This window comes from Paenibacillus sp. JJ1683 (genome assembly GCF_053006485.1).
In genome coordinates, this window is record NZ_CM129820.1 from 4,737,501 (window position 1) to 4,852,843 (window position 115,343).

The 115,343-nt window shown below is 45.8% G+C and carries 105 protein-coding genes and 1 riboswitch (1 of these 106 only partly in view); of the genes, 26 read left to right on the forward strand and 79 right to left on the reverse strand.

Annotated elements, in window-relative coordinates; genetic code table 11:
- Positions 1-43: 43 nt before the first annotated feature.
- The 15 genes from ACUC6J_RS20460 to ACUC6J_RS20530 form a co-directional block, all read right to left on the reverse strand.
- Positions 44-979, reverse strand: a complete 936-nt coding sequence (locus ACUC6J_RS20460; RefSeq protein WP_447249346.1) for a nucleotidyltransferase-like protein — start codon at positions 977-979, stop codon at positions 44-46.
- Between the two features lie 56 nt (positions 980-1,035).
- Positions 1,036-2,754 carry a glycosyl hydrolase family 18 protein gene (locus ACUC6J_RS20465; RefSeq protein WP_447249347.1) on the reverse strand — a complete coding sequence of 573 codons (1,719 nt, stop codon included), beginning with the start codon at positions 2,752-2,754 and terminating at the stop codon, positions 1,036-1,038.
- 186 nt (positions 2,755-2,940) lie between these two features.
- On the reverse strand, positions 2,941-3,372 hold the full coding sequence (locus tag ACUC6J_RS20470) for a Fur family transcriptional regulator (RefSeq protein WP_013373015.1): 432 nt from the start codon (positions 3,370-3,372) through the stop codon (positions 2,941-2,943).
- Positions 3,373-3,480: 108 nt separating this feature from the next.
- Positions 3,481-4,884: a DUF4097 family beta strand repeat-containing protein gene (locus ACUC6J_RS20475; RefSeq protein WP_447249348.1), complete on the reverse strand. Its 1,404-nt coding sequence runs from the start codon at positions 4,882-4,884 to the stop codon at positions 3,481-3,483.
- A 7-nt stretch (positions 4,885-4,891) separates the two neighbouring features.
- Entirely contained in the window at positions 4,892-5,536 is a 645-nt protein-coding gene (locus ACUC6J_RS20480) for a hypothetical protein (protein ID WP_447249349.1), read from the reverse strand.
- Between the two features lie 83 nt (positions 5,537-5,619).
- Entirely contained in the window at positions 5,620-6,333 is a 714-nt protein-coding gene (locus tag ACUC6J_RS20485) for an MgtC/SapB family protein (protein ID WP_016820257.1), read from the reverse strand.
- 59 nt (positions 6,334-6,392) lie between these two features.
- A complete protein-coding gene (locus tag ACUC6J_RS20490) occupies positions 6,393-6,854 on the reverse strand; it encodes a GNAT family N-acetyltransferase (RefSeq protein WP_019688591.1) in 462 nt (153 codons plus the stop codon).
- A gap of 134 nt (positions 6,855-6,988) precedes the next feature.
- Positions 6,989-8,434, reverse strand: a complete 1,446-nt coding sequence (gene gatB / locus ACUC6J_RS20495) for an Asp-tRNA(Asn)/Glu-tRNA(Gln) amidotransferase subunit GatB (RefSeq protein ID WP_016820259.1) — start codon at positions 8,432-8,434, stop codon at positions 6,989-6,991.
- Between the two features lie 26 nt (positions 8,435-8,460).
- Positions 8,461-9,918, reverse strand: coding sequence for an Asp-tRNA(Asn)/Glu-tRNA(Gln) amidotransferase subunit GatA (gene gatA / locus ACUC6J_RS20500; protein ID WP_039276213.1), 1,458 nt, complete (start codon positions 9,916-9,918; stop codon positions 8,461-8,463).
- Between the two features lie 27 nt (positions 9,919-9,945).
- Positions 9,946-10,233, reverse strand: coding sequence for an Asp-tRNA(Asn)/Glu-tRNA(Gln) amidotransferase subunit GatC (gene gatC / locus ACUC6J_RS20505; protein WP_016820261.1), 288 nt, complete (start codon positions 10,231-10,233; stop codon positions 9,946-9,948).
- 293 nt (positions 10,234-10,526) lie between these two features.
- Positions 10,527-10,913, reverse strand: coding sequence for a hypothetical protein (locus ACUC6J_RS20510; RefSeq protein ID WP_016324719.1), 387 nt, complete (start codon positions 10,911-10,913; stop codon positions 10,527-10,529).
- Positions 10,914-10,993: 80 nt separating this feature from the next.
- Entirely contained in the window at positions 10,994-11,203 is a 210-nt protein-coding gene (locus tag ACUC6J_RS20515) for a hypothetical protein (RefSeq protein WP_016820262.1), read from the reverse strand.
- Between the two features lie 244 nt (positions 11,204-11,447).
- A complete protein-coding gene (locus ACUC6J_RS20520) occupies positions 11,448-12,077 on the reverse strand; it encodes an MBL fold metallo-hydrolase (protein WP_447249350.1) in 630 nt (209 codons plus the stop codon).
- 3 nt (positions 12,078-12,080) lie between these two features.
- Positions 12,081-12,650, reverse strand: a complete 570-nt coding sequence (locus ACUC6J_RS20525; RefSeq protein ID WP_016820264.1) for a thioredoxin family protein — start codon at positions 12,648-12,650, stop codon at positions 12,081-12,083.
- Position 12,651: 1 nt separating this feature from the next.
- Positions 12,652-13,266, reverse strand: coding sequence for a DedA family protein (locus tag ACUC6J_RS20530; protein ID WP_013373027.1), 615 nt, complete (start codon positions 13,264-13,266; stop codon positions 12,652-12,654).
- A 145-nt stretch (positions 13,267-13,411) separates the two neighbouring features.
- Here ACUC6J_RS20530 and ACUC6J_RS20535 point away from each other — a divergent pair, with 145 nt between their 5' ends.
- Positions 13,412-13,735, forward strand: a complete 324-nt coding sequence (locus tag ACUC6J_RS20535) for a hypothetical protein (RefSeq protein WP_017425943.1) — start codon at positions 13,412-13,414, stop codon at positions 13,733-13,735.
- Between the two features lie 80 nt (positions 13,736-13,815).
- On the opposite strand, the gene ACUC6J_RS20540 is transcribed toward ACUC6J_RS20535, so the two are convergent.
- Entirely contained in the window at positions 13,816-15,030 is a 1,215-nt protein-coding gene (locus tag ACUC6J_RS20540) for a class I SAM-dependent methyltransferase (RefSeq protein WP_222822026.1), read from the reverse strand.
- A complete protein-coding gene (locus ACUC6J_RS20545; protein WP_447249351.1) occupies positions 15,017-15,673 on the reverse strand; it encodes a DUF6483 family protein in 657 nt (218 codons plus the stop codon). Before ACUC6J_RS20545 ends, ACUC6J_RS20540 begins: the two co-directional genes overlap by 14 nt.
- 395 nt (positions 15,674-16,068) lie before the next feature.
- Here ACUC6J_RS20545 and ACUC6J_RS20550 point away from each other — a divergent pair, with 395 nt between their 5' ends.
- Positions 16,069-16,635, forward strand: coding sequence for a pyridoxamine 5'-phosphate oxidase family protein (locus ACUC6J_RS20550; protein WP_447249352.1), 567 nt, complete (start codon positions 16,069-16,071; stop codon positions 16,633-16,635).
- Positions 16,636-16,735: 100 nt separating this feature from the next.
- Here ACUC6J_RS20550 and ACUC6J_RS20555 read toward each other — a convergent pair whose 3' ends face one another.
- Both ACUC6J_RS20555 and yyaC read right to left on the reverse strand, forming a co-directional pair.
- A complete protein-coding gene (locus ACUC6J_RS20555; RefSeq protein ID WP_017425945.1) occupies positions 16,736-17,530 on the reverse strand; it encodes an alpha/beta fold hydrolase in 795 nt (264 codons plus the stop codon).
- Between the two features lie 88 nt (positions 17,531-17,618).
- Entirely contained in the window at positions 17,619-18,209 is a 591-nt protein-coding gene (gene yyaC / locus ACUC6J_RS20560) for a spore protease YyaC (protein WP_113051030.1), read from the reverse strand.
- Positions 18,210-18,329: 120 nt separating this feature from the next.
- Between yyaC and ACUC6J_RS20565 the strand changes: the two genes are divergently transcribed.
- Positions 18,330-18,557: a DUF1128 domain-containing protein gene (locus ACUC6J_RS20565; RefSeq protein WP_013373034.1), complete on the forward strand. Its 228-nt coding sequence runs from the start codon at positions 18,330-18,332 to the stop codon at positions 18,555-18,557.
- 158 nt (positions 18,558-18,715) lie between these two features.
- On the opposite strand, the gene ACUC6J_RS20570 is transcribed toward ACUC6J_RS20565, so the two are convergent.
- The gene (locus ACUC6J_RS20570; RefSeq protein WP_031462229.1) at positions 18,716-19,435 is read right to left on the reverse strand and encodes a pirin family protein; all 720 of its coding nucleotides are present in this window, start codon (positions 19,433-19,435) and stop codon (positions 18,716-18,718) included.
- A gap of 232 nt (positions 19,436-19,667) precedes the next feature.
- On the opposite strand from ACUC6J_RS20570, the gene ACUC6J_RS20575 reads away from it, so the two are divergent.
- From ACUC6J_RS20575 to ACUC6J_RS20590, 4 genes are all read left to right on the forward strand, one after another.
- Complete coding sequence (locus ACUC6J_RS20575; RefSeq protein ID WP_113050993.1) at positions 19,668-20,381, forward strand: phosphatase PAP2 family protein; 714 nt, start codon at positions 19,668-19,670, stop codon at positions 20,379-20,381.
- A gap of 140 nt (positions 20,382-20,521) precedes the next feature.
- Entirely contained in the window at positions 20,522-20,779 is a 258-nt protein-coding gene (locus tag ACUC6J_RS20580; protein ID WP_039276219.1) for a GlsB/YeaQ/YmgE family stress response membrane protein, read from the forward strand.
- A 42-nt stretch (positions 20,780-20,821) separates the two neighbouring features.
- Positions 20,822-21,223 (forward strand): YtxH domain-containing protein, encoded by a 402-nt coding sequence (locus tag ACUC6J_RS20585; protein WP_016820275.1) that lies wholly within the window; start codon positions 20,822-20,824, stop codon positions 21,221-21,223.
- A gap of 95 nt (positions 21,224-21,318) precedes the next feature.
- Positions 21,319-21,789: a DUF5665 domain-containing protein gene (locus ACUC6J_RS20590; protein ID WP_447249353.1), complete on the forward strand. Its 471-nt coding sequence runs from the start codon at positions 21,319-21,321 to the stop codon at positions 21,787-21,789.
- A 114-nt stretch (positions 21,790-21,903) separates the two neighbouring features.
- Here the strand turns inward: ACUC6J_RS20590 and ACUC6J_RS20595 are convergent, their stop codons facing one another.
- The 11 genes from ACUC6J_RS20595 to ACUC6J_RS20645 all read right to left on the reverse strand — a co-directional run bounded on the left by ACUC6J_RS20595 (position 21,904) and on the right by ACUC6J_RS20645 (position 33,946).
- Complete coding sequence (locus ACUC6J_RS20595) at positions 21,904-22,863, reverse strand: magnesium transporter CorA family protein (protein ID WP_016820277.1); 960 nt, start codon at positions 22,861-22,863, stop codon at positions 21,904-21,906.
- A 118-nt stretch (positions 22,864-22,981) separates the two neighbouring features.
- Positions 22,982-23,755 (reverse strand): sigma-70 family RNA polymerase sigma factor, encoded by a 774-nt coding sequence (locus ACUC6J_RS20600; protein ID WP_013373041.1) that lies wholly within the window; start codon positions 23,753-23,755, stop codon positions 22,982-22,984.
- A complete protein-coding gene (gene rsbW / locus ACUC6J_RS20605; RefSeq protein WP_016820278.1) occupies positions 23,752-24,204 on the reverse strand; it encodes an anti-sigma B factor RsbW in 453 nt (150 codons plus the stop codon). Before rsbW ends, ACUC6J_RS20600 begins: the two co-directional genes overlap by 4 nt.
- A gap of 18 nt (positions 24,205-24,222) precedes the next feature.
- Positions 24,223-24,561 (reverse strand): STAS domain-containing protein, encoded by a 339-nt coding sequence (locus ACUC6J_RS20610; protein ID WP_013373043.1) that lies wholly within the window; start codon positions 24,559-24,561, stop codon positions 24,223-24,225.
- Positions 24,562-24,661: 100 nt separating this feature from the next.
- Positions 24,662-26,332: a response regulator gene (locus ACUC6J_RS20615; protein WP_447249354.1), complete on the reverse strand. Its 1,671-nt coding sequence runs from the start codon at positions 26,330-26,332 to the stop codon at positions 24,662-24,664.
- Between the two features lie 19 nt (positions 26,333-26,351).
- Complete coding sequence (locus ACUC6J_RS20620; protein WP_016820280.1) at positions 26,352-27,221, reverse strand: CheR family methyltransferase; 870 nt, start codon at positions 27,219-27,221, stop codon at positions 26,352-26,354.
- An 80-nt stretch (positions 27,222-27,301) separates the two neighbouring features.
- Positions 27,302-31,018 (reverse strand): response regulator, encoded by a 3,717-nt coding sequence (locus ACUC6J_RS20625; protein ID WP_447249355.1) that lies wholly within the window; start codon positions 31,016-31,018, stop codon positions 27,302-27,304.
- Positions 31,002-32,183 carry a PP2C family protein-serine/threonine phosphatase gene (locus ACUC6J_RS20630; RefSeq protein WP_016820282.1) on the reverse strand — a complete coding sequence of 394 codons (1,182 nt, stop codon included), beginning with the start codon at positions 32,181-32,183 and terminating at the stop codon, positions 31,002-31,004. Before ACUC6J_RS20630 ends, ACUC6J_RS20625 begins: the two co-directional genes overlap by 17 nt.
- 234 nt (positions 32,184-32,417) lie before the next feature.
- Entirely contained in the window at positions 32,418-32,759 is a 342-nt protein-coding gene (locus tag ACUC6J_RS20635) for a general stress protein (protein ID WP_013373048.1), read from the reverse strand.
- A 96-nt stretch (positions 32,760-32,855) separates the two neighbouring features.
- Positions 32,856-33,374, reverse strand: coding sequence for a hypothetical protein (locus tag ACUC6J_RS20640; protein WP_016820284.1), 519 nt, complete (start codon positions 33,372-33,374; stop codon positions 32,856-32,858).
- A 50-nt stretch (positions 33,375-33,424) separates the two neighbouring features.
- Positions 33,425-33,946: a DUF948 domain-containing protein gene (locus tag ACUC6J_RS20645; protein WP_016820285.1), complete on the reverse strand. Its 522-nt coding sequence runs from the start codon at positions 33,944-33,946 to the stop codon at positions 33,425-33,427.
- 261 nt (positions 33,947-34,207) lie between these two features.
- Here ACUC6J_RS20645 and ACUC6J_RS20650 point away from each other — a divergent pair, with 261 nt between their 5' ends.
- Positions 34,208-34,375 (forward strand): DUF1328 domain-containing protein, encoded by a 168-nt coding sequence (locus ACUC6J_RS20650; RefSeq protein WP_013373051.1) that lies wholly within the window; start codon positions 34,208-34,210, stop codon positions 34,373-34,375.
- Between the two features lie 129 nt (positions 34,376-34,504).
- Here ACUC6J_RS20650 and ACUC6J_RS20655 read toward each other — a convergent pair whose 3' ends face one another.
- Together ACUC6J_RS20655 and ACUC6J_RS20660 are read right to left on the reverse strand one after the other, a co-directional pair.
- Positions 34,505-35,692, reverse strand: a complete 1,188-nt coding sequence (locus tag ACUC6J_RS20655) for a C40 family peptidase (protein ID WP_025365829.1) — start codon at positions 35,690-35,692, stop codon at positions 34,505-34,507.
- Positions 35,693-35,880: 188 nt separating this feature from the next.
- The gene (locus ACUC6J_RS20660) at positions 35,881-36,750 is read right to left on the reverse strand and encodes a cation diffusion facilitator family transporter (RefSeq protein ID WP_016820287.1); all 870 of its coding nucleotides are present in this window, start codon (positions 36,748-36,750) and stop codon (positions 35,881-35,883) included.
- 509 nt (positions 36,751-37,259) lie between these two features.
- Here ACUC6J_RS20660 and ACUC6J_RS20665 point away from each other — a divergent pair.
- The gene (locus ACUC6J_RS20665) at positions 37,260-37,445 is read left to right on the forward strand and encodes a hypothetical protein (RefSeq protein ID WP_016820288.1); all 186 of its coding nucleotides are present in this window, start codon (positions 37,260-37,262) and stop codon (positions 37,443-37,445) included.
- A 181-nt stretch (positions 37,446-37,626) separates the two neighbouring features.
- Here the strand turns inward: ACUC6J_RS20665 and ACUC6J_RS20670 are convergent, their stop codons facing one another.
- The 8 genes from ACUC6J_RS20670 to isdC all read right to left on the reverse strand — a co-directional run bounded on the left by ACUC6J_RS20670 (position 37,627) and on the right by isdC (position 48,459).
- Positions 37,627-39,255, reverse strand: a complete 1,629-nt coding sequence (locus tag ACUC6J_RS20670; protein WP_016820289.1) for an ABC-F family ATP-binding cassette domain-containing protein — start codon at positions 39,253-39,255, stop codon at positions 37,627-37,629.
- Positions 39,256-39,469: 214 nt separating this feature from the next.
- Positions 39,470-40,303: an ABC transporter ATP-binding protein gene (locus ACUC6J_RS20675; protein ID WP_025365831.1), complete on the reverse strand. Its 834-nt coding sequence runs from the start codon at positions 40,301-40,303 to the stop codon at positions 39,470-39,472.
- Positions 40,293-41,276 (reverse strand): FecCD family ABC transporter permease, encoded by a 984-nt coding sequence (locus tag ACUC6J_RS20680; RefSeq protein WP_016820291.1) that lies wholly within the window; start codon positions 41,274-41,276, stop codon positions 40,293-40,295. The genes ACUC6J_RS20675 and ACUC6J_RS20680 overlap by 11 nt, the downstream gene beginning before the upstream one ends.
- A 14-nt stretch (positions 41,277-41,290) precedes the next feature.
- Positions 41,291-42,250 (reverse strand): heme ABC transporter substrate-binding protein IsdE, encoded by a 960-nt coding sequence (gene isdE, locus ACUC6J_RS20685; protein WP_447249356.1) that lies wholly within the window; start codon positions 42,248-42,250, stop codon positions 41,291-41,293.
- 157 nt (positions 42,251-42,407) lie between these two features.
- The gene (locus tag ACUC6J_RS20690) at positions 42,408-46,775 is read right to left on the reverse strand and encodes an NEAT domain-containing protein (RefSeq protein ID WP_447249357.1); all 4,368 of its coding nucleotides are present in this window, start codon (positions 46,773-46,775) and stop codon (positions 42,408-42,410) included.
- Positions 46,776-46,874: 99 nt separating this feature from the next.
- Positions 46,875-47,372, reverse strand: a complete 498-nt coding sequence (locus ACUC6J_RS20695) for an NEAT domain-containing protein (protein ID WP_016820293.1) — start codon at positions 47,370-47,372, stop codon at positions 46,875-46,877.
- Positions 47,373-47,403: 31 nt separating this feature from the next.
- Entirely contained in the window at positions 47,404-47,871 is a 468-nt protein-coding gene (locus tag ACUC6J_RS20700) for an NEAT domain-containing protein (protein WP_025365835.1), read from the reverse strand.
- 72 nt (positions 47,872-47,943) lie between these two features.
- Entirely contained in the window at positions 47,944-48,459 is a 516-nt protein-coding gene (gene isdC, locus ACUC6J_RS20705) for a heme uptake protein IsdC (RefSeq protein ID WP_017425961.1), read from the reverse strand.
- A gap of 399 nt (positions 48,460-48,858) precedes the next feature.
- Here isdC and ACUC6J_RS20710 point away from each other — a divergent pair, with 399 nt between their 5' ends.
- Genes ACUC6J_RS20710 through isdG form a run of 4 tightly spaced genes read left to right on the forward strand, consistent with a single transcriptional unit; the run spans position 48,859 to position 51,984 of the window.
- Positions 48,859-49,836, forward strand: coding sequence for an ABC transporter substrate-binding protein (locus ACUC6J_RS20710; protein WP_019688606.1), 978 nt, complete (start codon positions 48,859-48,861; stop codon positions 49,834-49,836).
- A gap of 9 nt (positions 49,837-49,845) precedes the next feature.
- Entirely contained in the window at positions 49,846-50,844 is a 999-nt protein-coding gene (locus ACUC6J_RS20715; protein WP_025365838.1) for a FecCD family ABC transporter permease, read from the forward strand.
- A complete protein-coding gene (locus ACUC6J_RS20720) occupies positions 50,841-51,632 on the forward strand; it encodes an ABC transporter ATP-binding protein (protein WP_447249358.1) in 792 nt (263 codons plus the stop codon). The genes ACUC6J_RS20715 and ACUC6J_RS20720 overlap by 4 nt, the downstream gene beginning before the upstream one ends.
- A gap of 1 nt (position 51,633) precedes the next feature.
- Complete coding sequence (gene isdG / locus ACUC6J_RS20725; protein ID WP_016820299.1) at positions 51,634-51,984, forward strand: heme oxygenase; 351 nt, start codon at positions 51,634-51,636, stop codon at positions 51,982-51,984.
- A gap of 92 nt (positions 51,985-52,076) precedes the next feature.
- On the opposite strand, the gene ACUC6J_RS20730 is transcribed toward isdG, so the two are convergent.
- The 4 genes from ACUC6J_RS20730 to ACUC6J_RS20745 form a co-directional block, all read right to left on the reverse strand.
- Positions 52,077-53,087 carry an MBL fold metallo-hydrolase gene (locus ACUC6J_RS20730; protein ID WP_019688607.1) on the reverse strand — a complete coding sequence of 337 codons (1,011 nt, stop codon included), beginning with the start codon at positions 53,085-53,087 and terminating at the stop codon, positions 52,077-52,079.
- A gap of 208 nt (positions 53,088-53,295) precedes the next feature.
- Entirely contained in the window at positions 53,296-53,406 is a 111-nt protein-coding gene (cydS, locus tag ACUC6J_RS20735; RefSeq protein WP_014278118.1) for a cytochrome bd oxidase small subunit CydS, read from the reverse strand.
- 6 nt (positions 53,407-53,412) lie between these two features.
- Positions 53,413-54,444: a cytochrome d ubiquinol oxidase subunit II gene (locus ACUC6J_RS20740; protein ID WP_017425966.1), complete on the reverse strand. Its 1,032-nt coding sequence runs from the start codon at positions 54,442-54,444 to the stop codon at positions 53,413-53,415.
- Complete coding sequence (locus tag ACUC6J_RS20745; RefSeq protein WP_016820302.1) at positions 54,441-55,787, reverse strand: cytochrome ubiquinol oxidase subunit I; 1,347 nt, start codon at positions 55,785-55,787, stop codon at positions 54,441-54,443. Before ACUC6J_RS20745 ends, ACUC6J_RS20740 begins: the two co-directional genes overlap by 4 nt.
- 359 nt (positions 55,788-56,146) lie before the next feature.
- On the opposite strand from ACUC6J_RS20745, the gene ACUC6J_RS20750 reads away from it, so the two are divergent.
- From ACUC6J_RS20750 to ACUC6J_RS20765, 4 genes are all read left to right on the forward strand, one after another.
- Positions 56,147-56,701 carry a MarR family winged helix-turn-helix transcriptional regulator gene (locus tag ACUC6J_RS20750; RefSeq protein WP_447249359.1) on the forward strand — a complete coding sequence of 185 codons (555 nt, stop codon included), beginning with the start codon at positions 56,147-56,149 and terminating at the stop codon, positions 56,699-56,701.
- A gap of 89 nt (positions 56,702-56,790) precedes the next feature.
- Entirely contained in the window at positions 56,791-58,023 is a 1,233-nt protein-coding gene (locus ACUC6J_RS20755) for an MFS transporter (RefSeq protein ID WP_447249360.1), read from the forward strand.
- Between the two features lie 395 nt (positions 58,024-58,418).
- Positions 58,419-59,552: a virulence factor gene (locus ACUC6J_RS20760; protein ID WP_447249361.1), complete on the forward strand. Its 1,134-nt coding sequence runs from the start codon at positions 58,419-58,421 to the stop codon at positions 59,550-59,552.
- Positions 59,553-59,673: 121 nt separating this feature from the next.
- Positions 59,674-59,876: riboswitch (Lysine riboswitch) on the forward strand.
- A gap of 134 nt (positions 59,877-60,010) precedes the next feature.
- Positions 60,011-61,477 carry an amino acid permease gene (locus ACUC6J_RS20765; protein WP_016820306.1) on the forward strand — a complete coding sequence of 489 codons (1,467 nt, stop codon included), beginning with the start codon at positions 60,011-60,013 and terminating at the stop codon, positions 61,475-61,477.
- A gap of 122 nt (positions 61,478-61,599) precedes the next feature.
- On the opposite strand, the gene ACUC6J_RS20770 is transcribed toward ACUC6J_RS20765, so the two are convergent.
- Entirely contained in the window at positions 61,600-62,976 is a 1,377-nt protein-coding gene (locus tag ACUC6J_RS20770) for an MFS transporter (protein ID WP_447249362.1), read from the reverse strand.
- A 48-nt stretch (positions 62,977-63,024) separates the two neighbouring features.
- Entirely contained in the window at positions 63,025-64,152 is a 1,128-nt protein-coding gene (locus ACUC6J_RS20775; protein WP_017425971.1) for a transglutaminase domain-containing protein, read from the reverse strand.
- 280 nt (positions 64,153-64,432) lie between these two features.
- Between ACUC6J_RS20775 and ACUC6J_RS20780 the strand changes: the two genes are divergently transcribed.
- Genes ACUC6J_RS20780 through ACUC6J_RS20790 form a run of 3 tightly spaced genes read left to right on the forward strand, consistent with a single transcriptional unit; the run spans position 64,433 to position 66,897 of the window.
- A complete protein-coding gene (locus ACUC6J_RS20780; protein ID WP_016820309.1) occupies positions 64,433-64,678 on the forward strand; it encodes a FeoA family protein in 246 nt (81 codons plus the stop codon).
- Positions 64,669-66,678, forward strand: coding sequence for a ferrous iron transport protein B (feoB, locus tag ACUC6J_RS20785; protein WP_025365844.1), 2,010 nt, complete (start codon positions 64,669-64,671; stop codon positions 66,676-66,678). Before ACUC6J_RS20780 ends, feoB begins: the two co-directional genes overlap by 10 nt.
- A 36-nt stretch (positions 66,679-66,714) precedes the next feature.
- Complete coding sequence (locus tag ACUC6J_RS20790) at positions 66,715-66,897, forward strand: FeoB-associated Cys-rich membrane protein (protein ID WP_117290047.1); 183 nt, start codon at positions 66,715-66,717, stop codon at positions 66,895-66,897.
- 142 nt (positions 66,898-67,039) lie between these two features.
- On the opposite strand, the gene ACUC6J_RS20795 is transcribed toward ACUC6J_RS20790, so the two are convergent.
- Genes ACUC6J_RS20795 through ACUC6J_RS20810 form a run of 4 tightly spaced genes read right to left on the reverse strand, consistent with a single transcriptional unit; the run spans position 67,040 to position 71,428 of the window.
- Positions 67,040-67,756: an ABC transporter ATP-binding protein gene (locus tag ACUC6J_RS20795; protein ID WP_222822023.1), complete on the reverse strand. Its 717-nt coding sequence runs from the start codon at positions 67,754-67,756 to the stop codon at positions 67,040-67,042.
- Between the two features lie 13 nt (positions 67,757-67,769).
- On the reverse strand, positions 67,770-69,023 hold the full coding sequence (locus ACUC6J_RS20800) for a hypothetical protein (protein ID WP_222822022.1): 1,254 nt from the start codon (positions 69,021-69,023) through the stop codon (positions 67,770-67,772).
- A 16-nt stretch (positions 69,024-69,039) separates the two neighbouring features.
- On the reverse strand, positions 69,040-71,202 hold the full coding sequence (locus ACUC6J_RS20805; RefSeq protein ID WP_447250311.1) for a peptidase domain-containing ABC transporter: 2,163 nt from the start codon (positions 71,200-71,202) through the stop codon (positions 69,040-69,042).
- Positions 71,186-71,428 carry a response regulator transcription factor gene (locus ACUC6J_RS20810; protein ID WP_117290038.1) on the reverse strand — a complete coding sequence of 81 codons (243 nt, stop codon included), beginning with the start codon at positions 71,426-71,428 and terminating at the stop codon, positions 71,186-71,188. The genes ACUC6J_RS20805 and ACUC6J_RS20810 overlap by 17 nt, the downstream gene beginning before the upstream one ends.
- 224 nt (positions 71,429-71,652) lie before the next feature.
- On the opposite strand from ACUC6J_RS20810, the gene ACUC6J_RS20815 reads away from it, so the two are divergent.
- Entirely contained in the window at positions 71,653-71,874 is a 222-nt protein-coding gene (locus ACUC6J_RS20815; RefSeq protein WP_013373086.1) for a mersacidin family lantibiotic, read from the forward strand.
- 107 nt (positions 71,875-71,981) lie between these two features.
- Positions 71,982-75,212, forward strand: coding sequence for a type 2 lanthipeptide synthetase LanM family protein (locus ACUC6J_RS20820; protein WP_447249363.1), 3,231 nt, complete (start codon positions 71,982-71,984; stop codon positions 75,210-75,212).
- A 70-nt stretch (positions 75,213-75,282) separates the two neighbouring features.
- Here ACUC6J_RS20820 and xylB read toward each other — a convergent pair whose 3' ends face one another.
- Together xylB and xylA are read right to left on the reverse strand one after the other, a co-directional pair.
- Entirely contained in the window at positions 75,283-76,806 is a 1,524-nt protein-coding gene (gene xylB, locus ACUC6J_RS20825) for a xylulokinase (RefSeq protein ID WP_222822020.1), read from the reverse strand.
- Between the two features lie 56 nt (positions 76,807-76,862).
- Positions 76,863-78,179, reverse strand: a complete 1,317-nt coding sequence (gene xylA, locus ACUC6J_RS20830; protein ID WP_025365846.1) for a xylose isomerase — start codon at positions 78,177-78,179, stop codon at positions 76,863-76,865.
- Positions 78,180-78,314: 135 nt separating this feature from the next.
- Between xylA and ACUC6J_RS20835 the strand changes: the two genes are divergently transcribed.
- Positions 78,315-79,487, forward strand: a complete 1,173-nt coding sequence (locus ACUC6J_RS20835) for an ROK family protein (RefSeq protein ID WP_447249364.1) — start codon at positions 78,315-78,317, stop codon at positions 79,485-79,487.
- An 89-nt stretch (positions 79,488-79,576) separates the two neighbouring features.
- On the opposite strand, the gene ACUC6J_RS20840 is transcribed toward ACUC6J_RS20835, so the two are convergent.
- Positions 79,577-79,807 (reverse strand): glutaredoxin family protein, encoded by a 231-nt coding sequence (locus ACUC6J_RS20840; RefSeq protein ID WP_013373091.1) that lies wholly within the window; start codon positions 79,805-79,807, stop codon positions 79,577-79,579.
- Between the two features lie 55 nt (positions 79,808-79,862).
- Positions 79,863-80,804: a thioredoxin-disulfide reductase gene (gene trxB, locus ACUC6J_RS20845; RefSeq protein WP_430098116.1), complete on the reverse strand. Its 942-nt coding sequence runs from the start codon at positions 80,802-80,804 to the stop codon at positions 79,863-79,865.
- A gap of 281 nt (positions 80,805-81,085) precedes the next feature.
- Here trxB and ACUC6J_RS20850 point away from each other — a divergent pair, with 281 nt between their 5' ends.
- On the forward strand, positions 81,086-81,817 hold the full coding sequence (locus ACUC6J_RS20850) for a ZIP family metal transporter (protein ID WP_013373094.1): 732 nt from the start codon (positions 81,086-81,088) through the stop codon (positions 81,815-81,817).
- An 81-nt stretch (positions 81,818-81,898) separates the two neighbouring features.
- Here the strand turns inward: ACUC6J_RS20850 and ACUC6J_RS20855 are convergent, their stop codons facing one another.
- Entirely contained in the window at positions 81,899-82,360 is a 462-nt protein-coding gene (locus ACUC6J_RS20855; protein WP_017425975.1) for a hypothetical protein, read from the reverse strand.
- Positions 82,361-82,370: 10 nt separating this feature from the next.
- The gene (locus tag ACUC6J_RS20860; protein WP_447249365.1) at positions 82,371-82,925 is read right to left on the reverse strand and encodes an NAD(P)H-dependent oxidoreductase; all 555 of its coding nucleotides are present in this window, start codon (positions 82,923-82,925) and stop codon (positions 82,371-82,373) included.
- Positions 82,926-83,060: 135 nt separating this feature from the next.
- Here ACUC6J_RS20860 and ACUC6J_RS20865 point away from each other — a divergent pair, with 135 nt between their 5' ends.
- Together ACUC6J_RS20865 and ACUC6J_RS20870 are read left to right on the forward strand one after the other, a co-directional pair.
- On the forward strand, positions 83,061-83,696 hold the full coding sequence (locus ACUC6J_RS20865) for an HlyD family secretion protein (RefSeq protein WP_016820318.1): 636 nt from the start codon (positions 83,061-83,063) through the stop codon (positions 83,694-83,696).
- A gap of 9 nt (positions 83,697-83,705) precedes the next feature.
- Positions 83,706-85,229, forward strand: coding sequence for a DHA2 family efflux MFS transporter permease subunit (locus ACUC6J_RS20870; RefSeq protein ID WP_447249366.1), 1,524 nt, complete (start codon positions 83,706-83,708; stop codon positions 85,227-85,229).
- A gap of 163 nt (positions 85,230-85,392) precedes the next feature.
- On the opposite strand, the gene ACUC6J_RS20875 is transcribed toward ACUC6J_RS20870, so the two are convergent.
- The 22 genes from ACUC6J_RS20875 to ACUC6J_RS20980 form a co-directional block, all read right to left on the reverse strand.
- Positions 85,393-87,375 (reverse strand): heavy metal translocating P-type ATPase, encoded by a 1,983-nt coding sequence (locus ACUC6J_RS20875; protein ID WP_447250312.1) that lies wholly within the window; start codon positions 87,373-87,375, stop codon positions 85,393-85,395.
- Between the two features lie 435 nt (positions 87,376-87,810).
- Positions 87,811-89,259: a PEP-utilizing protein gene (locus ACUC6J_RS20880; RefSeq protein WP_447249367.1), complete on the reverse strand. Its 1,449-nt coding sequence runs from the start codon at positions 89,257-89,259 to the stop codon at positions 87,811-87,813.
- Positions 89,260-89,564: 305 nt separating this feature from the next.
- Positions 89,565-91,994: a heavy metal translocating P-type ATPase gene (locus ACUC6J_RS20885; protein WP_447249368.1), complete on the reverse strand. Its 2,430-nt coding sequence runs from the start codon at positions 91,992-91,994 to the stop codon at positions 89,565-89,567.
- Between the two features lie 186 nt (positions 91,995-92,180).
- Positions 92,181-92,549: an ArsR/SmtB family transcription factor gene (locus ACUC6J_RS20890; protein ID WP_007432172.1), complete on the reverse strand. Its 369-nt coding sequence runs from the start codon at positions 92,547-92,549 to the stop codon at positions 92,181-92,183.
- A 101-nt stretch (positions 92,550-92,650) separates the two neighbouring features.
- On the reverse strand, positions 92,651-93,775 hold the full coding sequence (locus ACUC6J_RS20895; RefSeq protein ID WP_447249369.1) for an NADH:flavin oxidoreductase: 1,125 nt from the start codon (positions 93,773-93,775) through the stop codon (positions 92,651-92,653).
- Between the two features lie 167 nt (positions 93,776-93,942).
- Positions 93,943-94,278: a cytochrome o ubiquinol oxidase subunit IV gene (gene cyoD, locus ACUC6J_RS20900; RefSeq protein WP_016820324.1), complete on the reverse strand. Its 336-nt coding sequence runs from the start codon at positions 94,276-94,278 to the stop codon at positions 93,943-93,945.
- The gene (gene cyoC, locus ACUC6J_RS20905; protein ID WP_016820325.1) at positions 94,279-94,887 is read right to left on the reverse strand and encodes a cytochrome o ubiquinol oxidase subunit III; all 609 of its coding nucleotides are present in this window, start codon (positions 94,885-94,887) and stop codon (positions 94,279-94,281) included.
- On the reverse strand, positions 94,887-96,863 hold the full coding sequence (locus ACUC6J_RS20910) for a cbb3-type cytochrome c oxidase subunit I (protein ID WP_013373105.1): 1,977 nt from the start codon (positions 96,861-96,863) through the stop codon (positions 94,887-94,889). The genes cyoC and ACUC6J_RS20910 overlap by 1 nt, the downstream gene beginning before the upstream one ends.
- A gap of 26 nt (positions 96,864-96,889) precedes the next feature.
- Positions 96,890-97,873 carry a ubiquinol oxidase subunit II gene (gene cyoA / locus ACUC6J_RS20915; RefSeq protein ID WP_016820326.1) on the reverse strand — a complete coding sequence of 328 codons (984 nt, stop codon included), beginning with the start codon at positions 97,871-97,873 and terminating at the stop codon, positions 96,890-96,892.
- Positions 97,874-98,225: 352 nt separating this feature from the next.
- Positions 98,226-98,474: a hypothetical protein gene (locus tag ACUC6J_RS20920; protein ID WP_016820327.1), complete on the reverse strand. Its 249-nt coding sequence runs from the start codon at positions 98,472-98,474 to the stop codon at positions 98,226-98,228.
- A 219-nt stretch (positions 98,475-98,693) separates the two neighbouring features.
- The gene (locus ACUC6J_RS20925) at positions 98,694-100,040 is read right to left on the reverse strand and encodes a GH1 family beta-glucosidase (RefSeq protein ID WP_025365850.1); all 1,347 of its coding nucleotides are present in this window, start codon (positions 100,038-100,040) and stop codon (positions 98,694-98,696) included.
- Positions 100,037-102,508 (reverse strand): glycoside hydrolase family 95 protein, encoded by a 2,472-nt coding sequence (locus ACUC6J_RS20930; RefSeq protein ID WP_447249370.1) that lies wholly within the window; start codon positions 102,506-102,508, stop codon positions 100,037-100,039. Before ACUC6J_RS20930 ends, ACUC6J_RS20925 begins: the two co-directional genes overlap by 4 nt.
- 106 nt (positions 102,509-102,614) lie before the next feature.
- Positions 102,615-104,309 (reverse strand): ABC transporter substrate-binding protein, encoded by a 1,695-nt coding sequence (locus ACUC6J_RS20935; protein WP_447249371.1) that lies wholly within the window; start codon positions 104,307-104,309, stop codon positions 102,615-102,617.
- A 62-nt stretch (positions 104,310-104,371) separates the two neighbouring features.
- The gene (locus ACUC6J_RS20940; protein ID WP_016820331.1) at positions 104,372-105,274 is read right to left on the reverse strand and encodes a carbohydrate ABC transporter permease; all 903 of its coding nucleotides are present in this window, start codon (positions 105,272-105,274) and stop codon (positions 104,372-104,374) included.
- A 15-nt stretch (positions 105,275-105,289) separates the two neighbouring features.
- Positions 105,290-106,303 carry an ABC transporter permease gene (locus ACUC6J_RS20945; protein ID WP_016820332.1) on the reverse strand — a complete coding sequence of 338 codons (1,014 nt, stop codon included), beginning with the start codon at positions 106,301-106,303 and terminating at the stop codon, positions 105,290-105,292.
- 307 nt (positions 106,304-106,610) lie between these two features.
- Positions 106,611-107,027: a cupredoxin domain-containing protein gene (locus ACUC6J_RS20950; RefSeq protein ID WP_016820333.1), complete on the reverse strand. Its 417-nt coding sequence runs from the start codon at positions 107,025-107,027 to the stop codon at positions 106,611-106,613.
- A 141-nt stretch (positions 107,028-107,168) separates the two neighbouring features.
- A complete protein-coding gene (cydC, locus tag ACUC6J_RS20955; protein WP_447249372.1) occupies positions 107,169-108,971 on the reverse strand; it encodes a thiol reductant ABC exporter subunit CydC in 1,803 nt (600 codons plus the stop codon).
- Positions 108,952-110,712, reverse strand: a complete 1,761-nt coding sequence (gene cydD / locus ACUC6J_RS20960) for a thiol reductant ABC exporter subunit CydD (protein ID WP_447249373.1) — start codon at positions 110,710-110,712, stop codon at positions 108,952-108,954. Before cydD ends, cydC begins: the two co-directional genes overlap by 20 nt.
- Complete coding sequence (cydB, locus tag ACUC6J_RS20965) at positions 110,712-111,725, reverse strand: cytochrome d ubiquinol oxidase subunit II (protein ID WP_016820336.1); 1,014 nt, start codon at positions 111,723-111,725, stop codon at positions 110,712-110,714. The genes cydD and cydB overlap by 1 nt, the downstream gene beginning before the upstream one ends.
- Positions 111,712-113,118, reverse strand: coding sequence for a cytochrome ubiquinol oxidase subunit I (locus ACUC6J_RS20970; protein ID WP_117290012.1), 1,407 nt, complete (start codon positions 113,116-113,118; stop codon positions 111,712-111,714). Before ACUC6J_RS20970 ends, cydB begins: the two co-directional genes overlap by 14 nt.
- A gap of 404 nt (positions 113,119-113,522) precedes the next feature.
- Positions 113,523-115,172, reverse strand: coding sequence for a response regulator transcription factor (locus ACUC6J_RS20975; RefSeq protein ID WP_250251305.1), 1,650 nt, complete (start codon positions 115,170-115,172; stop codon positions 113,523-113,525).
- Positions 115,165-115,343: the final stretch of a cache domain-containing sensor histidine kinase gene (locus ACUC6J_RS20980; RefSeq protein ID WP_447249374.1), read on the reverse strand. It continues 1,612 nt past the right edge of the window; 179 of the gene's 1,791 nt are visible here — the last part of the coding sequence; its start codon lies beyond the right edge, outside the window; the stop codon is at positions 115,165-115,167. The genes ACUC6J_RS20975 and ACUC6J_RS20980 overlap by 8 nt, the downstream gene beginning before the upstream one ends.

A 115,343-nucleotide genomic window follows, 5' to 3' on the forward strand; every position in this document is an offset into this window, starting at 1 on the left:
ATCATTTATCGACCTTTCTTCCTGATAAAATAACCTCCGCTCATCAAAGAAGGGAGTAGCGCAGTTCACGATTTTGTCCGCGATCCCTAAATTCCCCGACGGCTGATTCTCTAATAAGCGAACGATAAACCAGTTTACGGAGCACGACGGTAAGATCTAATTGTAGATTCTTGAGCTCAGGATGATTCATAAGTTCATCTATAGACCAAGGTTCCCGTCTGCTGCCTAATATACGGAATATCGGAGAGGAGCACTCCTCCATTTTCGACATGACTGAAAATTCACAAGCAAGCAGTACCAGTTCAACCCGTTGCTCCAGAGTCTCCGTACTTAATGTGAGCTCGTTATACAGTTTCTCAATTGTTCGATCCAGCGGCTGCACCTGAACCCATAAGTGAACCTTTGGATAAATCCCACGTTCAATGAGTTCAATAGACGCCCAATGATCCAGTGCCTTCAGAACACTTTGATAAGCGTCAATGATCCGCCCTTCTCGCACTGCTTTCTTACCCTGAACGTAATTGACCAGAAAGCGGGAGAACTCATGAAATCGCTTCTGCTCCCGCAGTGGATCGTTAAATTCAATAATTTCCTGTCTTAAAAGACGTACCCTGTCATCCCGTTCCCAAACCATACGACCTTCTAGCACATAATCTATAATGTTGGCTTGTTCACCTGCGATAATCCAACCCTTCAGACAACTAAGCGTTGTGTACAACACTTGGCATTTTAATCCATTAATAAATAAGTGTTGTATAGATTGAACTGGCTCCCGGCCTTCTCCAATAATTAGAATGAGTTCATCAAAGTCATACAACATCGAACCGTGAAAATATTCTCCCGGCTTTCTGTACGAAATAACACCTATTGAATCTTCCTGCAACAATTCATCATGCATCAGGTTTAATTTGGTTAGCTGCACTTCACCCTCCATACCTGCAAGGCGGATATAACCGCTAAATTGGATATTTGGATACATGTGATCATTTCTACATAAATAAGAGACTTCCTTCTTCAATTGTATAATTTTTTATCTTATTTAATTATTTCTTTCAGTGTTATCCAAGCATCTTCATCTGCAAAGCTCCGACTCCACACACCAATTCCGCCCAGGTTCAGTGATTTGGCAAGTTCTACTCTTGCCTTCAGGGATATCTGATCCTCTAGCCAAATCTTTTTGACAACACCATCTTCGGTATATTCGACATAATTCTGACCTTCAGAAGCTCTATATTTGGGCTTCAACTTAAATTGGGCTACGATATCTGCTGCTGACTCCATACCAATTGATTTGGAGGTGACCTTAATCTTCCCTTCTTTGGGAGTCTCGGACCAAACGCGGGTATATAATGGAATACCTAAAACCACTTTTTGAGGCGGCACTTCGTCTTCCTGAATAATCCGCCGAATTGACGCTTCTGTCCATGGTAATGAGGCGACGGAACCAGCTTTTGGACTAGCCGCCCAATGCTCATCATACGCCATTACCATGAGATAATCTGTTATAGCACCCAATGCCTTTCGATCCAAGAAAACAGACCACATCTCACTTTGAGATTTAGGCGTAACATCAATGGACAGTATCAAATCATGTTCCCGGGCCATCGGTTTAAGTTCCCGCAAAAATTGGGTGACATTGGGGCCATCCTTCGTATGGACATTTTCAAAGTCAATATTAATACCATCCAGATCATTTTCTTGGGCAAGTGAGATCATCTGATCTACAATCGATTTTCGACGTTCAAAGGTAGATAGTGCCTCTGTTGTTATTTCGGGGTTAAAGCTGTTGCTCAACAAGCCCCATACCTCCATGCCCTTACGATGTGCCCAGCTGACATATGCCGGGTCCGCCTTGCTTTCTACAGTACCCTCATGATCAACGACGCTGAACCATGTAGGGCTCACCACATTTACTCCAGGCATAGGGTCAAATTTGGAAGGATCAGGCTTACGATTATAGACGGCTTCCCAAGCGAGATTCACAGGTTTACCCTGCCAATGCTTCTCCGAGATTGACAAATCGTCCTTAACCGAAGGTATCACAAGTTCTTCTCCTTCAGAGATACAGTCTGACTTCATGTATCCTGCATAACCATTGTCTAACTGCACAAAATACCAATCGCCCTGTTGAGACCAGATGCGTACTTTCGTCTGCTGTGATACATCTGCCAAAATAAAAGATAGACTAGAGGCTTCTTTGCGTAAAGCAATTCTAGCATCCTGTTGCCCATCTTTCTTTTCTACACTACCTAGCCTGACTTTCTCTCCGGCTTTCATCAGAATGACAGCCCCTGTTACAGGGTCTTCGTGGATGGATATACCATATACTTCACGTACAGCCTCAATGGGGATATACACCTTTCCACTGATTATCTGAGGGGCGGCGCTAAGTGCATATGTTTTACCATTCAGTTCGCCTTGTGTCTTTGCAACATTCATATGGAGCAAGCTTTGTCTCGTTGCCATAATGACGGTTTGGCTGTCATCCTCATAACGAATGGTAGGGTCAATTTGACCTTGTATCAATTTAAGCGGCATCAGCATGTTCTTGCCGGAGCTTTGAGCTTCATATCCGGTCAACTTGCCCTTCATAAAAATAGGTCGGACACTCCCCTGCCAATCGGGTTTCTCGTGAAGAGGATTACCATACCATACGACAGTAATTGCGCATATAATCGCTGCGAATAATAGCAGGCTTGCCGCTCCTTTGAATCGAGAACGTTTACGGCGGCGTCTGGAATGATTTCTGGCCAATATTGAACCTCCATTGTAAGAAATTTTGATTTCTGTATTTTGTAACTTTAACAGATTACCTGAGACAAAAAACAAAGTGATTTAAACAAAAAAACGCGGTAAATCCCCACTTATGGGGAATTCCTCACGTTTCCAATCCATTACAATATATACATACCGCACTAAAAACTTTTATCCCTTGTTTCGCTACGATTGTTTGTTACTACAAGCTTTGCATACTCCGTGTAACTCCATACGATGTCCATGCACCTCGAAGCCTGTTTCCAACGCGGCATGGCGTTCCACATCTGCCAAATACGGATAACTGAAATCTTCAATCTTTCCGCATTTTTCACAAATGATGTGATAGTGCTCCGAAATATTGGCATCATAACGACTGGCGTTATCTCCATAGGTCAACTCATGTACCATACCCGCTTCTATAAACATCTTTAAGTTATTATAAACCGTAGCCACACTCATACTTGGAAACTTGGACTCAAGCGCACGATATATTTCATCTGCAGTCGGATGCCCCATAGATTCCATTAAATAGTTTAATATGGCATGGCGCTGGGGTGTTATGCGTACACCTGTCTTCTTCAGAAGTTCCAAAGCATGCTGGACGCGTGCTGCCATATATGTCCACCGCCTTATCCCTTACTTGCAATCCTATCAATTACCACGCATCTATTTACAATTCACTTCTAAAGCTACTCACATTGTACGGTCTACTCAAGAATCTTGTCAACGCGCCGTATTGTCGCCGGATGTCCGTACAGAAGTATCGGTCGCAGGAACTTCAGGTTCACCCGGAGAACTTCCAGTTGCATCGGGCGCAGTCGATCCTCCAGAATCATCCAAGTCGGGTAACGACGGCATCAGTAACTTTTTAATGGTTAAATTGCTGTTACCCTCTACGTTAATCACATATTTGCCATCCCCGTTTTGACCTGAAATGCTTTTACTGTCTATCTTAAATGGAAAATCAGACTGAAGATTACCATAACTGCTTGAACCCTCTAACTGGAAATCTCCATTTGATGGAAGATCCAATACGATATCACCGACAGCACTGTATATTTTCCAATCTCCACCTATCCTCTCGCTATGCACTTTGATAGCGCCATTAAGCGAATTTGCATTCAGCTTGGCTGTAGAATTCAGCACATTCATGTCACCATTTTGAGTATCAACGGTAATATCCCCTTCCGAACGAGCGACCTGAATGTCACCTACCATAGTGTGGAGCGACAATGCACCTTCAATATCCCCTGCCTGCATATCGCCACGGTTCGTGCGTACATCCACATCTCCGGAAATCCGATGCAATCTAATCTGACCGTTCAGGGTGCCTCCTTTGACATTGCCGATAGCATCATTAACTGTGAGATTCCCATTACCACTCTCAAGCCGGATGCTGTCGATAGCGTCTACTCCATTCAAGGTAATATTCCCGTTGGAGGTTCTAATCTGCATATTGAAGCGCCGATCCTCTGGCACGGTGATCAACATGTTCATTCGAGGCTGACGTTTACTTGATGCTCCGTATGACTGTACCTCCGGACGAATCTGGATGGTCTTGCCATCGGTAGAAGTCAGTGAAGAAGCTTGAGCAATCTTGTCCGCTTCGGCAGCAGGCGCTTGATCCACCCATAGTGTCCCGCGCACCTCTATATTGGACACCGGCCTTCTGATTAGTGTTATATCCCCATTCACTGAATCAACTACTAAATCGGACGTCTGCATAGTTACAGGTATCAGCATACCACCCATATCATACCGATTCTCTTTAGCCTGGCTAAAATCCATAGAAGCCGATGTCAGATTGAGACTAACCCGGTTCCACAGGTACATATAATGGTTTTGCTGGGTCACGATAAAAACCGAAGCAGCCACTACCAAAGCGGACAGAATCCCCTTCAAGTCAGGTCTGAAACGTCGTCCGTTGTCAGGCTTGCCCTCTTTGCGATAATACACGCCAAAAAAAACCAAATACTCCAGACCCCAAAGCACAAAGATTACAGGCCACCACACAAGGAGCTGGAGCATATATTCCGTGTTCTGAAGCACATCTACAATCAGCAAAATGCCTACAGCCATCAACAGAAGCGAAGAGGTGTAGCGGCCGACTCTTATTTTGCGGTGCACGCCTGCTTCACCCTCTTTCTTTCAATTTTTTACGTTTAAAGGATAGAAAGGCTTCCCTTAGAAAAAGGAATAAACCGATCATCATTAATATAATGGCCAGCGTCAGGAACCCATAATCTTCGAAGAAAATGCTTAACCAGCGAGGTTTCATGCGGAACAGAATCATAAGTCCACCGCCTGCCACCAATAGCACAGCAAAAGCAAAGCCTCTTTCCCACGCATAAAATGGACTACTTTGCTGACCTCTAGCATCCATTCGTGCATATTGATCTGGCTTGCGCCGATAACGAACCATGTAATCCGCTGACTGTAAGACATCATATACATTATAAAAATATAAAACGGGTATGAACAAGCCCAGCAAAATTAGTAATGGGATGTTAATCCTCAATCCATCGGAGGAAACATACAGCATCGCAAAAATATCTAGCAGGAGCAATACAATAAATGTAAGCCCCCTAATAAATAGTCCTAAAAAAAGATGTCCCATTCCAGGTATCAGTGCTGCCATGATAATGGCAATTACTTTGCGAAATTTAGCGTATTGCAGACGCCACCGCTGTTTCTGTCCATGTGGCTGTTCAGCCTGTCCGGACTCTCCCGACGGTAACGGTTGTTCCGAGTTCATGCCATCCTCCCCTTTGAATTCCATACGTAGCTCCGCTGTAAAATACTTTGATGGTTACATAGTACCCCAATCAGATTTGATAGTAACTGTAAAAAAAAGGGTTATGATCACTCAACGGAGACGGCAGCTATATCTTCCCATTGTCGTAAATCAGCTGCAATACGCACCGGATTAAAGTCATGTCGGGCCAGCACCTCCAGGGAAACCTCCATACTCTGACGATCCGGGTGCAATTCATGAAATGGAACATTTTCATGTTCTTTAATCATGATTTTACGTATTTCCACTTTTTCCTGCTCTAAATAAGTCGAAATTTGATCGAGCAATCCGTGAGAGGACAATCCGTACAGTGTAATAAGATGAGGCTTGCGTCCACGCATATACCGAAGTTCTAATTTGTTGAACACCCATAAATTTAAAAATACGAGCACAGTTGCCGCTATAGAGGGTAAATAGAAGCCTGCTCCGACCCCAAGGCCAATGGCAGCTACGACCCAAATGGAAGCCGCCGTTGTGAGTCCAGTAATGGATTTACCTGTGAACATAATCGTACCTGCGCCCAAAAAGCCTACGCCAGTAATCACCGCCGTAGCCAAACGAGCTGGATCTATACGCACATTAGCTTCTTTAATAAAATCAGCAAAGCCGTAAATAGAGAGTAGCATAATCAGCGCCGATCCAAGACTGACCATAATGTGAGTCCGCAAACCAGCAGCATGATTGGAACGTTCTCGCTCAAAGCCAATGAATCCACCGAGAAGCATGGACAGTAATAGCCGTAAAATGATATGTGAATCATCTATAATCCACGGATTATTCATTCGAGTCTCTCCTCCCGGTTATGTCGTGCTTCCCTGTCCGGGCACGCGGTTTGTGAGTATTATTCCACGTTATGCAAATGGTAGGTGGTTAATTCCACGCCTGGGGCCACTTCTGCTGCGGAAACAGGACGAAAACCATGTTTTTGATAAAGCGTCACCGCAGGAGTGTTTAAAGTTCCAGTGGTGACGATAAACAGGGGAACATTCCGATATTCATTCAAAACATGCTTCATTAAGGAGTCCGCAATCCCTTTGCGAAAATGATCTGGATGAACCATCATACGTGTAAGGGTAAGCGAACCAGATGACTCAGACTGCACAGCTAGTGCTCCTAGCAGTTCATCATCCTCCAGCCACCCATAAAAAGACTCCCCGCAGCTTCTCAGCGTCTCCAATGTATCCATCAGTGGAGGAATCTCATCAAATCCAATCAGTTCAGCTTCCAGTCTATAAGCGACATGCTGAAGACGCCATATCTGACTGACAATATTATCATCTTCCAATGAACATAGGGTAACCATGCTGTTTGCCCTCCTAAGGAAACTCATCATATGTCATCACGCTTCTAATACGTGTTTGATGCCCCATTCGTGTCTTTGCACCTATGCAAAAGGGGCCTGTCCCTAAAAGACAAGCCCCTGTCATAACTATGCCATTAACGGTTCAACACTTCTGTCAGCAACTTATTAGCGAGGCCAGGGTTAGCTTTGCCCTTGCTCTCCTTCATCACTTGACCGACCAAGAAGCCGATGGCCTTTTGCTTGCCAGCTTTGTAATCCTCGACCGATTGCGGGTTGGCTGCTACAACTTGTTCGACAATTGTCAGAATTGCACCTTCATCACTGATTTGCACAAGCCCTTTTTCTTCAACAATTTGCTGTGGCAGTTTATCACTTTCCAGCATTTCCTTGAAGACCGTTTTGGCAATTTTACTATTGATCGTACCCTTCTCCAGTAGTCCGATCATTTCACCCAAGCCCCGACCTGTCAATTTAACCTGCGACAATTCTACATTGGCACTGTTCAAATAGCCGAGTAAATCCCCCATAATCCAGTTGGATACGGCTTTGGCATCCTTGGTGTACTGAAGACTATCCTCGAACAAATCAGCCAATGGCTTGGAGGACGTAATTACCTGTGCATCATACTCAGGTAATCCATATTCCGAAGTGTAACGTGCTTTACGCTGGTCGGGTAATTCAGGAATCGAAGCACGGATACGCTCTTTCCACTCCTCATCAATATGCAGTGTAACGAGATCCGGGTCCGGGAAATAACGATAGTCGTGCGCCTGTTCCTTACCACGCATGGACAGTGTTTTACCCTGTGCCTCATCCCAGCGACGTGTTTCCTGTACGATCGTTCCACCTTCGTCCAGCGTCTGTTCTTGCCGGAACTGCTCATATTCCAGTCCGCGCTGTACGCCACGGAAGGAGTTCATGTTTTTCAGTTCCGCTTTGGTTCCCAGCTCTTTTTGTCCATGCGGACGAAGACTGATATTCGCATCGCAACGAAGCGAGCCTTCCTCCATCTTCACATCGGATACGTCACAATACTGCATAATGGCACGTATTTTTTCCAGATAAGCCTTGGCTTCTTCCGGCGAAGATATATCCGGTTCCGAAACGATTTCAACCAACGGTGTGCCGACCCGGTTAAAATCAACCAAAGACGCATAGCCACCATCAACGTGGGTTAATTTCCCCGCGTCCTCTTCCAGATGCAACCGGGTAATGCCGATACGCTTGGTTTCACCGTTCACTTCAATATCAATCCAGCCATGCTCACCGATCGGTTGGTCATATTGCGAAATTTGGTAAGCCTTCGGTGAATCGGGGTAGAAATAGTTTTTGCGGTCAAATTTGCTGACATCAGCGATGGTGCAATTGAGCGCCATTGCCGCTTTCATAGCATAATCAACGGCTTGACGGTTCAATACCGGCAATACCCCCGGATGTCCTAGACAGACCGGACATGTATGAGAGTTTGGCGGTGCTCCGAAGGATGTCGAGCATCCACAAAATATTTTGGACTTCGTATGCAATTCCACATGGACTTCAAGTCCAATGACCGTCTCATACTTCGATGTAGTTGTAGACATGAATAGGTTCCCTCCTTTTTGGCAAATTACAGCTGCGGACGCTGCTTGTGAAATTCAGTATTTTGTTCGAATGCATGCGCTACGCGCAGTACAGAAGACTCGTCAAAGGCTTTCCCGATAATTTGTAGTCCGACTGGCATTCCATCTGCAAGACCACAAGGAATACTGATCGCCGGCACGCCAGCCAAACTCACTGGAATCGTCAAAATATCGTTCAAATACATTGTCAATGGGTCGTCTACTTGGGAACCGATTTTGAACGCGGTAGTCGGTGCAGTAGGCCCGATAATCACATCATATTGTTCAAATACACGATCAAAATCCTGTTTGATCAGTGTGCGCACTTTTTGAGCTTTCAAATAATAAGCATCGTAGTACCCGGAGCTGAGTGCATAGGTACCGAGCATAATCCGACGCTTCACCTCAGGACCAAACCCTTGCGTACGGGACTGATGGTACAGATCGAGCAGGTTATCCGGATTGTCAGCGCGTACACCATAGCGCACGCCGTCAAAGCGGGCCAGATTGGACGATGCTTCAGATGAAGCCAGTAGGTAGTACGTTGCAACTGCATATTCCGTGTGCGGAAGAGATACCTCTTCCCATACAGCGCCCAATCCTTCCAGTGTTTTCAGTGCATCAAGCACCTTTTCCTTGACCTGTGGATCTACGCCTTCACCAAGATACTCTTTAGGCACAGCGATACGAAGTCCCTTCACATCTCCGGTTAAAGCGTTCAAATAATCAGGAATGTCTACCTTCGCAGAAGTGGAGTCCTTCTGGTCATAGCCTGCAATGGCTTGCAGGACATAGGCCGAATCCTGAACATTTTTTGTAATCGGACCGATTTGGTCTAAAGATGAAGCAAAGGCCACCAGTCCAAAACGGGATACCAGACCATAGGTTGGTTTTAGGCCAACTACGCCGCAATAAGAAGCGGGCTGGCGAATGGAGCCGCCTGTATCGGAACCGAGCGTGAAATAAGCTTCACCCGCCGCAACAGCTGCAGCCGAGCCGCCACTGGAACCGCCGGGAACACGTTCTAAATCCCAAGGATTACGTGCAGGGAAAAAGCTGGAGTTCTCGTTCGAACCACCCATGGCGAATTCGTCCATGTTCATTTTACCAAGTGTCACCGTTTGCGCTGCGCGTAACTTACCGACAACTGTGGCATCGTAAACAGGATCAAAATTTTTCAAAAACTGACTGCCACATGTTGTGCGCAGCCCTTCCGTCACGATATTATCCTTAATACCGACCGGCAGACCAAACAACAACCCTCGTTCCTCTCCCGAAACCAGCTGATCATCCAGCTGACGTGCGGATGCCCGAGCCCGTTCCTCGTCGACAGTAATATAGGCCCTGATCTTCTCTTCCCGCGCATCAATTGTCTCCAGAGCGTGCCCCACTAGATCACTCACGGAAATTTCCTTTTGATGCAGCTTGTTATGTATTTCCGGCAATGTGTTATTAAACAAGCTCAATTTGCATCCTCCTTTCAAATGTGAAATCTATTCCAGAACAGCAGGAACTTTAAACTGTCCATCTTCTTCTTCAGGTGCATTACGCATCACTTGCTCATGCGTCAAACTTTCGCGAACTTCGTCGTCTCGCATGACATTGCTGACGTGCAGCACATGAGTGGTCGGTTTTACCTGCTCCGTATCCAGCTCATTCAGCTTCTCCGCATAATGGAGAATGGCGTTTAATTGCCCTGTCATGGTTTCTTCCTCAGTCTCGGTCAAATTCAATCGGGACAGCCTGGCTACGTGACGGACATCTTCCTTGGAAATGTTCATTCAAAACCCTCCTCATGTATATATAAAAATCCAATAAGCGACTGGAATCGGATTTTGCAAAATCCTGGTATCAAAAATGTTACACCGAACTTTGAAATAACGTTTTTAATTATAGGATAGAACCCTATACAATTCAATCTTTGACGCGGTACAGAAGCAGACTGTACATCAATGAGGTAAATGTTACTAAAAGAATATAAAAAAAGCACCTCTCGGTGCTCTTTCAAGAAAACTATAGCAGCTGAAATCGTGCCCATTATATATTGTTAAAAAGAGTCGGCAACAGCCGATTCCTATATCCAAGCACGCAAATTAACTTGTTTAATAAAATCAGCCTGTGACAACAATTCTGCCGCGGTTTCTTCTTCCTCAGTCTCTACTGAATCATGACCACCGTTCATCACATGTCTGAACAGCTTCTCATTATGAGTAGCAAGGGCGTAATCTATCAGCGCTTCACGCTCAATCCGCTCGGCTTCCAGCTTGAGAATACTTTCTTCCAGCTCAATGTCCCCGGATGGTACGAAAAAATTGCGATTCACCTTCGGTACGCGAATGACATAGTCAAAAGCATTGTCCGCATTACGGTCGTAAGCAATGATATAACCATGTTCGCCCACAGGAAGATTCTGCTCAAAAGCATCCGCGACGATCATAATTCTAGCTCCTAAATGATGCATCGTTAGCCCCCCCGTTTGTCTGAACTTATCTGCTAAGTCTACTAAAAAAAAGGTAGCTTGTCTATATCATCTATGTATCTTCATAATCGACCGTCTCCACGTCCAAATCTATGCTCATTAAGCCGTATATGCCAGTTTTGCGTAAGGGTTCCGCCCTGCCGTTTCACCTTTTTCCAAGTTATGATCTTCGGTTCGGAACCTACCACAACATCTTCAATATCTACTATTTTGGGAAGACGGAAACTACCTTCTTTCTCACGGTGTACCTCATATATATGTTTTCTTTTCATTCTTGCTCCCCCTTGTGATCTGACGGCTTCATGCCTCTTTATCCTCTTAATGGGCAAAAAAAAGAACGCAAACCGGGATTCATCCACAGCTTGCGTGCTTCGCGAGTTTAGTATGTAACTTCAATAAATTTATGTTAACAAAAATGAAACCCTTTGTCTATACATAATTTATATTTTGTTGTCGAATTGAGGCAAAACCTGTCACTTCTTTGATTTTGCCTCAATTAATTAACGTTTATCAAATTTACCGGATATACGGATTGTTGGCTTTCTCATAACCAATGGATGTTTTGGGTCCGTGACCACAATAGACCGTAACGTCATCTCCGAGCGGAAACAATTTATTCTGAATGGAATCGTACAAATCACGTTCCCGCCCCCTCGGCAGGTCGGTACGTCCGACACCCTGACGGAATAGCACATCCCCGGAGAAAAGATCTTTGCCACACAAGAAGCTAACACTTCCGGGTGAATGCCCCGGTGTATGGAACACCTTGAACGTGTGCCCGATTAGATTTAATTGCTGACCTTCCGCCAAATCATATTCGGCAGGTCCTGTCGAGATCGGTGGAGAAGCCTCTGGCCACATCAGGGAGCCATTCAGCTTAGGAGATGTGAGCCAGTCTTGCTCCAAGGCGTGCAGATACACCGGGCATCCTTTCGCATTGCGAATCTCCTCCACTCCTCCAATATGGTCAAAATGGGCATGGGTCAGCAGGATAGCTTCAATGGTCAGGGATTCAATCGCTCTCAGCAAAGGTCCCGGATTCATTCCTGGATCAATAATAACGGCGCGCTGTGGATCATCCCCTTGAAGCAAATAAGCATTCGTTTGAAGTGGACCCAGATTAAAGCTGCGAATGGATAAGGTCATAAGTTAAAATCCCGAGATCAGCTCGCGTAATTCCTGAACAATCACAGGATGAACCTCGGTTCCCTCCCCATATTTTGCAGCCATTTCTTTGCGAGCAACTGCGATTTTTTCTTGATAATCATCGGCTTCCCGATCTGGATTTTCACGTTTGAATTCGATCATAATTTGTTGGACATGTGCAGGACGTGGTCCCCAGTGACCTAGTACGTGACCCCCAGTATCCGCAAAAATCACAATCGGCACAGCACGTCCGCCCATCGTCAGGAAGTCGTCCATCAGCGCCTGATGATTTTCCAGAATCAATACTTCAGTTGGAATACCGCTATTCTCCAGCGCGCGAAACACAACTGGCACATTGCGTACTACATCCCCACACCAGTCGGCAGCCAATATAAGCACACGCAGATCATCACGATGGTTCAGGCTTTCAAAAAACTCCCGATCCTCTTCGCGGCTCCACACAAACTGATCGTATCCGGAGCGGAAGGCTTCTTTGTTCTTTTCCATGCCCTCCATAAATTGTTCAGGACTCAAGCCCTTGCCGAAATATTGCGATACGTTAGTACGGCTCATGTTATACACTTCCTTTTTTGTTTTTGGCTACAATCCATTTGATAACAAAATAAATGATCAAGAGCGCAAGAGCAACTAGCAAAATGGGTTTGATGTAAGGTGCTGCCACTTCGTCAATTTGCTCCCACTTGTCTCCCAGCAGCATACCTAAATATATAAACAAAACAGACCAAGGTATAATCGCTAGCGTCGTCAAAATAATAAAGCGCCATACGTTCATTCGAGCCAACCCGGCAGGGATTGAGATCGCGTGACGAACAACAGGGATAAAGCGAGCTGTGAAAATGACTCCTGTGCCATATTTATTGAACCAGGCTTCAGCGTGGTCAACATGACTTTTTTTAATGAGTATGTATTTCCCATACTTATCTAATACGGGTCTGCCACCATAGCGTCCAATCCAGTAAATGAACAGTTGGGCCAGCACCCCGCCAATCGTTCCGAACACGACTGCGCCAAAAAAATTAATATGACCTGAGGACACTAAAAAGCCGCCGTAAGCGAGGACAATTTCACTTGGAATGACCTCCACCATCAAGCCTAGCATAATACCAAAATACCCAAGACTACGAATGATCTCAAACAAATAATTAATGATACTAGATATATGGTCCATTTTTTCTTCCCACTCCCTGCCTGTTTCTCTATTTTCATTAGTGTATCACAGCGGCAGAACACGCCGCCACTTCGCTCAAATAGGGAGGTCAGTGACCCCGGCTCCTCTGCCCGCATAAGTTGTGAGAGAGAGGAGGGGGTACAATATGCCTCCCGGCAAATTCCCCAAACATGACAATTCACAATCCCGTTTGCCCACGGCTCGCGGGATCCGCCGCGCATGCTGCAAAGAGCTGTACCGAACCTGCAAACGTCTGCCTGTTCACATTGCTCCTGATCTGGTCAAGCAGGGCGAGGAGCTATATTGCCGCAAGGTCGTCGGCCACCTCATCTGGATTGCGGAAAACCATAGCAATCGCAAACTACTGTGCGACTGGTGGGACGAAGATGTCAGCGAGGAGCTCGCGGCATTGTGGAAGGTGGATCGCGATGTTTTGTGCACCGCTTTTAGAAGTGCCTATGGCGGGTAGAGGTTTGCGTACAGCAACCATGAACTGTAATCTACAAAAAAGTGGAGCCACCCCGCAGTGGCTCCACTTTCACTATATTCTTAGCTGTGTGTCTGCTTCTGCCCCGCTCCTTCTGGAAGCAAATCCGCACAAGCACGTTCCAAATAAGGATCAGCATGTATAAAATCCCGAAATGCTGTGTACTCACGCCACAGAACGGATCGTTCTCCCGCTTGGCCTTTGACAGCACGAATCAGAATATTTTTAGGTGTGTGCTCCATGTCGATAAATTCCAAGAGCTGTGTCCGATACCCCATCATATCCAGCAGCTTGGCCCGGATTCCATCCGTTGCCAGTGCAGAAAAACGCTCCTTTAAAATGCCATGGGAGAGCAAAGGCTCCAAGACCGGGTTTTCCAGTTGGCTAAACAGCTCATGCTGGCAGCACGGAACTGATAAAATGACAGACGCTCCCCAGCGGACAGCCTTTTCCAGCGCTGCATCTGTTGCTGTATCGCATGCATGCAAGGTAACGACCATATCCACCTGCTCCAGTTCATTGTAGTCTGCGATATCTCCGACCAGAAACTCCAACTGTCGATATTGCAGCTTTTGCGCCAGAACATTACAGGTTTCAATAACATCTGCCTTTAAGTCCAAACCGACAATCTGCAAAGGTCGTTTTTGCTGTACTGCCAAATAGTGATACAAGGCAAAGGTCAAATACGATTTGCCGCAGCCAAAATCCACAATCGTCAATGGGCGGCCTACCGGAAGGCTGGGCAATACATCCTGCACCATTTCGAGAAAACGGTTGATTTGACGGAATTTATCGTATTTGCGGGCCAGCACCTTGCCGTCCTCATTCATAATCCCCAGCTCAATCAGGAAAGGAATACGTTCTCCTTCCTCAAGCACATATTGCTTTTTGCGATTATGAGACAGATCGGCTTTACTTTTGCTCGGTGACTTTGTCAGAATGGATACTTTATATTTTTTACTGATCAGCACCTGATAGTCTGCATCCTTGGCACATAGAAGTCCTTGGCGGAATGTGTCCTCAAACAAGACAGTCATGCGCTCATTAGCTTCATCAGGGGTCAGATTTTCATGAATGACTTTGTTGCTGTAATGAAAGGCAAACTGGTAATGCAGTTTGTTTTTCAATTCCACAGGTTTGATTTGCACTTTAGTAAAAGAAGCATCCTCACGTTTGCGCAGCTGACTCAGCGTTGCTGTTATGAGGGAGCCTCCCGTGGTCAATTGGTATACAAGTTCGCGCAGTGAATCCAAAAGGTACATCTCACTTTCTTTCATGTAATTGGGTGATCTCGGACAAACCCTCGATGATTTCCCGGCGTGAAATTCCACCCCGCTCTAGCTCTGCATCGGTCTTATCCAGTAACTGACTGTAAAATGCCTCTGCTTCCGATCCCAGCTCTGGCTGCTCCCATGCCAATCCAAACCAGACATCGGCGGCTTGGTCCAGTCTGTTTTCCCGCTCATAATGAACAGCCAGTAGCTTGCTGGTTTCAGGAGAAAGCTCATATTCATGAACCAGTTGTACGATACACGCTATTCGTTCAGGCAGGACCTGTAGATCACGATTCGCGCCATTCAGATCGCTGTACAAATATAAATGAAGAGATTTCATTAAAATTCGTTTGCCCTCGTCTATTCTGCTGGTCTCCATGTATATAACAGCTTCTTCTTCCAGAATGCGAGCCACTTGCTGAAGCTCATCCGCTTCCATCCCAGGGCCCATTCGGAAAAGCTCAATAATTTGTTCTGGCGGCAATCGTCTGAGCAAATCTGAACGAAGGCGAAACTGCTTGTTGAGTAGGTCATCTAGCTGTTTTAGCGCTTCGACGTGTTTATTTTCACGCCTCAGACCGAGCACTGATGCTACTGCTGATGTCAATTCTTCCATCATACTAAGCAAATAATCTTTTCTAAGCAAGCCGTTCCCTTCCTTTCATCCTGATGCCTAGAGAACCAGCAACCCTGTCCCTTCTGATTGTAAGACATCCTTGTCTAAAAGCCAAATGCCGCCATCATGGCGTAATCCTATTTAGTACAATTACAAATCATTTATAGCATCAATGATCCGGCACTCAGAAAATCACGTATGACACGTAACATTTGGGTAGCACAATGTTTTGTAGCCGATCATGTGATCAACTTCAAATACAAGTATTCGAAAATTTGATATTGATTCTCCGTTAGCCTCATGTTATTTTTGTTTCATAAGAAACAAAAATAATCGTTGTAATGCATTAAATCACAAAATAAAATATAATATTTATTTTCGCAAGAAACAAAATTGTGCATTAATTACAGGAAGGATGTTGAAGTATGGGAAAACAATTTAGTTCGATACTACCGGAATATAAGGAGTTCATACAGCGACAACATATTTTCTTTGTAGGATCAGCACCTGTATCTGAGACGGGGCATGTGAATATTTCCCCCAAGGGATATAATTCTTTTCGTATATTGTCAGATCATAAGGTAGCCTATCTCGACTTGTCGGGAAGTGGCAACGAGACAAGCGCACACATTATAGAGAACGGACGGGTAACCATCATGTTCTGTGCATTTGAAGGCGAGCCCTGTGTATTAAGGCTCTTTGGTACTGGCACAGTCGTGCTGCCCAACACAAAGCGTTGGAATGAGCTGTATCCTCTCTTCAATCCACTGCCTGGAGCAAGACAAATCATTGTTGTAGATGTTCATATGGTGCAACATTCATGTGGTTTTGCAGTTCCCTTCATGACTTACACGAGCGAACGGGAAAAGCTGAAGGACGTAGCGATTCAGATGGGCCAAGAAGCACTTAAAAAGTATGCATACGAAAAAAATTTAGAAAGTATTGACGGTTTGCCGACAGCGTTTGCCTTGAACAAAAACAATATGACTTAGGCATTTTACGCATCAACCGATATGAAGCAACAAGTCAGCAAAAAACCGGATCTCTTCTGTTACCACATCAGAAGGTTCCGGTTTTTAGACTTACCCTACTCTACTTTTTCAAGTTCTGGTCCAAAAATGACAAGATGGCATTCGCTAATAACTGTGGTGCTTCGAACAAGCTCATATGTCCAGACTGCGGTAGGGTAACCTGAGTTACTCCGGCCCGATCTGTTGTAAACGTCCGGGCTGGAGGAACCGCCTGATCCTGCTCCCCTGCTACTAAAAGAGCTGGCAATGCAGAAGCCGACAGCACATCCCGACGGTCCGGGCGCTCGCGCATAGCCAGTGATGCTCCTACGGCTCCTTGTGGAGGTGTTTTGTAACCAATTTCTTTGACTTTGAGTAGTTGGTTTGGCATCGACTCCACATGTTCAGGAGCAAACAACCCCGGTACGAGTCCATCTACAAAGGTTGTAATTCCTTCCGTTTGAATGGTGGATACAGCCTTGTTCCGCTTTTCTTTACCTTCGTCCGTATCTGCATAAGCCGTCGAATGAATCAATCCAAAGGCCGTAAGACGCTCTGCATGTCTCTGGGCCGCGGAAAGGGCCAAGTAGCCTCCTAGGGAGTGACCAAACCATGCAGCCTGAGGAATGTCCAATTGTTCCTGAAGTTTAAGCACATCGTCTGCCATTTGATCAATCGTATAGGCTCCGAGTGGAGCATCGCTGCGTCCGTGTCCACGCAAGTCTGGAACAATACAACGATAGCTTGGGGATAGCAAGGGAACAACCTCATCCCAATAGGAGGAGCTTCCGCAAAATCCGTGCAACAGAATGATCGGATCTCCTTTTCCTTGTTCGGCATAGCAGATCGTCGTTCCTTCGCATAATACCTTTTCCATGTGGAACCCTTCCTTCTCTGTATATAATCTATTGGTTCTGAATATATTAGTGAGTAGAACATGCTGATGTATATTATTAAGCAGACCATCAATATCTGAAACGGTAGCCCGCTGGAAAATCTTGCGAAGCTGTTTTTAAACCAAATTCACAAGCCGCTGCATCTGCAATATATGCAGCCATCGTCATGACCAGGTGAAGCGACGTCATCTGGAGTGTCCAGTAGGGTTTGGGACTGCGCTCATTCACAATCGCGGCCACGCTATAATGCCCGACGGACGGCAGAGACAGCCCGACCGATCGCGCAGGGGTTAGCGGTTCACAGGCAACAAGGAACATCCCCGTTGAGCCATGCTGTCCAAGACAAGCATCGATGGCGATCACATGATGATCTTGGGGAATACGCTCCAAGTATGAAACCAGATGATCCGCATCACAAGGCTCCGTCATGGTGCCAATCACATGCGGAAAGCCTTGCTCCTTGAGCATGGTGCCTACCAGTGGCCCGAGTGAGTCACCCGACGAGCGATCTGTACCGATACATACAAAAGTCAACTTATCTATAGCGTGCTGATGTTGAATTTCTCGGAAAAACGGTGCGAGTCCGTCGCGATCTGTTTTCTCTACATTAGATTCTACGGGCGAGCGACCAGATGTGGAAGCTCGATTATACAAAGACAACTTTGTCCATCCTCCTTCATTCAGTTGTATATCGGTAATCTGGCTATCAGTACATTCTACAACAAAAACATGATACAATACAGGCAACTTCCCCTGTTATGAAAGGATGGAACATTAACGATGGATTTGTCTGTACCGTCTCATGCCAACATTGAGTATATGATTGAGGGCATTAAAACCAAGCTTCGTATGGCGAGTGGTGCTGCTATGCAGGCTTCCGCTTTCTCGCTAGAGCAATACGAGGACATCCATGATGTCTACGATATGGTGATCAGCAAGCCTAACCTCAGCATTTCAGAGGTTGAAGCCATTGTCTCCGAACTGGGTAGATTGCGTAAGTCCTCGTAAATCAGCTTGTAGGACAGACAGCTTGGCTATTTTAAGTGTGTCACCACAAATAAAGCTCGTACCTCCGGTCGTCTTAACAGACGCGCAAGGGATACGAGCTTTATTTTTTTGATGCATATACGTATTTTCATCCACTTCTTTCTTTACCCATGGATGCTTCAAGGCAAATCTACTAATACCAGTTCAGATACTTCCTCATTCCCTGTAGCTAGTATCTTTAATGTACAGCTTTTTTGAATTCGCGCAGCATCGCCAGGTTTTAACTGAAATTCCCCATCCTGACACGTAACTTCGACATGACCGCTAATGATATAAATGTGAGTGCGGCGCTCCTCTTGCTGCGGATACTCAAGCTGCTGTCCCTTTTCCAATCTGCTCAGATACAGATTTATATCCTGTGCAATCGACAGCGCTCCCTCCACCTCTGAACCAGACACTACGGGCTGAAGTCGATTTAGGCGTTCACTGTGCTTGAATCTTTGTACCTGATAAGAAGGCTGAAGGCCAGGACTCTCAGGTAGAAACCACATTTGCAAAAAGCGAACCGGTTTTTCATCCCCAGGATTTCGCTCCTCATGTTCAATCCCGGTGCCTGCACTCATAACCTGAATCGAGCCGCTTTTCAGATCCTGTTCGTGACCCAAGCTGTCGCTATGATGCAGAAGGCCTTCAATTACATAGGTGACGATTTCCAAATCATGATGCGGATGTCTTTTGAACCCTTGCTGCGGTTTAAGCTCATTATCATTATGGGCTAGCATACATCCAAAATGGGCATTGCTCGGATCTTCATAATCTGCAAACGAAAAGCTAAACTCACTATGAATCCATCCCTTATTTGAGGTATGTCTCTCTGCTGATGTCACTATTTTAATCATCCTTAACACCTCCATGGATTCCAGTTCCGTAAAGCAGCCCTTACTTCGTGATTCCTAATCCACTTCCGGCCCTGGCATTGACAAACGCTGTAATACGATCCCTTTACCCCGCACTTATATGCGTCAATCAGCCTATTGTCTCTGTCAGGTTTTGCTCTCCCGTTCATTATTCGTTAAGTTAATAGTACACAAAATGAATCTATCACAGCCATAAGGAGGCGATTTACTACATATGCTATCCCATGAACCTCAACGATTCCGATTCTTACCAAGCTATTTGCGTCGCAGTCTATCCGCATCTATGATCATGATCGCTGTCTTACTTCTCATTGCCTATTCAGTAAGATGGATTGGCACAGCTCCTTTTCTATATTGGGATGAGCGCATTCAGGATATTGTCTTTCCGAACACGGCTGCTGCTCATTACCGACTGCTACCCGTCGCCATCTTCATTACATCGTTAGGCTCATTCCGCATATCATTACTGATAGCAATCGGTACCGCAATCTTGTGCTGGGTCTATCTCCGCTCAAAAGCGTATTCCTTTGCCATCCTAAGCAGCTTTACGGCGATGTGGGTGCTAAATACGATCATAAAAGAATTTTTACAACGGGAACGTCCGTCTCTTCAACATTTGGTTGAAGCAGGAGGTTACAGTTTTCCCAGCGGTCATGCGATGATTTCCATGGGATTTTACGGAATGATATTTGCCATTTGGGCTATAGAACGAAAGGTTCATAAGCGTACATTCTTCCTTCCGTGTGTTCTTGGTGCATTACTCGTTCTCTTAATTGGCCTCAGCCGTGTATATTTAGGAGTTCATTTTCCTACCGACATTGTAGGTGGCTATATTGCAGGTATGATCTGGCTGGTATTTACCGTTCCCGTGGTCTATTGGCGAGCGCGTCTGTGGGGTTCCTCCCCTTCCTCTCTCCCCCGCCCATAAAGCGCTCTAAGATGGTTTTTTGTTTCACTCAGGGTCACAACGTTTATATACGAAGTAAGCAAGGCGAAGAAATAACGAAAGCTCAGCATTCATCAAAAATATTATCGTTGTGTGAACTCAGGATAAAGGAGGCGATCCTTGTGTGGGGAATTGTCCTAAGTATTGTAATGGCTATTATTATCGGATTGATTGGCGATGCACTGGCTGGTCATGAAATGCCTGGCGGCATTGCGGGCTCTATGATTGCTGGCTTTGTAGGAGCTTGGCTCGGTGCCATGATTCTAGGAGACTGGGGTCCAGTCATCGGAGATTTTGCAGTCATTCCAGCCATACTTGGAACCGCATTGTTCGTGTTCTTGCTCGGACTTGTGTCCAAGCTATTAAGAAGGGCTACCTAACATTTATATATATTTTTTATTCTATAAAAGGAGTGATATATCATGAGTAACATTGACAATCAGAATATGGCAAGCACTTCAGGTTTTGCAAAGGGTTTATTCATTGGAGGTTTGATTGGTGCTGCGGCAGCCCTGCTGTTCGCTCCAAAGCCAGGCCGTGATTTGCGTAGCGATCTGTCCGAAAAAATGACTGTTGTCTCCGATAAAACCAAGGATGTTGCATCCGTAGTCAGCAGTAAAGCGACGGATTTGGCCAAAACCGTTTCTACCAAAACAGCAGATGTAGCCAAAACGGTGGCCGAGAGCAAAGACAACATCGTATCCAGCGTAACTAAAGCCTCTGCTGATGTTGCTAATGAAGCGGCTAAAGCAGATAAAGAAGTTATGGATGCAACTGCTCAGGCAGCCAAGGACACTCAGAAGCAATTAAATGCAAATTCCTAATACGAATACATTCCGATTACAACCAAAATGAGCTCCAAACACTGAACAGCCAGCATGCAAGAAGCTGGCTGTTTTTAAATGATAGAAAGGCTGGGATGACAATGAACAAACCAAGCTCCTATGGAGATGATCTTGCTCGGAACAACAAGAGAACCTTTCACCCCCTACAGACACAAGATCAACCAGACGAGGTTTCATCCAAGCAGACCTCACCTACTCATGTTAAAAAGCATGATCATGAAAGAGATTTTGATGTGGATGAACATCCTTTTGAGCTACGTCATGAGGTCAAGCGGCTTAACAAACGTCTAGATCAAATCGCAGATACATTAGAAAAAGCAGAATTCAAAGATATTATAGAGAACTACTCCAGTACGAAAAGAAGAATTATTAGTAATCTGACGGCTGGGATTTCAAGGGGTCTTGGCCTTACACTGGGTACAGTGGTCGTACTCGCCTTACTCGCTTGGTTGCTTACCTTCCTGGTGCAGTTAAATCTTCCAGTCATCGGAGATTTTATCGCCGAGTTGTTAGGATATATCAAAATGAGCCAAGGTACTAAGTGATTGTCTTCTATTTCATATAAAAACGATCCATCGAACCGGTAATGAGCTCCTAAAATGCCCCCGGTTGTGATGGATCGTTTTTTGAATGCACATTGTAACTGCCGTAAGCAGCCGCTACAATTTGTTACGCTTGTTTGTTTTTAATAAATCTCCTGTCCATCCCTTCATCATCAGCCAGCCGTACATCCCCGCCATACTTAACAGAGTAGCCATAATCACGAAGGTAAAACCCCAGCCTGTTTTGATCCAAGGCAGATTTTCAAAGTTCATGCCCCAGATAGCGCCCACTACAGTGGCCGGCGTAAATACAGCGGTCACGATCGTGAGTGTCTTCGTAATCTCATTGCCCCTAAATGCGGAAATGGCGTCATCAATGGAGATTAGTGTGTCGATTTCCTTCTCATAATGGCGGAATAGTCCCTCCATCCGAGTGACACGGTACAGCAACTGCTTAAAAAAGCGATTTTCTTCCAGCTTATCCAGATAGGCTTCGCGGGAAGCCGTGACCAGCTCTGAAAAAGGAATGAACATATTGCTCCAATACAACAGCTCGAAACGCGCATTCAATATAGAATCCATCAGCGTACGTGCGTTCCTTTTCTCCATGTCCTCTTCCAGTCTTCTCAGGTTGATCTCAAACTTATCCATTCCCGTATGAAAATAATGAAGCACAGCTCTCGCCAATACGAACATGCCATCAGCCGCATCCTCACACTGTTGCAGCATGGTTTGGCGTTCTGGGGTATGCATAATTTCACGGGTATTTTGGTCCAAATTTAAGGTCACTAGCTTCTGGTTTAGAACTAGAAAATAAAACTTGTTGCAATTGCGCTGACTGTCGATCTCCTCCTGAACGGAGTAGATCAATGATCCGCACATCAACGGCTGATTGCCATCTGGAAAGCGTACAGAAATAAAGCTGGATGGAATGTCCTCTACCTTATCCAGCCACTCTGCGGCCTCTGGGAGCTTCTCCTTCAAGTGCTGTATGACCGAATCCTGCCAGTCCGCAGCACAGATGTCCCACCATTCCCATCCTCCACGAAAGGTAGAAATCTGTTCAAATGCTGTCATGGATTCCATCCTTTCTTTGTTTTTTCCGCTTTATAAAAAGGACACGCTTCCCTAATTGGAATAACGTGTCCTTACGATGGGACGTCAAATATTATAAGCCATGAATTCAGCGATCTTGTCATGAAATAGAGGAATTAGACATAATCTGCTTCAACTTTTCTGTTGCCCGCTTCTGAATACGGGAAACGCTCATCTGCGATACGCCCAACGTCTGCGCAATCGCACGTTGAGATTGACCATCCTGAAATGCCAGAAGAAGCACTTTCTGTTCCTGCTCTTTCAGTTGGCTTAAGGCCTGCTGAAGATCCATCCGTTTTTCCACCGTGTCAAAATCGTTAGCATCTGAGCTAATAAGCTCACCTAACGTAGCTGCACTCTCTTCCTGGGATAATGGCGAGTCCAGTGAAACATAGTGGTAGCATTCGCGACCTGCAAGCACCTCGATCGTTTCCTCAACGGTAAGGTCCAAATACTCCGCAATCTCGTTCACATTGGGTGAGCGTTCTAATTTGACGGTCAGCTCATCAATCGCATGTTGAACAAGCGCTCCCTTTTCCTTGATACGGCGAGGGACCTGTATGTACCAGGATTTATCGCGTAAATAATTCTTCATATGTCCCAGCATACTTTTCATAGCGTACGGCTCAAATGGGATACCCAAGCTGATATCGTATTGCTGGAGCAGACGTATCAAAGCCATCTGACCGGTCTGATATAAATCCTCGTATAAGTCCGGGCGGTTGCGGGATATCTTCCCGGCAGCCATCTTGACCATAGGCTCATACTTGCGGATCAGCACGGTAGCAATTTCGTTATCTTTGGTTTGCTGGTACTCCCAGATTAGACCAACGGCTTCATCCATCGACTCCGGGGGAGTTACCTTTTCATTCATACTCTTTCCTCACTTCTGGTCAGACGCTTTACCAACACCACTTCGGTACCTTTTCCTGTCTCATTCAAGATTTGAACATCGTCCATAAGCGCCTGCATGAGATAAAAGCCTAATCCGCCGATTTGCGCATCATTTAACTCCTTGTCATGCAAGGATGCGATACGAGACGGGTCCTCCACACGTTCAAAGCTCTCCCCTTCATCTTTGACACGAATGGACAACGAAGCTTCGTCAAATTCGAATGTTACTTCCACGACTCCTCCCTCATGACCATATGCATAAAGGACAGAGTTATTACAGGCTTCCGATACAGCCACTTTCATGTCTTCGATATCCTCATAAGAGAATCCCATTTTAGCGGCAATACCATATAAATTTAATCTTACAATATCAACAAAGTCAGCTGTGGCCGGCAAATTAAGAACTACTTTTTGAATTTGAGCATTCATTTCTTTTTCTTTCCTTTCCTATTGGGAATTCTCCTGGGGGGCAAAGAATTTGGCAATACCGGTCATATCAAACAGTTTTTGAATCTGAGGCGGTACCTCTTGAACCGTAAACCGGGACTCCATCCCATGCCTTGCTTTTAAAATGGATAGCAAAATACCAATGCCTGTGCTGTCAATGTATTTAAGGTCTCTCAAGTTAACAATCAAATCCTGGCTGGATTCCCCCACTAAAGGCTCCATGACCAGACGGAAATCAGGTGCTACCGAAAGGTCTAATTCTCCACTCAGATAAACGGTATTTACACCATCAGCTGTTTCTGTGATCGCATTGAACTTCTCATTTTTATTTGTATTCATAGGCCTACTCTCCCAAAAAAAGATTTCCCTACATACTAACCCAATATACGAGCGTTTGAATCACGTTATAACTTTTTATACACCTGTCAAATAACACCAGCTAAGCTTCATTGATTCGATCTTTACCTGGCTGCATTGGAAAATGGTCTGGAGAATGCCGGAGCAACGCCTGTTTTACACTGCTGATTTTAACGGGCTTACTAATATAATCGTTCATTCCAGCCTCAATACATCGGGGCTGAATTCCCTCCATGACGTTAGCCGTCATAGCGATAATCGCAGGTTGAGATCTCCCCGCCAACTGTTCACGTACTCTACCCGTACACTCCAGGCCGTCCATTACAGGCATCTGCAAGTCCATAAAGATATAGTCGTAATCCTGATTCGCAGTGACCATATCAAGCGCCTGTTGCCCATCTGCTGCCACGTCTGAAGCCAAGCCAAGCTTATCCAGTATATTGACCATCAGCTTCTGGTTGATGGGATGGTCATCCACAACCAGTACAGGTCTACGGGTTGGGGGCTCCTGTTGTGGAATTTCCCAATCGTGGCTGGACTCCCCCTCTAGTTCATTTTCCTTGGCAAAGCCAAGCTTCATTGTAAAATGAAACGTCACACCCTGTTCTCCACTCGTATCCACACGGATATCTCCGCTCATCATATTCACTAAGGTTTTGCAAATAGCGAGTCCTAGACCTGTTCCACCATATTTGCGTGTCATTGAAGAATCCAGTTGGGAAAAAGGGTGAAATAGCCTTCCAACCTTGGCAGGATCAATACCAATCCCTGTATCCTTTACAGAAAACTCAACCGTAAGCCCATTGTCGCTACGCTCTTTAACCGATGCGAAGACATATACCCCGCCCTGGTCTGTAAATTTGACGGCATTGGACACCAAGTTAATCAGTACTTGGCGCAACCTTCCCATATCTCCATATAACACGGGAGGCAACTGTTCATCGAGAAAATAAACCAGCTCCAAATTCTTGCGGTTCACCTCTACCGTAAACAGGCTGAAAACTTCCTTGATACAGGAAACCAAATCAAATGGATATTCCTCAACCTCCATCTTGCCTGACTCCAGCTTGGTAAAGTCCAGAATATCATTAATGACCGCGACCAGCGCGTCTGCACTGCGGCGGATGATATCGGCATATTCCTGTTGATCGTTTTGCAGCTCTGTCTCCATCAGCAGATCAATCATACCAATGACACCGTTCATAGGTGTGCGAATCTCATGGCTCATCATTGCCAAAAATTCGGTTTTGGCATTGGCAGCAATCTCTGCCGCCTCCTTGGCGGCAATCAGTTCGCTGTTCATCTTTTCCAGCTCCTGTGTCTTCTGATGAAGCAGCATGGACTGTGTTTTCAAGCGCTTGTTTGTCAGATACATTTGTACAAAGCCTTCAATTTTGGACTTGAGAATTTGAGGGATGAACGGCTTCACCATATAATCAATACCGCCCGCTGAATATCCCGCAAACAAATGCTCCGCTTCCTTGCTGTTAGCTGAAATGAAGATAATCGGAATATCCTTCGTCTTCTCTCTGGCCTTGATTAGCTTTGCGGTTTCAATTCCATCCATACCCGGCATTTGCACATCGAGGACAACAAGTGCAAATTCGTCTTTTAATAGACATCGCAACGCTTCTTCCCCTGATGTGGCCTTTACCAGATTATATTGTTCACTCTCCAGCACTGCCTCAAGAGCGAGCAGGTTCTCAGGTCTGTCATCTACCAGCAATATATGAATCGGTTCATGAAGCCCCATGGAATCCTCCTAAGCATCTCTATTTAATCTTCCGGTATATTTTCTCTACCCGGTCCAGCGGCTCGTAGGAATCACTATAATCGGTGAAATGTATGGATTCCTTGGCCCCAAGCACCAAAACACCAAAATGACTCAAGCTATCATAAAACAACCCATGTACATGGTTGCGAAGTTCATCGTTGAAGTAGATCATAACATTCCGGCAAAAAATCACATTGAACTCGTTAAAAGACCGGTCTGTCGCTAAATTGTGCTCAGCAAAAATGATATTTTTTCGTAAGAAGGGATGAAACATCACCGAATCATACTTGGCTGTATAATATTCAGAGAACGATTGTGTGCCCCCAGATTCCAAATAATTTTTGGTATACAGCTTCATTCGGTCGATCCCATATACGCCCTCTTTCGCTTGCTGTAAAGACAGGTTATTCATATCTGTTGCATAAATACGGGCCTTGTCATATAAGCCTTCCTCATGCAGCAAGATTGCCATAGAGTATACTTCCTCACCTGTGGAGCAACCTGCATGCCAGATTCGGATATATGGATACGTTCGTAAAATAGGAATAATTTTTTGCCTAAAAATTAGAAACAGCTCCGGATCGCGAAACATCTCGGTCACCGGAATAGAAAGACTCTGTACCAGTCTATCGAAGGCACTGCGATCATGCAGCACCTTCTCCTGAAGTCCTGATATCGTACTTACATTCTCGGACTGCGCATGATAATAAATACGCCGCTTGATCGAAGGCAGAGCGTAATTACGAAAATCGTAGCCGTACAGCCGATGTATACCTTCCAGCAACAGCTCAATCTCAATCATTTCCCGCTCATTGTCATTCGATTTCACTTCATTAGCAGCATTATCCGCCATATCCTTCGATGTCATAATCTCTCTCCAATTCCTAAATAGGTTTTGCCTGCACCGCTCTCAATCATGTGTCGTTTTATATTACCCATTTTTTTGGGTTACGAATACAACCACACTCGCATTAATGATAAAAGCTGTTCGGTTTGAATCGGTTTTTTTACATAATCGGAAGCGCCTGCCTCAATACACTTGGAACGATCATCTTTCATCGCCTTGGCTGTCAGGGCAATAATAGGCAACTTCTCGAATTGTGGCATTAACCGGATACGTCGCATCGCTTCATATCCATCCATTTCCGGCATCATCATATCCATCAGCACCAGATCAAAATCAGGTGTCTGTTCGAGCATTTCCAGTGCTTCCCTTCCATTTTCAGCAAAGGTAACCTCCATACGATAGCTTTCCAGCACACTGGACAGAGCAAATACATTACGAATATCATCGTCTACCAACAATATTTTTTTGCCTTCAAACAGCTCTTCCTTGTTATAAAGCTTCTGCAAAATTTTACGTTTGTCCTCAGGAAGATTTGCCTCCACCCGATGCAAGAACAATGTAGTCTCATCCAAAAGTCGTTCCGGTGATTTGACATCCTTAATAATAATGGACTCTGCATATTTTCGAAGTTGTGTTTCTTCCTTACTATCCAGATCTTTGCCTGTATAAATAATGATCGGCAGATCGGTGAGCTGCTCATTTTCCCGAATGCGGTCCAGCAATTCAAAGCCTGTCATGTCACTCAACATCAGATCCAGTACCATGCAGTCATACCGCTGGGTGGCCAGCTCGTTTAGTGCTTCTTTACCTGTCGATACCGCCGTAATGGCCACATCATCATGGTCGATGAGCTCAATAATGGATTTGCGTTGATTATCGTCATCCTCAACCACAAGGAGGCGTTTTACCATTTGGTCCGTATACGACTTTATATGTGAAAATGCCTTATCCAGACTCTCCTTCGAGGAAGGCTTTTTGAGATAAGCAATTGCGCCCATCATCAAGCCCTGTTTCACATCATCTATGACTGAGATAACATGTACTGGAATATGACGTGTCGACGAATTGCCTTTCAGCTCGCCCAAAATGGACCAGCCATCCATCACAGGTAACTGAATATCTAATATAATGGCGTCGGGCAAATAGGAATGAGCCATGTTCAGCCCATCGTCTCCTTTGAGAGCAATCAACGCCTTAAAGCCCCGACTACGGGCCATGTCGTACAAAATATTAGCAAAATTAATATCATCCTCAATAATCAGCAGCACTTTATCCTGCGGGGTAATCTCGTTTCGGTCGTCACCCGGATGTATGTCCTCCGCTCCGCTCTTCGCAGGTATCTGATACACAGGTAAGCGTTCAGCTGGCATAATCATTGGAAGATCTGCTTCCGCTGAAGCAGCGGCGCCTTCAAAAGCCGGAGGCACATCTGCACTGTTAAGCGCCTCTCTCGAATGAGAATCCTTATTCTTTTCGGTAGGCGTTTGTTCCGGCAAATACAGTGTAAAGCAACTGCCCTGTCCCTGCTCGGATTCGACTGTAATGGCACCGCCCAACAATTTGGAAAGCTCACGGCTGATCGACAGCCCCAGCCCTGTTCCCCCGTATTTTCGGCTAGTCGTACCGTCTACCTGCTGGAAGGCTTCGAAGATCAGATCTGTCTTATCTGAAGCAATCCCGATGCCGGTATCACGCACAGATAGAGCCAGATAGGATTTTCGTGGATTTAGCATACCCGGAAGCTGCTCTCCATTTGCCCGAGATACCTTGAAACTTATAGAACCTTCCGTGGTGAACTTGAACGCATTGGACAGTAAGTTACGTAAAATTTGTTTGAGACGATAACCGTCACTTATAATAGCATCTGGCAAATTCTCGTCGATTTCGGTATGCAGTTGAAGCTCTCGTTTGGCTGCGACTGGAGCAAAATTCTGTTCTACAAACAGCTCCAGTTCCTTCAAATGGACCGTTTCATGGTTAATATCCATTTTTCCAGCATCCACTTTGGATAAATCCAGAATTTCATCAATCATTTTCAATAAATCCGCGCCCGACATATAAATGGTTTGTGCATATTCGACTTGTTTGGGCTTGAGATTGCCTTCCTTGTTCTCAGACAGCAGCTGAGAAAGAATAAGCAAGCTATTTAGCGGAGTACGCAATTCATGCGACATATTGGCCAAAAACTCGGATTTGTATTTGCTTGTGATCCCAAGCTGCATCGCCTGTTGCTCCAACTGGGCTCGTGCACGTTCGATCTCATCGTTCTTTTCTTCCACTTCTCGAACCTGTTCTTCCAGTGCTCTCGTTTTAGCAATCAGTTCAGTATTAAAATGCTCCAATTCTTCCTGTTGACGCTGTAATAATTCCTCGGAACGCTTAAGCTCCTCTGTTTGCTGCTCCAAATTCTCGTTAGAACGCTTGAGCTCTTCTTGCTGAGTTTGCAACTCTTCGGACTGGCATTGCAATTCCTCGGTAAGTGCTTGTGATTCGCGCAATAGTTGCTCAACCCGCATCCGTCCCTTGATATTGTTCAAAATGATTCCCAAACTCTCCACTAACTGAGCAAACAGCTTCGTTTCCAGATCACTGAAGCGGTCCAGTGACGCTATTTCCACGGCACCAATGCATTCATCATCGAACATAATAGGGAAAATCATAATTCCAACTGGCTTACTTTCTCCTAAGGCGGAGCCAATGGACAAGTATCCTTCAGGTGCCTCTGTGATCAAGATTGGCTTACGATCCAGAACACACTGTCCAAGCAAACCTTCGCCCACCTGGATAGCGTCTCTGATCGAGCCTTCGCCAGTCACCTTTGCATAGGAGCCGTATAACTTGAACCGGTTGTCTTCTACCTCTTTTCCTTGCAGGTAGATGGCTCCATAGCTGCCCCCCAAAATGGGTGTAAACTCACTAATGAACATCTGAGCAACCTGCTCCAGTGAATTCACACCGCGAAACAGCTCAGTCAATCGAGCAGTATTGGCATTAAGCCAAGTTTGGTCCTTCTGCGTTTGAAGGACGGAATGCTCGAATTTCCTTTTTTCATCCAGGTCTCCAGCCAATTGTTGAAACACACGAGCAACCTCTCCGATTTCATCTTTGGAGGCCACACTCATCCGGCTGATAGCCCTGTACTTTCCCTTGCCAAAACCGTTCATCATGAGGTTAACGGTATTTAGACCTTTGGCAATGCTAGGAAGCACCCACAAAATAACCAGCAAGCCCATCATCAGACCGGCCGCCATCAGGATTGTGGTAATCTGCACAGATTCCTCATAAGCCTGATTGGCCTGCTTCATATCGTTATCAATTTCCCGGTCTTGGAAAACAGCTAGGGTATTAATGCTGTCCATTGCCTCCTCTTGAGCAGGCAGACCCGTGCTATTACGGAAAGCATTAGCTTCCTCAATACGATCTTGCTCCAATAAGGAAACGAGTCTCTCTTCATAGTTTAGATAATCTTTCCAGGCGACAGCCACCCGGTCAATCTGCTGTTGCTCTTCACTCGTACCGGAATCCGTTTGCAGACTAGCCAGCACTTTTGTTCCAGTAGCAGAAATATCATCCATCTCGCGCTTGGCCTCGCTGACAGAGGAGCCTGGATTCAAGATCAGATTGGCCATGACTTTAGCCATATCGTTCACCTGTCCGCGTATAGCCGTTGTTTTCCGGACCTTCACATATCGTTCTTGGTAAACCTGGTTCAGCTGTTCATTCAAGCTCCCCATCCGGTCATAGCTGATTAGCGTCAGCACAAGGAGGATCGCCATAAGCGATCCAAAGCCAATCAGCAGTTTATTTCTGATTTTCATGCAAGCTCTCTCCCTCTTTCAATGAAATCCAGATCAGGCACTTATCATCATCGCGATCCTGCGGCCCCTCGTTACGAAAAAACGCATCCAGCATCGCTTCTTCATTCCATTCCTCATACTTGCGCAGACAGGCAGTCAGATACTCCAATTGTTCCTCATATTCACCTTCTACCGTCTCCAGCAAGCCATCTGTATACAAAGCGATATGCCCAGTTCCTTCGTAATAAATCGTGTGCATCTCTGCATCAATTTTATCAAACAATCCGACCGGACTACACGCACGGTCTAATTTGGTTATGCTACCGTCCTGATTGAACAGCAAGCCGGGAGGATGCCCTGCATTTACATAGTCAATTCGCCGTGAACGAGTATCAATCACCATATAAATCGCCGTAAAATAATACTGTACCAGCTGCTTGCCCAGGTCTAGTTGATTAAAACGACGATTCAGCTCTTGTATGACCTTCTCCGGCTCCACATACGTGGTCACCGTATCCTTGAGTACAGATGCAATGAACATGCAAAACAAAGAAGAAGAAATGCCATGGCCCATCATATCGAGCAAAATAATGGCATATCTCCCTTCTCCTAGCGGATACCATGAATATAAATCTCCCGCCAGTTCAAAGGAAGGCTGGTACAGTGCATTCGCTTGCAGCATAGGGTCCTGAATGGCAGGACTTAGCACCGCCTGCTGTACCATCGCAGCCAGTTTCAATTCATCCTGAATTCGCTGATCCCGGTCCTTATGCCAGTCTTTTTCCTGCTTAAGACGCAAGGCAGATCGAATTCGCGCCATTAGCTCTACCTTGTTGATCGGCTTTGTGACATAATCGACGGCTCCCACATCCAGAGCTTCGGCCAATTTTTTAGAATCGCCTACAGCGGTGACCATAATAATCGGAATATCTTTTAAATGTTCATATTCCTGTACAATACTGCAAGCTTCAATGCCATCCATTTCAGGCATCATCATATCGAGCAGCACCAAATCAATATCCGAAGGACGGGGGCGAAGACTAATGGTACGGTCGCCGATTCCCAAATGTTCCAGCATTTCTGCGGCCGAGCTGGCAGAGATCACATCGCGATAATTTTCTTTTTTTAGTATTTCACGAATAATAATGACATTCGTTGGATTATCATCAACAATTAGAATTCTCATTGCTCTCTCCTTATCTGTAACCCATGTATTATACTATACCTGCTTATGGGGCAACACCCTTGTTAATTAGAAATAGCGTTTCCGTAAGCAGGCATTCCAAAAACATAGATAAGGAATGAGGCTAAAACCCCATTCCTTATCTATGTTTTTGGAGGACCCGCGAAACACTTGGGCTGCGGCCAACATCCTCTTTTTCAAATCTAAGTTTGCTTAATCCTATGATGAGCTGGAAAATCACGCTTTTTTCGCAATAACCAGCACTTTACCCTGATCCAATTCTTTTTCATAAAAATCTGCTTCCGTATCGGTAAAACCTAAGGAAGTGATTTTAGCACGAAGCTCATCGCCACGAGAACGGAACAAATTCGCTAAGGAGTCAAAAACGCCCTCTTCTTTAATCCCGATTTCCTTGGCAGCTACCGTATCGGCGATACGATCCGTCCGATCCTGATCATGAGCGAGCACGAACACATCCTCATAACGATAGCCCGTGTTACGCAACTCATTCACAGCTTCAACGGCTTGTACACCGTTCTCTACCACCTTGGCATAAGATTTATGATTGGTCTGATTCATGTTTCTCACGCTCCTTTAAGGATTGACTTCTCTGACTATTACACTTCATTCATCCATTTGAAACTTCCATATGATGTCACGCCTCGAAAAAATCGATTACCACTCCGTTTCATCAAAAAACTCAACATACTTTGGCTTGTCAGACGTCTTATCCGTAAATACTTTGATCGCCCGCTGCCCGCGCACATACACCTCTCCGTCTTCTGCCGTAAATTGCGAGCCGCCTAGCTCTTGATCCAGCGTTTTCCGTTGCAGTGGCAGCCACTTATCATTCACTTTGATTCGACCGGCAGCAGGATCTACATGCACATAGGAGACGACGTCCTCACGCATACCTACGGTGACATCCGGGTATTGATATTCTGTAGAAAGCAGCAGCTTATCCTTCTTAATTCGAAGTGGCTTGCCCAGTTTTTTCAATACATCCGCACGAGTATCATCCAGAGATATGCCATTTAAGGTATGAAAATCAGTTGGCACAGCATGTGGATCAGTTATCGTCTGAACAGCCCTTACCATATGCCCCGCTGTCTGCGGGGAGACGGTTTGCTGAACCGTATCCTGTCCGGAAAAGGGAGTGAGCAAACCAGCGGCTAGTAATAATGTCTTCATCATAATTCTCACCCTTTCAATGAATTTCCTATAGTTTACGGTTCAGCACTATACTACTGACGCATTTTCTGCCACACCCCAGCAGCGATGTCTACATAACCCAGCCAGTTCTTAGCCGGCTTGCCCGCAGGTTCCCCATAAGTGGCATTGTAGCTCTGAACCGTCCGCTCTGTTGCAGTCAAAGGTCTGTTCGATCCCGTTGACTTGATCGCCTTCTCCGTTCCGGAAGTGCTGCTCGCAGTGCTACGTGACTTCTGAAGGCGTGTCATTAACGCTGTTGAAGCCTGCTTGGCGGCCAGCGTCACTTCGCTGAGTACCTCCCCCAGGTTTTTAACCGACTCCATCACAGGTTCCACTTGCTTCAATTTATGATCAACGTCTGCGGTGATGTCATTTGCATGTCGAACCGTTTGTTTTACTTCATAACTTAGTTCATCGACTGTCTTTTGTACTTCCTGCAAGGTTTGAGTTACCTTATCTAGAGAACCTTGAGCTGCTTTCAATGTCTTAATAAGGTAAATAACGAGAACGGCAAATGCGATAGCAATAATAAAAATGCTGACCTGTGTTAACATAGCGTAACCTCTCTTTCGTCTTTCACGATGATGTTTATGATTACTGCATAGTTACCCTCTACATTCCGACACGAAACAACGTCCAGACTGGTATCTTCTTGTGCTCCAAAGGTTATGATTCACGGGCCCTCGCACCGTTTAAAACAACGTATAATGATGGCACAGCCACACTTAATCTGTAGAAGTCACCATCATCTGCTACCACGCTCTATCGGGGCGCGAGTATGCCACATTATATACAATCAAAGGAGGATACAGAACATGCTGAAATGGTCGGCTTTATTCTTAGTTTTTGCTGTGATCGCCGGGATTTTAGGTTTTTTTGGTATCGTCGTCTCCGTAGCAGCTACAATAGCCAAAATGTTATTTGTGCTATTTTTGGTCTTATTCGTTATTTCACTTTTTACCGGAAGAAAACGAGCTTCATAGACGTTGGATGATAGCTACACCCAAACGTGATATGTATCATATGCTTATCAAAAAAGGATGTTCCCACCCTGGTCAACAGAGATGTGGAACATCCTTTTTTGATGCAGCTTTTAACAGTGAACGGCGTTTTTATTGGATCACGCTGCCCCCAAACAGGAAACGATCCTGCCAAGGCTTGCTGAAATCCGTAACTTTTACACCACCGGCCGCTACAGAAAACGTATGGAGAAGCTTGTTGTCTCCCAAGTATACAGCTACATGCGTAATCGTTTGGGAGGAATTATCCAAGGACGTGTACGCCCCGGAAGATGCATTATAATTTGTAAAAAAGAGCAGATCGCCACGCTTCAGTGTAGTCATATCTGTATTCGGCTGACTGTTCTGCTTGATCCACTCACCCTGTGAACGAGAATCTGCCGGGAGCTGGATCCCTACAGCCTGACGGAAAATTTGGCGAGTAAATGCCGAGCAATCAAAAGTAGCCGTACTGTTGCGATCAGAACCATATTCATAAGGTGTTCCAAGGTAAGTCATACCTGTGTCAATAACCTGTTCGATTGCAGCCGCTGCATCACCAGAAGGCAAGCTAACCGTCGAAGCAGGAGACGCTACCGCAGGTAGAGCAGTAGTATCTGAAGCGGGTGCAGCCGAAGATGCCACAGGCTGCTGCACAACAACCCCCTCACCAATACGAATATATTGTGGAGATGAGCTGACATAGCCTACTGTACCATCAGCAGTGGTGATCTTAAACCAATACGCGTTACTGGAATCGGTAATCGTAACGACATCCCCTGTATTCATATAGCCCAGAACCTCGGAAGAAGTGGATGCCTCCGCCCGCAAACGAACGGACGTTTGAATCGTAGCTTTCGTTTGACCGGCAGAACTATTCACTGAAGCCGGAGCCTCTTTAGTTGAAACATTTTTAACTGAAGCTGAAACAGTTTTAGCTGACTCTGAGGCTTCCGTTTTACGGCTGGCAGACGGGGTGACAGCAGCAGCGACGCTGGTAGCGCCAACTTTTATGTACTTGTCGGAGCTGCTTGTGTAGCCGGTTACTCCATCAGAGGTCTTGATCTTATACCAATAGCTATTCGTTTTCTCCAATACCGTTACGGCCTCTCCCTGCTTCATAAAGCTGACTACATCGCCCGTAGTCGAAGGATCGGATCTAAGCTTTACAGCCGCCTGAATAACCGCCTTCTGTCCTGTGGATGCTGTCGATGCCGCTGCGTCAACCTGACCCGGCGCCACATGAATTGCTGCCAACAGCGCGGCTGACGTCATGAGCATTCCCATCACGCGTCTTCTCAATGTTGCACCTCCTGGCTGTTTTTACGAATTTGAAGAGCATAATTCCGACGAATATAGCCGGACATGCCTTCATTATAGTAAAAGCAGCAGGAAGAGAGATATAATCCAAACGTCACAAAAGATAGCGTGTACACCTTTTTTCATATAGGTCTAAAGTCACTTTTAACACTAATTATTTAATAATTAATCTATAATTTAGGTTCTACATGGACATGAACGTGCATCGTATTATGAACCTCTTGTAGACGTTCCTCAATCCGATCGCTGATCCGATGTCCTTCAATCAGACTGAGTTGCGGATTCACCTCAATGACCACATCCACCAGCGCATGGTTACCGTGTACCCGTGCTTTAACGTCTCGAATTCCCTCTACTCCAGGTATAAGAGCAATCGTACTCCGTAAGTCGTTCAGTTCTTGCTCATCAAATCCATCAGTCAAGCTATGTGTGGAATCCCTAAAAATCTCCCACGCCGTTTTGCAAATAATGAATCCTACCACGATCGCCGCCACAGTATCCAACCACGGCAGCCCGAACTGTGCGCCAATAATGCCCACTGCTGCTCCAACACTGACGAGTGCATCTGATAGATTATCCTTGGCCGCAGCCAGCAACGCCTTGTTGTTGATTTGCCGAGCGAGCCTGTTATTGTACAGGTACACCCCGAACATAATCACTGCGCAAATCACAGCCACACCCGCAGAGGTAATATCCGGTATTTGCTTTCCTCCCTTGAAAATGCTTCCGATTCCATCAATCAGCACCTGCAAACCAACGACAGCCATAATAAAGGACGCCAGCAGCGCCGCAATCGTTTCGGCCCGAAAATGTCCATAGGCATGGTCGGAATCTGGTGGTTTTTGCGAAATTCTCAGACCAATTAATACAGCAACCGACACCACAATATCGGTGACATTGTTGAATCCATCGGCCAGCAACGCGCTAGAGGCAAATATATATCCGCTAATCAGCTTAAAAGCGGACAGCAAAAGATAAGCAGCAATGCTTACCCACGCCCCTCGCTCACCTTTTCGTATTTCATCATAGACATTTACCACAACGGAGGACACTCCTTCAAATAGATAGTTCGCAGCGTAAAGATCTGCCCAGAAATAAAAATAGCAGCATAGCTGCCCTTACACTCCCTCTCAAACAAGCAGCACAACTGCCCTTACACTACCCCTCAAACAAGCAGCATAGCTGCCCTTACACTACCCCTCAAACAAGCAGCATAGCTGCCCTAAAAATAACAATTCGCCTGTGGAAAACTGTTATTTTTAGGATAACAGACGAACTTTGTGTGGGTCTAGAGAAACAGTCTTTCCACTCTACATCGCTGTAGGAACAATGAAAAAGTATTGCCAGGCCCCATCCCTGTAGGTTACACAAAACAATTTTTCCTTCATGCAAAAAGCAGACATATCTCCTCTTGCCTCACTCCAGCGATGTGTTATCATTGTTGCCCTTGTCCCTTCTTTTAAAAACGTATAAAATGAGGACACAGCCGCGTTTTTCTTCAATCCAGCATGATTGACATGAATCTGGCGGCAACAGGAGGAATTTATTCATGAGCGATGCTAAGGAACCACGTAAAATTAATCTCGCAGATGCTATTCGCGAAAAGCTGGCACAAAAAAAACAGCAGTCCGGCGCTTCACAGCAGGGCGGCTTTCAAGGCGGTTCCACCAAAACACTGAAAAGCCAAAATACGAAGAAGCCGAACAACCAACGCCGTCGTACAGGCGGATCATAAGCCACCCTCTAGGCTATATAGGGGACCGAGATCAGGCGGGATCTATCTTGACTCACTCTCGGAACCAAGTAAGCTAAGGGTCATGGCACAAAACGAAAAAAGAGGAGTCTCCCGGCCAAGGCAATGGCCTGATGGAGCTCCTCTTTCGTTTATCTATTTGCTGAAATTAGCGGTTCGGATGTTAGCCGATTTCTACCGGATACATGCGTTCACGCAATTGAGCGATTTCTTCATTTTCCAAGTATTCATCATAGCTCATCGTACGGTCGATTACGCCGTTTGGTGTAATTTCCACGATGCGATTCGCGATGGTTTGAATGAACTGATGGTCATGAGAAGTGAACAAAATAGTCCCGTCAAAATCGATCAGACCATTGTTCAGCGCTGTGATAGATTCCAAGTCCAAGTGGTTGGTCGGTTCTTCCAGAAGCAGTACGTTAGCACCGTTCAGCATCATTTTTGCCAGCATACAGCGAACCTTTTCTCCCCCGGACAGCACACTTGCTTTCTTAAGCGCTTCTTCGCCTGAGAAAAGCATACGTCCCAAGAAGCCGCGTAGGAACGTTTCATCCTGATCCTTGGAATATTGACGCAACCAGTCCACCAGATTCAGATCCACACCTTCAAAATAAGTGGAGTTATCTTTCGGGAAATACGCTTGGCTCGTTGTAATCCCCCAGGAAAATTCACCATTATCCGCTTCCAGTTCGTTCATCAAGATCTGGAAGAGCGTTGTTTTAGGGAGACCGTTCGGACCTACAAACGCAATTTTATCGCCTTTGTTCACGACCAGACTGAACTCGTTCAGTACTTGCTCACCTTCCACGGTTTTACTGAGACTATCTACAGTCAGCAATTGTTTGCCCGCTTCACGCTCAGGCTTGAAGTTAATGAACGGATATTTACGGTTCGATGGACGGATGTCGTCCAGCGTAATTTTATCCAGTTGCTTTTTACGCGAAGTTGCCTGTTTGGACTTGGAAGCATTCGCAGAAAAGCGCTGAATAAAGGCTTGCAGTTCTTTGATTTTTTCTTCCTTTTTCTTGTTCGCATCGCGAGCCAGTGTAAGTGCAAGCTGGCTGGACTCGTACCAGAAGTCATAGTTGCCGACATACATCTGGATTTTACCAAAATCAATATCCGCAATATGCGTACATACCTTGTTCAGGAAGTGACGATCATGGGATACAACAATGACAGTGCCTTCATAGTCCATCAGGAAGTTCTCCAGCCACTGAATGGATTCGAGATCCAAATGGTTGGTAGGCTCATCAAGCAGCAAATTGTTCGGACGACCAAACAACGCTTGTGCCAACAGAACGCGCACTTTGTCATTGCCGCTCATTTCAGCCATTTTTTTGTCATGAAGATCACGCGGAATCCCCAGACCGATCAACAATGCAGCCGCATCCGGCTCGGCATCCCAACCGTTCAGCTCTGCAAATTCGCCTTCCAATTCACCAGCACGTAAACCGTCTGCTTCGGAAAACTCCGCTTTGGCGTACAGTGCATCCTTTTCCTTCATGATTTCATACAAACGCGTATGACCCATAATAACGGTTTCCAGAACCGGAAATTCATCGTATTCATAATGGTTCTGCTTGAGGACAGCCATCCGTTCGCCCGGTGTCATGTGAACCTCACCTGAATTGGCTTCAATTTCACCGGAAAGAATTTTCAAAAAGGTGGATTTACCCGCGCCATTCGCCCCAATCAGGCCGTAGCAGTTCCCAGGAGTAAATTTGATATTTACGTCTTCAAAAAGTGGGCGTTTACCATAACGAAGCGTTACGCCGCTTGTACTGATCATATAAGCATACCATCCTTATCATTAGTAAAGTGCTAAACACAAAATTACCGACGGCAATAGTATAACACACAAAAGATCGGATTCGAACCGTAGTCTAAGCAGAACTGCCCCTGAATCTCATCCAATATCTTATAAATAAAATAAAAAAATGCTTCTGTCCTCACGATTGTCACCTGACAAACACCTGGATCAGAACCATTTTTATGTTTTAAATTCAATGAGATAACTCAAGGACAGATACCTTACACTCTCTCTGTGCGTGTAAATGTTCGGAATCTCCGACGCCAATCGGAATAAGATACATGCCCGCCTCCTCGTCCTGTCTTATAACTACCTTCACACCATAGACTGCCTGAATCAGTTCGGATGTAACGACCTCTATAGGCGAACCATTCGCTATTATGCGTCCTTCTTTCATAGCGATCATCACATCACTATACCGAATAGCCTGATTAATATCATGCAGCACCATTACGATGGTCAGTCCATGCTCCTGATTAAGCTGCCGGATCAGCTCTAAAATCTCAAGCTGGTAATACATATCCAGATAGGTGGTCGGCTCATCCAAAAATAAAATCGGCGTTCGCTGTGCCAAGGCCATTGCAATCCACACACGCTGCCGTTCTCCTCCTGAGAGCTGATCCAGTGTATGTGTCCTGCGTTCCTCCAGATTGGTGCAGGCTATAGCCCATTCGACTGCTTCCTCGTCCTCGTCCCGGCTGGATGTGAACATGCTCTTATGAGGCAGTCTTCCGAAGCTGACGAGTTTTTCTACTGTCAGGTCAGAGGGCGCTTCGTTCTGCTGATGAACTACCGCCAATTGACGGGCCAGTTCCTTGGGCTTGTAGTGGGCTATCTCCTTGCCATCCAGAACCACCTGGCCCTTGCGAGGAACGGCATTGTTGGACATCACACTGAGCAGTGTCGATTTGCCGCATCCATTGGGCCCAATAATCGTAGTAATTCGTCCCCGTTCAATAACAGCATTGATCGCATGTAGACGATCTGTTTTCCGATCATAGGAGAAGGTTATATTTTTAATGTCCATAGGTGCGATCCGCCTTTCTGATCAGGAATATCAGGAATGGTCCGCCAATGACTGCCATAATAATAGAGGCCGGAATTTCATTGGGAGCAAGCACCGTTCGCCCCAGCGTATCCGCAAGCAACAGCAGCAAACCGCCGCATAAGGCAGAAAACGGAATCAGCCACTTATGATCCGAGCCAACCAGATAGCGGGCACAATGCGGAACGAGCAGGCCGATAAAAGCAATTACTCCTGCTATAGCTGTAGCCGTTGCTGCAAGCAGCACTGCTATCACAGAAATTAAAAGTCGTGCACGTGTCACGTTAAGGCCCAAATTTTTAGCCGTTTTATCTTGAAGGGACAAGAAATTACACCAAGAGAAGACGAGCATGGCCAAAATTAAACCAATTCCGCCATAAGTCACAATCACCTCGACATCTACCCATTTTTTCATAGACAAGGTTGAGGTGGTGACCTGGTTAATGCTGGTGACCGCATAACTGCCCCGATAGTTAAACGACTGACCTAGGCCGGAAAAGATGGCGTTTACTGCCACCCCAATCAGAATAAGTCGAATAGGATGCAAGCCAGATTTCCATGAAAATCCGTAGACCATTAGGCAGGCCAACGCACCGCCGATAAATGAAAAGAACGGCATCCAGAAATAAAGCGCCGGAAAGAGGGTCACCGCGATCAGCGAGACCAAGGCCGCTCCCGAAGAAATGCCGATCACCCCGGAATCTGCCAGCGGGTTTTTCATGACGGCTTGCAGCAAAACGCCCGCCACTGCAAGGGCTGCACCCGCCATCACAGCTACGATAATTCTCGGTAGTCTAAGATCCTTGACCACATTCACCTGATCATCTGTTCCTGTCCACAATCCGGCCACCAACTGACTCAAATTCACCTTGAGGCTGCCTGTCATCGCTGAGTACAGCATGACACCGACGAGTAAGACAATTACAACAATCAGGCTCCATAACTTTTTGGACATGTCATCAGCTTCCTTTAATTCGAAGGATACAGCATTTTCATCAGCTCATCCAGCGCAGAGCTTGCCGCTAAATTCCCTGTGGTGCCAAACAACGGTTCAGGCAAATCATAAACATGCCCTTTTTTCACAGCGTTGAAATGCTTCCAGATATCGTTAGTTTTGAACTCTTCATCGAACATTTTTACAACCTCATCCGGCATCCCGTGTGCAGCACGCAAAATGATATCAGGATTGGATTGCTGCAAGGCTTCGGTATTGTGGGCTATGAACTCCACCTTCTCACCTTGAACCACATTTGTTCCGCCTGCAATTTTAACCAGATCCCCAATGTAGGAATGTTCGGTAGCCACCAGATAGCTTCCCGGAACACCCAGTAGAATTAGTACTTTAGGAGACTTCTTGCCTTTAATCTTTTGCTGAATCTCAGTAACTTTGGCATCCAAGGCCCCATTAATCTCTTTCGCCTTTTCAGCTTTATCAAATCGGTCTCCCAGCTTTTGAATTTCATTTTGCATATTCGCAAGGCTTTCAAAATTCAAAAACTCAGCATTAATGTTCAGGTCCTTAAACTTAGGCTCCAAATCATATTTGAGTGTGGTCACCGAAAGCACATCTGTAGGTTTCAAGGACATTACTTTTTCCATATCAGGACTCATCGGATTTCCCACATCAGGAACATCCTTGTAACGATCAGGCAATACTTTGGTGCTTGTCGGCTTGCCAGCCAAATCCAAGCCCAGCGCATCCGTAATTTCAGAAATGGCTACTGTAGTCGCCACAATACGTGGAGTTGCTGTTTTATCATCAGGCGACTTTCCGCTTGCAACTGACGCTGCTGTTGAAGTCGAACCATCGCTATGGTTCTGTCCGGCCTGTGCTCCCCCGGAACATCCGGCCAGCAACAAGATCATGATGCCGATTAACACATAGAAACCAAACGCTTTCCTTTGAGCCAAAGCTGCATACTGTTTCATGAAAATCCAATCACCTCAATTCAAAATATAGAGCAACAGCGTGAGTCCCACTTTTTCGGGTATGTAAATGCTGACAAGTCTTGATGCCGGGACACCAAGACTTGCTCGCATACAAACTTTGCTGTTATTCAGGCTTCATTGATGCCATAACCTGAGATTATTTCACCTTTAGGCTTGCTTCATCAAATTGGAACTGAACCGTATACCAGTGATCATACGGTACTCCGCCTAGGACCAAACCAGGCACAATAACGTGTGTGTAAGCACTGATTTTCTGAGACAAGTCCCCTACCTCAAATTGAACGATACGTGTATCACCGGATGTCGAGATCACTTCCACATCTTTTAGGGTACCGTTTTGCTCCACTTGTAGAGTCGGCATCCAAGAGCTGTTTTTCAAAGTGATTTGGATATAGCGCTTGTCTCCCTTTTCAATCAATGTGGCTGGTTTATCGAGATAACCATCCATGACGGACGCTTCATTCGTTTTGTCTTTAAATACGTTGTAATTGATCGTGTATTGCTTCTCGGAAGCAGGTTGAACTGGTTGCTCAACTGCTGGTTTTGCTTCAGCTACCGAGGTGGTCGTTTCTGTTGCTTTGTCCGTAGAAGCTGCTGCCGATTCAGTAGCGGTTGCAGTTGTAGCTGCATTAACTCCTTCACCTTTGAGCGATGCACGGTCAAATTGAATCTGTCCGCCGAATTTCTCATTAAAAATGTATTTCTCAGGCAGATATACCTGTGTGTACACACTCAGCTTTTTATCCAGATCGGGTACTTCGAAGGCAATTGTGTGTGTATCACCTTTTGTGTCGGTACCCACAATCGTCGGATTCGCGTAGCGGCCCTCAAAGTCCGTTTGGAATAATTTCAAAGCCTGATTGTCTGTTACGGTTACATGAGCCTGAACCTTACCATTTTTCACAATCAACTTGGCCAGACTCTGTACAAATGGAGCCACCAAAGAATCCTTGTCCGTTCCGTTTGCAAGCACACGGAAGTTCGCAGTGTACTCTCCATCGGCTAAGTTATTTTTCCCCTGTTCTACTTCGTCTGCTTTTGTTTCGTTGTGATAAGATACATTACTGGTATCGAATTTAAATTCAAAATCATATACCTTTTCTACTCGATCCTCCGCCTTGAAAACCATCGGAGCGCTACTTGCCACTTTTGGAGCATCGTAGACAACCAGTTGACCTTTTACGTTGTTCTTAAAGTCACTTACACTGAAACGAACGTCCTTCGTATTACTTGCTGCATCTTCCCGGGTCACTTCTGCATCCTGATAACCTCCACTTGCGTTATCCCAAATGCGCAGCGCCTTAACTTCATTGCTGTTTTGCAGCTTCAGACCTACAAACCGTTTGTCGCCTTCCACGACCAATTGCGCTGGTTCATTAGTGATGAAGCGTTGAGCCGGAGATTCAGATCCTGTGATGCCATCTGGCAGCACAATGGTGAATTTCAATGCATATTTCCCATTGGCAAGCTTGTCAAAATCCAGTTTAACGATAGGATCAGCCGCCCCTGAAGAGGTAGGCTCAACAAAGCTGCGAATGGTGGCAGGCTCGAATTGGAACTGCACATCATATACGTGGTCATAAGGGATGCCACCCAAATCTAATCCAGGTACGATGACATGCGTGTTCACTGTAACTTTATCTGACAGATTAGGTACTTCAAATTGTACTGTTCTTGTGTCTGCAGAGGTGGACTGTTCAACCACCTGAGCTTCAGAACCATTTACTTTAAACGTTTTAATCCAGCTGCTCTTGTCCATTTTAATTTGAATGATATTTTTACCGGACTGTTTTAACAGTGTGGCTGGCTTTTGCATATATCCATCCATCACAGATATTTCATTGCTTCCGTTTTTGAGTACGGAGAAATCAATGCTGTATCTGCCATTTTCCACTGGAGTTGTGGTTCCGTTATCCGGTCCTTTAGCTGTAATGCTGCTGCGATCAAATTGAAGACGAAGCTTATGATCCATCTCATAAACCCCACCTGGATAGGTCGTGCTCACATGCACCTGTGCATTCAGAATAGCGTCCAAATCGGCCACCTTGAATTTCACAACACGTGTATTCGCATTCTTATCCTCACTAACGATATCTGCATCTGTCAACGTCCCGTTTTGTTCTGTTTTGAACTCTGTCACGGTGGTGCTGTCTTTAATCGTAAAGGAGGCTTCATACTTGCCCTTCGATACCGTCAGCGTAGCCGGAGACAATAAATATTGCGCCATGGCCGATTTTTGATCTTTGGTTGCGTGCAACGCATCAAAATTAATTGAATACGTTCCATCAGCTAAATTCTTTCCAGGCGTGCCTGGTGTACCTGGCGTCCCAGGATCAACCGGGGTTGGAGCATTTGTAATGCTGTTTTTATCAAATTGAAGACGAAGCTTATGATCCATTTCATAAACCCCACCTGGATAGGTCGTGCTCACATGCACTTGTGCATTCAAAATTGCGTCCAAATCAGCTACCTTGAATTTCACAACACGCGTGTTGGCTGTCTTGTCCTCGCTTACAATATCTGCATCCGTTAATGTCCCGTTTTGTTCTGTCTTGAACTCTGTTACGGTAGTGCTGTCTTTAATGGTGAAGGAAACCTCTTTTTGTCCTTTTGCTACCGTTAAAGTCGCTGGAGATAACAGATATTGCGCCATTGCGGATGGCTGATCTTTGGTTGCATGCAGGGTATTAAAGTTAATAGCATACGTTCCATCTGCCAAGCTAGGTGATGTAGGTGCAGAAGCCAATTGAAGATCTACATTATAGGTATGCACGTAGCCCAGTTCAGGCCAGTTGATACTTACCCATGCGCTTAACTTAGCAGGTATTTCTTTAACCTCGAATTCAATAACTCGTGTATTCGCAGTTTTGTCTTCACTTACTGTAGCAACATTAGTTAATACTCCGTTTTGTTCTACCTTAAAACCATCAATTTGTTTACTGTTTTTCAAGGTGAAACGAACATACTTCTTGCCATTACGTTCAATCAAGGTGCCTGGTTTCCCCGTATACCCATCCATCATAGAAACTTCATTCGTTCCATCCTTCAAAAGAGTGAAGTCCAGATTGGATGTCGTTTCTGGAGAGCTTCCATTTTCTGTGATACTATTTTTATCGAACTGAAGACGAAGTTTATGGTCCATCTCATAAACCCCACCTGGATAAGTCGTGCTCACATGGACCTGTGCATTCAAAATTGCGTCCAAATCAGCTACCTTGAATTTCACAACACGCGTGTTGGCTGTCTTGTCCTCACTTATAATATCTGCATCCGTAAGTGTCCCGTTTTGCTCTGTTTTGAATTCTGTTACGGTAGTGCTGTCTTTAATGGTGAAGGAAACTTCTTTTTGTCCCTTCAATACCGTCAAAGTCGCCGGAGACAACAGATATTGGGCCATGGCCGATGGCTGATCTTTGGTTGCATGCAAAGTATCAAAGTTAATAGAGTACGTTCCATCCGCCAAAGTTGTTGGTACAGGTACAGAAGCCAACTGCAGATCTACATTATAAGTATGCACGTAGCCCAACTCAGGCCAGTTGATGCTCACCCATGCATTCAGCTTGGCTGGTAGTTCTTTTACTTCAAACTCGATAACTCGTGTATTCGCATTCTGGTCTTCACTTACAATAGAGGTGTCAGTTAACACTCCATTTTGCTCTACCTTAAAGCCATCAATTTGCTTACTATTCTTTAACGTAAACTGGGCATATTGTTTGCCTCCACGCTCAATTAGCGAGCCTGGCTTCTCCGTATACCCATCCATCATGGACTTTTCCTCTGTTCCATCTTTCAAGAGGGTAAAGTCCAAATCAGCTAACTTTTCTCCTGTGCCAGGAGGCGTTACCGGTGGTGTCACTGGTGGAACGGTTGGATTCTCGGTTGAGTTTTTAAGTCTCAAACTGGAAGGATCAAACTCAATCCATTCCTTCACTGAACGGTCCGGATCGGTATCTACATACCATGGAGAACTGCTGTTAAATCCAAACTCCGTATTTACATTTTGATGAAAATCATAAACATCGAAGCTTACCGTTCCCGAAGCTTTTCCGGAATCTACTTCTATTTTGGCGGGAACCGTTTCCCCGTTTTGTTCAACTAGAAATTTCGAAAGCCCTTGAGCCTCTGCAAATTTAAATGAAAAATGGTATTTTCCATCTTTAATAATCAAATCTCCAGGGTAGGTATAATTTGTTTTAAAACTTGAATCCTTGGTGCTTCCACTGACTGTCTTGCGCAAAGGCTTATAATCAATCAGGTATTCTCCATCTGCATAAGTCGCTTCAGTTGTTGTTATAGCATTCGTAGGCTCAACATATGGACCGGGCAGTTCTACCGGATACTCATAAGTAGCATACGTAGCACTAGTCACTGTAGTGCTTGAGTCAGGCAAATTCGACGAAGTGGATTCATCCTCGGGTGTTGCTCCTGCGTATGGTGAAAATAAAGAAAACAACATTAGAATAGCAGCGAATGTCGTAATATATTTGTTCAATCGGCTTTTCAAGGTGATGTATCCCCCTACTTAAAATATACTCATTTGGAGCTTTGGAACTAAGCTCCAAATGAGCATTCAGTTCAAAATCATTATCTCAAAAAGAAACCCTTAGATATCACTGTCGTCGAATTGGAATTGAACAACATAGTCGTGATCGTAAGGAATGCCGCCAGTGTATTCTTTTGGTACACTTACATGCAACTTAACGTTCAATTTTTGAGCAAAATTACTTACAGGAAACTCTACTATTCTTGTATCACCTGATGTACTTACCACAGTCGCATTCACATACTGGCCGTTTTGTTGCGTTTTGAATTCAGTAACCCAAGCACTTTTAGTAATAGCTACTCGCACTTTGTATTGACCATTCGTAACAATCAGTGTGGCTGGTTTTTTTACATAACCATTGGTATCCATGTAAGAAGGCTCAGTGGTTCCATCTTTATAAACGGTATAAGGCAATTGATACGTTCCATTAGGCAAAGCCGCGTTCGCTTGATTAGCTGAGAATGGGGCTAGTACCACAAAAACAAGCGCAGCCATCAATACAGTGAGCATTACTTTTTTTAGAGACAATTTCTCCATACGATTCATAATCATGTTCATGTTTTAATCTCCTTTTACGTTTTATTTTGGATTAGATTTCGTCGAATTGCAGTTGTACATCGTACTTGCCTGTGTAGCCAATCACTGGGATGGTAATTTCAGCGTAAGCATTTACTTTGGCATTCAGGTCAGCCACTTCGAATTCCACGACACGAGTGTTGTTCGCCGGATTTGTGCTTACTACAGTCGCATCTTGCAATACGCCATTTTGCTCTACTTTGAACGCCGTAATCAGATTGCTGCTTTTCACAGTCAGACGAACAACATTTTTGCCATTAGCTACCGTAACCTGAGCAGGCTTCGTCAGATAGCTGTCCAATCGAGAAGTTTCATTGGTTTGATCCTTCAGAACGGTATAATCTACGTTATACGTGCCGTCGGCTGCTGCTGCTTTAGCAGAAAGTGGAGCCATCAGTGCAAAAACAAGTGCTGTCATGATCAGTGCTACGAATGCCTTCTTGAAAGAAAATTGCTCAAAGCGATTCATTACCATATTCATATCTACACACACTCCTCAATTTTTTATGCTTGAATTTATGTTGATTTTATGAACGATAAAGATGGCTTCAATTTACTTTTTGGAAGATTTGGCTGATTTCGCTGACTGGACGGCTGCAACTTTTTTGATGCTTTTGGAATCAAAAGCGAAGCGGATCGTATAGTCATGATCGTAATTGTAAGCAGGGACAGTAACATGGATTTTAGAGATCAACGGGCTGTTGACACTCGCAATGGGAAATTGCACGGTGCGAGTATCGGCTTTGGCATCCTTTTGGATGACCTTGGTATCAATGATTTTACCTTTGTAATCCACTTTAAACCCGGTTGTCCATTCGCTATGATTCAGCTTAATTTGCATGGTCATTTGACCTTTTTTTACATACAACTTAGCTGGTTTTTCAAAATAATCATTTGCCATGGACACCGAATCATTTTCTGCCTTGAGAATATTGTATTTGAGCGTGTATGTACCATCCGCCAATTTCGGAGAAGCCGCAGCGGCTCCTACAGATGACGAAGTTGGCCAAAAGCTCAGCACACTCACCAGCAGAAACACAGCAATAATTGCAGAATACCCCTTCTTCATTTTGACAGCAGTCCCTCCCCACGAGAATATAACTAATTGATTATCATTCTCAATTAATAATTTAAAAAAAATAGCTCTTTTCGAGCTTGTCTCCCCACCTCTCTATTCCATAATTTCGCAAAATCAAGTAAACCCATCACCAATATATCTTACACTTTTCGAAAATGTCAATATGTATTTGTGTGTACGTAATCCCTTGATATATGCTATTTTTTAATAAAAATTTGTAGTTCCTTCTTCTATAATTCGAATGACTCTCTTTTGTTTTTAGTTCAAAATTTATTTAAAAAATTGCTTTTTTCAATTGACAATACTCAGTGATATTCATTATCATTCTCTTATACATAAATGAAAATGATTATCATTATTGTTTAACTTGAAAATTGCAGGAGGAATAACATGAAATCTTATGTGTTGTGGTCGTCCGCAGCGCTTTTATTGGCAGTTACCGGATGTAGTAATGGTACCTCCGCAGATCACAAACCAGCCAGCGCTTCCGTATCTACCGCTTCAAGCACGACAAGCGGCGCGACGATTCAAGTTACTGATTTTTCAAAACGGACGTTGGCGTTTCAAAAGGTCCCTCAACATATCGTTGCGCTCAGCAATGGCGATCTGGATATTATTTACGCATTAGGCGGGACAGCCGTGGGCAGACCCAACTCCAATGGACCTTCCGTCGTACCTGCTGCTGAAAATGTTCAGCAAATAGGCTCCACCCATGAAGTGGATCTGGAGAAAATCACGATGCTCAAACCGGATGTCGTGCTAGGCAATTATCCTATGAATGAAAAAGACATTCCAGCTATTGAAGGAGTCGGTTCACAACTGCTGCTGACTGGGGCCAATTCCGTTCAGGATATCCAGTCACAAATTACGCTGTTCGGACAATTACTGCAAAAGCAGGCCGGGGCCGTAAAGCTGAACCAACAAATTGACCAACAGGTAGTCAAGCTGCAAAAAGAAACAGCCTCTACCTCCAAACCGAAGGTGTTGCTGGTTTACGGAGCCCCGGCCACGTACATGGCGGCGCTGCCGAATTCTCTAGGCGGAAATATTTTGGAAGTTGCAGGTGGCTCCAATATCGCCGCTGATTTTCCGGGCCTGCAAAATTTCCCGCAATATGCGCAGTTGAACACAGAACGCATCGTACAGGCTGACCCTGATTACATTTTCATCATGACCCATGGTAATACGGAAGAGGTTAAAGCCGCATTTATAAAGGAAATGCAGGAAAATGCAGCTTGGAACGGAATCAGGGCAGTCCAAAACAATCAGGTCGAAGTTTTACCTTCAGATTTGTTCGGGACGAATCCGGGGACACGGGTCACTAAAGCGCTGGATTTGATGCACCAAAAGCTGTATCCGGCGAAATAGGCGATGACGATGAACAAACTACAGCGCACCAGAAGACGCACCATCGCCTGGATTACCCTTCCGATCTTACTGCTAGCTGTCTCTGTGTACGGTCTAGCCTACGGTTCGGTGTCGATTCCACTTCAAGAAATCAATCAGGTTTTGCTACATAATGATGAATCCACATATCGCACGATCCTAATGGATCTCCGACTACCCAGAGTGTTGGTGGGTTTACTGGTAGGCGCTTGTCTCGCAGCTTCAGGAGCACTTCTTCAAGGCGTCATGAAAAATCCATTGGCTGACCCAGGCATTATTGGTGTATCGGCTGGAGGTGGGCTTGCAGCCGTCATTACGATGGTGATGCTTCCACAGCTTAGTTACCTTCTTCCGGTAACCGCCTTTTTGGGAGCCTTTCTGAGTGCGATCGTCATTTACCTGCTGGCTTGGGACCGAGGGGCTTCCCCTGTCAAAATTGTACTGGCTGGTGTTGCAATCAACGCGTTGCTGGGCGCGCTCACCAACGGAGTAATGGTCATGTACAGCGACCGCGTACAGGCTGTACTTCCTTGGCTATCTGGCGGGTTAAATGGACGAAGCTGGCATCATCTGGAGTTCATGGCTCCTTACGCTATCATTGGCTTAATCGCCTCTTTGTTTGCCATTAAGCCTGCAAATTTGTTGCTATTGGGTGATGATTCAGCACAGCTGCTGGGCCAGCGGGTAGAGCTTCAACGGATGCTCATTATCTTGCTTTCTGCCCTGCTCGCCGGCACGGCGGTCAGTGTAGCCGGGCTGATCGGGTTCGTAGGACTGGTCGTTCCCCACGTTATAAGGCTGCTCATCGGGGAAGATTATCGTTTCCTCCTCCCCCTTTCCATTGTGGGCGGCGGAACACTGGTTGTCCTGGCGGATACAGTGGCACGCTCTTGGTTTGACCCAATTGAGCTGCCTGTCGGTATTTTGCTGGCCGTCATTGGGGCACCGTTCTTCTTAATCCTGCTCAAGAAACGGGGGAATTTCGGATGACAGCCATTCAGGGTAAGCATCTTTCCTTACAACGCGGATATTTCCAGCTGGACGATGTGAACATTACCTTGCCCGCCGGACAACTCACTGCCATTGTCGGTCCCAACGGCTCAGGCAAGTCTACGCTTTTGCGGATTTTGACCCGGCTGCTCAAGCAGGATCAGGGCAAGGTTTCCGTACTGGGCAGGCCCGTAGAGGAATATAAACGGCGTGATTTTGCCCAGACGATTACCATGCTGCCGCAAATGAAGGACATGCTGCCGTTATTAACAGTCCGTGAGCTGGTCGCTTACGGAAGATCCCCTCATACCAAGGGTTTGAGGACAAGTCCTACCAGACAAGACCAGCATATTATCGACCATGTCCTAGAAATCACAGGCATCAAGCCCTATGCAGATCGGATGTTCCATACTCTATCGGGAGGTGAACAACAAAAAGCGCGAATTGCAATGGCCTTGGCCCAACAAACGGGTATTCTTTTACTCGATGAACCGACCACTTTTCTGGATATCGCCCATCAATTTGAAGTTATGGATATGCTGCGGCGTATCAATCACGAGTCCGGCTTGACGATTGTTATGGTACTGCATGATTTGCAGCAAGCTGCGGCCTATTGTCATCATATGATTGCGCTTAAAAAGGGACGAATCGCCGTCGCTGGCGAACCCCGTCAGATTTTGACGTCTGCTTTTCTTCGCGACATTTATGAAATGAACGCTACCATCAAATTTGAGGATGGCTATCCGGTTATTATACCGACCATACCACATCATTCAGGAGGAATTTAATATGGTTATCGTTACAAATACATCTAAAATTACACCGGGTAATGCCCACCTGCTCATCGAAAGATTTAACAAAGAAGGACAGGTTGAAAAAATGGAAGGCTTCCTCGGTCTGGAAGTGCTGTTGACGGAAAACACGAAGGATTATGAGGAAGTAACGATTAGCACACGCTGGCAGGAAAAAGAGAACTTCCAAGGCTGGACGAAAAGTGAAGCGTTCCGCGAATCCCACAACCACCGTCAAATTCCAGACTATATTATTGAAAACAAAATCACATTTTATGAGGTTAAAATCGTTCGTCATCCCATCTCGAACAATGATTCCTCTTTGGCGAGTGATATCGAAGCCGTTTAATTCTGGACGGTAGCCTAAAACTAAAAAAAGCGGCTCGGCAGGCAAATTCATTGTCCACCGAGTCGCTTATTTTATATACGTTACTGAACCCTTCAGATTCTGGTTGAGCAACGGCGCCCAATTTTCAGCGTCTCTCCGTGCCCCAGTACATGGATGCGTTCCTTTGCAATCCCCAAGCGCTCTCGCTCCACTTCAAGACGATCCAGCGCCTCTCTCGGCGTATCGTCCGCCAGCTTAAAGGCTCCATAGTGCATCGGGATCATCTGATCTGCGCCGCAATCCACAAAGCCCTGCAACGCCTCCTCCGGTGTCACATGCTGTGAGGTCATGAACCATTCCGGTTCATACGCACCAATCGGCATAAAGGTCAGATCAATAGCAAAGCGCTCGCCAATCTCCTTAAACCCACGGAAATATCCGGTGTCTCCCACAAAATACAACGTAGGTGCCTCCGCTGAGTCTGATTCTGCGTGAGCATCTGAGCCTGCAACAGACGTGGCAGAACCGATCACCTGCTGCTCACTTTGCAGAACGTATCCACCCCAATGTGAAGTATTGGTATCAAACGGCGTACGCCGTGTCCAGTGCTGTGCCGGAACAAATGTAATCCGCACTCCACCTACCGTAAAATGCTCCCACCATTGCAGCTCATGGCAGTTGCGAAAGCCTTTGCGGATCATTTTCGACTTTAACCCCGAGGGGACGAGTATCAATGTATCTGCACGATATAACTTCCGCAACGATGCCAAATGTAAATGATCATAATGCGAATGTGACAGCAGAATGATATCCAGCGGTGGCACATCCTGAATGCGAATGCCGGGCGGAGCCAATCTTTTATCAAAAGCCATACGCTCTGCCCACACCGGATCGGTGACCATATTCAGCCCAAGGTACTGAATGAAAAAGGTTGAATGGCCCACCCAGGTCGCCGTCGCCATTTCCCGATTACTATGCAGAAACTCCAGCTCCGGGAGATGGTTGGGCACAACGAACGTGTAATCCTTTATTTTGCTGCGTCGCTCCTGCCGCCATTGTCTGAATTGCTTGATGGTTTTATCGGTATTTACATGATCCATATTGTTAAAACGCACTTTAGGCATGATGCAGCCCCCTCCCTGACAGACCCGTTCTCCAAAAAACACAACGGTTCAATTTAACTCTATATTGTCACTCAAATGTGATCATGAAATGATGCAACATCCTGAACTATGTAAAGTATAATTCAATCACATCTGTAAAGGAAATTCTGCGATAATACAGCAAAAACAGACCTCCCGGATCTATCAGAAGGCCTGCTCCACATGATTGTCAGTCCTGTGGATTTTTAAAGCGTGCCGAATAAATAAACAAAAACACAATCGCCACCACGATAATGATCGGCGACTCATACATGATCGTAAAATGCTCGAAAGCAACCACTCTAACTCACCCCTTCTTTCCCGCTTGTCCTCGTACATACTTTGCATCGAACAGAAACAATCTCAATATCAGGATCAGCGAAGGAATCAGCACCAGCAGACCCGCAACAAACGCCGTAATCAATGCATACGCCATCGTAGAGTTCGTAAAGCTGTTATATACATTAATGTAGGGATACAGAACATACGGAAGATGTGAGCGGCCATAGCCATACCAGGCAAATGCAAATTGCAGCATCACCAGGATGAAGGAGATACCCAAATGCCGCCGCTGCCAGACCAGATACACTGCTCCCACAAAGCATATGAAGGATGCGACAAACATCCAGGCCATACTAAGCATATTGGCAAAATGGTCTGGATTTTGTTTGTTAATCTGGAAAAATGCGAACAAACTCGCCAAAATCGTAGGAGCACTCCAAAGTAACGCGTACCCTCGTACGATTTCAAAAGCTACCTTGTCCCCTGCCCTTTTGGCATAAAAGGACAAAAACATCGCCGATATATACAATACACTCACCAGCGCCAGAATAATAACTGCCCACGTGTAAGGGTTGCTTAATAGCTGGCCCCATTGCAGATGAACACCTGTGCTGTTCTCTATAATAATGCCGCCTTCTGAAATAGCGAGGACCGTCGACAGTGCTGCGGGAATCAGCAGCCCAGTCGCACCGTACAATGCCATGTAGACGATATTATTTTTACCCGAATGCCCATAGGTATTGTAAGCATAATATACTCCCCGGATCGCGAGCAGCACAATCGCAATACTGCCGGGAACGAGTAACGCCGTACCATAGTAATAAGCCGCATCCGGGAAGAACCCGTTTAATCCCACCACAAAAAAGATGAGAAATACGTTCGTTACCTCCCATACCGGAGACAGATATCGTTGAATGATATTGTGGATTTTATTCTGGTGGCCTGTCAGCACGCTGTAAAAGCTGAAAAAGCCTGCACCAAAATCAATGGACGCCACAAGCAAATATCCAAACAGGAAGGTCCACAATATAGCGATACCTACAATTTCATAGCTCACTTGCCTTCAGCCCCTTCCAGGCCCAGCTGTCTTATCTCTTCCACGGCATCCTTATTACGGAATAGCTTGCTGAGTACCTTGATGGCCGAGAAGCACAACACCAGATACAAAATAACAAACAACACTAGCATCCACCCAACACTTGTAGAAGTGGTTGCTGCTTCGGACACCTTCATATATCCGCGTAAAATCCACGGCTGTCTGCCGACCTCTGCAAACATCCAGCCCAGCTCAATAGCTACCATCGCCATCGGTCCGACCAGAATGAGCGCTAGCAGCAGCCATTTGGGGTAGGGTTTGCGACCTGGCAAACGCTTACGGATCAGATACAGCAGTGGGATGACGAGAATCAGCACTCCTGTGGTGATCTTGAGGTCAAACATATAATGAATAGACAGCGGCGGACGCTCCTCCACCGGATAGTCATTTAACCCCTTAACCTCCGTACTAGGCAAATTACCTGCCAGGATACTAAGTGCATAAGGCACTTTCAGGGCATATTTGATTTCACCGTTTTCGTCCATAAAGCCGCCATATACAAAGGGGGCGTGTGTCATCGTATCAAAATGCCATTCGGCGGCAGCCAACTTCTCCGGCTGATATTTGGCCAGAAATTTACCGGATGCGTCTCCTATCAGCACTGTACTGATGGCAAATACAATGGTACAGGTGGCCGTCAGCTTCAGCGCCTTTTTAAAATAAGGGTGATTACGCCCCCGCAGCATGCTGTAAGCAGCCAGCCCCATCAGCACCCCTGCGCTCAATGTATACGAGGAAGCCAGTACATGGGACACTTTGGTCGGCGTGGCCGGGTTTAGCATAGCCTCGATGGGATGAATATTGGTCATGACTCCATTTTTGAGTGTAAAGCCTTGAGGTTGGTTCATGAACGAGTTCACAGTCGTAATAAAAACCGCTGAGGCAGACGAGGCAATCGCTACCGGGATGAGCAGCATCAAGTGAAAATATTTACTTTTAAACCGATCCCAGGTATACAAATAGATGCCTAGGAATATTGCTTCGATAAAGAAAGCAAACGTCTCTAAAAACAGGGGTAGCGCAATCGCTTGTCCGGCCACCCGCATAAAGGTAGGCCACAGCAAACTGAGCTGTAGACCAATGGAGGTGCCTGTCACGACGCCCACGGCGACAGTAATGACAAACCCCCGAGCCCACCGCCGTGCCAGCAGTGTATAATGCGGATCACCAGTTCGCAGCCCGCGCCATTCTGCAAGTGCAATCATTAAGGGTACGCCAACGCCGATGGATGCAAATACGATATGAACAAACAGGGTAATTCCGGTCAGCATCCGGCTTAGCAATACAGGGTCCAGTGAAGACAAATGGGTTTCACTCCTTCATTTCTCATTTTTAATAGGGAAAACTTCGAATTCACTCTTGATTACCAACTAGGGAGTCAAGCGAGCTATGCTTTTAATTACGGCATATAGCATAATGGCCGCAATTACTATACATACAATAATGAGCGTTCTTTCCTGCTTGCGGAACATAGGAACGCCTCCTTCACTTATCTTTTGGCGCATTTTGGTAACCTATTTACAGTTTGGTTCATTCAGCTGATTTTTAACCCTGCTTCTGTATTGAATGTAGCAGTATTTCTTTCTAGATATTGTTTTATTCATGACAATACGTTATATTGATATATAGTTAGATAACCTAATTATATGAAAAGAGTGAACTTATGCCGCCAAAACATAGTAAGCGGGACTCCATCCAGCAATCTCTTCCTCGTCTGGGACCAGAACCTTATCTAGAGTTAATGGATCAAACTGCCCTTGCAGAAACAGACCGGCGACTTGCTCGTATTGGTCTCTTCTTGCTATGGACAGGTGATAATGTGCTCGACGCGGTAGATTTGGATCTAGCTGCTTACGGCCTGACAGAGAGTAAGCTAGATTTATTGTTGCTATTGAGATTGCACCAATCCCAGGCTCAGATGAGCCCCTCTATGATTGCTGACCGTCTAGGCATCCGACGTGCATCTGTAACATCCCTCCTGGATTGGACAGAGCAACGAGGCTGGATTATCAGAGAACATAGTTCTACAGACCGGCGCAAAATTCATGTACGCATTACAGAAGCGGGTTCTCACCTTGTACAGCAAGTGCTCCCTGTATTTTGGTCTTCCTGTGCTTCCCTAGCGAGTATTTTGGAGCCCGAGGAGCAGATCGTTTTTTCACGGATTATAGAAAAAATCCATCATCATATGGAAGACAAACTGGGGGTGGGCAGGTAATTTTTTTTGAACATATAATTAGGTTATCTAATATATTTAATTGTTTGTATTTCAAATTACTTATTTGATGATGAAGGAGTGTTCTATTGATGAGTAAACTACGAACAAAAGATACCGTTATCCAGAAGGAAAATGTTGCTCTCCCTTATGCATGGATGACTGTAATCCTATGCTGGTCAGCGGTTGTCGTCATGTCCAGCCTGTATGTGACGATCCCTTTGGTCCCTCTCTTTGCTAAAGTATTTGGAAAAACGCTAGCTGAAGCAGCTCTGCCGGGAAGTATCTTTTCCTTAGGCTTTGCAGCGGGATGTCTTATTTATGGAGGATTGTCTGATCGCTTTGGACGCAAGCAGATTATCGTCGCTGGATTGCTCGCATTGACGATCCTTTCGTTATCCCTCAGCTTAACCAGTCAGTATTCTGTATTAGTTGCACTACGCTTGCTTCAGGGCTTGGCGGCAGCCACCTTTTCCCCCGTTGCTCTCGCATACACCGTAGATATGTTTCCAACCGAAAAACGGGTAACAGCCATCGGCTTTATCAGCACCGGTTTTCTAGTGGCAGGTATTGCCGGACAGGTATTTAGTATTATCATCAGCGAACAAATCGGATGGAATATGGTATTTCGGATGCTAGGTGTTTTGTACGCAATCACCTTCCTGATCGTTCTTTTTTTCCTGCCTAAAGCTCCCTCCCCGCAACGAGGGGTTCGCATTTGGGCAGCCTTCGGTCAGTTGGGGACCGTTCTGCGTTCGTATCCTTTATGGTTAAGCTACACGATTGCTTTTGTTCTTCTGATGTCATTTGTGAGCATGTATACGGTTTTGGGAAGCTACCTTGGCAGTCCCGAATTTGGCCTGAATAGTAGACAGATGCTATATGTCAGGTCGGCTGGCATCATCGGCATGCTTCTCTCACCCTTCGCCGGAAAATTGGCCCTGAAATTCGATGTACACCTTGTATTACGTACAGCTCTTCTTCTTTCCATCCTTAGCTTGGCGCTGATGGGAATGACACATTCTCTAATAGCTATCGTGGTATTCAGTGTATGTTTTGTCAGCGGCATTGCCCTGAGTGTCCCTTCACTCATTACAATAGTTGGTCAGCTCGGCGGGGCAGCAAGGGCCATAGCGGTCTCACTATATACCTTCATCCTGTTTGCCGGTACGAGTATAGCTCCTATGCTTTCCATTCGTTTGATGGGGAATGGCGGCAATCAGATGACTACATTTATGCTGCTGGCGGCTGTTCTTTCTGTGGGACTTATCGCCTCCCTGCTCATTCGCCGCCGTCAAAACGATCCACTGGAGCGGGATGCATAATACAACATCAAACTAAAATCGAACTTAAAAGTTACCTATAGTGCCACTGCGCAATCGGATGTTACTTCCCACCGCACCGTCCCCGGATTTCTAGAATAAAACTATGAATAGGGTAAAAATCCGGGGACAAAAGCGACCGCTACGCTTGTACAGCACCATTCCGCCTACTCCGTTTTCATGTTCATTTTTTCGAGTTTGGCTTATATAGCATCCTGTTTTCATTCAAAAATACTCCTATTTAACAGGTATACTCATCTAAATCATGTGATATATGTCATTGTGTTTTCTCTATAAACGAAAACTCTCTCTTTGGAGACCTACGCAGAATGAGGTACAATACAGATAAGCTATATATGATATATGGAGAACTTTTGAACAGGAGGCTGTACCGAGCTATGAAGATAACATCTATCGAGCCAACTCCCAGTCCGAACACCATGATGCTGCATCTGGATGAGCGGCTGGAAGCGGGTATCCGCAGAACATATACACGGGACAATGAGCGTTCGGCTCCCCCATTTATCCGGCGTATGCTGGCCATTGAAGGGGTCAAAAGCGTGTTTCACACGACTGATTTTGTAGCCCTTGACCGTAAAGGAAATGCCGATTGGTCTACTATTCTGGGTCAGGTCCGGGATCAGCTAGGCGAGGAAGGTGCTGACGCTAATTGGGATTTACCAGAGGAAACCTCTGGGGAAGCGTTTGGCGAAGCACAGGTTTTTGTACAATTTTTTCGCGGCCTTCCCATGCAAATTCGAGTTAAAGCGGGTCAGCAGGAGGAACGAATTTCCTTGTCCGACCGTTTCGTGCAAGCCGTTACCCGTGTAGCAAGTGCAACGCTGATCAAGGAACGTAAGCTGAGTGATTACGGCGTCCGCTACGGTGAACTGCCGGATATTGCCCGCGAGGTTGAGCAGGAATTGGAGGCAGCCTTTCCGCAGGATCGGCTGGAACAAATTATCCAGCAGGCGATTGCCCACGGCGCGGACAACAGCGAATTCGTGGAGGAACGCCGCGAGTGGAGCGATGCCGAGCTAAAGCAAGCCCTGCAACACGAGGACTGGCGCACACGCTACGCTGCGCTGGATCGGCTGGAGCCGACGCCCGAGCATTTGCCGCTGATCCGGCAAGCGCTGCATGACGACAAAATGCAGCTGCGGCGGCTGGGAGTCGTCTATCTGGGCGATATTCGTACACCGGAGGCGATGGAACTGCTGTTCGAGGCGCTGCGCGATCCTTCAGCGGCAGTACGCCGCACTGCTGGCGACACGTTGTCGGACATTGGCGATCCCATCGCTACCAGTGCTATGATCGGAGCCCTATCGGACAGCAGCAAGCTGGTTCGCTGGCGTGCAGCCCGTTTTCTATACGAGGTTGGGACCGAGGATGCGCGTGATGCGCTGGAGAAGGCCGTCGAAGACCCCGAATTCGAGGTCAGTCTACAAGCTAAAATGGCGCTGGAGCGCATCGAATCAGGCGAGCAAGCCGCAGGTACGGTTTGGCAGCAGATGGCCAAGCGGAACTCCTGATTTAAGAATCGATAAGTGGATTTTCAAAAAATTGTCGATTGTCAGAAGGTGTACAGGTACGATATACTGTAGTTCGCTATACAATATAATATCATGTCATACACCTCATCAACCTGTTTTATGATGAGGTAGAGGTCGCGGATGTAATCAGTACACTGGAGGAGACGCCAAGAGCCGTCTGAGATTCCAGTAGAAAGGTACACCCGCCGAAGTATGCGGAGCTGACTCTTTGTAAATACTCCGTATGCTGGGGCTGCTAACCGAAAGGAGCAGAACTGTCACGCGATGTCCTAACACAGACACGTGTGTTGAGCTATCTTGTTATAGAAGAAGGTATGGTGCGGAATGCATAGAAAAGACCGCAGGCGTATTCCCTGCGGTCTTTTGATTTATATACTCCCCCTCCTTCTGGCTCTTGCCCTGACATGAAATACAATTTCATGAAGGAGTGTTTGAACGTGCAACACAAAGCAACACCTGACGCAACCTTGCGTAAAAGTCTCAAAGCCCGCCATATGACGATGATCGCCCTCGGCGGCTCGATCGGAACAGGGCTATTCCTCGCCAGTGGAGGCGCGGTCGCCGAAGCTGGACCCGGCGGTGCCCTGCTGGCTTATGCAGCAGTTGGCCTTATGGTCTACTTCTTAATGACCAGCCTCGGTGAGTTGGCTACGTTTATGCCTGAATCCGGCTCTTTTAATACCTATGCAGGTCGCTTCGTCGATCCGGCTTTTGGTTTCGCCATGGGCTGGAACTTCTGGTACAACTGGGCAGTAACGATTGCTGCCGAATTGGCAGCAGCGACCGTGCTCATCAAATACTGGTTCCCAGAAAGTCACTCTGCTTGGTGGAGTCTGTTATTCTTGGCCATAATCTTCTTGCTGAACGCGTTGACGGTCAAAGGCTACGGTGAGTCCGAATACTGGTTCGCGATGATTAAAATTGTGACTGTAATCATCTTTTTGGCCGTAGGGGTGCTGATGATTTTCGGCATCATGGGTGGTCCTGCGGTGGGATTTGCCAACTTCACGGTAGGAGATGCCCCGTTCCATGGTGGATTCTTCGCTGTATTGGGCGTATTTATGGCTGCGGGCTTTTCCTTTCAGGGAACCGAGCTAATTGGGGTAGCCGCTGGCGAAAGCGAAAATCCGCGTGACAATGTGCCACGTGCCATCCGTCAAATCTTCTGGCGTATCTTGTTCTTTTATATTCTCGCGATTCTCGTTATTGGTTTGATCATTCCGTATACGAATCCGAATCTGTTGCGAGGAGATATCAGTGATATCGGAGTCAGTCCGTTCACGCTCGTATTTGAAAAAGCGGGGCTTGCCATTGCTGCCTCAGTCATGAACGCCGTTATTTTGACTTCCGTATTGTCGGCAGGCAACTCGGGTATGTATGCAGCGACTCGGGTACTGTACGCTTTGGCGCGGGAAGGTAAAGCCCCCCGTTTCCTTGGGCGTATCAATCGACGCGGCATTCCTATGAATGCACTTCTGATTACGACTGCTGTTGGTATGCTGGCTTTTCTCGCCTCCCTGTATGGAGACGGTGTAGTCTATAACTGGCTGCTCAATGCCTCTGGAATGTGCGGATTCATTACGTGGGTTGGGATTGCAGTCAGCCACTATCGTTTCCGCCGTGCCTTTACTGCACAGGGTCACAGTCTGAGTGAACTTCCCTACAAAGCCCGCTGGTTCCCGTTTGGACCGTTGTTCGCCTTTGCTCTATGTATCATTGTCATTATTGGGCAAGGGACGGATGCTTTCACCGGACAGGAGATTGACTGGAAAACGATGATCGCTACGTATATGAGTGTGCCGCTGTTCCTTCTGCTGTGGCTTGGCTACAAATGGATTAAACGTACTAAAATCGTTCCATTAAAAGAATGTGATTTGAGTTCAAATCCGCCTTCGGATAAATAATAGAATACCGTGTGTGATAAAAAGCCCGTCTCCACATATCAGGGAAACACGCTGATACACCTGGTCCCAAGACCGTTATCCGCATGTTCCCCTGTATATGCCCGGAGACGGGCTTTTTCTGTTTATTTGGAAGAAGCAGCTACTTCAGCTGATAAAGACATAGATAAGGCACGACGACTAAAAATACCGTATATGACAGCAATCAGCGTCAAGACTGCTGAAAACAAGTACAAATTAACGATACCCAGATGATCTGCAATCCAGCCCATTAAAAGCAGCGAAATACAAAACGTCAGGCTTGTCAGCGTAGCCTGGGCGGACAGCACCTTAGGCAAATCATGTATCGACACACTCATTTGCATCATCGTGCGGCGGGAGACGACCGACATTTCCGCAGGTAGCCCCATCAACAGCACGATAAGCAGCGTTAGTGGCGGTAATGTGTTCAGTGCATACCAAGCTGTCAGCAGTCCATAGCCTGCCATTCCTGCCAGCATGGCGGGCAGCAGTCTGCGCTGCAACAGCTTGACGCAGGCAAGAACTACGATGCCGCCACCAATCGCCCCTGCAAAATACGCGGCATTGATGTATCCCCACCATGCCTCGCTCTTGTGCAAGACCTGCTGAGCGAAGGCAAGCGTGAAGGCGCCTACCCAAACCGATCCCCCCAGCAGGTCAATCATATCCATAAAAATAAGAGCCTTCAGTCTGCGACTGGCTCCGATGAGACTCCAACCTTCTCGCAGTATTTCCTTTTTACGTTTAGGAGGCACCGACGGACTCTCTGATTCCGGACCATACAGCTTATCTTCCAACTGTGCGGGAGGCAAGTCATGGTGCCCTTGTCCCGGCTCGGTTACAGCCTCATAAGCTGAGACATCTCCATTTTGCACCCTTGTTCCAGGCTGAAGCAAATAATGGGCTTTGCCTTCTAGGGGATCTCGAATCAAGCTGGTGAAGATCAGCGCTATCATATACAGACCGCCAGCCACCAGCAATGTTTTTTCCGAGCCCAGCATAGCTACGAGCACCCCACTAAGCCCCCACCCCGCTAATTGCACCGTCTGATCGCTGACCGATACCAGACTGTTTGCCCGCATGAGCCCTTCCCCGGAAGCAAGGCGGGGAATCAGCGCGTTGCGCGCAGGTGTAGTCCAGCCGTCCAGAAAGGACATGGCTGTCACCAACGCAAACACAATCACCCATACGGGCTCCGTGCCCGCTGACCACAAGTGGCCCAGCAGTACAGCGAAGAAGGCCAGTTGTCCGAACTGGGAAATGAATAAAATAAATGGAAGCTGGAACCGGGCCAAAATGAGCGGTGCCAAAAAGCCGCTGATCATCTGTGCACCCATTCGCAGCAACGGAACGAGCACCGAAGAGAAGATCGAATCCGTTTCATGAAAAACCAGAGACACAAGTGCCATAATATAAAGAATGTCGGCCGCATTGGACATCGTCTGCGTGCCAAGCAAATAGGTAAAGGAACGCTTGTGCATATAAATTAGAATACTCCTTTGTTAATGTAGCTTTTTACAGCAAAATCATCAGGTCCATTTTAGGGTTACACGAAGATTGCCGGTACTTCCAAGATCCGTAATCTGATAGGAAATGGACTTCAAGCCAAGTTGATATAAGGATTGCAAATCCTCCTTGAGACTTCGTTCCGTCCCCTGATAGCCGAAGGTAAGTGACGTTCCTCCCTTATTTATCACCTTATGAACCTGCTCCTTGATATCGGCGGATGATTTGACCAGCCCCTTGCCGTCTTGCAATGGATACTCCAGGTTATTGTACAGTTTTTGATACACGGTAGCCTTTGATCCTCCAGTAGCTATCAATGCCGATAAGGTTTCCCGATACGATGTATTCGCCTGAGGGTATTGTTTCACCCATGAGTGATCCCGCCGCATTTCTGAATCCGTCAGCAGATAATATGAAGTGCTTACCTCGTTCGCGCGATCGGGGGTCGGGTCATCCCATGTCGTATCCATGTGATACCATCGGCCATCTAATAAAACAAGATTCCATGCATGCAGCTGTCCCCCTGCTCTACCCTCCACAATCCGATTCGTAATCCCTGCTCGTTCGAGCATTTTATAGGCCAACAGCGAATAACCCTGACACACTGTGCTGCCCGTTTTCAGGCCATCGTAGGCTGTGTACTTTTGCTGTGCTTCATCATACTTCAGGCGAACGACGATCCAATCATGAATGGCCTTCACCTTTTCGTGATCCGTCATTCCCTTCGTAATGATATCCCCCAACACAGCTTGAACTGTGCTATCCACATATGCCGTCTGTTCCTTCGTCTCCCGGTAGCTTAAACGAATCGTAACCTGGGCGGAGGTGGTTGTGCCTGTATAGCTGAATGCGTAGCTTTTGATCGTATAATTCACATACGGATCGCTCTCCATCGCCTGTTGGATGGCTGTCTGTAGCTGCTGCTTGAGACCGTTCACTCGCCCTTGATATGTAAAGGTCAGCGTTTCACTCCGCGTAGCCATTGCCTGTAAAAGCTTGTTCTGAAGCTGCTGCGAGGATACGGAGGAAGTCGGCTTGACCGACGACGCATACACATTGCTGCCCCACTCTACAGCCTGCGGCAGCAACACAGCCAGCGCCGCACCTGCAACCAGACATTTTACAAGCCTAACCCCGATTTTTCTGTTCATACAGAGCGTTCCTGCCCTTCTTAGCATAGTTGTAAACAGCTCTATCTTACCATAAAAACAGTTGCCCCAAACGCTCTAGTTTTGTCGGTTACAGGCGAGTAAGAGTGCATTTAAAGGCAGGTTGTGACACCATGCTCTGCTATATAACAGTTGGGACCTTAGGCAAACATGTCGTTCGCAGAGAATTTTATCACAGCAATCTAGTACTCCTCATGATATGGTACTGGCATCGGAAGTAAATGATATTGATTCTCATTCTAGATCAGAAAGGCTGAGCACCATGCCAGAATGTATCTCGCTCCTTCGTACGCCATTAGGCCAAACTGTGCGTTTGCAATCTCTTGCCCCTCTTCATCCCTCATTGCGCCGACGCTTAACAGACATGGGCATCAACGAAGGCTCCATCATACGCTTAAAAAAGATCAGTCTATTGGGCGGTCCTATTGTTATTGAATGCAACGGACAGCTGGTCGGTCTCCGTCAAAATCAAGTGAAACAACTGGAGGTTGTTCCGACATGGACATGATCGCTCTTTTTGGCAATCCCAATACAGGGAAAACCTCATTATTCAACAAGCTGACTCGTACGTATGCAGAAGTAGGCAACTGGTCCGGCGTCACTGTGGAAAAGAAAACAGGAATTCTGCGTGACAAGTCTGCCGTATTGGTGGATTTGCCAGGTGCCTACTCTTTACTCCCTCTGTCGCTGGATGAAGGCGTCGCTACTCGTTATTTGCTGGAGGAGCCGCCTGCGGCGCTGATTAACATCGTGGATGCCTCCCAACTCCAGCGCAATCTTTATCTGACTGTACAGCTATTGGAATACGGTCGTCCGCTTGTACTCGGTTTAAACATGACTGATGTAGCCGATGCCACCGGTCTTCGGGTAAACAAGGAACTGTTGGCTGATCAATTGAACGTTCCCATTATTCCTATGGTGGCACGTACAGGTAGCGGAAGTAAGCAAATGCTTGCTTCCCTTCGAGAGGTCAGACATACATCCAATGCTTTTCAACTGGATTACGGCCCTGCCGTCGAAGCTGCTATTAAGGATATTTGCAACTTGCTGCCGAATACATCTGTGCCTCAGCTCCGTTGGGCCGCATTACAGTGTTTGGAAAACAATCCGGTCGTCATGGAATGGATGACGAATGAGACACAGCGTGAACAAGTAATGGCACGCATCCAGCGTTGCGAACAAGAGCTTCTCAGGGAAGGGTATGCCATCCCCCCTGCTCAGCATATTCGTTCTGTACGAACAGCATGGATTGCTGATCTGTGCAGCAAGGCAATTGATACATCCAAACTCAGACCTCACAGTCTGACTGATAAGCTGGATGCACTGCTAACTCATCGGTACTTGGGGATACCGATCTTTTTACTGCTGATGTACGCTACTTTCAAGTTTACCTTCGATTGGGCGGGTACAATTCTTTCAGATATGCTAGATGAATTTTTTTCAGGGACACTCAGCAGCTGGATTTCTGAATTACTCGTTCACCTGAACGCGTCCGCTTTTACGCAAAGTCTAGTCGTGGACGGCATCGTGGCTGGAGTCGGGGGTGTGCTAGTTTTTCTGCCTCAAATTGCTATTTTATTTCTGATTATCTCGGTGATTGAAGACTCTGGGTATATGGCACGGGTCACGATACTCATGGATCGCTTGATGCAGGCTGTTGGCTTGAACGGGAAAAGCTTCATTCCCTTCATTATTGGATTTGGTTGTAATGTTCCGGCCATTATGGCGGCACGCACCATCGAACAACCAAGAGAACGCCTCATTACAACGTTGCTGGTACCCTTTATGTCATGCTCGGCCCGCTTGCCAGTCTATGCGTTGTTTGCAGGTGTGTTTTTCCCGTCACATGCGGCAAGCATTATCATGCTGATGTATGTGCTAGGGATCACCGTATCGCTTGTACTTGCCAAAATTTTTTCCAAAGTATCTATTTTATCAGGTGAGCCTTCCCTCTTCATCGTGGAGCTCCCTCCCTATCGGGTACCGCAGGCCCTTACCTTATTTCGCAGCACATGGGAAAAGGTCAAAGGCTTCGTCCGTAAAGCCGGAACGATTATTCTTGCAGGCTCCGTTGGCATCTGGCTCTTGTCCAATTTCGGTCCGCAGGGCTTCGGGGTAGAAATGGATGACAGCCTGCTCGCTACAATTGGAGGATGGTTTGCACCTCTATTGGCCCCTCTTGGTTTTGGTACCTGGCAAGCAGGCGCTTCCCTGCTCACAGGTTTTATGGCCAAGGAGGTAGTCGTATCGACTATGAATATCATTTACCACGTTCCCGATATGCAGGGATTGGAACTGCAAGTCAGTCATGCTTTTACACCGCTTGCCTCATTTAGCTTTATGGTGTTCATTCTGTTGTATGTGCCGTGTCTGGCCACGGTAGCGGTTATTCGCAAAGAGACACTCTCTTGGCGCTGGACTGCATTTTCTGTGATCTATCCTTTGACCGTGGCATATATCATCGCCGTCTTGATCTATCAGTGTGGCAGATTATTAGGTTGGGGTTAATTCAGGCCCTACAGTATATAGAAGGAAGTGGATTCCATGATCAATGTAATTATTTTATTGGCGATCCTCGGTTATAGTGCGTGGGTGTTGGTACGATTTTTGCGAAAAAGCCGCCAAGGCGCCTGTGCCGGCTGTTCATCAAGCAAGTCATGTCCGGGCTGTGCCGTGAGTTCAGTGAATGAAGATACTAGAATAACAACGGTAGCTCACAAAGGTTAACCATAGTTCATCTCAGAATGGACGGATAGCAAGGAAAAACTTGGCGACTGCCCTCTAAATACATTACAGAGAGCATTGTTAGCCAAGTTTTTTCTTTGTTGCTCTATTCCTTGAGAAGTTTTTAATCAAGAGTACAAATAAGCTAATCATGTTGATGTGCTATATATAGGCATTCAAGGTCAATTGTAGATCTTCCTGCATATGTTATCCGACCGTTTCGAAGAATGGCAACCTGGTCTGCTAATTTCTCAGCTAATCCTATAATATGAGTAGATAATAAAATAACTCTGCCTTCTGTTAGATACTCACTTAGTGTACTTCTAACAATCATCACTTGATCAGGATCTAATCCGTTAGTCGGTTCATCTAATATAAGAATTGTAGGTTCATGTAAGAGCGTTGAAGCTAATGCAACTCTCTTTTTAGTACCTTGGGATAACTCTTCCATTTTTATATTTTGATAATCTTCTAATTTGAATCTCTCCAACCATTTAGCGATGCGCTTTTCGAGTTGGTCCTTCGGTACCTGGCGTAATCCCCCAATTAGTCGCATCATTTCTACTACAGAAAGTACGGGATAATAAAAGGGAAATTCTTGTAGATAGCCTACCATTGATTTATAGTTTTGATTCTCAAAATCAATTATGGTTTGATTGAATCGAATTATCCCTTTTTGTACCTGATGAAGACCAGCAATTAAACTTAATAAAGTTGATTTACCCGCTCCATTAGGGCCTAGCAACACAGTAATTTGGTTGTCTGACACACCCCAATTTATTCCATGTAGAATTTCTTTAGAGCCATAACTGAAAGAAACTTGATCTAGTTGTAAAAATGATGATTTATTTTCTTGGGTCATCGTTGGCTCACTCCTAAGATACTTTTTTATAAAAAAGTATAAATCTTATATAGATCATAACTGATATAGCTGCAAATAATACTTTATGAAATTGATGAAGGTACAATAGTATTAGCATACTCATTGCAATGACCCAGCTCCCAAGAAACTTGATTCGGTAATTCCCTAAATAGTCGATGGATAAAAATTTGTAACCCAAAGGCATACCAAAACTAATTAAAGTAGTTGAGAGGAATATACTCCATATTGTTTGAATTAATAAAACCACTGGGCTAATCTGTAAATAAATCCCCCAAAACCACTGATGCATAAAAATAATCCCTATATTTAAAGCACATAAAATTAGCCATTTAGTGCGCAACATCTTCTTCCAAGCAAATAGCGTTGTTTTATATATTAGTAATCCTTTTCCCTCTATAATAAGACTCTTGACAGCCCAAATATCAACAGCAAACCATGATAATACCGCGCTACTGATTGTAAGAATAAACGGACTTTCTCTAATACTATAAGAGTTTAAAACTTCAATTCCCAAAGCTAACATAAAAAAAGAAAACAGATTAACTCGCCTAATAATAAACAACAATTCTTTTTTTAGGAGTGGATATTGAGATAGCCATCCACGTCGACACAAAAGTTTTTTTGGACCATGATACTGTAAAAAAACAGACCAAGAGCGTTGTGCAAAATAGAAAGCTATATATCCCATGCTTATACATAACAAAATCCAAGTCAAAATACGTACCGATAGGGACATTGGCAATATGAAATAGACTACATTCAGTGATAGAACTAAAAAGCTTATTACATATCCATAGAATTTTCTAAATAAAGTTATATACCCAAATATCTCTGCAAAAAGCACACCTAAGATCAATCCTGAAACCATATTAAAAATGTAATTGTGATAAACACCCCATACGATCTGGCCAACTACGATCCATAAAAGTAATATTAGAAAAGGAATTTTTTTTATAATAGTATATTGGGTTAAAAACAAATTTCCCTTTCCTATAGACCACAAAAAACGTATTTCCTCCGTTTTTGAAGCGGATATACTTATACCAATCTGAATCAAAAAACCAATGATTCCATATATGATAGCCCACATCATTGCTTTAAAGCCCAAGCTGTTTAATCTTAAGGTAGCATTAGCTAATCCATTGGGAATTAAAATCAATAAAAAAATGAATAAAGCAACCTCCATTTTAGTTAGCTTTCTGAGTTGCTTTAGATACAATATTTCACATAACTTTATACTTGTCATTTTTCTCGTCTCCAAGTCATAAAACTGGCTCAACCTGAAAATCAGTTTTCTTCAAATTATACAAATTAAAATATTTGCCTTTTAAACTGATCAATTCCTGATGATTTCCTTGTTCTATTATTTCCCCTTGATCAAGCACAATTATTCTATCTGCTCGTTGGACTGTACTAAGACGATGAGCAATAATGATCTGTGTACAATGTCTCTCTTGTAAGAAATCTGTTATCAATTGCTCTGAAACACTATCAAGTGAACTTGTTGCCTCATCCAAAAGAAGGATTTGAGGTTCTGCCAAAAAAGCACGCGCCAATAAAATGCGTTGCCGCTGTCCCCCTGAAAAGTTTAATCCGTTCTCGGAAACAACAGTTTGATAGCCTAAAGGGAGACTCATAATAAAATGATGAATATCGGCTTGCTTTGCTGCCCGAACTATCATATCTATGGTACAATCTCCATTGTCCATGGCGATGTTATCCAATATAGAAACATTGAATAATTTTGTCTCTTGTAGAATAACACCTATTTTTTGACGATATTCTCTCAAATGCCATTGATTCAGCGGTATATTATCGATGCTGATTTCTCCCAATGAAGCCTTATAAAGTCCTAGTATTAACTTTGCCAAAGTACTTTTACCTGAGCCTGATGCACCCACAATTGCAACCTTTTCGCCTGGGAATATTTCAAGATTAATATTTTTTATAACATATTTTCCAAATCGATGATAATTAAAGGAAACATCCTTAAACTTAATATGCCCTCTAAAAGTATGGTTCGGTTTATGGGTACCTGAAGGCTCCTCTACATTTTCAATAACATCTTGAATTCGTTGAATATATGTGCCCACAGTGGCTAGTTCACTAAGAGTCGATCCTAAGGAAACAATCGGTATCATAAAAGCAGTTGATAATGTTTGTAAGGCAAGGAGTCCCCCTAGAGTTATCCATCCCTCAAGCACATAATGGAATCCAATCCATAGAATTAGTAGGGGAAAAATAAACTGGATGCTAACTGTCATAGAATCAAGTGATATATTCCAAATAACACGTTTTTCCGTATTAGTTAGTTGTTTTTTAAAAAGTTCCTCCCACTTCTTGAATACTCTACTCTCAAAGCCTAAAACTTTTATGTCTGTAATTCCATGTATATGTTCTGATAAAAAACCATGCATCTCAGCCTGGCTCGAAGTCTCCTTTCGAGATAAACGGTGAGTAGTAAAAGAACTCAAAACGATAATAAGTAACAATAGAAAACCTACAATTGTAACTAATAATCCAATTTGCCATAGTTGATTAATCATTAAAGCTGCATAAGTTATAAGTAAAAGACCGTCAATAAAAATAGTTATAACTCGATTAGATAATACTCTTCTAATTGTTACGTTAGAGTTAGCCCTAAATACCAATTCTCCCCCTTTTCGATTTTCAAAGAACTCAAAAGGAAGTTTGAAAAGCTTGTCCATAAATTGTGTCATCATAGAAGTATCCATTTGGGATTGTAACTTGGCGATCATGTAGCCCCTCGAAAACTGGAATAACTGTGAAAATAGAAAAATTGTAAAAATAGCCCACCCCAACGTGACCAGAAAAGAATAATTTTTGGATTCTAGTAAGTTGTCAACAGAGAATTGGGTTATTTTAGGTATTAAAACACCTAATCCTTGAAGAATTATTGAGACCAAAAATACAGAAATAAGAAGTTTTCTGCTCTTAAAGGCTAATTTGATATAGAACATCCATCTTGGCCTTTTTCTTTTACTCCGAAAATCCTTTAACGGGGTTAACGAAAGTGCAAAACCCGAATACTTCTCTGTGAATTCTTTGAGGGGAAGAATGAGTCTTCCAAAAGCCGGATCAAGGATTATTACCTTTTTCTTTTTTATTTTCTCAAGAACCACAAAATGCTGGTTATCCCATAACAAAATCAGAGGAACGGTTAGCTCATTTAATTGAGATGCAGTTGCCCGATATCCTCGTGATCTTAAATGATATGTGTTTCCTATTTCTTGAAGTTGTTGCATAGATATACCTGCGCGTACTGCACCAACCTGATTTCTTAACTCTGTTAAAGAAATATTATGTCCATAAAAACCCAAAATCATAGCTATGCTGGCTAATCCACATTCACTATGTTCCATCTGTTCAATAAAAGGTACTTTCTTATTAAAATTCAGAGGAATGCACCTCCATACCTTCTGTCAAAAATACTAAGCCGTAATGATAAGCAAATATACCAATCTCAACTCTTGTTTTTATATTCCATTTCTCTTTAATTGAAGCCACAATTTCGGCAGTACGTCTCATACTGATAGATAAATGCTGGGAGATTTCGCTGTCTTTGTATCCTTGAGCTATACAAATTGCAACTTTTTGTTCTTTTGGAGACAAATTTTGATTTTCTCTCAATTTTCACTCCCCCTATGACTTTTATGAATATTTTTTCATAATTAAGGAAAAAATTCAACACACACTCAATGAATATATTTGTAAAATTAAAAAATAAAATCTTTTTTTGAATTTTTATAGTTTTTTGCATTTAAATGCACTTTTATGAAGTGCAAATTTTTAGGGAATATGATTATCATTAAGTTTGTCTTATATCACTACATTCCCGAGAGGAGTAAAGAATAATGACAAAAGAAGAAATGATCCAAGCATGGAAAAATCCAAAGCTTCGTGTAGCTGGAGAAGGTATTGAGCATCCTGCTGGCGACGCTTTGGTCGAGTTGAGCGCTGACGAGCTTTCTCGTGTACATGGCGGTTTAGGAGTGCAACCAGATTCTACTCCAACTATTACTGTTACTGTTATTGGTGTCACAGTGCTAGTTTGTTTTCCAGGGCATGCCGGATAAATAAGTGAATGCCACTCAGGTATACGCCTTAATTGGCGTATACCTGAGTTATTTTATTTCTTAAAAACTGAGTTTTTTAACTTCATATAAACGAGGACGGGGTAATTATGAAAGAGCAGATCATGCGTGCTCTCTTTTTACAAGAACGTAAAAACCTTTTTGATCAAGCCTTTCAAGGTTTTAATCATAAAATTTGGGAAAAACATAAAGAGGAGACGACAGAACTGATTGACGAATGGTTTAAATTTGCTCTTATTAATACAAAATCCAAAAAAGAAGCTCGATTTAAAGCTTTAAGTATGAATGAAGAGACATTTGGAGCCTTGATTCAATCTACCGAAAATCTTAAATGGGATGAGAATTATTTAACGATTATTAAAGAGTATCAAGCAGAATGGTTCCAAGTTTTGGAAGAGGCTCTAAAAATGAATGAAATTCAACCAGTTTTGCAAAGCGAGTCTCGAACAATGGATATTCTTATTCGTCCATTTATTATTTGGTCAAGAAATCAATTAAGACAGCACTTATCCAATATAGATAATGCTCAGGATTTTATTCTACATGAGAGTACGCTAAATTCGGTCTTGCATACCTTATCTTTTCAATTGGCCCAAATCGCTGGTCGATCATTTGTCTTAGAACTAAATATAGCTAAAGCTTTGGGAGAATTAGAAGGACAAACTCCAGAGGAGCGATTTATCTCTTTCATTGAGAAAAAATTTGTAGGATATAAGCAACTTGTATCATTTTTTTCTGAGTATGCAGTTATTTCCCGCACTTTAACTGAAAGAACTATGCTTTTTGTAAATGTAATAAAAGAGACGTTAGACCGTTATCTCCTAAACCGATCTATGATTATTGATACATTTTCTTTACATTCATCAGAACTTATACGTATAGATGCTGGGTTCGGTGATTCTCACCAGCAAGGTCGCTCAGTAATGCGGTTATATCTTGCAAACGGGCAATCGTTTATGTATAAACCAAAGCCACTAGATATTTCACTCCATTTTCAAGAATTAATTCAATGGTTTAATGATAAAGGGTTTTCCCCTTTTCTCCAAAGGAATTCTGTTATCGCACTGGACGGTTATGGTTATGAAAAATTTATCGAAGCAAAACCTTGTAAAACTGAAGAAGAAATCCAATGTTTTTATACACGTTTAGGAGCGCTTTTAGCTATTATATACTTACTGGATGGGACCGATTTTCATTATGAAAACTTAATTGCTTTCGGGGAGCATCCAATGCTGATTGATTTGGAAACCCTCTTTCACAACCAGGTATATCATAATGTCCCCGATTCCGCAGATATAGAGGCTCAGTTTAGGATCCGTAATTCTCCATTAGGCACTTCACTCCTCCCTATCTTGTTTCACCAAGACGATAAAGGATTTGGAATTGAATTGAGCGGTGTAAATGGAGAAAGGCAAATGACACCTTACCCGGTGTTGAGTTTAGTAGATGTAAATACTGATAATATGAGATACATTAGAAAGACTCAGTCCACTTCAACAGGTAACAATCGCCCTTCATTAGAAGGAGAATTTAAAAATGCAGGTGACTACACTGCTGAAATTATAAATGGTTTCCAATCATTATGTTCCATGCTTCTTCAATACAAAATGGATTTATTAGCCCCAACAAGTCCTCTCTTTAGTTTTAATGATGCGCCAGTGCGTATTGTATTGCGTTCAACACAATTTTATACAAATTTCCTTCTTGAATCTCGACATCCTGATTATGGTCGTGATGCTCTAAATCAAGAGAATTTACTTGATCGGATTTGGTTTTCCTGGTTGGATGATCGAATTATTTCTTCCGAACTACAAGATTTACGTGCAGGAGATATTCCATATTTCACTAGTACTCCTAGTTCTCTTGACCTTTGGGATAGTTATGGCAAATGTATAAAAGATGTGTTTACCCGAACAAGCATGTCAATAGTAGAAGATCGATTGAGATCCTTAAGTACTGATAGTATTTCTTTATACAGCGATTGGATTTCTTCTTCCATAGCAGGCTCATCATTAGGAAAACATGTACATAAAGTACATGATCCCTCTCAAAATGAAAAAATAATGACAAGCGGCTTCACTCCAAAACCATTACATTCTGAAAAATTTCTTGAGACAGCAAGAATCCTTGGCGATGAGTTGATTGAAAAATCAGTGTTTAGTCAAAGTAAAAGGTATGTAACTTGGATTGGAATGAATTTAAATTATCGTGGACAACTTTATTTGTCTGCCTTAAGCCCTGGGTTATATGATGGTACAGCAGGCATTGCATTATTTCTAGCATATCTCGGAAAAATCTCAAAAGAGGAGAAATACACCAACGTAGCTCTAGCTGCATTTGAAACAGCGCTAAGTAAAATACCTGCACACCTGAAGTTCCCGTCAGCCTTTTATGGCCAAGCTTCACTTTTATATACTCTCTCTCATTTTGAGAGTTTATTAGGTTTTAACGATGCTTGGAGCAAGCGGAAATCAGACATTATAAGCAGTTTGGAACATAGCATAGAAGAGGATACTTTCTTCGATCTCTTAGGAGGCTCTACAGGAGTTATTCACGTTCTTTTAAATGAATATAATCTTACAAAATCGGCTAAGACTTTAGAGGTAGCAATTCAATATGGAGAGCACTTGTTAAAACATGGAGAAAAAAATAATGAAATGATTTCATGGAAATCTAGTGTATCTCCAACCCCCTACGTAGGCTTTGGCCACGGTAGTATTGGTATTGCTTCAGCCTTGTTTCGTCTTGCAGCAGTTACTAAAAATGATTGCTACTATGCTACTGCAGAGAAAGCATTTGCTCACTTAACAGAATCCTATTCTCCAAACTATTTTAACTGGATTGATCAAGGTATTAAGGAGAATCATGATCTTGCTAATTGGTGTCATGGGGCTAGTGGAATTGGCATAGGACTAACCTTATGTATGCCTTATTTAAGACCAAGTCTAATACCTGATATTGTCCAAAATATCGAAATAGCAGTTAATACAACTTTAAAACACGGATTTAATAAGAGTCACTGCATTTGTCATGGAAGTCTCGGAAATATCGAATTATTAATTTTAGCTGGAGAAGCTCTTAACCGTCCAGAGTGGGTTGCGGAGGCAAAGAAACAAGGCAGCATTGCATTAAATTATTATTTCGAACATGGTAAATTTAAGACTGGTTTGCCCACTGCGTTAGATTCCTATGGGTTGTGGCTAGGTTTGTCTGGAATAGGTTATCAATTCATGCGTCTCTACTCGTTAGCTTCCTTACCAAGCATCCTCTCATTACAAGAGCCACTTTATAATGATTCCTCTTGCATCAAACAACTTTAACATTCAAAAGCCATAATAAAGGTGTCCTCATCAGGAACCCTTATTATGGCTTTATTAACTTAAAGTCTATTCAGCGATAGACCGCCAAATGATCACTTAGCTCCCGTGTGTGTAGATACACTTCACGGTATAGCTCGTATAAGCCTTCATATTGTGCCACACGTTCTGGGTTCGGCGAATATCTTGCTGCTTCACGCAGAAAAGCTTGAGCGCACGCTTGCAGCGATTCAAACCACCCGCTACCATAGGCAGCCAGCATAGCTGCTCCCAAGGCAGGTCCCTGCTCACTTTCCAGCTTGACGATATCCGTGTTAAAAATATCGGCCTGCATTTGCAGCCATGCCTCATTACGCGCTCCGCCGCCGATGGAAATCACTTCATTCACCGTTTTGCCTGTGCCTCTAAGAATATCAATGGATTCCTTGAGTGAAAACGTAATTCCCTCCAGTACCGCTCGTGTAAAATGCGCAAGCTTATGCCCTGCATCCATCCCGATAAAGCTGCCTCGAATAGTTGCATCCGGATGAGGCGTACGTTCGCCTACGATATAAGGCGTGAACAGCAGCCCGCGGCTGCCCGGCTCGACCGAGTTCACATCTTCCAACAATGCGTCAAAGGAATGTTCTGGCGCAAAGGTATCCTTAAACCAGGTCAAGCTGTATCCAGCCGCGAGTGTAACTCCCATGATATAATAAGCATCCTGCTCACTATGATTAAAAAAATGGGCTCGCCCCTGAACGTCGATATCCTTGCGTTCCTCATAGGAAAGCACAACTCCTGAGGTGCCGATGCTGCACAAGGTGCGGCCTTCGCTCAAAATGCCAGCGCCAATCGCGCCACATGCGTTGTCTGCTCCACCTGCATAGACCTTGGTCTCAGACGAAAGCCCGCTCTGCTCCGCAATCTCCGGCAATAGTGTACCCGTCTGGTCAAAGGATTCCACCAGTGGCGGGAACAGCGACAGCGGCAGATCAAACGCAGCAGCGATCTCTTCGCTCCACTGCTTGTTCGCGATGTCCAGCAGTAATGTGCCCGCCGCATCCGAATACTCCATCGCCAGTTCTCCTGTGAGACAGTAGCGTACATAATCTTTGGGCAGCATAAAATGGGCCGCACGAGCCAGCACGTCTGGCTCATGCTCCTGCACCCACAGCAGCTTGGGCAGCGTGAAGCCTTCCAGCGCGCGGTTGCGCGCAATACTTAGCAGCGCTGGCCCGAGCTGTTCTTCAATACGGCGGCATTGTGCCGTTGTGCGCGTGTCATTCCACAGAATAGCCGGACGAAGCACTTGGCCTTCCTTGTCAGTCAGCACAAGCCCGTGCATCTGCCCCGAAAAGCTAATGCCGTCCACAGCATCTGTTCCGGCGATTCCAGCCTTCTCCACAAGCTGTTTCAGTGATGCTAACGTGCCACTGACCCAGTCCTCAGGATGCTGTTCGCTATACCCTGCTTTCGGCTGATGGAGAGGATAGGACTGTGAGGTTTCATAAGCCACTTGCCCCTTGCGGTTGACCAGCACCGTTTTAACTGCGCTGGTACCCAAATCCACGCCGATGACATAACGCTCCTGCTCCTGATTTAGCTTCTCCTGCATTGGAGTTCCTCCTTCCCTTTATCGTGAAATCCTTATTTCATATATAAGCTCTGGCATTAATCAGCCAAAATGTATTGATTTAATGTTGCTTTCAGATATTCCTGACGACCGGACACGTTTTTGCGTGGTGCTTCGTTCGCCAGAGCATATTCAGCCAAGGAAGCAAGCGTTGCTTTTCCAGATACGATATCTGCTCCAATGCCTTCCTTAAAGCTGCTATACCGCTTCTCAATAAAGTCCTCAAACACACGATCCTCGATCAGTTTGGCGGCTACCTTTAGCCCTTTCGCATACGTATCCATACCTGCGATGTGAGCGAGGAACAAGTCTTCTGGCTCAAACGATGCTCTGCGCACCTTGGCATCAAAGTTGATACCGCCACGGCCCAGACCTTCATTTTGCAACACTTCATACATGGTTAGTGTGGCATCATACAGATCAACCGGGAATTCATCCGTATCCCAGCCCAGCAGCAAATCGCCTTGGTTGGCATCTAGGGAACCCAACATGCCGTTAACCCGTGCTACACGTACTTCATGATCAAAAGTATGACCCGCCAAGGTTGCGTGGTTAGCTTCCAGATTCAGCTTGAAATGCTGATCCAGATCATATTTTTGCAGGAAGGCAATCGTCGTCGCTGCATCAAAGTCATACTGATGCTTGGTTGGCTCCTTCGGTTTTGGCTCAATCAGGAACTGAGCGTCAAAACCGATTTCACGCGCGTAGTCCACAGCCATATGGAACATCCGTCCCAGATTGTCCTGTTCCAACTTCAAATCTGTATTCAGCAGTGTTTCGTAGCCTTCACGGCCTCCCCAGAATACATAGTTATCTGCGCCCAGACGTTTGCCCACTTCCAGTCCTTTTTTAATTTGAGCAGCTGCGTGTGCGTATACATCTGCATTGCAAGTTGTCGCAGCTCCATGCAAATAACGTGGATGGCTAAACATGTTCGCCGTGTTCCACAGCAGCTTTTTCCCCGTAGCCTTCATGTGCTCCTCAATCAGATCCACGATGGTATCCAGATTGCTGTAAAATTCCTTCAGTGACGCGCCTTCAGGTGCAATATCCACATCGTGGAAGGCGAAATAAGGTAAATTCAGCTTATCCAGCAGTTCAAAGGCAGCTTCCACACGTGCCTTCGCCAAATCTAGTCCAGTAAACTTGGACCATGGACGTTCCGCAGTCTCTACTCCAAAAGGATCAGAGCCACCTGCAACCAGCGTATGCCAATAAGCCATACTAAAACGCAGATGCTCCTCCATCGTTTTTCCCGCTACCATTTCCTGAGGATTATAAAATTTAAATGCAAAAGGATTATCGGATTGCTTGCCCTCGAATTTAATTTTAGATACTTGTTCGAAATAAGCCATTATAAGTTCCTCCTTTATAGTAAACGTTTACAAAAACGATTCTAGCACAGCCAAGAAACTTTGTCTATTGCTTAAACTAAGTTTATTTTTATGATATAATAACGGGAATTACATCAACAGGAAGTGAAAATAACCATGAATGTTACTGGCGATCAGGCGCTTGTCAAAAAGCTGAATAAATCCATTGTATTGGAGCGAATCCGCCTTAATGCCCCTCTATCGCGGGCACAGTTATCCAGTCAAACCGGATTAAACAAGGCCACCGTTTCCAACCTGGTTGCAGAGCTTATCACCGATGGATTGGTGTATGAGACAGGATTAGGAGAATCCAGCGGTGGGCGTAAACCTTTAATGCTGCTGTTCAACAGCCGTGCAGGCTTTGTGCTCGGTATCGAGGTTAGCGTACAGTACATCAAGGGTGCTCTGACCGATCTGGCAGGTACCATTGAAACAGAGCTTACCCTTTCTCTAACCCATCATGATCCTGACTTTGTCATCGAACAAATCCGTAAGCTCATTCAGAAACTCATGCAGGTCACTCCTCCCTCCCCTCACGGTATTGTTGGCATTGGGTTGGGGGTACCGGGTATGGTGGATGAAACCGGAAATGTTTTATTCGCACCCAATCTGGGCTGGGAAGAGGTTCCGCTGCGTCAACAGCTTGAGACAGAGCTGGGTCTTCCCGTAGTGGTGGATAATGAGGCCAACGTCGGTGCACAAGGTGAATTGTACTATGGTATGGACGCCGATCATCGGCAGCTTGTGCGGGATCTGGTCTACATCAGTGCAGGCTCCGGGATCGGGGCCGGAATTATCATTGATGGCAAGCCGTATCAAGGGGCTTGGGGATACGCGGGCGAGAGTGGACATATGTCCATAGACTGGAACGGGCGCCTCTGCTCGTGCGGCAGCCGAGGCTGCTGGGAGCTGTATGCTTCGGAGAAGGCCTATGTAGCATCCACATTGAAACTGCCCGCACATAATACAGCGGGATTACTCCCGTTTGCCCAGCAAGGTGATGCGAGTACATTAAGCGTCCTTGGTGAAATCGGGCGCTATTTAGGTGTAGGTATTACCAATATTGTGAACAGCCTCAACCCCGGCATGCTTATCATTGGCGGTCCGCTTGCGGAAGCCAGACCTTGGTTGGAGCAAAGTATGCGTACAGTGATCGAAGAGCGGGCCCTGCCCTATCACCGTCGGCAATTACAGATTCGTTTCTCCACGCTTGGGAGCCGTTCGACGATGCTAGGTGCTGCCTATGCGGCAACGGCTCCTTTTCTCGGGCGTGTACGTGTATCTTTGTAAAAGACCAAAAAACAGGCCCCCGTCGCAGTATGTAACTGCGGTGAGGGCCTTGTTTAAACCATATGAAAATCACATGCTGTTAGGCTGGATTAAGCGTTCAACACTTTTTCAAACTTGGTTTTGTTCATACCGGAAATACGTTCTTCCCCAATCAGAGTCAATGGAACGGCACGAATGCCCATATCCCAAACCTCTTGCGCAAAAGCTTCATTGGTTTCAATGTTGCGTTCTTCGTATTCGACGCCTTTTTCAGCCAGGTAGCTTTTTACTTGACGACAATGCGGGCAGTTTGTAGATGTGTAAACTATTGCTTTTTCCATGAATATCACCTCATCATTTATTTTGTTACATCATATTTATACACACTTGCAAGTATTACAGGGCCAGTGCACTGTGCTCCAGACTTTCAATGTATTTCTCGCTGTCCATAGCAGCCATACAACCACTACCTGCTGCGGTAATCGCTTGTCTGTAGCGTGTATCCTGTACGTCGCCACAAGCGAATACGCCAGGCACGTTTGTTTCGGAAGTACCCGGATTAACGACGATATAACCGTTCGCATCCGTTGTAATTTGTCCCGCAAGGAAGCCTGTATTCGGATGATGTCCAATCGCCACGAATACGCCGCTCACTGTAATGATTTCCTCTTCACCTGTTGCATTGTTCAGCACTTTCAAGCCAGTTACTCCGTTTTCGTCTGCAACTACTTCTACAGGAGTACGATTGAGCGCCCATTCAATTTTGCTGTTCGCACGAGCACGATCCTGCATAATTTTAGAAGCTCTCAATTCTTCACGACGATGTACCAACGTTACTTTGGAGGCAAAACGAGTCAGGAAATTAGCTTCTTCCAGTGCAGAGTCCCCACCACCGATAACAACGATTTCTTTGCCACGGAAGAAGAACCCGTCACAGGTAGCGCAAGTGCTCACGCCGCGTCCGATGTTATCCTGTTCACCGGGGATCCCCAGGTATTTGGCAGTTGCCCCTGTGGAAATAATCAGCGTATCGGTAACCAGTTCACCCAAACCTTCTACATCCAGTGTAAATGGACGAGCAGCTGTGTCTACCTTGTTCACCCAGCCTGTGCGGAATTCAGCGCCAAAACGCTCCGCTTGCTTACGCATATTATCCATCAAATCGGGTCCCATGATTCCTTCAGGAAAGCCTGGAAAATTCTCAACTTCTGTAGTCGTGGTTAATTGTCCGCCTGGCTGCGGTCCTTCGATCACCAGCGGGTTCATATTAGCACGTGCCAGGTAAATAGCGGCGGTCAAACCGGCAGGGCCGGTACCTATAATAATGGACTTGTACATATCTTGGTTCCTCCTAAAATATCATAAGTATTATATAGCGAGTTTTCGGTACCGGGCGCTGGGCTGCTGCATATACTCTAAAAGTACTGCTGGCAGAAGCTCATCCCAAAAAGTGGACACCCGGATGTTGTAAAAACGAATCACTTGTTTTATAGCTTTTTATGACTTAGACTGATTCTAAATCCTAATTTCATTATGCGGAAAGAGCTGTAAACAGTCAAATGAAGTTTTCATGAAGCGAAGCTTAAAGATAAATGAGGTATGGAGGGATTATCCCGATTATGAATGACGTTTTCGTAGGTAGCTTAATTTCTGCCTTGTCCACTGGACTTGGCGCCGTGCCTATTCTGTTTATGCGTAATATCACGCACCGGCTTCGTGATGTTCTGCTGGCTTATGCCGCAGGAATTATGACCTCTGCATCGGTGTATAACCTGATTCCAGAAGCGATACAGCATTCCAATTGGTTCGTGCTGACTGCGGGGATTTTGCTCGGTTGCCTCGTATTACTGGTGATGGAAATGTATATCCCCCATGCCGATTTGGAGGACCCGGATTCCAAAACTTTTCAATTGGAGTCCAAATCTTTTCTCATCATCGCAGCTATTACGTTGCACAACTTGCCGGAAGGGCTCTCTGTTGGGGTCAGCTACGCGAGTGAGACTCAGAATCTAGGCAATCTCATTGCCTTCTCTATCGGTCTGCAAAATGCCCCGGAAGGCTTTATTGTAGCGTTATTCCTGGTGAATCAAAACATTGGGCGTTTCAAGGCATTGGGCATTGCTACCCTAACCGGGGCTGTGGAAATCATCACCAGTCTGATCGGTTTTTACTTGAGCAGTTGGGTGAACGGACTGGTGCCGTATGGCCTTGCTTTTGCCGCCGGGGCTATGATGTTTATCGTTTACAAGGAACTGATTCCCGAAAGTCACGGGGATGGTAACCAGCGAATCGCCACATTTTCCTTTATTCTTGGCTTGATTACGATGATCGGGCTAACCGAATGGCTATAGCCGTGCAACACAAAAAGGCTGTCTTCTGCCTGTATTCCAGACAGTAAAGCAGCCTTTTTGTCATGTTTAAATGAAGGGATCTCATTTTTTTCGGTTCATGGAACGCAGTGCTTCCCGATACTGCTCGTCCTCACTTTTAGAATTCTCCTTCTCTCCATTAGAGAGTCGGGAATGTCCATCCTTTTCTTCGTCCTTTCCAGCAAAACCACGCAAAGCCGCACGATAATCCTGGTCCCCGTAGGCACCTTCTGTATTCTCGCGATCTTTCTCCACCTTTATATCCGTTTGGATATCAGGCAATTTGTGCTGCTCCTCTGCACGATGTTCTTCAACGCTCGAATTCTTAGGCTGGATCTCTCCCGTATGCTCCGTCAATTCATGCGCCTTGGGTTCCACCTGCACAGGATAAGGACGTTTGCTTCTTTGCCGGGATTCCTCTTGGTTGGGGCGATTCTTGGCCGAGGACTTGCGCGTCATCTTCGTATTAAATACCAGCAAAAAGATAAAGGCAACCACAGCTACTACAATAAAAGCAATGGTCATCGGCGGCCTCCTATTCTCTTTCGGCGTTACGGTACCGTCCCGCCATCTCAGCGACCCGTTTGCCCAAAGAGCGACCTAACGCAAGATCATCCCCCGTTGGAAGGTTGGGCGGCCCATCGGGGTCTGTCTCCACCGGACATGTTACCCCTACGCCGTAATAGGAGCCGTAGAGCGCATTCTCTGTGATGCTAGCGGGCAGGCCTACAATAATCATACCTTGATGAAGCATAGGAGTAATCAAATTCAACAGCGTTGATTCTAATCCACCATGAACGGTAGCGGTTGTGCAAAACACAGCCCCGATTTTGTCCACTAGCTTGCCCTGCGCCCACAGATACCCCAGCCTATCAATCCAACTCTTCAGACCGCTGCTAATGGTACCAAAATGACCCGGGCACCCCCATATGATCGCATCGACGCTTACTAGCTCATTCACATCGGCCTCATTTACATGTTTTAGCATCACTTCTGTTTGATCCAGGCGTGCCCCTTCTGCGATCGAGCGAGCGAGACGTTCCGTATGTCCATTTTCACTGTCATATACAATCATAATTCTGGTCGTCATTATGCACATCATCCTTTGTCAGCAAGATCATCCTTTTGGCATACGCTCTTAACCTTTCCCAAAACCCATCTGAATATTATGAATCGTTTGACGCATACTTTGAACATCCAAAAATACTAGGGAGGCATGCACAATATGAATTCGCGCGCCATATTAGTTAACCTGCTGGTAATCATCATTATTCTGGCAGGAGGTGGAGCCGCCGCCTATTACTACAATCAGTCCGCCAACTACATAAAAACCGATAATGCCCAAGTGAGCGGACAAGCGGTTACCGTTGCCTCTCCAAGCGCGGGCAAGCTCACAGGTTGGAATGCTGAAGTTGGTAAGACGTACACCGCTGGCAGCACGCTGGGCAGTGTTGAAGGAGGCGGAAGCCGAATTAGCGTTACGATTCCAACTGATGGTACCGTTGTGCAGCAAACGGCTGTCAACAACTCGATAGTCGGGGCGGGTACACCTTTAGCGAAAGCCTTTGATCTGAACAATCTTTGGATTACTGCCAATATAGACGAAACGGCCGTGCAGGATCTCCAGGTAGGTCAGACCGTAGACGTGTATATTGATGCTTACCCAGATACGTCCCTGAGCGGTAAGCTCGAAAAGATCGGTTTGGCGACCGCCTCCACCTTTTCACTGCTGCCTACTTCCAATACCACTGCCAACTATACCAAGGTGACGCAGGTCGTGCCTGTTACCATTTCCATTCAAGGTTACAAGGGGCTGGGAATTATCCCGGGAATGAGTGCGACGATCAGAGTTCACAAGTAGGAGGCTGTCATGGATCAAAAAATGTCCGTCGGACGTATTCTGTCCGTGCTGCTGCTAGGCGCCTTCATTTCGATTTTGAATCAAACGTTGCTGAACGTGGCGATTCCGCACTTGATGAATGACTTCAATGTGTCTGCCACAACCGTTCAATGGCTATCCACCGGATATATGCTGACCAACGGGATTTTGATTCCAATCACCGCTTTTCTCATTGAGTCATTCGGGACACGTGCCCTGTTCATATCCGCGATGGGGTTATTTACTGCCGGGTCTGTCGTCTGCGCTGCCAGCACCGGCTTCGCGCCTATGCTGGTTGGACGCGTGATTCAAGCCAGCGGTGCGGGCATCATCATGCCTGTGGTGATGAACGTGTTCCTGACTGTATTTCCTCCCGAAAAACGGGGTGCTGCTATGGGAACCATGGGGATCGCCATGATGTTTGCTCCGGCGGTAGGACCCACTTTATCTGGCTGGATTGTGGAGCACTACAGTTGGCGGCTACTATTTTTGTTAGTAATTCCGCTGGCGATCATTGATATTCTGTTTGCTGTGCGCTGGCTCAAAAATGTGTCCAAGCTGACAAAACCGCATTTTGACCTGCTGGGAACCATTTTTTCCACCCTTGGTTTTGGCCTTCTGTTGTATGGCTTTAGTTCAGCTGGAGACAAGGGCTGGAGCAGCAATACAGTTATACTCTCGCTCGCTTTCGGGATCGTGTTTATTGTGTTTTTTGTCGTGCGTGAGCTGAACATGTTGGAGCCTATGCTGGAATTCCGTGTATTTAAATACGATATTTTTACGGTATCTACGCTGGTTGGGGCTACGGTCAATATGACCATGTTCGGCGGGATGCTGCTACTGCCGATCTATTTGCAAAATATACGCGCCTTTACGCCGCTGCAATCGGGTCTGCTGCTGTTACCGGGTGCGCTGCTGATGGGTGTGATGTCACCGATATCAGGGGCAGTATTCGATCGTATTGGCGCAAGGCCGTTGGCGATCATCGGGCTGATCATTACGGCAGTCACGACATGGGAATTCAGTCTGCTGACCGATGCCACCACCTACGGACATATTATGATCATCTATACGATTCGCAGCTTCGGGATGTCACTGCTGATGATGTCCGTCCAGACGGAAGGGCTCAACCAGTTGCCTCCACATCTCGGAAGCCATGGTACTGCCATGTCCAATACAGTACGGCAAATCGCCGGATCTATCGGTACCGCTTGGCTCATTACTGTAATGAGCAGCCGGACTACGGTTCATATGGCAGATTATGCGAATGTCGCTACCACAGCCAATGCCTCTGTAACGGAAGGCGTATCACAACTGGGACAAACCCTCGCACAAACAGCGGGTATTTCTGTGGAAAGCGGCTCTGCACTCGCGATACAACAGGTATACGGAAGGGCTGTTACAGAATCGACGATCCATGGTATTAATGATGCCTTCATCATTGCAACCGGAATTGCACTGGCGGGATTACTGTTTTCCCTGTTCTTGCGGCGGTCTACACCGCGTCGTAGATAGGCGTACAGCAGTCGCGATTAGAAGTATGAGATAAACTTTGCCTTGCATACAAAATAGACTAACACTACCAAAGAAAGAAGGAGCATTCATCCCCCTTGGATGTAAGAGGGTTGAATGCTCCTGACTGTTTGTAATCTTGTGATTTGTGAATTGGTTTATAGTCTTATGACCGCAATAAGCGCAGGCCGTTCAAAATGACAAGCAGTGTACTACCTTCATGCCCAATGACCCCAAATGGCAGGGCTATATTTTGCACAAAATTACTGATCACCAGCAGCACAATGACACTTACCGCGAAGATCATATTTTGTTTGACCACTCGCTGCGCCTTGCGCGCCAGTGCTATCGTCGGAGCAATCTCCTCAATTCCGTCGTTCATTAGTACCACGTCTGCGACCTCTAGCGCTGCTCCACTGCCATGCATCCCCATGCCTAGCCCTACGGTTGCTGCGGTCAAAGCCGGAGCGTCGTTCACACCGTCGCCGACCATGACGACATGCCCGTATTGCTCCCGCAACATGCGAATATGACTGACTTTGCCCTCCGGCATTAAGCTAGCATATACGGCGTCGACTCCAGCCTGTGCCGCGATCACGGCTGCCGTTTCCGGGCGGTCTCCGGTCAACATGACGACCCGAATCCCCTGTGCTTGCAGGCGTTTCACAGATTCTCGTGCCTGTGGACGCAGCTCGTCACGTAGCGCCAGCATTCCGACAATCCGATCATCCGCGAGAATGATGGATACGGTTTTGCCCTCGGCTTCCAGTCGTGCTCGACTCTCCACCCACTCTGGCTCAGTCAGAAGACCAGGTTCATCCAGCACGTTCGTGCGACCGATTTTCCATTTTACCCCACCTATAATGCCTTCCATCCCCCATCCGGTAAGGGCCTGCACTTGCTCGGCTGTGAGCAGCTCTCTCTGTCCCAATTCAGCTTCGGCTTTGGCTACAATCGCTCGCGCCAGCGGATGTAAGGAATAGCTTTCGATTGTCGCGACAATGTGCAATAGCTCATCAGCATCGTAATCTGGGGCGACAATCCAATCCGTGACCACAGGTGAGCCCTTCGTTAACGTGCCCGTTTTGTCAAAAGCAACAACCGAAGTTAATGCCATATTCTCCACATGCGCGCCACCTTTGAACAGGATGCCCCGCCGGGCACGATTGGAAATGGCCGATAGCATCACCGGCATAATGGATGACACGAGCGCACAAGGTGAGGCTACGACAAGGAACACCATCGCCTTGTAAAAAGCCGCTGCCCACGTCCAGCCTAATGCTAGGGGTGCACCCACAATGACGATCAGCGTGACGGCAACAACAATTCGGGCGTATACCGATTCGAATGTTTTAATAAACCGCTGGGAATCGGGAACCTCGGTCCGTGCCTCTTCTACCATACGAATGATTTTTGAAAATAAAGTATCTTCCGAGGACTGGCTGACCTCTACATATAGCACGCCTTCTCCATTAATGGTGCCTGCATATACTTCGTCACCTGCCTCTTTGTTTACCGGAACAGATTCCCCGGTAATGGATGCCTGATTCACCGCCGACACACCCTTGGAGATTCGACCGTCCGCCGGAATTAGTTCGCCGGGCTTAACCAGCAGCAGGTCGCCTGGTAACAGCTGCTCAATGCCAACCGTTTCTGTTCCGTCGTGAGACAAGCGCAAAGCCGTTTCCGGTTTCAACGCCATGAGCTTGGAAATGTCCTTACTACTACGCTCCGTAGTATAGCTCTCCAGCGCACCGCTGAGTGCAAAAATAAAGATCAGCATGGCTCCTTCATTCCAGTAGCCAATGGCCGCAGCTCCTAAAGACGCAGCGATCATAAGTAAATTAACATCCAGATCATGTTCTCGGATCAGGGTTTCAATCCCTTCTCTGGCTTTGGACCAGCCTCCAAGGGCATAAGACACTACATAGAGAATGATGGATAGCCATTGCCACCAATGTGAGACTCCCCATGCCATCAGCATTAGCATTCCACTGCCTAGAGCAGCCTGCATCTCCTTATTTTTCAGCATGCTTTTGAGCTGAAATTGCGGTTTGCGATTGGGACCGGGTCGTCCGCTGCCACTGTTTTTTGAAAGTGTTCGGTTAGAGGGAGACAACGTATCTTGTAATCGTTGAACTGCTTGCATCTTGTCACGTTCCTTTCCATTTTTGGTTCCTTGTACTTGCATCTCATTGAGAATGATATCCATTGTTAAGTGCCCTAAAATAGCACATGCTGCTTCGGGAAGCCCGAAGCAGCATGTTTGGCAATGAGAATGATAATCATTTTTGCATCTATACAATTATTTTGCTTTAGAGAAACTTTTGTTTTATTATATACCCTTTCTTTTCCACTTGTAAACTGCTAATAGCCTAAATAAAAAAAGATACCCGCGCAAACAACGCAGGTATCCTCTATATTACAAAGCGTTTTATTCAGGATTTGCAAAATTCGATTCCAGTCGCTCCAAAGTGCAATATATAGACGAACTAGACCATTTCGATCTATATATTGTTCATTGAAAGTCGCTTACTGGATCTTTGCAAAATCCTCTATTACATGAATTCAGGTTATCTTCAGACTATAGTGGAAACTTCCACGCATGAGGGTGTGCAGTTTCTGAAGTGTGTTGACGATTGGCTTGCTGTTGCAGTCTCCAACGCGCAGCCGCGAGGCGTACAACAGGAACTGTTGAATCCGAGCAAATGACCCCCGTCAGTTTGTTCTCCCAAATCCAATTCCCATCCAGGGACTGGTGAATTTCATCTATCGCCACCCATATAGGAAGCTCGGGCTTTACACGCCGAACAGCTTCCATTATGCGTTTTATCGTATCATTAGCATTCTCATGACCATCAACAACGGATGGAATCAGCGAATCCCCAGCTCTGTTGTCATCAGATGGAACTGGTATGACTTCTAAAATGATCATATCGGCAAAGCGTGCCAAATCTGCAGCTTGAGCCGCCTGCTTGGTCTGTCGTACGCTCACTTCGAACATGTTATCGGCGTTGGCCGACTTCTCGGACTGTGCGGATTGCTCACTCCATGTATGGCCTGCATCAGGCACCAAACTTGCATCAATCGTCAAAAGTACGCCTACCCGATATGGAACGCACCGCAGGCGCCCACACAACGTTTGCTCGGCAACGCCGTCAATCCAGTCTCGGATAGTCTGAAACTGGTTTACGTCAGCCGGATTGCGCACCATAATCTCCAGCCGTGGTTCTCCCCCTTGTCGCATACTCCGCAACGCTGCACGCAGTAATGCCTCCAGCTGCATATCCTGCAGACTTCCGATGCCCACTGTATTATTCTGCTCAGTCAAAGCTATAGTCAGCGGCAATCCGCCCAGCAACTCAAACAAGCCCTCGTACTCTGTTTCCAGCAGGCCAATGATTCGTCGGGACAGATGCTCACACAATCCAGGCAAACCAGATGCTTTATTAAATGATGTGTACGTCTCGGATGCACGGGAACCTGGGACAAGGATGGGATCGGGCTCCCCGTCAGGGGCATGAATCTTTTGTCCAGACTCTGCCGCTTCCAAATAGGCATAGCATAATTCCCTCACGCGGCCGGATGCCAGTGACAATGGACCATGCAGCAGACTATAACCGTCAAGACTACCTATTCCTGATGCTTCCTCTGTACTTTTACGACTCATACTTGCAGGAGCATCCACATAAAGCCGTATGGAGGTGTCGCTGTATTCATCGCTCCATTTTAGTAGTGTGTCCATGGCTTGCTCTGTATCATTGCCGTTATTCAGCATCGGCTCTCCAAGTAATTCCGGGTTTGCAGCCAGCAATGCTTCCGCTCGACTGATTGCACCCTGCTCGGCTAAACTAACCAGCCAGCCCAATGGATCTTCCTCCTGTGCAGCAGATACTTGATGGCTTCCTGCTCTTAGCGTCTCCATAGCCAATCTCAGTGTAGTAGACTCCATACCTGGCTCTGGAACGTTGCAATCCCGGCTGTTTATGCCACCCAAAAGCTCTGCGAATACCTGCATCAGTTTAGCCTCCATGCTAGTAATCCATCCTTTCTTTCGTCAGCAAGTTGGCACACACGAATTCGAGTACCCCTCCAAATAAAGAAAACGCTTACTAATTACTGACCAACCGAATGTTACATGGGTCTTACTTATAAAGTCCCTACCTTAAACTTATTAGACCCTCCCCACATTTATACATCTCTGCACAACTACTATATATGAGAAAAATAGGTCTCTATACTGCTGAAAGCACATGTCTACACAAAAAAGGCTGCTATAAAAACACCCCCTGTTTTCATAGGATGTCTACATCCAATGTTAACGGGGGTGTTCCCTTTTTATTCGTCAGAACCAACCTTCAGCACACGCATCACATTTAATACGGCTAGCAGTGTTACACCTACGTCGGAGAATACAGCCTCCCACATAGTAGCAATACCAAACGCGCCCAATGTGAGAAATACTGCTTTGACACCTAGCGCAAATATAATGTTTTGCCATACGATACGGCGTGTGCGTTGGGCAATATGAATCGCCGTCACCAGCCTTGAAGGCTCGTCGTTCATGATTACGATATCTGCTGCTTCAATCGCAGCGTCCGAACCCAAACCGCCCATCGCTACACCAACATCTGCCAAGGCAAGTACAGGTGTATCATTAATTCCATCACCTACAAACAAGATTTTATCGCTCGGTTTTTTACTTGCAGACAACTGCTCAATGGCTTCGGCTTTATGCTGAGGCAACAGTTCTGCCCGTACTTCATCCAGACCTAACTGACGTCCTACAGCCTCGGCAACTGTCCGATTGTCACCTGTTAGCATGATGGTTTTGACCACCCCCAGCTTTTTCAGCGAAGCAATCGTCTTGGCCGCATCCTCCTTAACCTCATCCGATATCAGAATGCAGCCAGCATACGTTCCGTCTACAGCCACATGTACGACCGTTCCTTCATCCATTGGCCCTGCTTGCTGCGCCACATTAAAAGCAATACGCTCCCGCTCCATCAGCTTAGCGTTTCCGGCCAATACCTTGTGCCCATCGATCTGGGCCTGAATCCCGTGGCCGGATATTTCGCTATATTGCTGCACTCGCTCCGTTTGAAGTTCATTGCCATGAGCTTCACGCAAGGAAGCTGCGATAGGATGCGTGGAGTGCATCTCGGCCAATGCAGCAGTCTCCAGCAGACTTTCCTTCGTAAAAGCTTCGGCAGGATAAATCCCGGTCACGTGGAACACACCTTTGGTGAGCGTACCTGTTTTATCAAAAACAGCGTATTTTACATGATTCAGGGCTTCAAGATAATTACCGCCCTTGATCAGCACACCTGAACGGGAGGCTGCCCCGATTCCGCCAAAGAAGCCCAGTGGAATGGACACCACCAGCGCACACGGACAAGAAATAACGAGGAAGACAAGCGCACGATATAACCAATCTGCAAACTGTGCACCCGGCACAACAAGCGGAGGAACAACTGCCAACAACAACGCTACAATAACCACTACAGGAGTATAATATCTGGAAAATTTCGTGATAAACTTTTCAGTCGGCGCTTTTTTGGCACTCGCATTTTGCACCAGTTCCAAAATTTTGGAGACCGCTGATTCACTAAATCCCTTGCTGACCTCTACCGTCAGAAGTCCATTCGTGTTCACAAATCCACTCATCACACTGCTTCCCGGCTCAACGGTACGAGGCACAGATTCACCGGTCAACGCCGAGGTATCGACATGCGACTTGCCTTCTACAACCTTACCATCCAGCGGAATCTTCTCACCCGGCTTGATTACGATCAAATCTCCAACGCGAATCTCTTCTGGAGACACCCTCCGTACGGACTCAGCGGTCTTCAGGTTGGCATAGTCTGGCCTAATATCCATCAGATCACTGATGGACTTGCGTGAACGGTTAACTGCAATGCCTTGGAATAGCTCTCCGATTTGATAAAAGAACATGACAGCTACGCCTTCGGGGTATTCCCCAATAGCAAATGCACCCACCGTAGCCAGCGTCATCAGGAAATACTCGTCAAAGGCCATTCCACGCACCAAGCTACGTGCAGCCTGCAAGACAACATCACCGCCAACGATGATATATGCCACTAAAAATAGAGCCAGCTTGCCCACACCTTCAACAGGTAACCACCAGGCAACAGCTGCAATAACCGCTCCTATGGACAGACGCGCAATCATACGGCGCATACCGTCCGTACCATGATCATGCGTATGCCCGGCATGGCTATCATCATTATGCGAGTGCGAATGTGAGTGAGCATGGGTAGCTTCACCATGATCGTGCACTGCATGGTGATTGTGATGTACGTGTGTATGATTACCGTGGTCGTGCCCATCGTGCGCGCCATGCGCTTCATGGCTGTGGCCACCATGACTGTGAGCACCATGCTGTCCATCATTGTGATTATGTCCTTCACCATCATGCTCATGACCACATGCGCAATCCTCTGTGCAGCTTGCCTGTGCGGCACCAACGCTGCTTCGGCTGTCTTCGCGCAGGCGTCCACCGACACTTTTAGCAACCATCCGAACATGAGGCTCAAGTCTATGAACCTTCCGTTCCGTTTGGCGAAAAACCTCTTCTTTTTGATCCGAAGTTGTGGTCATCGTCAACGTTTTTGTTACAAAATTGACCGAGCAATCCAGAACCCCTTCTATTTTACTGACTCCATTTTCAATCTTAAGAGCACAGTTGGCGCAATCCAAACCTTCCAAAATCCATTCATGCCGTTCATTTCTTTTTAGAGCATCCATAATAATTGGCCTCCAATTAGCTATATATGAGCAACTGTTCATATATTATTTGTTAAGGTCATTATATTCAGGTTTAGGGGTAAAAGTCAATGATCATAGCCCTTATTAACAAAAAAAATCGACTTCAATGGACAAGCACCAAAAGAGCGCCAATTGCTTGGCGCCCTGCTGTTGGTTTGTCAAAAATCATTGATGTGATATGTGCTGATGGGTTTGCAAAAAAATCTGCTCCACATGATTATCATCCAGTGAATAAAACACTGTCTTGCCTTCCTTGCGTCGTTTGACAATACGCAGGTTGCGCAAATAACGAAGCTGGTGGGATACAGCAGATTGGCCCATGTTCAACACCTGTGTTAAATCATGAACACACAGTTCCTTTTGGGCCAGGGCATAAATCAGCTTAATCCGTGTCGGGTCACCCAGCGCCTTAAACAGCTCCGACATTTTGTATGCGATGGAATCCTCAACAAGGGAAGATTTTATGCGCTCAATTTCCTGATCTGAACCGTGACAAGCCGGCTCACAATCCAAAGCTTCCGTTTCAGAATTCATCCTTTTCACCCCGTGTATTTCGACTTGATGCTTCTATTATAGCAAATTCGTAGAATTTACGAATAGCTTATATTACAGCTTGCCCTGTAACGGAAATTTTCTTATTCCAACGTTTTTAATACTTCATCACTGTAAGGAATTATTTCTTTTATCTGTTGATCACGCAATTTTACTGCAAATGCCGGATCAACCAGCAATGCACGTCCAACTGCAACCAAATCAAATTCCTCTCGTTCTAGTAACTCCACGAGCTGCTCTAATCTGGCCTCTACATTACTGGATTGCTCAGTCTGACGATTATCATTTTTCTCCAAATCACTTAAAAAGGCCTTCTCCATGCCAATTGATCCCACTGTAATCACTGGCTTGCCGGTTATCTTTTTGGTCCAAGCTGCTAGGTTTAGATCTGATCCTTCAAATTCTGGTTCCCAGAAACGGCGGCTTGAGCAATGGAATACATCCACCCCGGCTCGTACCAATGGTGCAAGAAACTGTTCAAGTTCCTGTGGTGTCTGTGCCAGCTTTTCTCCATAATGGTACATCTTCCACTGGGAGAATCGCAGTACAATTGGAAAATCCGGACCCACTGCACGGCGACAAGCTTCAATAACCTCGACCGCAAACCGGGTCCGCTGAACCAAATCGCCTCCATATTGATCGGTACGCTTATTGGTTTTATCCCAAAAAAATTGATCTATTAAATAGCCATGCGCTCCATGAAGTTCAATGCCGTCAAACCCCACCTGCTTGGCATCGGTAGCGGCCTGAGCAAAGGCTGCGATGATATCCGCAATTTCCGCCTCCGTCAATGGCTCAACTACCTTTTCACCGGCGGGAGAAATACCCGAAGGACCGACAGGCAATGCCTCGGGATTCGGTTGGTTATCCGCACCTATTTTCCGGGCCGTACCCACATGCCAAAGTTGCGGTATAATTTTGCCACCTGCCGCATGGACCTCCTCTACTACCTTGGCCCACCCCTTTAACCCTTCACCATAAAAGTTAGGGATGCCTGTATGCTCCACAGCTGCGGGATGATTAATAGCCGTTCCCTCCGTAATAATCAATCCAACAGCATTTTCCGCACGACGACGATAATACGCAGCAACCTCAGGTCCTGGAACACCTTGGGGAGAAAAATTTCGTGTCATGGGAGCCATAACGATCCGATTGGGAAGCGATAAGTTACCTATCTTAAAAGGTTTAAACAATATTTCGGTGTTCATGACGTTTTCCTCACTCTCCATTAGTATTATCTTTTTCACTCTTCTGTTATACAATTCCATTTTACACACATGCAAACTTGAGTTCAAGAAGCCACAGTTTAATTTCAGCAGGCCCTTTACAAAAAAAGAAGAAGCGGCATAGAGCCGCTTCCTCTTTGTGTTATTTATTAGTGTGCTACCATGTTGTATTCCATAATCCATACAGAACCGCCAACGACGGTCAACAGGATCACTATACCAAAGATTAAAGTCATCACATTCCAACGTGGTCCATTGCTTTCACGAATGTGCATAAAGAAGAATAGCTGAACCAGAAATTGCAGCACTGCCGCGGCTAAAATAACAACCATCGTCGAAGTGCGGCTCAACATATGATTCATAACCACGCCGAGAGGAATGATGGTCAGTACGATGGACAGAATAAATCCGATAACATAGGATTTCACTGAACCGTGAGAATCATCATGACCATGCGAACCTGCTCCTGATTGATGCTGTGCCATCTACATCACCCCCATCAAATAGACAACTGTCAGCAAGAAGATCCAGACAGCGTCCAAAAAGTGCCAGTACAAGCTCAATGCCGAAACTTTGCCCTTCGTCTCTGGAGTAAGTCCGCGTTTTTTCAACTGGAACATAAGTCCAATCATCCAAACCAGACCTAACGAAACGTGAAGTCCGTGTGTTCCGACCAAGGTGAAGAATGCCGACAAGAACGCACTGGTTCCAAAATTAGCACCTTCATGTACGATTTCAACAAACTCGTAAACTTCAAAACCGATAAAACCAAGACCCAGGATTGCCGTCACGATTAACCAGTTGATTAATCCCTTCATGCTTCCTTTGTTCATAGCCAACACAGCCAGACCACTTGTGAAGCTGCTTGTGAGCAAGAGGAACGTTTCAATAATAACGCCCGTCATGTTAAACAGCTCTGCGCCACCTGGTCCTCCGGCTGTGTTGTTCCGAAGGACGACGAAGGTTGCGAACAAGGTACTGAACAGGATTACATCCGTTACGAGGAAGATCCAAAAACCAAGCATCTTCAATTCTTGCGGATCGTGATGCCCGTGGTCATGATCATGGCTGTGATGTGCTGCTGCTTGTGCCATTATACAGACCCCCTTATTGCCGCTTCCGTGCGTTTTACTTCATCCGCAGGGATATAGTAGTCGCCATCATAAGAGAAGAACGAACGGCAAATCATACAAATTGCTACGCCGATCAGCCCTGGAATATAGAAGAACGACCATCCAAATACGAAACCGAAACCTGCAATGAAAAAGAATACCGACATAATGAATGGAATCGCCGAGTTTTTCGGCATATGAATCGCTTCAATTGGCGGTTGCTTTCTGAAGATACCTTTTGCACGTTTATCTTTTTCTGCCCACCAGTCATCGCGTTCTTCTACTTGCGGAATGGTAGCAAAATTGTATTCCGGTGCAGGTGAAGGAATTGACCATTCCAACGTGTGACCACCCCAAGGGTCGCCAGTTGTATCCTTCAGCTTGCGGTAATTTTTGATACCCAGAAGAATTTGAAGAACCTGGAACAAGAAACCAATCCCCATCAGGAATGCCCCAACGGTTGACACCATGTTAAGCGGCTGCCAGCCAGTATCCCAGCCGTAAGTGCTCAGACGACGTGTCATACCCATCAGACCGAGGGAATATTGCGGAATGAAACATACATAGAACCCGATATTCCAGAACCAGAAAGCCCATTTACCAGGCGTTTCAGGCAATGTGAAACCGAACATTTTGGGCCACCAGTAGTACAGACCTGCCAGGTAACCGAACACTACCCCACCAATCAGAGCAGAGTGAAAGTGAGCGATCAGGAAGTAACTGTTATGGAACTGGAAGTCCGCAGGCGCTACAGATAACATGACGCCCGTCAAACCTGCAATCAGGAAGTTCGGAATAAATGCAATAGACCACATCATCGGAGTTTTAAATTCGAGTTTACCCCGGTACATCGTGAACAGCCAGTTAAATACTTTAACCCCTGTCGGTATTGCGATAACCATCGTCGAAATCGCAAAGAATGCATTAACATCTGCGCCTGATCCCATTGTGAAGAAGTGATGCGCCCATGTGAAGAAGGACAGGATCGCAATAATGAACATGGCGTAAACCATGGATTTGTAACCAAACAATTTCTTTTTAGAGAATACGCTGATAACCTCGGAATAAATACCGAAGGCTGGCAATACTACAATGTATACCTCAGGGTGACCCCACATCCAGATCAAGTTGATATACATCATCGGGTTACCGCCGAAATCAAGGGTAAAGAAGTGTCCTCCTCCAAAGCGGTCAAGGAATAGCAAAGCTAAAGTAACCGTCAGAATCGGGAACGCGAAAATGATAATAACACATGATGAAAATACGGACCACGTAAAGACAGGCATTTTCATCCAAGTCATACCAGGTGCGCGCATTTTAATGATGGTAACAATAAAGTTGATCCCTGTAGCCAATGAACCTATACCGGAAATCTGAATACCCCAGATATAGAAGTTCTGACCGACGCCAGGACTAAATTGCAGTTCTGAGAGCGGTGGATAACTCAACCAGCCTGCATCTGGCGAACCGCCAATAACGAAGGACAAGTTGAACAACATCGCACCCATAAAGAAAAGCCAGAAGCTCAATGCGTTCAGGAAAGGAAACGCAACGTCGCGCGCACCAATTTGAAGGGGTACGGCGATGTTAAACAAACCAAACATCAACGGCATCGCCATAAACAAGATCATGATTGTGCCGTGAGTTGTAAAAATCTGGTTGTAATGCTCAGGATGTAAGAGTGTCACATCAGGTGTAGCAAGTTGAATACGCATCAATAATGCATCCACGCCTCCGCGGAATAACATCAAGATGGCCGCAAGAATATACATAATACCGACTTTTTTATGGTCAACCGTAGTCAACCAGTTTTTCCAAAGCCAGCCCCATTTTTTGAAATAAGTGAGCACAAACACGATCCCGATCGTTGCTAGTGCGATGGAAACGTCCGCTCCATAGATCATCGGGTCTCCAGTAACGAAGAAAGTGGATGCAAACTCTTTTATTTTGTCAAGCATTGGGGGCCTCCTTCCCTATAATCATTTTAATTGTGTCCGCTCATATTCATATGACTCATATCCATTTCGGCATGCTCTTCTGTGCCGGTCTTGGATGAATCTTCTGTGGATGTAGCTTCACCATGTCCAGCATGGGGGTTAGAAGAGCCTTCCACTACATACTTGTTGACAATCTCTTTGAACAATCCGTCTGGAATCGAAGAATACTCATCAGGCTGGGACAAACCTGGTTTTGCAAGCGCCAAATAGCCGTCTTTCGTCAGCGGCTTAGACTGCTTCTTGATGTCAGCGACCCAGTTTTTATACTCTTCATCCGACTGGACTTCTACATCAAAACGCATTTGTCCAAAATGCTCACCGCTAAAGTTTGCACCCGAGCCAAAGTAAGTTCCTTCGTGATCGGCCTGCAAATGCAGTTTCATGGCCATGCCTGACATGGTGTAGATTTGACCGCCCAATTGCGGAATCCAGAACGAGTTCATCGGAGCGTCAGCAGTCAGTTCAAAACGGACTGGAACACCTTTAGGAATGTGAACTTGGTTAACTGTAGCTATACCTTCCTCTGGGTACATAAAGAGCCATTTCCAGTCCAATGAGGTTACTTGAATCGTTACTGGCTTTTGCGTGCTTGCAATCGGCTTGGAAGGCTCCAGCATGTAGGTATATCTCGCAGTGATGACCGCAATAATACAGATAACGATAATCGGAATAGCCCACCATGTGGTTTCCAGCTTTTTGCTGTCATCCCAATGGGGTTGATACTTCACCTTGTTTGTTGGGGTGTCGCGATACCGCCAAACGATGAAGAAGGTCAAAATCATAACCGGTACAATTATAAGCGCAGACAATGCAGTTGTAAGAATGATCAGCTCTTTTTGTGCTTGCCCAATTGGTCCTTTCGGATCGAAAACAACGTATTTTCCGCCAGCATAAAAACACGTCCAGATGAGCAATGCTACCGTGAGCACGGTCAAAACCAACGCAATAATCGCTTTTGGTTTTTTGTTCATGTTGTTCCCCTCTCCTTAAAATAGTAAATTACTCAAAACTAACGAACTCCTGTAATGTTGCCCTTATATAAGATAGCAGAAAAGCGGCCACTTTTTTTATTGTTAACAGAATTGTCGATTATTTGTCCGATTTTTGTGAAAAACCTCTCTAAAAATAAAATTTCTCTTGCAAATTCAAAATTTCTTTTTAATTCAAAAATGACATATAAAAACGTTAATTATGCATCTTGAAGTATCTTAAAAAAGCTATATTAAAGCAAAAATCGGGACTCCTTACAGTTATCATCCTACACTGCTCGAAGCCCCGCGCTGTTGTTTTCGTTATCAGTTTTACATCATCTTTTCAATTGTATTAACGATGTCCGTTCTCTTGGTCTTCCTTCTTGCGGGCAATGACAAATGATTTCCCGATTAGAAAAATGAAAATTCCGGCAGCAAAGGCGCCAATGCCTGTCATTAGATAGATATTACGATCGGTTAAATTCCCTATATCAAGCAAAATAAGAATAATACCTACAATGCAAGCGATCAAAGAAATAACAGATACCGTGCGGCTCATTTGGTTATCCCTTGATCCTGATTTTCTAAAATTCGAAGCCATACCCTCCACTCCCTCTAGTTTAAAATGGTTAAAAAGTGCCCTCGCCAGGTATTTTTTTCAGTATGCACATTTTTTATTTTTTTATTCTTGCCGGCCTCTATATACTAGAACCATCTGTAATTCATCTTGGCTATTATTACCCCAGAGGACCTCCTATTTAAACAAACGGGAGCGGAGGCAGACCTAAATTTGCTTTATATTCAGATCATTTCTCTTTGTTTAGCGTCTAGTCTCCAACCAGTTATTACTTACTACATTTCGATACCAATAGTAACTTTCCTTGGGGGTGCGGACCTGTGTGCGAAAATCGACATGAATCATGCCAAATCTCATATTATACCCCTCTGCCCACTCAAAATTGTCCAAAAGTGACCATGCCATATAGCCTTTAACATGAAGACCATCATGAATTGCCCGGTGCACCTGCACCAAATGCTGCTGCATGTAGGAAATTCGACGATCATCTTGCACCTTTCCGTTTACGACCTCATCATTGATACATGCCCCGTTCTCTGTGATGTAAATATCGATGTTACCGTATTTTTGCAAATAATGTAGTACCTCATACAGCCCACGTGACTCCACCGGCCAGCCGATATCTGTTACAGGTAGTCCCATATTGATTTCTTCAGATTGAAGAAATCCTGCCTCCGGATTAAATCGATTAACCGACATACTATAATAATTGATACCAATCATATCAATTGGCTCACCGATAATGTCCATATCTCCATCTTGTATAGGTACGGTGGCTCCCTGTTCCGCAAACCAGTCTACCAAAAACTGAGGATACGAGCCTTGATAAATAGGCTGGAGAAACCAGTCACTGTGCAGGGAAATCGTGCGTGCACAAGCCGCTTTATCTTCCTCAGAAGTGCTGTAAGGAACAGCCCAGGAGACATTTGGGGCGATACCGATCTGGCCACTGGTGCCAAGCTCGCGGAATCGGCGTACAGATAGGCCATGCGCAACCAGCAGATGATGTCCTACATCAATCGCAGTCTGGAGATTCGTCAGACCCGGGGCATGAACTCCCAGCATATTGGATAAAAAGGCGATACACCACGGTTCATTGAATGTCAGCCAATGCTGTATTTTACCGTGAAACTCACGGAACATCGTTTCCGCAAACTGGACAAATGCCTGAATTGTGCGACGATTTCCCCATCCTCCGGCATCCTGTAGCGCCTGAGGCAGATCCCAGTGATACAGTGTACAAAACGGTTCAATTCCGTTGTCATTCAACAAATCAACTACACGATGATAATAGTCCAATCCCTCTTGATTGACTTCACCATCACCATTAGGGAATATACGTGGCCAGGACACCGAGAAACGATATGTACGAATGCCCAGCTCCTTCATGAGACGGATATCTTCTTCGTAACGATGATAGCTGTCACAAGCTACATTGCCGTTGTCACCGTTGAACACTTTGCCAGGCGTATGGGCAAAGGTATCCCAGATCGACAACCCTCTTCCATCCTCCTGGTAAGCCCCCTCGATTTGGTAGGCGGCCGTTGCGGTACCCCACATAAAGTCCTGCGGAAATTGAAAAATAGTCATTGTGTCTCTTCCTCTCCCTCAATTATAATCGTATATTCATTGGTTGTTTCCTGCTTTTTGGTAAAAGTCCATGACAAAATAAATCCTCCGTGCTTGGGATCAGGCTGAGCCCGACGATCATCAACGCTAAACGGATGTGCACTGCGAATCGTACAGCTTCCCGTCTGGACCGATGTGGTAAGCTCCGCACGGACGAGCCGCGAACCGGACCATTCCATGCTGACCGTAATTCCGCCACGCCCTTTCAAGCCGCTGACCCGTCCTTCAGGCCATGCCGATGGCAGGGCAGGCAATAGCGTCAGCTCGCCCGGGCGGCTTTGCAGCAGCATTTCTGCGATGCCTGCCGTCGCACCAAAGTTACCGTCGATCTGAAAAGGCGGGTGAGCGTCGAATAAATTAGGGTAGGTCGATCGCGACAGCAACGTGCGAACATACCGATGCGCAGTGTCGCCATCTTCCAGCCGGGCGTACAGGTTAATCAACCAGGCACAGCTCCACCCGGTATGACCGCCACCATGATCGAGCCGGCGGCGTAGCGATATGCGAGCCGCCTCAGCCAGCTCTGGAGTATCGCGGATATGGATCTGTCGGCCGGGGTAAAGCCCGAAAAGATGCGAAACATGTCGATGCCCAGGCTCCGCTTCCTCAAAATCGACCATCCACTCCTGTAACTGACCGTGACGGCCGATTTGATAGGGTATTAATCGTTCCCGTGTCTCTTCGCAGCGTCTACGGAACTCATCGTCTAACTCCAACAGATCCGCGGCCTGAATACAGTTGCTCAATAGCTCCCGAATCAGCGTCATGTCCATCGTAGAGCCCATGGATATACTGCAATCCTCGCCTTCGGGCGTGATGAATTTATTTTCAGGCGAAGTGGAGGGGGACGTTACAAGCCGACCATCCGGGCCCTCCACAAGCCAGTCTAGGCAAAAGGCCGCCGCCCCCTTCATAAGTGGATAAGCCTGTTCTGCCAAATAGGTTGTATCCAAGGTGAACAGATAACGCTCCCATAGGTGAGCGGTCAGCCATACACCCCCAAGCGGCCAAAATGCCCAACTGGCATGGCCACCTGACGGTCCGGCGTTTCGCCACACATCAATATTGTGGTGAGCTGTCCATCCTTGAGCCCCATAATTGATGGAAGCGACCCTGCGTCCCGTACGACCGACTTCTCCAATCATGTGCAGCAATGGCTCATGGCACTCGGCAAGATTACACACCTCTGCGGGCCAATAGTTCATCTGTGTATTAATATTGGTTGTATAGTTACTGTTCCACGGCGGCTGTACCCGGTCATTCCAGATGCCCTGAAGATTGGCGGGCTGACTGCCCGGACGTGAACTGCCCATTAGCAAATAACGTCCATATTGGAATAACAGCACTTCCAGCCCCTGGTCTGCCTGACCTTTCTGATAGCGTTCTAATCGCAGATCCGTCGGGAGAACGGACTCGTCAGTTAGCGTGTCACTTCCCAGTTCTAATGCAACACGGTCAAACAGCTTCCGGTGATCCTGCTCATGGCGTTGCCGCACCTGCTCACTTCCTAGCGAAATCGCTCCGTCTAGAATGACTTTGCATGCTTCTGCCGACTCTGTTGCATCACTATTCGGCATAGCCTGAAATCCCCGAAATCCGGTAGCCGCTGCCAAATACACCGTGATTTTATCCGCGTCCGAGATGATCAACGCTCCGTCATCCCTCGTCGTCAAGGTTCCTCCCTCGGGAATAACCCTCGCCTGAACTGCAAAAGCCATCCCCAAATCATTTTCGTAAACGACAGACTGTGGATGATCACCGTGATGATTAGATTCCACATGACTGGGCGCTCGTCCAGTCAACGTAATGAAGTCCCTGGTCGGTTCCTCGGATGGATCGTTATCGTTGGCCCCTTTGGAGGAATCACCAAACGCATCCTCTCCAACTTCATCCTCACAAGGATGGGGGGTAGTCATACGCACAGATGCATGGATTTTTCCGACCTTATTCGCAGTCAGTGACACCATAATGACTCCATCAGGTGCACTGGCGATAACTTCACGAGTATAGTGGACTCCATCACTCTGAAAAGTGACCACTGCCGTTCCGGTCTGCATATCCAGTTCCCGTTCATAATGCGCAATCTCCCCTAGGTTCTCCTGTGTAATCCACAAATCTCCTAAAGGCTGGTAGGCTTCTGTATCTCGACCCAGCATGTTCGAATTAATCAGCTGCTCTGCTTCCTTGTATTTTCCATCTGCAATCAGCTTTCTGGCAGGCTCTAAATATCGCAATGCATCATACTGAACGCCATCTCTGGGAAATCCGGACCAGAGCGTATCCTCGTTTAATTGCAAATGCTCCTCTCTGATCCCGCCAAATACCATAGCTCCCAGCCGTCCATTGCCGACTGGCAATGCTTCCTCCCATACCTCAGCAGGCTGGCGATACCATAACCGTAGGGACTGTGGTCTTTCGCCTTTCGTCAACTCAAACCCTCCCTCATCAAGGTCAGACAAAGCGCTGAACCCATATTGCACATGGCGCATGCGCTCTGTCACTCCGAGATTTCAAAGTTTGGAAAATATGGACTCGTTATTTAGCAGCCTTCCCACTCCATAACTCCACTCTGTCCTTCACCAGTTGCGTGTATTGCTGTTCCATTTGGACAGCTCCGGCGGCATCCAGTTCTTTAATCATGTTGTCGTATACCGTATCAAAATTGGAAGCTGGTGTTAAAATGGCTTCCGGTATACGTTTGCGGATTATGTCTGTCGTCTTTTTAAATGTAACGTTATAGTTGGATTCATTGTCTGTCGTCAGGTTATAGGCTGCGCCCCAAGGCTTCACATCAAATTCTTCTTTTCCTGGAAACAGTTCCTTCCACGTTTTTACGCCATACGCTTTCAGTGATTCTTTCTCCGGCTTCGAATAAGCCGCGATAATTTGTTCCGGGAATTTGGCAGTGTAGTAGTTACCCGTAGAGTCCTTCACTCCGTCACCATAGTGTCCGCTCATTAATGTGTACAAGTCTATTCCAGTGGATTTATTGAAGCTGGTTGTATTGTTCGTTTTTTGATCCAATACATCGGCAGGAATGACGCGTTTGCCGTCTTTGATTTCATAGTGCTTGCCTTCGATTCCCCAGTTCACTAGCACCTGTCCTTCATCGGAAGCTAAATAATCCAGAAATTTAATAGCCCGCACCGGGTCCTTGCAACTTTCCGTAATCCCTACACCATAACCGGACGCAAAACCTGTATCCTGAAAGGAACGATCCTTGTACTCCTCTGAGAGTGTAACTGGAAAATGCGCGTAACTGGCATCAGCCTTGCCTGACGCTTTTAATGCATTTTCGGCATCCTGATAACCCCACTCTTGGTCGATCAGACCCAGGACACGGCCACTGGCAATTTTGGATTTGTATTGGTCACTTTTTTGTACAAACGAATCTTTATCGAGCAGCCCTTCATTGTACATGTGGTTTAACCAACGGAAATATTCTTTTTCTTCCGGACGTTTGTAATGAAGCTTGGCTTCAAAAGTTTTGGGATCAATAAAATATTCACCATCATCCGGCGCCCCAGTTGTCTGGAAAGCAGGGTTCGTTACGGTAATCATAATTCTCCAGTCGTCTGCATCCAGCGTGAGAGGGATCGTTTTTTTGCCATTAATCGTCGGATGTTTGGCTACATAGGTTTTGAGCACGTTTTCAAAATCCTGCAATGTTCTTACCTTGGGATATCCCAGTTCCTTGAGCACCTTATGCTGAATTTCAAATCCCCCCGTCGCGTCAAAACTCTCCTGTCCCACCCCTGCATACGTAGGAATAACATAGATGGCTTGATCCTTATTGCTGTATTTCAGCCGATCCATATAGGGGCCGTATAGCTTTTTGAGATTGGGTGCGTGATCGTTGATCAGATCGGTCAGATCAATCATAGCCCCCGCATCCACAAGCTTGCTAATATTTGCTTTAGGAGAGACCAGGTCTGGGTATTCCCCACTTGCTGCCATCAAAGCAATCCGGTCATCCCCACCTCCGCCGCTGACATCAAATTCCGCATTCAAGGTTACACCTGTTTTCTTGGTGATTTCCTTGCCTATTTCATCTTTCATTCCATTCCATTGCGGGCTTGTATCTGCTCCGAAGAAGCTAAACGTAATTGGGTCTGTGCCGCTGGATGAGCCTTCTTTCGCTGTTTTATTGCTTCCACCGCAACCTGCAAGTGCGGCAAGCGATACGGCGAGCAAGGGAATTAGTGCAAATCTGGACCAGTGTTTTTTCATGTTCAAAACCTCCTGCATTTCTAGGATTTTATCGTTGTGGATTGACTGCTACGATTGGATTGTTATGATTTAACAGCTCCCAGTGTCATACCGCCTACAAAATATTTTTGTAGGAATGGATATACGAGCAAAATCGGAAGCGTGACGGTAATCGTGATTGCCATTTTAATCGACTCTGGCGAAATTTGAGCCATTTGCTTAGCCATATCGTTGCTATTTGCCATATTGGCGCCGCCTTGCTGCGTACTTTGCAGTATCTTCATCAGCTCAAATTGCAGCGTTGTCCACTGCGCGGCGGTTCCATTGTACAAGTACGTATCAAACCATGCGTTCCATTGATTTACCGCTAAAAAAAGGGCAATTGTCGCCAGCACAGGCTTGCACAGCGGTAAAATAATCTTCCAATATATCGTAAAGTCATTGGCTCCATCCAGCTTGGCAGACTCTTGTAGCGCATACGGCAAACCATCCATAAAGGAACGAATGACAAAAACATTAAACGCGCTGATCAGCCCCGGAAAAATATACACCCAGAACGTGCCCAGCAAATGTAAATCACGCATCAAAATAAACACAGGCACCATTCCGCCGGAAAAATACATCGTCAACGCCAGAAACGTGGATATGAACTTGCGCGCGCGGAAATCGACCCGACTCAGCGTAAATGCAAGCATAGAAGCACAGATGAGTCCCAGCACCGTTCCAACTACTGTACGTAAAATCGATACCTGCAGACCCCGAAGCAGGCCATCGTACTGGAAAATCGTTTTGTAATTTTCAAGTGTAAACTGACGAGGCCATATATAAATACCGCCACGAACCGTGTCCGTCGAATTGTTCAGGGAAATCGCTAGTACGTTCAGAAACGGGTACAGCGTCAACACCACGATCAGAGCCATGAGGATATAGTTGAACAGGTCAAACAGCTTTTCTGATCGTGTAGCATTAAATGCCTTATTCGTCATTTCGCTTCTCCCTCCCTACATGATGCTTTCTTTGGTCAGTTTTTTGAATATACCGTTCGCCGTAAACAACAACAGAATGCTAACCAGTGAGTTGAAAATGCCTATTGCCGTCCCGTAAGAGAAGCGGCCCAGATTAATCCCGTAATTCAGTGCATACAAATCCAGCACTTCCGAATAATCCGTTACGAGACTGTTGCCAAGTAAGAACTGCTTTTCAAAACCATTGCTGACCAGATGTCCAATCGCCATAATAAACAGAATGGCGATGGTCGAGCGGATACCTGGCAATGTAATATGCCACATCTGTCTCCAGCGGCTGGCCCCATCCACACGTGAAGCTTCATATTGTTCCTGGTCAATTCCGGTGATGGCAGCTAAATAAATAATCGTATTCCAACCTGTCTCTTTCCATATGTCGGAAGCGGTTACAATGTACCAAAACCAACTCCCCTTAGCCATAAACTGAATCGGTTCATCCACAATATGAAGCGCTACCAAAATATCGTTAACAATTCCACCGTCAATGGACAGCATTTTCGTCACCAATCCGGCCACAACTACCCAGGATACAAAATGCGGGAGGTAGGATACTGTCTGCACAACTCGCTTGAACAGCATACCACGCAACTCATTTAGCAGAATTGCAAAAAAGATCGGTACAACAAAACCAAAAACAATACCCATCAGGCTCATTGCCAGCGTATTTCGTAATACCAGATAAAAACGTTCATCCTGAAAAAGCTCAATAAAGTTGTCTAACCCTACCCACTTTTGATCCCAAAACGATTTGGCTGGCTTATATTTTTGAAACGCCATTGTCCATCCCCATAGTGGAAAATAACTGAAAACAAACACCCATATGACGAAAGGAATGGACATAAAATAAAGGTACTTTTGCTGTTTCACACTGTTCCACAGGCCTTTTTCACCGCGTTCGGGCTTCGATCCGCGAGCCTTACGCGGTCTTTCCCGATTGGATTCAGGAATCACAGCATCAGCATTGGAAGCGGTTTCAGTTGAAGATCCCATAACAAGCTCCTCCTCATCTCTAGATACTATTATCATACTTTGCTGGCTCAAAAGCGGGTACCCGACGAATTAGGAGAAAAATCAGTTCAAAATTAGATATATGGGGAGTGGATTAAGATTTACACTCGTGCCACTACACATGCGGATGGTGCTTCCCATCGCTGTTGTCCCCGGATTTCTTGAATTTATTGCACCACAGGTGGGTGATGGTATATATACACTTACTGTCGCAATTCACCTAGTTGGAAGAAAAAAGCTTTCTAGCATCCATGGGGTCAGTCCCCATGTGCCAGAAAGCTTTTTTGATTTATTTTACCGTGATCGTCCCGTAGTACATATACATGCCGCAATTGTACTCATATACCCCCGGTTTTAAATCCTTGACGGTAAAATAATTATTTTCGTGATCCAGGTAAACGTCCATTCCGATCTTCAACGACTGTACTTCATCGATGCAAGTAAAGGATGTCATTTTTTTGAAATTGATCTTGGTTGGAACGCCGGCTTTCACTTCAATATTTTTAGGATAGAAACCGTCCCCTTTTACACCCACTGTAACAATCTCGTATTTGGTTTTATCTGGCTCTTCCTGAGCTTGTTGAGATTGATTGGCCGGAAACGACGACACGCTCCCTTGAAAATAAAACAAGACAAACCCGCCCATGATCAGGGCTACAAAACCAATCAGCATCAAATGCCAATGTTTAGAGATGAGTGTTTTCATTTCTTTCAGCCCCCTCCAGTTGAATGTCTAATGAGCATGTGACGCATCAACTCTAACCAGTATATAAAAGTTAATCGAAATTTTAAATACCTTGTTTCAAAGCTTATAGCAGATGAACCATATTATCCGACACGGTGATCATTACTGTTTTTCCAGACCCGGATGATCCAGCTTATACAGATTACGGTATCGGGTATGATCTCGCCACAGCTCATCATGACTGCCTCGCATGGAGATGGTGCCTTGTTCCATAAAGATCACCTCATCCATATGCTTCATTCCTGTGAGATGATGAGTGATCCAGATCAATGTTTTGCCTTCCAGCACGCGAAACATCGTCTGCATAAGTTCATGCTCCGTCAGCGGATCAAGCCCCACGGTCGGCTCATCCAGCAAAACAATCGGGTGATTTTGCAACAAAATCCGCGCCAGTGCAATGCGCTGTCTTTCTCCACCGGAAAAGCGAAGACCCGTCTCCTGCATTCTTGTATCGTAACCCTCTGGTAAAGAATCAATCAGGGTTCCAAGCCCTACCTGCTCCGTCACTGCACGAACCTCATCCAGCGTGGCGTCGGGTCGTCCCAATCGAATATTGTTTGCTACCGTCGTATCGAACAAATACGGTTGCTGGTTTAGCACCGCAAATAGACTGGAGTATGCTCCACCTGTAAATACAGGTACTCCTGCGACAGTGACGCTGCCTTCATCAGGCTGCAATGCTCCTTGAATCAGATTCAGCAGCGTAGACTTACCCGCACCACTGCGGCCAAGCAATGCAACCTTGCCCCCCTGTGGTACGTGTAGGGAGATATTACGCACACTCCATTCCTGCGTTGCCGCATAGCGGTAGCTTACGTTGTTCAGCAGAAGGTCTCCCCCGTGGCTTAATCGCTGAGCGGTAGCCTGTTCCTTTTTAGTATCTGCTGCATCGTCTGCTGCTGGTTGTCCTGCATCTGATCGTGCTGCAAGTGCAGATGTACCTTTCTCGGAATCCTTTAGCCGTCGAAGTGAATCCTGATACTCCGGCGCATGAACCACCGCTTCCCCAGCGCGAACGAAAGCATCCAGCAACGGAAAAGTTACTAGCGCAAAGGATGCCAGCCATGTCGCTTCAATGCGACCCTGTGCTACCAGTCCTCCGGCCCACACAGTCATAATTACAATTCCTCCACCTACAAAGCATTGTGCGATCCAATGAAAACGCCACTCGTTCCGGCGAAGTGAATTTTCCACCATGGCAACCCTCTTGTGCCGTTGTGTAAAGGTGCTAAGGAAATGCCCAGTTCGTCCGCTCAGCACCAGATCACTCATGCCGAACAAAGCATCCGTCAGTTCCTGATAAGATTTACTCCGTTCCTGCTTGAACGTACGCCGTTTGGCGAGTGAGGTCCAAAGTGAGATAGCTGGGGCGATAAAAAGCAAAAATCCCCCATATAGCGCCATCAGCAAGGCAAATGTTCCATCCATCCAGCCAAGCGCCAAGATGCCTGTTGCATATATCAGCAAAGCCGATAACGCAGGCAGAACCAGCTTCAGATAGATATTTTGAAGCTGCTCAATATCCTCTGCCAGCAATCCCAATAGATCCCCTGTACGAAATTTGCTGCGAATCATCAGCGCCTGCGGTTCCACTGCCCGATACAAGCGTACCCGCATACGAGACACAAGCCGCAGCGCAGCATCATGACCTACCAAGCGTTCCAAATACTGAATGACGGCTTTACTAAAACCAAACGTTCGCACAAGCACAATGGGCACATACACCATTAATATATTTTCAGGTTTTAAGGCCGAGCGGGTAATCAGATGACCGGACGTAAAGAGCAGCGCCCCTGCACATCCAATGGACAGCGCGCCCAAAAGAGCAGCTGCCAGAAAGGCCCAAAAGTATTGTTTTAGATAAAGCAAAAACCAGCCTTGGCTGCTATCGCCTGTTGCTCTCATATCGTCCGTTCCCTCCTTCCGACATTCCCGTCAGCAATCGATAATATTCTCCCTTCTGGGCAACCAGTTGCTGATGGGAACCTACCTCTTCCAGACGACCTTGATTCATCATCCAGACACAGTCCATATCCGGCATCCAATGCAGTCGATGGGTGGCGAGAAACATCCTCTTGTGTTTCAATACGGACAAAATGGTCTGTTTTAATTCCCATTCTGTCTCAATATCCAAATGTGCCGTAGGCTCATCCAATAAAATAACCGGACGGTCACTGAGCAAAGCGCGCGCCAAGGCAATCCGCTGCGCCTGTCCTCCGCTCAATGTCCGACCTGCTTCCCCAATAGGCTCATTCAATCCACCCGGAAGACCATCCACCAGTTCACGTAGGCCGACGGCATCAATCGCCCACTCAACCTGCTGGTTGGATGCTTCCGGCTCATAAAAGCGAATATTATCTGCCAAAGTAGCGCTAAACAGGTAAGGATGCTGTGGAATATAGGCAATATGACGCTGCCATTCAGCTTTGGTATCCGCAGATAATCGGCATCCATTAAGGATCACCTCACCTGAAGTCGGGTCAGAAAAGCCGCCAAGCAGACTAAGCAATGTCGTTTTGCCTGCACCACTCGTTCCGACGATGCCGATCATGTTCATGTGCGGTTCAACACTTGCAGACACATGTTCTAGCCGGGCAGAGCCGTCTTCATTAAGTAAACACACATCAGACAGCTTGAGGATGTCCTGCCCCGTGATGTCTAATCCTTTATCTTGTACTGTCTGTGCATTCGTCTCCGTCGCTTCTTCTTCTGCACCGAGAATCGAACGTATCGCTCCCCAAGCCTCTTTACCATCCAATGAGGCGTGATAGTCTGATCCCAACTGTCGTATAGGCATAAAATATTCCGGTGCCAGAATAAGCACCGCAAGCGCTGCCTCCAGTCCCACTGAACCACTAATCAGACGCAGCCCCAAGCCTACCGCTACAAAAGCGACCGACAGCATACTGAAAAAATCGAGGGCAAATGAAGAAAGAAACGCTACCCGCAGCGTACGCATCGTGGCTGTACGATACTGGTCGCTGACCTTCCCTACGGTTTCCCCATGCGCCCGACTGCGTCCCAAAAACCTTAGTGTCTGTAGTCCACGCAACGAATCCGTAAAATGATGTGATAACAGACGATAGGAACGCCACTGCTTGTCTGCCTGCTTGCGCGCCGCCAAGCCGAGCAAAATAAAGAAGCCCACCAAAATCGGCATCGTAGTCGTCAAAATCACACCTGAAATCATATCTAATGTGAAAACGTACACAAGCACAAGTAAGGTTACAGCCATCATGTCTATCATACGAGGAATGGATATTTCCAAATAATTGCGAACCCGATCCACGCCATCCAGCGCTAGCGTCACCAACTTGCCGCTTCCTTCCCGCGCAGCAAAACCCGGGCCTCGCTCAAACAAACGCGCAAGCAGACGCTCCCGTAAGGAAGCGCCTGCTGCTTCGGCGAAACGACCGGCTGTCCGGCGTTGCAGCCAGATCATCGTATGCCTCACTGCAAAAGCCGCGAAAAACAACGCCAGCGATGGCCAAGCCATTACTAGCGGATTTTGTTTAAATAAAATCGTAACAGCCTTTGCCAAAAAGATGGCTTGTGCAATTACCGCTGCTCCCTGGAGCAGGGAAAGGGCGGCCAGCAGCAGCATTACTGGCCGAATGCCCTTTAATTCAAACCAGGCTTTATCCATTAGTATTCCAGATGATCCTTTTCACTGAGACGCTTATGGAAAACAAAATAGCTCCACGCCTGATAAGCCAACACAAAGGGTAAAAGCGTTGCTGCAACAATCGTCATGGCTTTCAGTGTGTAATGACTGGAGCTTGCATTATATATCGTCAAATCAAAAGCACTGTTGATCGAGCTCACCATAAATCTTGGGAACAAGCCAACGAATAACGAAACGAAGCTTAGCAAAATGATGACACCGGTCATCCCGAAAGCCCATCCTTCACGGCGCTGCTTCAGGAAATACCATGTTAGCACATAGGCAACCATCCCCACTGCAACCGCAACATACATAAAGGGACCGCGACGTGCAAATAAATCCGTTGCAAAATAAGTCCATACCACCATACCAGCAAGCAAAATCCCCAACACCGGAAGAAATTTGGACGCGATCACACGAGCACGATCCCTTACTTCACCAATCGTCCGCAGAGAAATGAACGTCAGCCCGTGCATAAGGCACATTCCGACCACGGTCAGTCCAATCCATACGGTGTATCCATTGAACACATCCAAGAATCCGGCTTTCAGATCCATGTTTTGCTGAATAGGTACACCCTTCACCAAAGCCGCAAAGGCCATGCCAAACAGCATCGGCGGCAGGAAGCTGCCAATCAGAATGCAAGCATCCCACGTTCCTGTCCACCCTTTCCCTTCGGCCTTGCCCCGGAACTCAAAGGAGACTCCTCGCAAGATCAAACCTAGCAAAATAAACACAAATACCAGATAATATCCGCTAAACATCGTTGCATAAAAATGCGGAAAAGCGGCAAACATCGCACCTGCTGCTGTAATCAGCCACACTTCGTTGGCATCCCAGAATGGACCAATCGTATTGATCATCAAACGTTTTTGTTGATCATTACGCGGCACCAATCCTGTAGCCATTCCTACGCCAAAATCAAAGCCCTCCAGAAAAAAGAAGCCAGTAAACAGCACAGCGATCAATAAGAACCATAAATCATTTAGCGACAATGCTGTCACCCCCTTGAGCAAATGGATCATGAATTACCGTATGCTGATGCGGCTCCATATCTGGGCCTTTACGAGCGGTACGAGCAAACAGGAATGCCAATACACCCGTTAAAATGAGATACAACGTCGTAAATGCAATCAGTGAGAACAACACTTCTCCTGCTACAACGGTAGGTGAAACAGAATCTTTTGTTTGCAGCAAACCAAATACAGTCCACGGCTGACGTCCCATTTCTGTCATGATCCAGCCCGCGGTATTGCCAATGAATGGGAGCGATATCCCCCACAGCATAAGACGGAAGAACCAACGATGGGAGCCCTCCAATTTTTGTCGAAAACTCAGATAAGCTCCGTACAGAGCAAGTGCAATCATGGCACAGCCTGCCGCAATCATAATGCGGAAGCTCCAGAAGGTCGTACGGACAGGCGGAATATAATCACCCGGACCGTAGGTCTTTTCATACTGTGCTTGAAGCTCCTTCATACCAGGCACAGAGCCGGAAAACTTGCTATACGACAGAAAGCTCAGTGCAAACGGAACCTTAATCTCAAAGGTATTTTCCTGCTTATCAGGATCAATATTTGCAATAACCGTCCAAGGCGCTGGATCGCCACTGTCTCCCCACAGAGCTTCACTGGCTGCCATCTTCATGGGCTGTGTTTTGATCAAATATTGAGCCTGTCCATGACCAAACAAAGGAATAGCAATGGCACAGATTAATGCAACTATAATGCTCAATTTAAAAGAAGGTTTAAAGAAGTCCATATTCTTTTTATGCATCAGCTTCCAAGCACTAATCCCTGCTACGAGGAAAGCTCCAGTTGCAATAGCAGCAAAGATGGTGTGAGGATACTCCCACAAAAGCTGCTCGTTCGTTAACAAAGCAGCAAAATCTTGCATTTCTGCACGGCCATTTACAACCCCATATCCTACGGGACGTTGCATGAATGAATTAGCAGCCAAAATCCACAAAGCCGAGAGCATCGTACCAATCGCTACTAGCCACATGCAAACTAAATGGACAGTTTTGGATAGTCTTTCCCAGCCGAATACCCATAGGCCGATAAAGGTTGATTCCAGAAAAAATGCAAGCAATGCTTCAATGGCTAGCGGTGTACCAAATACATCACCGACAAAACGGGAAAAGTCCGACCAATTCATTCCGAACTGGAACTCCTGCAAAATTCCGGTAACTACGCCCAGCGCAAAGTTAATCAGCAGAAACGTTCCCCAGAATTGAGCCATTTTTTTGTACAAGTCTTTTTTCTTGATAACATACATAGTCTCCATAATTGCCACCAACAATGACAATCCAATGGAGATTGGCACATAAACAAAATGAAGAATCGTAGTGGTTGCAAACTGCAACCGTGCCAAATCCAATACGTCCATGATGCTGCTCCTCCTCTGTACTTCCCTTAACAATGATTTAATGTTTGTGATCTGAAGTCTTTTATATTTGTGATTGTATTCACATTGTTACATATGAAACCGTCACTTTTTTAGGAAATGACTCACTTAGCTAACTTCCCCATGGTTGCCATAACCGGGCTTCAGATTATCCCCATTATATAGAATAAATTTAAATGAAATAGAATCAAAAATGTGAACATCGTGTCAAAGTTGTGTCATAACGATGGCATTTTTATGAAAATGCCCTAAAATCCATAATCAATGTGACATTTTCTATTGATTCGTCTTTTTTCAATATATAAAAAAAGAGCCTCTCTTCATGCGGAGGATATACCTCCGACATCTGCAAGAGAGACTTCATAACGTTAAACCTAGGGAATCGATCAACAGCCATCTGTTCCTCCGTTCTTTTGGACCTGATTACGGTAGGAGGAAGGTGACATTCCAACATACTTTTTAAATTTACTATGAAAATAATCTGCATTCGCATATCCCACACGGCCCGCCACTTGGTGTACCTTAATCCCCTGTGCAAGCAATTCCCTTGCTCGCTCAATCCTTACCTTATCCAGGTAGGCATTAAAAGCCTCGCCTGTATGACTTTTGAACAGTTTGCCCAAATACCCACTATTGTAATTGAACATATCTGCCAGTAACTCCAGTCGCAAATTTTCATCATAATGACCATGTATAAAGTCAATCATTTGCTTCATGATGATCTCCTTGCCACCCGTATCAGTCTGTCCAATCCACTGCAACACATGTTCGAGCGAGTGATCCACCAGCTCGCCCAATGTTGAATAGGCATATACACTGGTAATCAAGTTGGAATGCTCCTCCAGCACGGTCCGGCTGTGTTCCTGTCCAGCTGCATATTTGTTCAGTGCGAGTGTGAATGTCTGAGCGAATGCCGCCTTAATTGCAGATTCTGTACGATAAATCTGGGGAAATTGGACTTCCATGTCCTTAATGACACGGGTCGCCGCTTTACCATTAGCCATATCCAGCGCGTAGTACAGCTTTTCTGCATAACGCATGGGATCATCTGATGCTCTGTCAGACGCTTCATCCATTTCAGCAGGGACTGTCTCCCATTCATGTAGGTCGCCGGGAAGCATGACTCTTTCTGCCCGGAACAAAAACGTACGCTCCAATAATCGTAACGCCTGCTCAAAAGATTTGGGGATCTCCTTAAGAATGTCTACCGGAGCGCCGGCAGCCCCATAGATTTCATTTACCCACGGTTTTAGCTCCTGTCGCCATGCAGCCAGCAACTGAACAGCATCTTTTTCCGTTTTTAACATGGCGGGAAGCAATAGGCCCGTATATATTCCAGCCTCAAACACAATGCCTCTACCCTGCTCACGACACAATTCGGCCAGCCGCTGCTTTGCTGCCAACTGCCGGGCTTGCCGATCCCAGTCAGGTATACGCAAATCCAGCAGAATCACCTGATAGCTACTCCAGTCCAATGCTGGTAATTCAGGCTGTTGTCCGTGTTTTTCACCGCTACTTTGATGTTCGTCTTGCTTGGATGCACGATGGCTGGGTTCTACAGCATTACGAGCATGTTCTCCATGAACCGGAAACAGCAATGCTTCGATCCAATCGCGCTCATGCGAAGACGGACTCCCCCACTTTCCATCTCCCTTTTCGTTTTCAATGCTTTGCCGTACTCGCTTTAGCTCCAGCGTCATTTCTTCCTCATCAACGGGCTTCAATAAATAACCATCCACCCCGAATCCCATGGCTTGCCTAGCATAATTAAAGTCTGCATATCCGCTTAAAATGAGAAAGTGATACGGCTCCCCATTCATTTGGCGTATGCTTTGTATAACCTCCAACCCACTCATCCCAGGCATACGAATATCTACAATGACCAGTTCCGGTCGATGCTCTCCGAACTTTTCCAAAGCCTCGCGTCCGTTCTCAGCCGTATCGACGATGCGAAAGCCACAATCTCCCCAGTCAATAATGGAAGACAGTCCTTCACGAATCGCAGGCTCATCATCTACAATCATCGCTTTATACATTCGACGCTTCCTCCCTTGGTATGGAAAAGTATACGGTTGTTCCTACCTGTAATGCGCTTTCAATATGCAGACCATAACGTTCACCATACATCAATGTCAGACGTTGATGAACATTGCGTAGACCAATACTGCTCCCTTCCGGCTCCTCCGTACCCGTGATCCGAGCCAACA

Excerpts from the sequence above, each read along its gene's own strand:
- cyoC (WP_016820325.1), bottom strand. The coding sequence starts at position 94,887 with ATGGCACAAGCAGCAGCACATCACAGCCATGATCATGACCACGGGCAT.
- ACUC6J_RS20665 (WP_016820288.1), top strand. The coding sequence starts at position 37,260 with ATGAGCGATGCTAAGGAACCACGTAAAATTAATCTCGCAGATGCTATT.
- feoB (WP_025365844.1), top strand. The coding sequence starts at position 64,669 with ATGGACATGATCGCTCTTTTTGGCAATCCCAATACAGGGAAAACCTCA.
- ACUC6J_RS20680 (WP_016820291.1), bottom strand. The coding sequence starts at position 41,276 with ATGTCCAAAAAGTTATGGAGCCTGATTGTTGTAATTGTCTTACTCGTC.
- ACUC6J_RS20945 (WP_016820332.1), bottom strand. The coding sequence starts at position 106,303 with ATGGGATCTTCAACTGAAACCGCTTCCAATGCTGATGCTGTGATTCCT.
- ACUC6J_RS20770 (WP_447249362.1), bottom strand. The coding sequence starts at position 62,976 with ATGCACAAGCGTTCCTTTACCTATTTGCTTGGCACGCAGACGATGTCC.
- ACUC6J_RS20775 (WP_017425971.1), bottom strand. The coding sequence starts at position 64,152 with ATGAACAGAAAAATCGGGGTTAGGCTTGTAAAATGTCTGGTTGCAGGT.
- ACUC6J_RS20840 (WP_013373091.1), bottom strand. The coding sequence starts at position 79,807 with ATGGAAAAAGCAATAGTTTACACATCTACAAACTGCCCGCATTGTCGT.
- ACUC6J_RS20815 (WP_013373086.1), top strand. The coding sequence starts at position 71,653 with ATGACAAAAGAAGAAATGATCCAAGCATGGAAAAATCCAAAGCTTCGT.
- ACUC6J_RS20940 (WP_016820331.1), bottom strand. The coding sequence starts at position 105,274 with ATGACGAATAAGGCATTTAATGCTACACGATCAGAAAAGCTGTTTGAC.
- ACUC6J_RS20790 (WP_117290047.1), top strand. The coding sequence starts at position 66,715 with ATGATCAATGTAATTATTTTATTGGCGATCCTCGGTTATAGTGCGTGG.
- ACUC6J_RS20895 (WP_447249369.1), bottom strand. The coding sequence starts at position 93,775 with ATGAACACCGAAATATTGTTTAAACCTTTTAAGATAGGTAACTTATCG.
- ACUC6J_RS20565 (WP_013373034.1), top strand. The coding sequence starts at position 18,330 with ATGGATTTGTCTGTACCGTCTCATGCCAACATTGAGTATATGATTGAG.
- ACUC6J_RS20975 (WP_250251305.1), bottom strand. The coding sequence starts at position 115,172 with ATGTATAAAGCGATGATTGTAGATGATGAGCCTGCGATTCGTGAAGGA.
- ACUC6J_RS20890 (WP_007432172.1), bottom strand. The coding sequence starts at position 92,549 with ATGAATTCTGAAACGGAAGCTTTGGATTGTGAGCCGGCTTGTCACGGT.
- cyoA (WP_016820326.1), bottom strand. The coding sequence starts at position 97,873 with ATGAACAAAAAACCAAAAGCGATTATTGCGTTGGTTTTGACCGTGCTC.
- ACUC6J_RS20570 (WP_031462229.1), bottom strand. The coding sequence starts at position 19,435 with ATGATTAAAATAGTGACATCAGCAGAGAGACATACCTCAAATAAGGGA.
- ACUC6J_RS20850 (WP_013373094.1), top strand. The coding sequence starts at position 81,086 with ATGAATGACGTTTTCGTAGGTAGCTTAATTTCTGCCTTGTCCACTGGA.
- ACUC6J_RS20700 (WP_025365835.1), bottom strand. The coding sequence starts at position 47,871 with ATGAATATGGTAATGAATCGCTTTGAGCAATTTTCTTTCAAGAAGGCA.
- xylB (WP_222822020.1), bottom strand. The coding sequence starts at position 76,806 with ATGCAGGAGAAGCTAAATCAGGAGCAGGAGCGTTATGTCATCGGCGTG.
- ACUC6J_RS20925 (WP_025365850.1), bottom strand. The coding sequence starts at position 100,040 with ATGACTATTTTTCAATTTCCGCAGGACTTTATGTGGGGTACCGCAACG.
- ACUC6J_RS20795 (WP_222822023.1), bottom strand. The coding sequence starts at position 67,756 with ATGACCCAAGAAAATAAATCATCATTTTTACAACTAGATCAAGTTTCT.
- ACUC6J_RS20695 (WP_016820293.1), bottom strand. The coding sequence starts at position 47,372 with ATGAACATGATTATGAATCGTATGGAGAAATTGTCTCTAAAAAAAGTA.
- ACUC6J_RS20910 (WP_013373105.1), bottom strand. The coding sequence starts at position 96,863 with ATGCTTGACAAAATAAAAGAGTTTGCATCCACTTTCTTCGTTACTGGA.
- ACUC6J_RS20490 (WP_019688591.1), bottom strand. The coding sequence starts at position 6,854 with ATGGTTACCCTATGTTCATTGGAAGATGATAATATTGTCAGTCAGATA.
- ACUC6J_RS20635 (WP_013373048.1), bottom strand. The coding sequence starts at position 32,759 with ATGAATCAGACCAATCATAAATCTTATGCCAAGGTGGTAGAGAACGGT.
- ACUC6J_RS20950 (WP_016820333.1), bottom strand. The coding sequence starts at position 107,027 with ATGAAAACACTCATCTCTAAACATTGGCATTTGATGCTGATTGGTTTT.
- isdE (WP_447249356.1), bottom strand. The coding sequence starts at position 42,250 with ATGAAACAGTATGCAGCTTTGGCTCAAAGGAAAGCGTTTGGTTTCTAT.
- ACUC6J_RS20880 (WP_447249367.1), bottom strand. The coding sequence starts at position 89,259 with ATGGAGGCTAAACTGATGCAGGTATTCGCAGAGCTTTTGGGTGGCATA.
- ACUC6J_RS20855 (WP_017425975.1), bottom strand. The coding sequence starts at position 82,360 with ATGACCATTGCTTTTATTGTAGTAGCTGTGGTTGCCTTTATCTTTTTG.
- ACUC6J_RS20715 (WP_025365838.1), top strand. The coding sequence starts at position 49,846 with ATGAACAAACTACAGCGCACCAGAAGACGCACCATCGCCTGGATTACC.
- ACUC6J_RS20620 (WP_016820280.1), bottom strand. The coding sequence starts at position 27,221 with ATGACATCGAAGGATATGGCGGATAATGCTGCTAATGAAGTGAAATCG.
- ACUC6J_RS20750 (WP_447249359.1), top strand. The coding sequence starts at position 56,147 with ATGCCGCCAAAACATAGTAAGCGGGACTCCATCCAGCAATCTCTTCCT.
- ACUC6J_RS20520 (WP_447249350.1), bottom strand. The coding sequence starts at position 12,077 with ATGACCTTATCCATTCGCAGCTTTAATCTGGGTCCACTTCAAACGAAT.
- ACUC6J_RS20515 (WP_016820262.1), bottom strand. The coding sequence starts at position 11,203 with ATGAAAAGAAAACATATATATGAGGTACACCGTGAGAAAGAAGGTAGT.
- ACUC6J_RS20590 (WP_447249353.1), top strand. The coding sequence starts at position 21,319 with ATGACAATGAACAAACCAAGCTCCTATGGAGATGATCTTGCTCGGAAC.
- ACUC6J_RS20780 (WP_016820309.1), top strand. The coding sequence starts at position 64,433 with ATGCCAGAATGTATCTCGCTCCTTCGTACGCCATTAGGCCAAACTGTG.
- ACUC6J_RS20540 (WP_222822026.1), bottom strand. The coding sequence starts at position 15,030 with ATGAAAGAAAGTGAGATGTACCTTTTGGATTCACTGCGCGAACTTGTA.
- ACUC6J_RS20625 (WP_447249355.1), bottom strand. The coding sequence starts at position 31,018 with ATGAAAATCAGAAATAAACTGCTGATTGGCTTTGGATCGCTTATGGCG.
- ACUC6J_RS20510 (WP_016324719.1), bottom strand. The coding sequence starts at position 10,913 with ATGCATCATTTAGGAGCTAGAATTATGATCGTCGCGGATGCTTTTGAG.
- ACUC6J_RS20835 (WP_447249364.1), top strand. The coding sequence starts at position 78,315 with ATGAATGTTACTGGCGATCAGGCGCTTGTCAAAAAGCTGAATAAATCC.
- ACUC6J_RS20670 (WP_016820289.1), bottom strand. The coding sequence starts at position 39,255 with ATGATCAGTACAAGCGGCGTAACGCTTCGTTATGGTAAACGCCCACTT.
- ACUC6J_RS20675 (WP_025365831.1), bottom strand. The coding sequence starts at position 40,303 with ATGGACATTAAAAATATAACCTTCTCCTATGATCGGAAAACAGATCGT.
- cydD (WP_447249373.1), bottom strand. The coding sequence starts at position 110,712 with ATGGATAAAGCCTGGTTTGAATTAAAGGGCATTCGGCCAGTAATGCTG.
- xylA (WP_025365846.1), bottom strand. The coding sequence starts at position 78,179 with ATGGCTTATTTCGAACAAGTATCTAAAATTAAATTCGAGGGCAAGCAA.
- gatC (WP_016820261.1), bottom strand. The coding sequence starts at position 10,233 with ATGAACATTTCCAAGGAAGATGTCCGTCACGTAGCCAGGCTGTCCCGA.
- ACUC6J_RS20555 (WP_017425945.1), bottom strand. The coding sequence starts at position 17,530 with ATGGAAAAGGTATTATGCGAAGGAACGACGATCTGCTATGCCGAACAA.
- ACUC6J_RS20935 (WP_447249371.1), bottom strand. The coding sequence starts at position 104,309 with ATGAAAAAACACTGGTCCAGATTTGCACTAATTCCCTTGCTCGCCGTA.
- ACUC6J_RS20460 (WP_447249346.1), bottom strand. The coding sequence starts at position 979 with ATGTATCCAAATATCCAATTTAGCGGTTATATCCGCCTTGCAGGTATG.
- ACUC6J_RS20820 (WP_447249363.1), top strand. The coding sequence starts at position 71,982 with ATGAAAGAGCAGATCATGCGTGCTCTCTTTTTACAAGAACGTAAAAAC.
- ACUC6J_RS20585 (WP_016820275.1), top strand. The coding sequence starts at position 20,822 with ATGAGTAACATTGACAATCAGAATATGGCAAGCACTTCAGGTTTTGCA.
- ACUC6J_RS20470 (WP_013373015.1), bottom strand. The coding sequence starts at position 3,372 with ATGGCAGCACGCGTCCAGCATGCTTTGGAACTTCTGAAGAAGACAGGT.
- ACUC6J_RS20640 (WP_016820284.1), bottom strand. The coding sequence starts at position 33,374 with ATGATGAAGACATTATTACTAGCCGCTGGTTTGCTCACTCCCTTTTCC.
- ACUC6J_RS20650 (WP_013373051.1), top strand. The coding sequence starts at position 34,208 with ATGCTGAAATGGTCGGCTTTATTCTTAGTTTTTGCTGTGATCGCCGGG.
- ACUC6J_RS20970 (WP_117290012.1), bottom strand. The coding sequence starts at position 113,118 with ATGGACGTATTGGATTTGGCACGGTTGCAGTTTGCAACCACTACGATT.
- ACUC6J_RS20860 (WP_447249365.1), bottom strand. The coding sequence starts at position 82,925 with ATGACGACCAGAATTATGATTGTATATGACAGTGAAAATGGACATACG.
- ACUC6J_RS20530 (WP_013373027.1), bottom strand. The coding sequence starts at position 13,266 with ATGGACCATATATCTAGTATCATTAATTATTTGTTTGAGATCATTCGT.
- ACUC6J_RS20730 (WP_019688607.1), bottom strand. The coding sequence starts at position 53,087 with ATGCCTAAAGTGCGTTTTAACAATATGGATCATGTAAATACCGATAAA.
- isdC (WP_017425961.1), bottom strand. The coding sequence starts at position 48,459 with ATGAAGAAGGGGTATTCTGCAATTATTGCTGTGTTTCTGCTGGTGAGT.
- ACUC6J_RS20720 (WP_447249358.1), top strand. The coding sequence starts at position 50,841 with ATGACAGCCATTCAGGGTAAGCATCTTTCCTTACAACGCGGATATTTC.
- ACUC6J_RS20535 (WP_017425943.1), top strand. The coding sequence starts at position 13,412 with ATGCCTCCCGGCAAATTCCCCAAACATGACAATTCACAATCCCGTTTG.
- ACUC6J_RS20525 (WP_016820264.1), bottom strand. The coding sequence starts at position 12,650 with ATGAGCCGTACTAACGTATCGCAATATTTCGGCAAGGGCTTGAGTCCT.
- ACUC6J_RS20480 (WP_447249349.1), bottom strand. The coding sequence starts at position 5,536 with ATGGAATTCAAAGGGGAGGATGGCATGAACTCGGAACAACCGTTACCG.
- ACUC6J_RS20875 (WP_447250312.1), bottom strand. The coding sequence starts at position 87,375 with ATGCAAGCAGTTCAACGATTACAAGATACGTTGTCTCCCTCTAACCGA.
- ACUC6J_RS20885 (WP_447249368.1), bottom strand. The coding sequence starts at position 91,994 with ATGGATGCTCTAAAAAGAAATGAACGGCATGAATGGATTTTGGAAGGT.
- ACUC6J_RS20610 (WP_013373043.1), bottom strand. The coding sequence starts at position 24,561 with ATGAATACAAATAAAAATGAGAAGTTCAATGCGATCACAGAAACAGCT.
- ACUC6J_RS20865 (WP_016820318.1), top strand. The coding sequence starts at position 83,061 with ATGAATTCGCGCGCCATATTAGTTAACCTGCTGGTAATCATCATTATT.
- ACUC6J_RS20870 (WP_447249366.1), top strand. The coding sequence starts at position 83,706 with ATGGATCAAAAAATGTCCGTCGGACGTATTCTGTCCGTGCTGCTGCTA.
- ACUC6J_RS20920 (WP_016820327.1), bottom strand. The coding sequence starts at position 98,474 with ATGGCTTCGAATTTTAGAAAATCAGGATCAAGGGATAACCAAATGAGC.
- cydC (WP_447249372.1), bottom strand. The coding sequence starts at position 108,971 with ATGAGAGCAACAGGCGATAGCAGCCAAGGCTGGTTTTTGCTTTATCTA.
- ACUC6J_RS20710 (WP_019688606.1), top strand. The coding sequence starts at position 48,859 with ATGAAATCTTATGTGTTGTGGTCGTCCGCAGCGCTTTTATTGGCAGTT.
- ACUC6J_RS20760 (WP_447249361.1), top strand. The coding sequence starts at position 58,419 with ATGAAGATAACATCTATCGAGCCAACTCCCAGTCCGAACACCATGATG.
- rsbW (WP_016820278.1), bottom strand. The coding sequence starts at position 24,204 with ATGAATGCTCAAATTCAAAAAGTAGTTCTTAATTTGCCGGCCACAGCT.
- gatB (WP_016820259.1), bottom strand. The coding sequence starts at position 8,434 with ATGTCTACAACTACATCGAAGTATGAGACGGTCATTGGACTTGAAGTC.
- ACUC6J_RS20575 (WP_113050993.1), top strand. The coding sequence starts at position 19,668 with ATGCTATCCCATGAACCTCAACGATTCCGATTCTTACCAAGCTATTTG.
- ACUC6J_RS20615 (WP_447249354.1), bottom strand. The coding sequence starts at position 26,332 with ATGGGGCTTCATGAACCGATTCATATATTGCTGGTAGATGACAGACCT.
- ACUC6J_RS20630 (WP_016820282.1), bottom strand. The coding sequence starts at position 32,183 with ATGAGAATTCTAATTGTTGATGATAATCCAACGAATGTCATTATTATT.
- ACUC6J_RS20800 (WP_222822022.1), bottom strand. The coding sequence starts at position 69,023 with ATGACAAGTATAAAGTTATGTGAAATATTGTATCTAAAGCAACTCAGA.
- ACUC6J_RS20595 (WP_016820277.1), bottom strand. The coding sequence starts at position 22,863 with ATGACAGCATTTGAACAGATTTCTACCTTTCGTGGAGGATGGGAATGG.
- ACUC6J_RS20600 (WP_013373041.1), bottom strand. The coding sequence starts at position 23,755 with ATGAATGAAAAGGTAACTCCCCCGGAGTCGATGGATGAAGCCGTTGGT.
- isdG (WP_016820299.1), top strand. The coding sequence starts at position 51,634 with ATGGTTATCGTTACAAATACATCTAAAATTACACCGGGTAATGCCCAC.
- ACUC6J_RS20645 (WP_016820285.1), bottom strand. The coding sequence starts at position 33,946 with ATGTTAACACAGGTCAGCATTTTTATTATTGCTATCGCATTTGCCGTT.
- cyoD (WP_016820324.1), bottom strand. The coding sequence starts at position 94,278 with ATGGCACAGCATCAATCAGGAGCAGGTTCGCATGGTCATGATGATTCT.
- ACUC6J_RS20550 (WP_447249352.1), top strand. The coding sequence starts at position 16,069 with ATGGGAAAACAATTTAGTTCGATACTACCGGAATATAAGGAGTTCATA.
- ACUC6J_RS20755 (WP_447249360.1), top strand. The coding sequence starts at position 56,791 with ATGAGTAAACTACGAACAAAAGATACCGTTATCCAGAAGGAAAATGTT.
- trxB (WP_430098116.1), bottom strand. The coding sequence starts at position 80,804 with ATGTACAAGTCCATTATTATAGGTACCGGCCCTGCCGGTTTGACCGCC.
- ACUC6J_RS20485 (WP_016820257.1), bottom strand. The coding sequence starts at position 6,333 with ATGAATAATCCGTGGATTATAGATGATTCACATATCATTTTACGGCTA.